The organism is Marisediminicola sp. LYQ85, from assembly GCF_046600695.1.
GTDB lineage: Bacteria > Actinomycetota > Actinomycetes > Actinomycetales > Microbacteriaceae > Marisediminicola.
On the sequence record NZ_JBKIWO010000001.1, the window covers coordinates 1 to 115,343 of the forward strand.

Sequence of the window (115,343 nt, forward strand, 5' to 3'; positions counted from 1 at the left end):
GTGGTCGTGCTGTCGCCTGCAGGGTCGTCTGCTCCGGTCGATTTCACGTATTTCGCGGTGACGACGGTCGATGAGGTGGAGCCGGGTTCGGGTCCGGAGGCTGGGGGCGTCGAGGTCACCATTGTCGGGTCGTGTTTCACGGGTGCGACGGATGTTCTGTTCGGTGGGGTGTCGGCGACGAGTTTCGAGGTCCTGTCTGACACGGAGATCACGGCGATCGTTCCGGCGGGCACGGGTGTCGTCGATGTCACGGTCGTGGGTCTCGGTGAGTGTGGTGAGGGGACGATCGAGGACGGGTTCGAGTTCGAGCCTGCGGCGTCGGCTGTGTCGTTGGATCCGGAGAGTGGTCCCGAGGCTGGGGGCACGATCGTGACGATCACGGGCACCGATTTCACGGGTGCGACGGGGGTGACGTTCGACGGTGTTGCGGGCACGGAGTTCGAGGTCGTGTCTGACACGGAGATCGTCGTGACGAGCCCCGCAGGCACGGCGGGCACCGTTGATGTGGTGGTGGTGAGTCCGAATGGGGATTCGGATCCCCTCGACTTCACCTACATCGTGGTTCCCGCGGTCGCCGAGATCGATCCCGACCGCGGTCCCGAGGTCGGGGGCACCGAGGTGACGATCACGGGCACCGACTTCACGGGTGCAACCGGGGTGACGTTCGACGGTGTCGAGGGAACGGACTTCGAGGTCGTCTCCGACACCGAGATCACCGTCACGACTCCCGCGAACCCGGCGGGCACGGTCGACGTCGTGGTGCTGCACCCCGACGGAAACTCTGCTCCGGTCGACTTCACCTACTTCGCGATCCCGGTCGCCGTCGAGATCGATCCCGACCGCGGACCGGAGGTCGGTGGCACCGAGGTGACGATCGTCGGCACCGGGTTCACGGGGGCGACCGGTGTGACCTTCGACGGTGTCGAGGGCACGGACTTCGAGGTCGTGTCTGACACGGAGATCACCGTGACGAGCCCCGCAGGCACGGCCGGCACCGCGGATGTCGTCGTCCTCTCTCCCGACGTCGACTCGGCTCCGGTGGACTTCACCTACTTCGCCGTGCCCGTGATCGCCGACCTCGATCCCGATCGTGGACCCGAGGCCGGAGGCACCGGGGTGACCATCACGGGCACGGGCTTCACCGATGCCACGGGTGTGACCTTCGACGGTGTCGAGGGCACGGACTTCGAGGTCGTCTCCGACACGGAGATCACCGTGACGAGCCCCGCCGGCACGGCGGGAACCGTGGATGTCGTCGTCCTCTCTCCCGATGTCGATTCGGCTCCGGTCGACTTCACCTACTTCGCGCTCCCGGTGATCGTGCTCATCGACCCGGACACCGGCCCCGAGGCGGGTGGCACTGAGGTCACGATCATCGGAACGAACTTCACCGGCGCGACCGGTGTGACGTTCGACGGTGTCGAGGGAACGGACTTCGAGGTCGTCTCCGACACCGAGATCACCGTGACGTCGCCGGCGGGCACGGGTGTCGTGGAAGTCGTCGTCGTCACACCCGACGTGTCGTCCGAACCTGTCGACTTCACCTACTTCGCCGTGCCGGTCATCTCCGAACTCGACCCCGATCGTGGCCCGGAAGCCGGTGACACGATCGTCACCATCACGGGCACGGGCTTGAGCGCCGCGACCGGCGTGACCTTCGGCGGTGTCGAGGGCACGGACTTCGAGGTCGTCTCCGACACCGAGATCACCGTGACGTCGCCGCCCGGCACGGGTGTCGCGGAGGTCGTCGTCATCACTCCCGACGTCGACTCGGCGCCTCTCGACTTCACCTATTTCGCGGTTCCCGTGATCGCGGAGCTCGACCCGGATCGTGGCCCGGAAGCCGGTGACACGGTCGTGACGATCACGGGCACGGGGTTCACCGATGCGACGAGTGTCACCTTCGACGGTGTCGAGGGAACGGACTTCGAGGTCGTCTCCGACACCGAGATCACCGTGACGTCGCCGGCGGGCACGGGTGTCGCGGAGGTCGTCGTGATCACTCCGGACGTCGATTCGGCGCCTCTCGACTTCACCTACTTCGCGGTCCCGGTTGCCGTCGAGATCGATCCTGACAGTGGCCCGGAGGCGGGCGGCACCGAGGTGACGATCACCGGCACTGGATTCACGGGTGCTACGGGTGTGACGTTCGACGGTGTCGAGGGCACGGACTTCGAGGTCGTCTCCGACACCGAGATCACGGTCACGAGCCCCGCCGGCACTGCCGGAATCGCGGATGTCGTCGTCAGCACTCCGGATGCCGACTCGGCGCCGATCGACTTCACCTACGTCGTGGTCCCGGCCGTCGCGGACATCGATCCCGATCGGGGCCCTGAGGTCGGCGGCACCGAGGTGACGATCACGGGCACCGACTTCACGGGTGCGACGGGTGTCACGTTCGATGGTGTCGAGGGCACGGACTTCGAGGTCGTCTCCGACACCGAGATCCTCGTTACCACTCCCGCGAACCCCGTCGGACCGGTCGATGTCGTGGTGTTGCACCCCGATGGCGATTCTGTTCCGGTCGACTTCACCTACTTCGCGGTTCCGGTGATCGTCGAGATCGATCCTGACAGTGGCCCGGAGGCGGGTGGCACCGGGGTGACGATCGTCGGCACTGGATTCACGGGTGCGACGGGTGTGACGTTCGATGGTGTCGAGGGCACGGACTTCGAGGTCGTCTCCGACACGGAGATCGTCGTGACGAGCCCCGCGGGCACGGCGGGAACCGTCGACGTGGTCGTGGTCACGCCGGATGCCGACTCGGCGCCGATCGACTTCACCTACGTCGTGGTCCCGGCCGTCGCGGACATCGATCCCGATCGGGGCCCTGAGGTCGGCGGCACCGAGGTGACGATCACCGGCACCGATTTCACGGGTGCGACCGGTGTCACCTTCGACGGTGTCGAGGGCACGGAGTTCGAGGTCGTGTCTGACACGGAGATCGTCGTGACGTCGCCGGCGAATCCGGTGGGTGTCGTGGATGTGGTCGTGCTGTCGCCTGCAGGGTCGTCTGCTCCGGTCGATTTCACGTATTTCGCGGTGACGACGGTCGATGAGGTGGAGCCGGGTTCGGGTCCGGAGGCTGGGGGCGTCGAGGTCACCATTGTCGGGTCGTGTTTCACGGGTGCGACGGATGTTCTGTTCGGTGGGGTGTCGGCGACGAGTTTCGAGGTCCTGTCTGACACGGAGATCACGGCGATCGTTCCGGCGGGCACGGGTGTCGTCGATGTCACGGTCGTGGGTCTCGGTGAGTGTGGTGAGGGGACGATCGAGGACGGGTTCGAGTTCGAGCCTGCGGCGTCGGCTGTGTCGTTGGATCCGGAGAGTGGTCCCGAGGCTGGGGGCACGATCGTGACGATCACGGGCACCGATTTCACGGGTGCGACGGGGGTGACGTTCGACGGTGTTGCGGGCACGGAGTTCGAGGTCGTGTCTGACACGGAGATCGTCGTGACGAGCCCCGCAGGCACGGCGGGCACCGTTGATGTGGTGGTGGTGAGTCCGAATGGGGATTCGGATCCCCTCGACTTCACCTACATCGAAACGCCCGCGCCACTCGCCCTCTCCCTCACTCCTGACCGCGGTCCCGCATCAGGTGGCACGACCGTGACCATCACGGGAAGCGGCTTCACGGGCACGACCGACGTGACCATCGGTGGCGTGCCGGTGCTCCGGTTCACCGTGCTCTCCGACACCGTCATCACGGCGGTGACCGCACCGAACGATCCCGACCTCCACGACGTCGTCGTCGAGACGGCCGTCGGACCGTCGAACCCGCTCGACTTCGAGCATTTCGACGACGGCACGGTCGACGACGTTCCGTCGGTGACGCCCGACGCCGGTCCGGAGACCGGAGGGACCACGGTCATCATCACGGGAACGTGTTTCACGGGTGCGACGGACGTGCTCTTCGGTGACACGTCGGCTGCATCGTTCACGGTGCTCTCCGACACCCGGATCGAAGCGGTGACGCCCGCCGGGTCGGGAACGGTCGACGTGAGTGTGATCGGGGCCCCCGGATGCGACACGGTCGTGGTCGCCGACGGCTTCACGTTCGGAGCCGCGCCGACCCCGGATGGCCCGACCCCAGGCGGGCAGACGCCCGGTGATTCGGCACCGGCGGGCGGCTCGGGATCCACGCCGCCGGTCCTCGCGACAACAGGGTCGGATGGCGGGGCACTCGGAACCCTCGCCCTCGCGTTGCTCCTGCTCGGGTTCGCGCTCGCGACGGTTCGCCGCAGAGGCCTCCGGGAGGCCGCCCGCGGCTGATCGCGCCCCATCCCCACGCCGCATCGTCGGCACAGACCGGAAGCCCGTGCGAACCCCACTCGCACGGGCTTCCCCTGTGTGCGCTCGCCCTGTCGTGTCGCACGCCGCGAGTACGCTGTAGACCGTGGTCACAGCTCTCTATCGCCGGTATCGGCCCGAAACCTTCGCCGAGTTGATCGGGCAATCTCAAGTGACCGACCCGCTGCGCACCGCGCTGCGTTCGGATCGCGTCAACCACGCCTACCTCTTCAGCGGGCCTCGAGGGTGCGGCAAGACCACATCCGCCCGAATCCTCGCGCGCTGCCTCAATTGCGTCGAGGGCCCCACCGACACCCCGTGCGGCGTGTGCCCCAGTTGCGTCGAGTTGAGCCGCGACGGTGCGGGCTCCCTCGACGTCGTCGAGATCGACGCCGCGAGCCACAACGGCGTCGACGACGCACGTGATCTGCGAGAGCGCGCCGTCTTCGCGCCCGCGCGGGACCGCTACAAGATCTTCATCCTCGACGAAGCGCACATGGTCACCCCCCAGGGCTTCAACGCCCTGCTCAAGATCGTCGAAGAACCACCGGAGCACATCAAGTTCATCTTCGCGACGACCGAGCCAGACAAGGTCATCGGCACCATCCGTTCGCGCACCCACCACTACCCCTTCCGGCTCGTGCCACCGGCGCAGATGCTCGAGTACCTCCAGCAGCTGTGCGAGAGCGAGAAGGTCGAGGTCGAGGCGGGCGTGCTCCCCCTCGTCGTGCGTGCGGGTGGCGGAAGCGTGCGAGACACACTCTCGCTGCTCGATCAGCTCATCGCGGGATCCGACACCACGACCGTGCAATACGAGCGAGCGGTCGCCCTTCTCGGCTACACGCACGGAGCCCTCTTGAGCGAGGTCGTCGACGCTCTCGGGGCCCGGGACGCCGCCGCGGCGTTCGCCGCCGTCGACCGCGTGATCCAGACCGGCCAAGACCCCCGCCGCTTCGTCGAGGACCTCCTCGAACGACTGCGCGACCTCGTGATCGTCGGCGCCGTGTCGTTCGGCGGGTCACTCGACGCGGCCGCCTCCGTGCTGCGGGGCGTCGAACCCGAAGAACTCGATCGGATGTCGCAGCAGGCCGCCATGTTCGGCACCGCTGGGCTGAGTCGGGCGGCCGACGTCGTCAACGCGGCCCTCACCGAGATGACGGGCGCGACGTCGCCGCGACTGCATCTCGAACTGATGATCGCGCGGGTTCTCGTGCCCGCGAGCGACGAGACCGAGCGCGGCGCCCTCGCGAGAGTGGAGCGCCTCGAGCGCCGCATCGGGATCGAGAGCCCCGAAGGTGCAGCGCCGCCCGCATCCGTTCGGGCAGCCGTGCCGGCCCCTGCCAGCGAACAGCGGGCCAGCGAACAGCTCGCCAGCCAACAGCCCGCCCCGCAACAGCCTCCCGCCGAGCCTCCCGTCGAGGTCGAGGTCGAGGCCGCCGCCGCACCCGCTGTCCCGCCCGCCGGGGAGCCTGACCGGCCCGTCGAGCCCGTGCAACCGACATCCGTCGCCGACGTTCACGAGGATGCCCCCGACGCGCCGGCCCCCGTGGCCCCCGCAGCCCCCGTGACCCTGCAGCACGTCAAAGACGCGTGGCCCGAGATCCTCGAGGCCGTGCAGAAGGCCAAGCGGGCCGCGTGGATGGTCGTCTACACGGCACACGTGCTCGATCTGCGCGACGACGTGCTCTACCTCTCGTTCGTGAGCGAGAACGACGTCACGAGCTTCAAGCAGCAGACCGCGGGTCACGGCGTGAGCGAATACCTCCGCAACGCGATCGTCGAGGTGCTCGGCCTCAGGGTCAAGTTCGTCGCGAGAGTGGATGCCTCGGCCAAGCGGGATTCTGCCCCCGCGCTCTCGCAGCCCGACGTCGCGCCGGTGAACGACGATGCGGCGGGCGTGGCGTCTGCGCCGCCAGTGCAGACGCCGGCGGCCCAGACACCGGCGGCCCAGACGCCTGCAGCCCCGACACGGCGAGCCCAGACGCCGCCATTGCACACCGCGACGGCGGCGCCGGCCACGACGTGGGCGACCGTCGCCGTGCCCGGTTCCGACCCCGGTTCCGCTTCCGACTCCGACACGAGGGAGGCAGCACCCGCGGCCAACCGGGCGCCGGAGCCGTTGCGCTCGGCCGGGGCAGCCTCCGCAGCGACTCGCGAGCCGATCGTCGTTCCGGAGCCCGTCGACGAGGCCGACCGTGAGCCCGAGCCGGAGTTCGAGCCCGACGATTCCCCCATCGTCGGTGCCACTCCTCCCGCGGGAGCGGGAGCAGGAGCAGCCGCACCTGCCGCCCCGCCCGCCCGAGAGGAACCCGCCCCTCGAGCTGCCCCGCGTGCGCCCGCGCGCCCCGAGCTCGACAAGCGACGCTACGGAGAGTCCGTCGTGCGCGAGATCCTGGGCGCGAGCTTCATCGAAGAGCTCAGCGTCGCCCCGCGCGTCACACCGAGGGGTGACTGACCGTGTACGAGGGAATCGTCCAAGAGCTCATCGACGAACTGGGCCGCCTCCCGGGTGTCGGTCCGAAGTCGGCTCAGCGCATCGCGTTCCACATCCTGCAGACCGAGACCTTCGACGTGACGCGGCTCGCGCAAGTGCTCATGGACGTCAAAGAGAAGGTGCGGTTCTGCGCCGTGTGCGGCAACGTCTCCGAGCAGGAGACGTGCGGAATCTGTCGTGACCCTCGCCGCTCGCTCGCGACCATCTGCGTCGTCGAAGAGGCGAAAGACGTCGTGGCGATCGAGCGCACGCGAGAGTTCCGCGGGCTGTACCACGTGCTCGGGGGCGCCATCTCGCCCATCGACGGCATCGGACCCGACGACTTGCGCATCCGTCAGCTCATGCAGCGTCTCGCCGACGGCACCGTGACCGAGGTCATCATCGCGACCGACCCCAACCTCGAGGGCGAAGCGACCGCGACCTACCTCTCGCGGCTTCTCATGCACATGGAGCTCACCGTCTCGCGACTGGCCTCCGGTCTGCCCGTGGGCGGCGACCTCGAATACGCCGACGAGGTCACCCTCGGTCGGGCTTTCGAGGGTCGACGCACAGTCGAACACTGACGACCGAACACTAGAATCGGTTGTCGGCCGCGAAGGCCCCACCCACCCACGAGGAGTCCGCGTGAGTTTGATCGTGCAGAAGTACGGCGGTTCGTCCGTCGCCGACGCCGAGGGCGTCAAGCGAGTGGCGAAGCGGATCGTCGAGACGCGCAAAGCCGGGCACGACGTCGTCGTCGTGGTCTCGGCGATGGGCGACACGACCGACGAGCTCGTCGACCTCGCCGAGAGCGTGACCCCGATGCCGTCCGGCCGAGAACTCGACATGCTCCTCACCGCGGGGGAGCGCATCTCGATGGCGCTCCTCGCCATGGCGATCAAGGGCCTCGGCCTCGAGGCTCGGAGCTACACGGGCAGTCAGGCCGGAATGATCACGGATGCCCGCCACGGTCGCGCGCGCATCGTCGACGTGAGCCCGGGGCGCGTTCGCGAAGCACTCGACGTCGGCGCGGTCGCGATCGTCGCCGGCTTCCAGGGGTTCAATCGGGGCACGGGAGACATCACGACGCTCGGCCGCGGCGGGTCCGACACGACGGCCGTCGCCCTCGCCGCCGCGCTCGACGCCGACGTGTGCGAGATCTACACGGACGTCGACGGAATCTTCACGGCAGACCCGCGCGTCGTGCCGACAGCCCGCAAGATCGATCGCATCACGAGCGAGGAAATGCTCGAGCTCGCCGCAGCGGGAGCCAAGGTGCTCTATATCCGCGCCGTGGAATATGCGCGCCGGCACGGAGTCACGCTGCACGTACGGTCGTCGTTCAACAACACCGAAGGCACTCTCGTGCTGAACCCCGAGGATGGAGCACCGATGGAAGAGCCGATCATCGCCGGCATCGCCGCCGACCTGAGCGAGGCCAAGATCACGGTCGTCGGGGTTCCCGACATCCCGGGGAAGGCCGCGCAGATCTTCACGATCGTCGCGTCGACCGACTCCAACATCGACATGATCGTGCAGAACGTCTCGGTCGCGGCGACCGGCAAAACCGACATCTCGTTCACGCTCCCGAAATCCGAGGGTGGTGCGGTCATCCGCGCTCTCGAGGCAGCGCACGACGCCGTGGGCTTCGACTCGCTCCAATACGACGACCAGATCGGCAAGCTCGCGCTCGTAGGGGCCGGGATGCGCACGAACGCGGGTGTCTCCGCCAAGCTCTTCACGGCGCTGTTCGACGCGGGAATCAACATCGAGATGATCTCGACGAGCGAGATCCGCATCTCCGTCGTCACGCGCGCCGACACGATCAACGAGGCCGTGCGCGTCGTGCACCGCGCGTTCGACCTCGACGGCGACGTCGAAGCGGTCGTCTACGCCGGGACCGGCCGATGACCGCCCTCGGGTCGACCACGGGCATCCGTCTCGGTGTCGTGGGCGCGACCGGACAGGTCGGTGCGGTCGTGCGCACGCTCGTTCTCGAGCGCGGTCTCGACATCGCCGAGATCCGGTTCTTCGCCTCGGCCAGGTCGGCCGGCACATCGCTCGATTTCGGCGGGGTCGACGTCATCGTCGAAGACGCCGCGACGGCGGACCCCGCGGGGCTCGACATCGCGATCTTCTCTGCGGGGGCGACGACCTCGAAGGCCCAGGCGCCGCGCTTCGCTGCCGCGGGGGTGACCGTCATCGACAACTCGTCGGGGTTCCGCATGGACCCCGAGGTTCCCCTCGTCGTGAGCGAGGTCAACCCCGAGGCCGTCGACGACGCCGTCAAGGGCATCATCGCGAACCCCAATTGCACGACCATGGCGGCGATGCCCGTGCTCAAGGTGCTTCACGAGGAGGCGGGGCTCGAGCGTCTCATCGTGAGCACCTACCAGGCGGTCTCCGGCGCAGGGCTCAAGGGGGGCGAAGAACTCCTCGAGCAGTCGCGAGCCGCGCTCGCGGGCGACACCATCGGGCTCGTGCACGACGGGCGCGCCGTCGAGTTCCCGGAGCCGGTGACCTTCCCTCGCACGATCGCGTTCGACGTCGTCCCGCTCGCGGGGTCGATCGTCGACGACGGACTCTTCGAGACCGACGAGGAGAAGAAGCTCCGCAACGAGAGCCGCAAGATCCTGGGTCTGCCCGCCCTGCTCGTGAGCGGCACGTGCGTGCGCGTGCCCGTCTTCACGGGCCACTCGCTCTCGATCAACGCCGAATTCGCGGCGCCGATCTCGGTCGAGCGAGCGCACGAGCTGCTCGAGGGTGCGCCCGGGGTGACCCTCGCCGACGTGCCGACGCCGCTCGACGCGGCCGGTCGCGACGACAGCTACGTCGGTCGCATCCGCTCCGACGAGGGGGTTCCCGACGGTCGCGGGCTCGCGCTCTTCATCAGCAACGACAACCTGCGCAAGGGTGCTGCGCTCAACGCCGTGCAGATCGCCGAACTCATCGCCGACAAACGGAACTGACGGCCGCGCCGAACCACCACCATGCCCTCTCGCCGCACGCTTCTCGCCCTCGGGGTGACGCTCGGTCTCGTCGCACTCATCGGAGCCGTCGTGGTCCCTCTCCTGCTGCCCGGTGACGACTCGGGAGACGCGGATGCCGTCGTCGACCCGAACGCGCCCGTCGTCGCGTTCTACGGCGACTCCTACACTCTCGGCACGGGGGCGAGCGATCCCGCGGAGCGGTGGTCGACCCGCATTGCCGAGGACCGCGGGTGGACCGAGTTCAATCCGAGCGTCAACGGGCTCGGCTTCGTCAACAATCGGCAGTCATTCGACGGCGACGACCTCCCCGCGCTCATCATCGCGGAGGATCCCGACATCGTGTTCGTCACGATGGGGCTCAACGACAACTTCTCGTACGACCGCGCCGCAGCCGACATCGAGACGCAGATCACGCGCGACTTCGATCGCCTGACCGAGGGTCTGCCCGACGCGCGCTTCATCGTCGTGGAGCCGTTCTGGTACACCGAGGAGCGCCCCGACTCTGTCGAGACGATCATCGGGTGGGTGCGCGACGCCGCAGCGGCGATCGATGCCGACTACATCCCCGGGGCATCGACGTGGATCCGGGGTCAAGACGAGTTCATGGCGCCCGACGGTCTGCACCCGAACGACGCGGGGTACGGCCACATGGCCGAGCTCATGGATGCGGCGCTCGTCGATCTCGGACTGTGATGCGCGAGACCGCGACGACGGGGCGGGGGAGCCGTGCGAGAGACGATGCGGAGGCCTTTCACGGCCGACGGACACAGTCTCGGAACGTAAACTGGGGTCATGAACACAGCTGAGCCGGTCGACGTCGCCCTGATCGGCGGAGGAGTCATGAGCGCCACTCTCGGCGCCCTCATCACGAAGCTTCAACCGGACTGGTCGATCGCGGTCTACGAGCGATTGAGCGACGTGGCCCTCGAATCGTCGAACCCGTGGAACAACGCGGGCACGGGGCACTCGGCGCTGTGCGAGCTCAACTACACGCCCCAGCGCCCGGACGGGTCGATCGACATCTCGAGCGCCGTGAAGGTCAACGAGCAGTTCCAGATCTCACGACAGTTCTGGTCGAGCCTCGTCAACGACGGCGTGCTGCCCGACCCCACGGCGTTCATCAACCCCGTTCCGCACATGAGCTTCGTCTGGGGCGAATCGAATGTCGCCTACTTGCGCGCGAGGTTCGACGCTCTTGCGGACCACCCCCTCTTCTCCGGCATGGAGTACAGCGAAGACGCCGAGGTCATCCGATCCTGGGTCCCGTCGATGATCCCCGGCCGGGCGAAGAACCAACCGATCGCGGCGACGCGCATCGACGTGGGCACGGACGTCGACTTCGGAGCCCTCACCCGGGGACTGTTCTCCTACGTGACGGGCAACGGCGGGTCGCTCAAGACGGAGACCTCGGTCACGTCGCTCAAGCAGGAGCGCAGCGGTCTGTGGCGGCTCGGGCTCCGCGACGAGGTCGGCACCACGAGGTCGACCGTGCACGCGCGCTTCGTCTTCGTCGGCGCGGGCGGTGGGGCGCTCTCACTTCTGCAGAAGTCCGGCATACCGGAGATCCGCGGGTTCGGCGGTTTCCCGGTCAGTGGGCAGTTCCTCCGCACCGACAAGCCCGAGGTGGTCGCGCAGCACAGTGCGAAGGTCTATGGCAAAGCGGCCGTCGGTTCCCCGCCCATGTCGGTTCCCCACCTCGACACGCGCGTCGTCGATGGCGAGGCGAGCCTCATGTTCGGGCCGTACGCGGGGTTCAGCCCCAAGTTCCTCAAAACCGGGTCGCTCCTCGACCTCTTCCTGTCGATCCGGCCCCACAACATCATCCCGATGCTCACTGTCGCGAAAGACAACCTCGACCTCACCTGGTATCTCGTGAAGCAGGTCGCGGCGTCGAAGAAAGCCAAGTTCGACGCCCTCCGCGAGTTCGTTCCCAGGGCGGACCCGGCCGACTGGTACCAGATCACGGCGGGCCAGCGGGTGCAGGTCATCAAGAAGGACGCCGAGAAGGGTGCGGTGCTCCAGTTCGGCACCGAGGTCGTCGCCGCGTCTGACGGAACCATCGCGGGACTGCTCGGGGCCTCGCCCGGTGCCTCGACGGCCGTGCCGATCATGCTCACCGTGCTCGAGCGGTGTTTTCCCGACCACATCGCCGAGTGGACTCCCGCCATCACGGCGATGATCCCGAGCTACGGCACCCTCCTGTCCGACGACGCCACGCGCGCGAAGACGACCCTGCGATCGACGGAGTCGGCGCTCTCCATCGCCTGACGCACCTGTAGGAGGTCCGACGTGTGACGTCGGGCGGCCAAATGGGGGACGTGCCGAGGCTTCTCGTTCGGCCCCATCGCCCGCCCGACGTGCGATCTCGCCGTGAGCATGCCCAGAACGGGGTACATCGTTCGTCGGCTGAGTGGGTTAGCGTGGGGCGACCGGGTCGTCAGCGCCCGAATCGTCGACGAGTCGGACAGGAGCGCACGTGAGCGACGAAGTGCGCACCATCGACGGGCCGCTCCTCGGTCGGGCATTCGCCGCCGGATCTCGAGCGACAGCGTCGATGGCCCTCGTCGCGTCTCTCGTCGTCGCCCTCGTGTTCGCCGCCTCCGACAGCGGCCTCCCGATCCTGCTCAAGTCGAGTCTTCTCGTCGCGACGCTCGCGTGTCTCGGTCTTCTCGTGTGGACGCGGTCCTGGATGTCGGGGGTCGCCTACCTCGTCGTGGGATCGTTCGCCGTCTGGGCCTACGTCGGCACCTTCGCCCCGTATGTCAGCGAGAACGAGTTCTTCGACGTCATCGCGGTGACGCTGCCCCACGTCGCCCTCGTTCTCGTCGGATCACCCCGACGACGGCTCGGCGACGCGGCGATCTGGAACACCGCGGGCTATCTCGCGGGAACGGCCGCGGGGGTCATCGCCCTCCTCGGCACCGGCGAGGTGTACCCGTTCTGGTCGCTCGTCACCTACGCCTACGCCCTGTCGCTCGTGCTCCTCACGCTCGCGTGGATCGGCAACCGGCGCGACGCGTTCTCGATCGCCCCCATTCGTCAGGCCGCCCACGACGAGGTCGCCGCGACCGCGCGGGCGCGCGTCGAGGCGAAAGCCGCGGCCCTCCTGCACGACACCGTCCTGAGCCACCTCGCGGCGATCGCGCACGCGCCCGACGGACCCCTCGACCCCGATCTCGCGCGGCAGATCGAGTACGACCGCGCGACCATCCTCGGAGAAGGGTGGCTCTCGGAGTCATCGACCAGCTCCACTCTCGTCGCGGAATGGGAAGACAGCGTCCTCTACCGCGCCGTCACCGAGGTCGAGAGATCGGGGCTCACGGTCGAGCTCAGCGGAGATCCCCTCGCGGCTCTGCGGTTGCCTTCGGGCCGGCTCGCCGAACTCTCGCTCGCCGTCAAGCAGTGCCTCGTGAACGTGCGTGTGCACTCGGGTCAGGATCGCGCCGAGGTCGCGGTGCACGCCGCCGACGACAGCGTCATCGTCATGGTCATCGACACCGGTCGCGGGTTCGACGAGGCCGCGGTCGGATCGGACCGCTTCGGCATCAGCGGATCTGTTCGCGGCCGCATCGACCGTCTCGGAGGGTCGACGCAGATCTGGAGCACACCGGGGGAGGGGACATCCATCATCCTCGACGTGCCCCTCGAGGCGACTGCGCCCCTCGAGGCGACCCGGCCGATGAGCGCGACGCCGAGCTTCGAGGAGAGGTCGTGACGGCGGGGCACGGCGCGCGATTCGAGCGAACCCGCCAGCAGGTCGACCCCGCCGTGACGACGGGTTCCCACATTCCGAGTGTCATCCTCGCGATCGGATCCGTCGTGTGGGCCGGAGGCGTCACGATCGTGAGCCGCACTCGCGACGACGGCGTCGGGGTGGCCGGCCTCGAATACGAATTGCTCGCCCTCAGCGTGCTCGCTCTCGCAGCGCTCGTGGTCGCCGTCGGGTCGAACCCCCTCCGGGCACCCTTCACGCGGCTCTCGCACGTGACCGTGCACGCGCTCGTGATCGCGGCGGCGGTCATCCTCGCGTGGGGCCTCCGCGGTGTCGACCCGTGGGTTCGCGACGATTGGCCCGCGCTGAGCCTCGCGCTCCTCATCGTCGCGATCGGCGCGTACCGCCCCGTGGGCGAGATCCTCGTCTTCTCGTTGACCTCGGCGACCGCGATCGGTGCCATCACGTGGATCAAGAGCGACGCCGCCGCAACGGATGCCCCGGCCGTCGCCTTCGTCGTCATCGTCGTGGCACCGCTCGTGTGCGTCGCCCTCGGTGTCGCGGCCTCGACGGCGATCATCATCGCGTCGCTCGAGCGACAGAACCTCGAGGAGAAGACGGTCGCGGCGGCGGAACTCGGCGACGTCACCGCGGCGGTCATCAAATCGGTGCAGCGTGATCGCGTGAGCGTGCTCGGTCGAGACGTCTCCCCCTTCTTCGACGAGGTGATCAAGCGCGGTCAGATCACGGCCTCGGATCGTGAGCGCGCGCGAGCGATATCCGACGACATCCGCGGCATCATGGTTTCGGAGGCCGGACGCAGCTGGCTCGACCTCGCGCTCGGCAGCGTCGTGCGATCGGGGGAGTGGCCCCACGTCGTCGACGACCGGCACGGGCTCGCCGACTCGTTCAGTGAAACCCAGCGCCGCGCCATCCGGGCACTCTTCATCGAGCTCGACGGCGACCAGAGCCTCGATCGGATCGCCGTGCGGCTCACCAAGAGACTCGATCGCCCGTTCTGCGTGATCTCCGTCGCCCTCGGGGCGACGGCCCACGACATCCACTCCCGTTACGACGCCGTCTTCGCCGTTCTCCGAATCGCCTTTCCGGCGTTGAACGTCGACGTCACGCCAGGCACGATCATTGCGAGGTTCCGAATTGACCAAGGCTGATCCTTCCGCGGAGGCGAGACGCACGCGCCTCGCGATCCTCGACGACCACGAGATGCTGCTCGACAGTATGAGCTCGTGGATCCGCAGCAACGCCCCCGACTTCGACCTCGTGCTGAGCGCGCACACGTGGCTCGAGCTCGTGCACAGCAACAACTTTCCGACCGACCTCGTGTTCATCGACTTCCAGCTCAAAGAGAAGGTCTCGATCGAGGCGCGCGTGCGCACGTGCCGTGCTGCGGGCGCCAAGGTCATCGTCATCACGAGCCTCGACACGACCGAGGCGCGTGACCGGGCGCTCGCAGCGGGCGCATCGGCCTTCCTGCTTAAATCGGCTCCCATGCGTGAGGTCATGGACGGCGCCCGCGCGGTCATGGGGCTCGAGCGCGGCCCCCACCAGGCGACCGACTGGCGGCCTCTCCCGAGCGGTGCGGTCGGACCGGTGCGCCCGCGGTTGAGTGCGGGGGAGGCCGAAGCCCTTAGGCTCTACGTGTCGGGCTCGAGCACGGTCGAAGTCGCTCGCGCGATGAACGTCCAGTACGAGACCGCGAAGACATACATTCGGCGCGTCCGCGAGAAATACGCGAAGGCCGACAGACCGGCGAGCAAGAAGGCGGACCTCACCCGCAGAGCCGCCGAGGACGGATATCTCACCTAGTGGCCAAGCTCTACTTCCGGTACGGCGCGATGAACAGCGGCAAGAGCACGGCGATGCTGCAGGCGGCGTACAACTACGAGGAGCGCGGCCAGCACGTGCTGCTCGCCAAGCCCCGCATCGACACCAAGGGCGACACCGCCATCATCTCGAGGCTCGGTGTCGGGCGCCCCGTGGACTTCGTCATCGCTCCCGACGACAGCGTCGCCGATCTCGTCGCGGCGCAGACGGCGAGGGTGCGCGCCGAGACCGGCGACCGGGTCAGCTGCCTCCTCGTGGACGAGGCGCAGTTCTTGACCGAGTCGCAGGTCGACGACCTCCTACGCATCGCTATCCTCGACGACGTTCCGGTGCTCGCCTACGGCATCCGCACCGATTTTCAGACTGCGGCCTTTCCGGGGAGCAGGCGCCTGCTCGAGGTCGCGCACTCGCTCGAAGAGCTCAAGACCATCTGCCGGTGCGGCCGCAAGGCCGTGTTCAACGCGCGACGCGTCGGTGACCGGTTCGTCTTCGACGGCGATCAGGTGGCGATCGACGGCGTCGATGTGGCCTACGAGTCGCTCTGCGGCGCGTGCTACCTCGACGAGAGCGGCGGCACGTTGACGAGTGGTCGCCGCGGCGTGGCCGAGTTCAGCTATCGCGCCGCACCCGATCCCGACTTCGCGTGACCGAGGCAGCGCTGCCCCAGGGTCATGGGGGAGTCGTCGCCGGTTCGGCGGGGCGCCAGCCGTGGCGGCGCCGCGCACTCCTCGCGGCGATCATCGTCGTCGTCGTTCTCGCGGTGGCCGTCGCGTGGGTCGCATTCCGCTCCCTCGCGGCTCGAGGCGAGCTCGAGGGCGCCCTCCCGGCGGCCGAGGTCGCGCGCTCCGCGATCCTCGCGGGCGACGTCGACGGGGCGGCCGCAGCCGTGCGCGACGTCGAGACGCGCGTCGTGTCCGCGGAGCGGTTGACCTCGGATCCCGTCTTCGCGCTCGCGACGGCGCTGCCGTTCGTCGGGCCCAACCTCGAGGCGTTCCGCACGGTCATCACGAGCCTCGACGAGGTGACCCGCAACGCTCTCGTGCCCCTCGTGGGCGATCCCGAGGCGATGTCCGTGGAGGCGTTGCTGCCCGTCGACGGTCGGATCGACATCGAGGCACTCGAGCGCATCGCGCCCGTGCTCACCGCGGCCGACCGCTCGTTCGAGCGCGCCGTGGGCGCTGTGCGGTCGGTCGACACCTCGCGTGTGGTCTCGCCGGTCGGTGACGCCGTCGACGAACTCGAGTCGGTGCTCGCCGAGGCCTCGACCCTCGTCTCCTCGGCGTCGCGGGCAGCCGATCTCCTCCCGGCCGCGCTCGGGGCGGACGGCGACCGCAACTACGTGCTCGTGTTCCAGAACAACGCCGAGGTGCGGGCGACCGGGGGGCTACCGGGTTCGCTCGCGCTCGTCTCGACGTCGGACGGCCGCTTCGAGCTCACGGGGCAAGCATCCGCCGAGTCCTTTCCGACCTACCCCGATCCCGTGATCGACGTCGATGCGGCGACACAGAGTCTCTACGGCGGTCTCACCGCGCGCCTCATGCAGAACACCAACTCCACGCCCGACTTCGCGACGGCGGCCGAGGCGATCGCCGCGATGTGGGAGCGCCAGTACGGCGTCGACGTCGACGGGGTCATCGCCGTCGACCCTGTGCTCCTGAGCTACCTCCTCGAGGCATCCGGCCCCGTGGAGCTCTCGACCGGCGACGTCATCGACTCCGACAACGCCGTGCCGTTCCTGCTCTCGGACGTCTACGCGCGATACCCCGATCCCGACACGCAGGATCTCGTGTTCGCGGATGCCGCGCGCGCCGTCTTCGACACGCTCTCGACCGACTCGCTCGACCCTGCCGCCCTCGCCGATGCGCTCGCGCGCGGGGGTGCGGAACACCGCATCCTGCTCTGGAACGCTCGCGACGACGAGCAGGCACGCCTCGCCGGAACGACTCTCGCGGGGGGCCTGCCGGCGACGAACGACGGCGCGACGGCGATCGGGGTGTACTTCAACGACGCGACGGGGGCGAAGCTCGGCATCTACCTCGACGCCGACGTGAGCCTCGACGTCGACGCGTGCAACGCGGAGAGCCTCGCGACCTACGCGACGACTGTCGATCTCGCGTCGAGCGTGCCGCTCGACGGGGGCACGAGCCTACCGGAGCGCGTCACGGCCGGGGGAGTCTTCGGTGTGGAGCGCGGCACCGTGCGCACGCGCGCGATCGTCTACGGACCGGTCGGCTCGCGCGTGACGACGGTGGAGGTCGACGGGGCGCCGACCGACGCGCAGACCGTCGAGCACCTCGGCCGACCCGCGGTGCAAGTGATCGTCGATCTCCCCCCGACCACGTCGGCCTCGGTGAGCGTAGAGTTCGCACTAGAGCTCTCTCGACAGACTCCTCCCGAGGTGGCCGATGCGGCGACCGACGGCGCAACAGACCCCGTCATCACGGTGACTCCCCTCATTCGCGAGGTGCCGACGAGAATTTCCTCACGCGATTGCGGAACTTCGGGGTAGTATGGCGAATCTCGGGCCCGAGTGTCACCCAACACTCGCGCACACCCAACCGAGAACCCGAACGCGTCCCTAGCGCGCATAACCAAACACGAGGATCACCCGAAGATGCTTCGACCCACTATTGCCGCGCTCAGCGTGGCCTTCATCGCCGCGCTCGCGGCGCCCACAGCAGCCATGGCCGCCCCCGCCACACAGCCCGAGAGCCACTGCGGCGTCGGCGTCGGCGGAGTCGTCGTCGAGCAGCCGATCGACGAGGAGTACGCCAACGGGCGCCTCGTGGCGGCAGACTCCTACTCGGTCGCCCCCGGCGAGACCTTCGCGGTCACGTGGAGCGACGGATACTTCACTCCTGACGCCGACGTGACCGTCGCCGTCGCGGGGGTGTCGGCCGAATCGGCTGACATCGTTGCGGCAACCGGTTCCGCCGCGGGAACCCTCTCGACGGCGGCAGCCGCCAACGGTTCGATGACCGTCGAGGTCACCGCCCCGCTCACGTCGTCGGGATCCCTCTCGGTCGACGGCATGTCCGACGGATCGTGCGGTGGCGTGACCGTCGCCGTGACCGACTCGAGCCCCGTCGCCGTCGCCGCCGACTCTCAGACCGACGAGCTCGCCTTCACGGGCTCGAGCGTCGCGACGATCCTCGGTGTGACCGGTGGCGCGGCTCTCGCGTTCGGTCTCATCCTGCTCGCCGTGCGTTCGCTCTCGCGTCGTCACCAGACCGAGTAGCACGCTGAACCCCGAAGGGCCGCACACGAATCGTGTGCGGCCCTTCGCCGTTTCCACCGCCCGTGCACTGGGCGGGATCTGCCGGTCGTCGGCCGTGCGCCGACCTCGGTCGCGTAGCCGTTAACGAGCGAATCGCCCTCCCGGAGGAGGGCGATTCGTGTCGTGCTGATGTCGGGGTAGCGGGATTTGAACCCACGACCTCTTCGTCCCGAACGAAGCGCGCTACCAAGCTGCGCCACACCCCGATCAACACCGTCGATCGCGACCGACCGTGCTTCTACCCAGAATAGCCCACATCGTCACCCGTGAGGGTCACGACGACGGCTTCGGGACGACACGCGAAACGCACGGGGGCGTAGATCGACGTGCCGAGTCCCGCGGAGACGTTGAGGTAGGCCGCACGCAACGCGTGATGCCACAGGCTCAGGCCCTTGACCTGGTCGCGCGGGATGTCGCAATTGGTCACGAGGGCGCCATACCCCGGCACGCACACCTGCCCACCGTGGGTGTGTCCCGCGAAGATCAGCTCGGCGCCGTTGGTGACGAGCGAATTGAGAACGCGGCGATAGGGGGCGTGTGTCACGCCGATGGTCACGACATCGGAGCCCGTGAGATCGGACTGCCAGCCGACGTTCTCCCGCAACTCGTCGAGCGCGCCGGGGATCTTGTCGAGGCGGTCGAGCCCGATGTGCGGGTCGTCGACTCCGACGAACTCGAACTTCGAGCCCTTCATCGAGATCGCTCGAGCGGTGTTGTCGAGGGAGAGCCAGCCGAACTCGTCGAACACCGCGTCGAGGCTCGCCGTATCGAGGCGCGACGGGGCTCGGTCGGGCACGCTCGACGGGCCCGCGAAGTATCGCAGCGGGTTCTTGGCCGAGGGTCCGTGATAGTCGTTCGACCCGTGCACGAAGACCCCGGGAACACCCGAGAACGGCTCCAGGGCTTCGCGCACCCCGGCGATGCCGTCTGCATGACCGAGGTTGTCACCGGTGTTGACGATGAGGTCGGGTTCGAAGACCGCGAGCCCGCGCAACCACTCCTGCTTGGAGCGTTGCCACGGGGCCATGTGGATGTCGGAGAGGTGCAGCACCGTGATGGGCCGCGCTCCCGGCGCGAGCACGGGGACGGTCTCGTGACGAACCGTGAAGGCGTTCCTCTCGACGAGAGCCCCCCACGCGAGTGCCCCCGCGCCGGCCGCGGCGACCGAGGCCGCCGCGACGACCGCGGATCGCGACCGCGAGGTCACGAGCAGTCGGGCCGCTCGTCCGAGTCTCCCCGACCGACCGTGATCGTCACGCCGTCTTCGGTCGAGACCGTTTCGCCCGCGGCGGGCGAGCTGCTGCTGATCTCGCACTCGGTGCCGCCCGCGGCGAACTCGACGGTGATGTTGCCGCGATCGAATCCGGCCCGGCGCAACAGCGACACGGCTTCACTCGGCGAACGACCATTGAGGCTCGGCATTTCGACCGACTGGGACCCGTCACTCGGATTGACCTCGACGACGGAGCCCCGCGAGACCTGAGCTCCCGCTCCGGGACTCGACGACGCGATCTGGCCCTCGGGGAGGTCGGAGGCGACGGGCTGTCCGAGCGCGAACTCGAGGCCCACACCCTCGAGGAGCGCTTGTGCGGCCTGAGGGCTCTGGCCCGCGACATCCGGCACAGCCTGCGTGAGGCCGCGCTGGAGGTTCGTCGGGGGCTCGGGGAAGCCGGTCTGAGTCGCATACGACGGGTTCGTGTGCAGCGACTGCAGGATGCTGTTCATGATCGGCCAGCGCGCGCTCGCAGCAGTCTGGCCCGCGACGGTGATCGCACGGAGCGACTGCTGACCCTGGATGTTGCCGACCCAGACCGCGGTCGCGAGGTTGACGCTCGACGAGATCATCCAGGTGTGGAAGGCGTCGGCCGTTCCGGTCTTTCCGATGAGCGGCGTTCCGTCGTAGGGGTTGGCGGCCGAACCGGTCCCGCCGTTCATGACGGCCTGGAGCGCGGTGGCGGCCGCTGCCGCGACCTCCGGCGAGATGGCCCGCGCGCAGTCCTGCTCCTGACCGACGAGCTCGTTGCCGTCGGGGTCGACGACGCGGTCGACGGCGATCGGCTGGCACAGGATGCCGCCGCTCGCAACGGTCGCGTAGGCGTTCGCCATCGTGAGGGGCGCGACCTCGTCGGTTCCGAGAACCATGGGGGCGAACGTCTGCAGCTCGCCGCCGTCGGCCCGGTGGACGCCCATCGATACGGCGGTGTCGCGGATCTCGCACAGGTCGAGTTCTGACGCCATGTCGTAGAAGGCCGCGTTGACCGAGCCCGCCGTCGCTTGCGTCACCGACATCCGACCGGCGTTGCCACCGCCGTCGTTGCGCACGGTGTAGGTCGCGTTGCCCGGCGAGCACGCGGCGGGAAGTTGCGCCGCGGTGTACTCCCGCTGGGTTCCGTCGACGAATTCGTTGAGCCCGCGGCCGTTCTTGAGCCAGTCGACGAGAGTGAAGAGCTTGTACGACGAACCGGACTGGAAGCCCGACGATCCGCCGTAGTCACGGTCGGTGTTGAAGTTGACGGCCGTCGATGTGGGGTCTTCCGGCACCTCGGAGTTGTCGAACGGCTTGTTCTGCGCCATGACGACGATGCGGCCTGTGCCGACCTGGATGGTCGATGCGGCCGCGCCGAGAGCGAATCGGGTCTCGTTCGCGGGAGCGTTCGCGGCGAGGACACCTTCGGCGTGCGCGTTCTGGTCGAGGTCGATCGTCGTGTAGATGTCGTAGCCGCCCTTGGTCCACGCGGCCTGGCGGTCTTCGGGGGTGGCTCCCAGGGCCTCGAGGTTGGGGACGTTGCGCACGACGTAGTCGCAGAACTGCTTGGCTCCGGTGGCGTAGTTGCACCCGCTCGCCGGGGCCGACAGCTTGATGGAGTTCTCGTTGACGGTCGAACTCGTCGCGCGCTCGTACTCGTCTTGAGTGATCATCCCCTCGTCACGCATCGTGCCGATGATGACGTCGCGCCGCGTCTGGTTGCGCTCCCAGTTGTCGGGGTCGTTGGGGCTGCGCAGGTTGGGCTGCTGGACGATAGCGATGAGGCTCGCGGCCTGCGCGATGTTCAGGTCTGCAGCCGACGTGGAGTAGTAACGCTGAGCGGCGGCCTCGATGCCGTAGGTGTTGCCGCCGAACCCGGCGATGTTGAGGTAGCCGAGCAGGATCTCCTGCTTCGTGTAGCGCTTCTCGAGACCGATGGCGAGCTTCGCTTCGCGCAGCTTGCGGTCGATCGAGTTGTCTTGCGCCTCGAGAACGAGCGCGTCGCGCTCTTCGGGCGTCGGCGCGTTCTGGGCGTCCTGGATGGCGGCGTTCTTGACGTACTGCTGCGAGATGGTCGATGCGCCCTGGAGGTCACCGCCCGTGACGTTGTTGAGCGCCGCACGCGTGATCCCCGCGAGGTCGACGCCGCCGTGCTCGTAGAAGCGCACGTCTTCCGCGGCGACCGCGGCATCCTTGACGTTCTGCGAGACGTCGTCCCACGCGACCTCTTCGCGGTCCTGATTGAAGACCTCGGCGAACGGGACCTGCTTGCCGCCCGAGAGCGCCCACAGTGTGTTGCGCTGAGACTGCTGGTTGATCTCCACGTAGTCGGGGAGGTCGTCGAAGATGCCGACGGTGCTTTGCGCCGTCATGCTCGTCACGGCGAGAGCGGGGGTGACCATCGCGGTCACGAGGACGCCTGCGAGAGCGCTCAACCCGACCAGACCGGCGAGGGCCCCGAGCACGCCGACAGGCTTGGTGTTTTGGGCAGACATATCATCAAGAGTAAGCGACGCCCGCCAAATCTGACTGAATGGATGCCGAGATGACCACGTGGGAGTACCTGACCACCCCCCTGATGATCCACAACACCGCAGCGATTCTGAACAACTGGGGCGACCAGGGCTGGGAGCTCGTGCAGGTCGTGACGGGCCCCGAAGGCGGCCTCGTCGCCTACCTCAAGCGCGAGAAGACCGGCGGCGAGTGATGGCGTCGATCGAGTCGCGGCTCTCCGAACTCGGGCTCGAGATCCCCGCGGTCGTCGCCCCCGTCGCCGCCTACGTGCCCGCCGTCGTGAGCGGAAACCTCGTTTTCACCGCGGGACAACTGCCCATGGTCGACGGGGCGCTCGCCGCGACGGGCAAGGTCGGGTCGACGGTCGATCCCGACCACGCGAAGTCGCTCGCCGCGACCTGCGCGCTCAACGCCCTCGCGGCCGTCGAATCCGTCATCGGATCGCTCGACCGTGTGACGCGCGTCGTCAAAGTGGTGGGGTTCGTGGCATCCGCCCCCGACTTCACCGGGCAGCCCGGGGTCATCAACGGTGCGTCCGAGCTGCTCGGCGAGATCTTCGGCGACGTCGGCGCACACGCCCGCAGCGCCGTCGGTGTCACCGTGCTTCCGCTCGACTCGCCCGTCGAGGTCGAACTCGTCGTCGAGTTCGCCTAGAGACCGCCCCCGGCGGGCTCGCGTGGGCCCGTTTACTTCATCGTGTCGCTGATGATCTGCATCACCGAGGTGTCGGCGAGGGTCGTCGTGTCACCGATCTCGCGGCCCTCCGCGACATCCTGCAACAACCGCCGCATGATCTTGCCCGAGCGGGTCTTGGGCAGCTCATTGACGATGAAGATCTGCCGCGGTCGGGCGATCGCCCCGATCTGCTCGGCCACGTGCCCGCGCAAGAGAGTCGACGCTTCATCCGCGGTCTGCTTCGCCGCCTGCTTCGACCTCAGGATCACGAACGCCACGACGGCCTGACCCGTCGTCTCATCGGCGGCACCGACGACGGCGGCCTCCGCGACGATCGGGTGAGACACGAGGGCCGATTCAATCTCCGCCGTCGACAAGCGGTGGCCCGAGATGTTCATGACGTCGTCGACGCGGCCGAGAAGCCAGATGTCGCCGTCGGGATCGACGTGCGCCCCGTCGCCCGCGAAATACTTCGCGTCGCCGAGAGCCTCGAAGCGCGACCAGTAGGTCTCGCGGAAGCGCTCGGGGTCACCCCAGATGCCGCGCAGCATCGACGGCCAGGGCTCGGAGACCACGAGCAGCCCGCCGTTGGGCGGGTCGACGCGCGAGCCGTCCTCGCCGAGGACGTCGATCGTGATCCCGGGGATCGGCACCTGGGCGGAGCCGGGCTTGAGCGTCGTGAGCCCGGGGAGGGCGGAGATCATGATCGCCCCCGTCTCCGTCTGCCACCACGTGTCGACGATCGGCGTGACGCCGGCCCCGATCACCTCGCGGTACCAGATCCATGCCTCGGGGTTGATCGGCTCACCGACCGAGCCGAGCAGACGCAGACTGCTGAGATCCGACGCCTGGGGGATCTCCCGCCCGAGCTTCATGAACGTGCGGATCGCCGTCGGCGCCGCGTAGAGGATGCTCACGCGGTACTTCTCGATGAGCTTCCACCAGCGACCGGGCTCCGGGGCATCGGGCACCCCCTCGTACATGACCTGGGTCGCGCCGTTGGCGAGCGGCCCGTAGACCACGTAGCTGTGGCCCGTGACCCACCCGACGTCGGCGGTGCACCAGTAGACATCCGACTCGGGGTGCAGATCGAAGACGTTCCTGTGCGTGAACGCGACCTGCGTGAGGTATCCGCCACTCGTGTGCAGAATGCCCTTCGGTTTCCCGGTCGTGCCCGAGGTGTAGAGGATGAAGAGCGGATGCTCGGCCTCGAAGCCGAGCGCCTCGTGCTCGTCGGCGGCGTCGGCCATCGCATCGTGCCACCAGATGTCGCGGTCATCCGTCCACTCCACCTCGTTCTCGCCGCGGCGCACGACGAGCACGTGCTCGACGCTGTGCTCGCCCGGCTTGGCGAGGGCGGCATCGACGGCGGGTTTGAGCGGAAGCACGGCGTTCTTGCGCCACCCGCCGTCGGCGGTGATGACGAGGCGCGCGTCGGCGTCGTCGATCCTCGCGCGCAAGCTGTCGGCGCTGAACCCGCCGAAGATCACGGAGTGCACGGCGCCGATGCGCGCGACGGCGAGCATCGCGACGACCGCCTCGGGGATCATCGGGAGGTAGACGGCGACGCGGTCGCCCGCGACGATGCCGAGGTCGAGGAGGGCGTTCGCCGCCCGTTTGACCTCGGCCGTGAGCTCGGCGTAGGTGACGGTGCGGGAGTCGCCGGGCTCGCCCTCCCAGTGGATCGCGACGCGGTCGCCGTTGCCCGCGATCACGTGTCGGTCGAGGCAGTTGTATGCGACGTTGAGCTCGCCGTCGGCGAACCACTTCGCGAACGGGGGGTTCGACCAGTCGAGAGTCTCGGTGAAGTCCTTGTGCCAGTGCACGAGAGAGCGGGCCTGTTTCGCCCAGAACGCGAGCCTGTCGTCGGCGGCCTCGGAGTAGAGCGACGGAGTCGCGATCGACCCCTCCGCGAAACTCTCGCTCGGCGGGAACCGCCGGGTTTCGAGCTGCAAACTGTCGATCGAGTTGCTGGCCATGGGGATCCTCTTCGATCTCGAGAAGCCCGGGCGGGCTCCATCTGGGGCGTGGACCGAGTCTAGGGAGAGACCGAGGGTCTGTCAGGACGAATCGGGGGGCGGCGCGGTCGACCCGACGCGGAAAAATGGTGCGCCGGCACTCTCCTTTTTTGCAGGGTCGAGAGCTACACTGGCGAAGTCGATTTGATTCGATGAGCGATGCCGACGATTCCCCCCAATCAGGCGTCGCTGTGGCGGCACCAGTTTCCCCCAACCGGTGCCGCCCCTCTTCTTTAACGAGCGCGTCTGCGGGTTCACGGGCGCTCCTGCGGGTTCACGCTCCTCTCCTCTCCTCTCCTCCCGTTCCGGCGGTCGACGCGAGAGCGCACACCGACGCGAGCTCCGCGCTGAAGTGCCTCGCGAGGGTCGACCATCGGGGGATGCGGCTCGATTGCGACACCGACGGCGTCACCCCGGGGGCGGGAGCGCGTGCATTTGCCACCCCCGTTCCTTTCGTCGCTGCGCGACCCGAGCACACCGACGTCGAGGGTGGCCCGGGCGGTTCGGGTGATCCGGGGGTGGTGGGCGGCGGCGGCCAGGCCCCCGGTCGTGCTGCTCGTGGTGGTGGCGTTCGCTCGGCCCCCGACCGCGCTGGAGCCGCGGAGTTCGGTCACCTCGCCGACGTCATCTCCGACGGCACCGTGACGGATGTCTTCGTCAACGGGGTCGGGCCCTACTGGGTCGATCGTGGTGCGGGGCTCGAGCGGGAACCCGACCCCGGCGTGAGCGAGATCGAATTGCGTGCCCTCGCCACGAGACTCGTGAGCGCGGGAGGACGACACATCGACGAGGCCGCGCCGTGCGTCGACGTGCGGCTGCACGACGGCATCCGCGTGCACGCCGTGCTTCCACCCGTGTCGCCGGCCGGAACCCTCCTCTCGGTGCGACTCCCCCGGGCCGTGCGCCTCACGATCGACGACCTCGAACGCGGCGGCTTCTTCGCCGTCGTGGCGCGGTCCGTGGTGCTCGAGCTCGTGCGAGAGCGCCGCAACATCCTCCTGACCGGAGCGGGAGGCAGCGGCAAGACGACGGCGCTCGCCGCACTCCTCGCGGGGGCGCGTGCCGCGGACCGCATCGTCGCGATCGAAGACGTCGCCGAACTGCGCGTCGACCACCCCCACTTCGTCGGACTCGAGGCACGCCAGGCGAATATCGAGGGCGCCGGTGAGGTGACGCTCACGCGACTCGTGCGCGAAGCACTGCGGATGCGGCCCGACCGACTCGTGCTCGGCGAGTGCCGCGGCGCGGAGATCCGCGAGCTGTTCTCCGCCCTCAACACAGGCCACGACGGGGGAGCGGGCACGCTGCACGCCAACTCCCTCGCCGATGTTCCCGCTCGACTCGAAGCGCTCGGCGCTCTCGCCGGACTCGACGCGACCGCGACCGCGCGCCAAGCCGTGAGCGCGATCGACGCCATCCTGCATCTCGAGAGAACGGATCGCGGCAGGCGCATCGTGGCGATCGGTCGGTTCGCGCTCGACGCTCGCGACCGGCTCGCGGTCGTGCCGATGGGTGGCGGTGACGGTGGCAGCGGTGGTGGCGGCGGGGACACCGGCGGCGGGGCGGGTGGGCAATCCGATGGCCACGCGTGAGCCCGGACTCGAGGCGGTCTCGTCGAGCGTGCACCGGCTCGGCGTGCTGCTCGGCGCCGGAGTCTCGCCCGTCTCGAGCTGGGCGCACGTCGCGGCGCTCGGAACCGCTCACACGACACCGCTCCTGACCGCCGTCGCGCGGGCGACCTCGCGGGGTGCGCCGGCCGACCGAGCCATTCTCGAGGGGCTCGAGCTCGCCCACCCGAGCCATCGCGGGGCGTGGCGCGCGGTCGCCGCGGCGTGGCGCGTCGCCACGGTGTCCGGCGCCCCGCTCGCCCCGACTCTCGGCGAGGTCGCCGCGTCGCTGCGGTCGGTCGCCGCAGTGCAGCGCGACCTCGGTGTCGCGCTCGCCGGCCCCGTGGCGACGGCTCGACTCGTCATGGTGCTCCCCGCCGTCGGGCTTCTCTTCGGGGTCGCGCTCGGGTTCGACACGATCGGCACACTCTTCACGACTCTCCCCGGCGGTGTGTGCCTCACCGCGGGTGCCATGCTCATGGGCGTCTCGGCGCTGTGGAACTCGCGCTTGCTCGCACGAGCGCGGCTCGACGACGCGACCCCCGGCATCGAGCTCGACCTCACGGCGATCGCGGTCTCCGGGGGTGCGGCGCTCCCTCGAGCGCGGACGACCGTGCGCGAGGCGATCGCCGCGTGCGGGCTCGCCGATTCCGGCGGCGTGCGGCGGGACGCGGGCGCACCCGCAGCCGGGTCTGCTGCCGAGTCTGCGCGCGAGCCCGCCCGTGAGCCCGACGCCGTCGATGCGGTGCTCGGGCTTTCCGAGCGCGCGGGGGTTCCCGCGGCCGTGCTCTTGCGGAGCACGGCCGACGAAGTGCGCCGCGACGCGCGCAGCGAGGGAGAGCGTCGGGCCGCGTCGCTCGCGGTGACGCTCATGCTCCCCCTCGGCATCTGCGTGCTCCCCGCCTTCATGCTCCTCGGTGTCGCGCCGCTCCTGCTCTCGGTCATCTCGTCCACAGTCGACGGATTCTGACCTCCTCCGACCGTGTCGGTCTCGACGTCCCACGACGGGAGCACGGATGGCAGCCTCGATGCGAGCCTCTCCCTTATGTAAGGAACGTCATGACTCTCCACGCCGCAGTCCCTCCCGTCCCTCCCGCCGCGGCCCGCCGCGCCGTCGCCGACCGCGCTCCGTCGGCCCGCGACCACGCGTCCGACCCGATCGACCCGGCGCTCGCCTCGGGCCCCGGCCCCGCATTCCTCGACGATCGGGGTGCGGCCACTGCCGAATACGCGATCGCGACGATGGCCGCCGTCGGATTCGCGGGGCTCCTCGTCGTCATCATGCGCAGCGACCAGGTGCGGGGAATCCTCACCGACCTCGTCGAGCGTGCGCTGACCTTCGCCGGGTGACGCCGTGAAGCGGGTGTCAGCCGCCGGCGAGCGTGGCAGCGTCACCGCCGAGTTCGTCGTCGTGGTGCCGGCGATCGTCATGGTCCTCGTGCTGTGTCTGCTCGCGATGCAGGCGACCACGCGCCAGGTGCGGTTGCAGGATGCCGCGGCCGATGCGGCTCGCTCCCTCGCCCGCGGCGACGACGCCTCGGCGGCATCGGCGCTCGCGAACTCCCGCGTCGCGGGGGCCGTGCTCGCGTCGGAGACGCGCGGTGACCTCGAGTGCGTGACCCTCACGGCTCCCGGGGGAGCGGCGGGCGGGGTTCTCCAGCTCGTCTCGCTCACGGCCGGGTCGTGCGCTCTCGGCGGCGGGCGGTGACGTGGTCGAGCCCGACGCTGCCGCATCCGCTCACGATTCGGGTGCCGCCGCCGTGCTCGCCATCGCGATCGCCGCTGCGACGGTCGTGTTCGCGGTGGCCGTCGCGTCGCTCGCAGGCGCGCTCACGACTCGACAGGGAGTGGTCGGTGCGGCGGATGCGGCGGCGCTCGCGGCAGCCGACGCCGCGAGCGGCGCCGTCGCGGGAGCGCCGTGTGCGCTCGCCGAACACATCGCGAGCGTCAACGGTTCGGAGCTCACGGCATGCGTCGTCGACGGGCTCATCGCGACTGTCGAGGCGAGTGCCGTCGTCGCCGGACTGCCCGTGCGCGCTCGCGCCACCGCGGGCCCGCCCGAGTCGGGATGAATTAGGAGGCCTACGCAGTTGGGTGTGTATGGTGTGCGTTGTCGGTCGCTCTCAGGGCGGATCGGCCCGGCCGGGGCGCAGAACCCGCCCGGTGGCGCGGTTCGCGCAGCGATTCGCACCGTGGAGCATCGGCGCAGCGCACGACACTCGACGCGGCAGAAGACGCCGTCGTCGTCGATCAATGCAGCACCCCAGTGAACGCAATACCCATCAGCGCAACAACGGCAGTATGAGCAAGGAGTCCCGTGGCAGTCACGAAGCGACTGGTGATCGTGGAGTCACCCGCGAAAGCGAAGACGATCGCCCAGTACCTCGGCGAAGGGTATGAGGTGCAGGCCTCGGTCGGCCACATCCGCGACCTCATCGAGCCGAAGAACCTTCCCGCTGCACTCAAGAAGGGGTCGCTCGGCAAGTTCTCCGTCGACGTCGACAACGGCTTCGAGCCCTACTACGTCGTGTCGGACCAGAAGAAGAAGACCGTCGCCGATCTCAAGCGCGCGCTCAAGAACGCCGACGAGCTCTATCTCGCCACTGATGAGGACCGCGAGGGCGAGGCCATCGCGTGGCACCTCCTGCAGGAGCTCAAGCCGACGGTGCCCGTCAAGCGCATGGTGTTCCACGAGATCACGAAAGAGGCCATCGAACGCGCTCGCGACAGCACCCGCGACATCGACACCGCCCTCGTCGACGCTCAAGAGACCCGTCGCATCCTCGACCGCCTCTACGGCTACGAGATCTCGCCCGTGCTGTGGCGCAAGGTCGGCCCGGGCCTCTCCGCGGGCCGCGTGCAGTCTGCGGCGACGCGTCTCGTCGTCGAGCGTGAGCGCGAGCGCCTCGCCTTCACCGCGGCGACCTACTGGGACCTCTCAGCCAAGCTCGCTCCGAGTGCCGACGCGACCGCGTTCGACGCTCGGCTCGCTCGTGTCGACGGCGCCAGAATCGCCCAGGGCAAAGATTTCGACGACCGCGGGCAGCTCAAGAACGATGCTCGCGTGCTCGTCGAGGAGTCGGCCGAAGCGCTCGCGCTCGCGCTGCGCACCGACGCCACCGTCGCCGTCTCGAGTGTCGAGTCCAAGCCGTACACGCGCCGACCCGCCGCACCGTTTACGACGTCGACGCTGCAGCAGGAGGCCGCGCGCAAGCTGCGCTTCACCGCGCGCCAGACCATGAGCGTGGCCCAGGGTCTCTACGAGAACGGCTACATCACCTACATGCGAACGGATTCGCCGAACCTGTCACAACAGGCCGTCGACGCCGCTCGCAAGCAGGCCGCTCAGCTCTACGGCTCGGAGACCGTGCCCGAGAAGGCGCGGATGTACAGCGGCAAGAGCAAGAGCGCACAAGAGGCGCACGAGGCCATCCGTCCCGCGGGTGACACCTTCCGCACCCCGTCGCAGCTCGAAGGAACGCTGCGCGGCAACGACTGGAAGCTCTACGACCTCATCTGGAAGCGCACCGTGGCGTCGCAGATGGCCGATGCCAAGGGTGCGACCGCATCCGTCGTGCTCACGGCGACCGTCGCCGAGCGCCTTGCGGCCTTCCCCGGCACCGGACCGACCGTCGCCGAGTTCACCTCGAGCGGCACCGTCATCACCTTCCGCGGGTTCATGCTCGCCTACGAGGAGGGCAAAGACGAGGAGCGCAACCAGTCCGCCGAGCCCGCCGAAGCGAAGCTCCCCCCGCTCGAGGTCGGCCAGAGCCTCACCGTGTCGAGCGTCGACGCCAAAGGGCACGAGACGAGCGCCCCGCCGCGCTACACCGAGGCGAGCCTCGTGAAGACCCTCGAAGAGCTCGGTATCGGGCGCCCCTCGACCTACGCGTCGATCATCTCCACGATCATCGACCGCGGCTACGTCACGCCGCGCGGCCAGTCGCTCGTGCCCAACTGGATCGCCTTCTCGGTCGTGCGACTGCTCGAAGAATTCTTCACCGAGCTCGTGCAGTACGACTTCACCGCCGGCATGGAGAGCGACCTCGACCTCATCGCCGGAGGCTCGCAAGACCGGGTCGACTGGCTCACGAGCTTCTACTTCGGCGGAGACAAGCACCGCGGACTCCGCAACGTCATCGACAACCTCGGCGACATCGATGCGAAGACCATCAACTCGATGCCGCTGACCGACGACATCACCCTGCGCATCGGAAAGTACGGGCCCTACCTCGAGGTCGCGCCCGACGAGCCCGTCGCCGAGGGCGCGGAGGCACCGACGCCTCGCCGAGTCAACCTGCCCCTCGACCTCGCTCCGGATGAACTCACCGCACAGAAGGCGCAAGAGCTCGTCGACGCGCCCGTCGTCGTCGATCGCGTCATCGGAATCAACCCCGACAACGGCAAGCAGATCGTCGCGAAAGACGGCCGCTTCGGCCCATACGTGACCGAGCTCGAGGTCGAACCCGAGCCCGACGCGGCACCCGTCGACCAGGCGACGGGGGAGATCCTCGGCGCGGCGGCCAAGGCTCCCGCGAAGAAGCCCGCGAAGAAAGCGGCCGCCGTCAAACCGCGCACCGCCTCGATCTTCAAATCCATGGACCTCGCGACCGTCGACCTCGCCACGGCCCTCAAGCTGCTCTCGCTTCCTCGAACGGTCGGCCAAGACCCCGAGACCGGTGAAGACATCACCGCGCAGAACGGCAAGTTCGGGCCCTACCTCAAAAAGGGAACGGACTCCCGGTCGCTCACCGAAGAGGATCAGATCTTCGAGATCGACCTTCCCGGCGCGCTCGAGGTGTTCGCGCAGCCGAAGTACGGCGCTCGTCGAGCGTCCAGCGCCCTCAAGGAGTTCGAGGCCGACCCGGAGAGCGGCAAGCCGATTCGCATCAAGGACGGTCGCTTCGGTGCCTACGTGACCGACGGCGTGACGAACGTCACGATCCCGCGCGGCGAGACGATCGAGGAGATCGACTTCGACCGCGCCGTGCAGATGCTCGCCGACAAGCGTGCGAAGGGCCCGGCTCCGAAGAAGCCGGCAGCCAAGAAGCCGGCGGCCAAGAAGCCGGCAGCGAAGAAGCCGGCAGTCAAGAAGCCGGCAGTCAAGAAGCCGGCAGCGAAGAAGCCGGCAGCCAAGCCCGCTGCCTCAAGTACGGCCAAGACGCCCACGACCACGAAGGTGGCAGCAGCCAAGCCTGCCGCGCGGGCGGGCGCGGCGACCGCCGCGAGCGTGACGGTCGAGGACACCCGGGCCGACGCGACGTGACCGGTCTCTTCATCACCCTCGAGGGCGGTGACGGGTCGGGCAAGTCGACCCAGTCGGCCCTTCTGACGCGGTGGCTGGAGTCGACCGGCGCGACCGTCGTGCACTCCCGCGAGCCGGGCGGCACCGAGCTGGGTATCGAGCTCCGCGAGATCATCCTTCACCGCCGCGGCTACATCGCGCCGCGCGCAGAAGCGCTGCTCTACGCCGCTGACCGCGCGCACAACATCGCCACACGAGTGCGACCGGCGGTCGAGCGCGGCGACATCGTGATCCAGGATCGCTACCTCGACTCCTCGGTGGCCTATCAGGGCGCCGGGCGCGTGCTCGATCCCACGGAGGTGCGCGACCTCTCGGTGTGGGCGACCGAGGGGCTCCTTCCCGACCTCACGGTCCTGCTCGACCTCGACGTCGCGACGGGTCGCGCGCGACTCGACGCCGACGCGAAGGTGTTCGACAGGCTCGAAGCCGAAGCGGCCGAATTCCACACGCGCGTGCGCGACGGGTACCTCGCCCTCGCCGCCGCCGAGCCCGACCGGTTTCTCGTCGTCGACGCGACCCTCCCCGTCGACGAGATCCACGCGCTCATCGTCGCCCGCGTCACGACCCTGCGCTGAGCCCGTCGTGCCCGCGCGCAGACCGGCGGTGCTCACACCGGCAGTGCTCACGGTGCCAGCGCTCACGACGCCAGTCCCCATACCGCCGGCGCTCGCACAACCGCGTCGTCGGTGCCGATTAGGCTGATCGCATGTCTGTGTGGGACGACCTGACCGGCCAGCCGGACGCGATCGCGGCGTTCCGGGCTGCCGCACAGCAGACCGCCGACGGCGATGCGAGTCGGGCGATGACGCACTCCTGGCTCGTGACGGGGCCCCCCGGTTCCGGGCGCTCGAACCTCGCGTTCGCGTTCGCCGCCGCACTCCTCAGTGGCACCCCCGACGGTGACGATGTGACGTCGAAGCAAGTCGCGGCACGCACGCATCCCGACCTCGCGGTGCTGAGCACGGAGCGCGTGATCATCACGATCGACGAGGTGCGCGCTCTCGTCAAGAGCTCGAACTACTCACCGTCGGTCGCGCGCTACCGCGTCATGATCATCGAAGACGCCGACAGGATGCGCGAGAGCGCCTCGAACGTGCTCCTCAAAGCCCTCGAAGAACCACCACCGCGCACCGTCTGGATTCTGTGCGCGCCGAGCGAAGCAGACCTCATCCCCACGATCCGCTCGCGAGTGCGCAGTGTGAGGTTGCGGGTGCCGAGCGTCGACGACGTCGCGTCGCTCATCGCGCGCCGCGATCACGTCGACGCCGATGTGGCCCAGCGCGCCGCGCGCGAGGCGCAGAGCCACATCGGAATGGCGCACCGTCTCGCAACCAACGCCGAAGCACGGGACCGCCGCGATCGCACGCTCTCGACGGCCCTCGGCATCCGCTCGGTCTCCGACGCGGTCGTCGCGGCCGCGACCCTGCTGGCGCTCGCGGGCGACGACGCGAAGGCGATCACGACCGAACGCGACGCGGAGGAGCGCGAGAGTGCCCTGCGATCGCTCGGCGTCGCCCCGGGCGGCACGGTGCCCCCGGCGTTGCGAGCCCAACTGCGCACGCTCGAAGAAGACCAGAAGCGCCGCGCGACGCGCAGCCTGCGCGACGGTATCGACCGCATCATGGTCGACCTGCTCTCGCTCTATCGCGACATCCTCATGCTGCAGCTCGGAGTGGGCAGCTCCCTCGTCAACGCGCACATCGAGCGCGAGGTGCGCGCGGCGAGTGCCGAGTCGACAGCGGAGCAGACCCTCGCAACGATCGACGCCATCACGCTCACGCGCAAGCGCATCGAGGGCAACGTCGCCCCCGCGCTCGCCCTCGAGGCGATGCTCGTCACCGCGGCGCGCGGGACCCGCGGATGACGCGGGCGCACCGGCCCGTGGTGGAACGGCGAAGCGGGGCCCGCCGCGGTCGCGCTGTCGCCGTGCTCGCGACGGTCCTCGCCGCGGCGGTCGCGCTCACGGGGTGTGTGTCGGCCTTCATCCCCGAGCGGTCCGCGACATCCACCCCCACGGGCGAGACCGTCTCCGCTCAACTCGAACCGTTCTACGGCCAGGTGCTCGAATGGAGCGCGTGCGAGGGCGGCTTCCAGTGTGCGACCGCGATCGCGCCCCTCGACTGGTCGGAGCCGTCGCTCGGCGAGATCGACCTCGCGCTCATCCGCTCGACGGCACCGAGCGACCCGATCGGTTCGCTGCTCATCAACCCGGGCGGGCCGGGAGGTTCCGGCTTCGATTTCGTGCGCGACAGTGTCGACTTCGCCGCGTCACCGCGACTGCAGGAGCGATACGACATCGTCGGCTTCGACCCCCGCGGGGTCAACAGGTCGTCGGCGGTGTCGTGCTACGACGACCCCGCCGAACTCGACGCCTACCTCTTCGATCTCCCGTCGGCCGAGCCCGGCACGCCCGAGTTCATCGCCGAGTCCGAGCGCGTGACGGCCGCGTTCGGTGCGGCGTGCCTCGAGCACACCGGTGATCTGCTCGGTCATGTCGACACGGTGAGTGCGGCGAAAGACCTCGACATGCTCCGGGCCGCTCTCGGAGACGCGCGGCTCAACTACCTGGGCTACTCCTACGGCACCCTCCTCGGGGCGACGTTCGCCGACCTCTTCCCCGGCAAGACCGGTCGACTGGTGTTCGACGGCGCCATCGATCCGGCGACCACCGACTTCGACGTCACCCGCACGCAAGCGGAGGGGTTCGAGAGTGCGCTCGAGGCCTACCTCGAGGACTGCCTCACGACGTCGGCGTGCCCGTTCCGCGGGTCGGTCGACGATGCGGCGGGGGATATCGCGGCTCTCCTCGACAGTCTCGACGCGAGTCCCCTCCGGGCGACAGACGGCCGTCAACTCGGCAGCCGGACGATGTTCTACGCGATCATCCTCCCCCTCTACAGCGCGGAGAGCTGGCCCGTGCTCACCGAGATGTTCGCGTCGGTGCTGCAGGGCGAGGCCGACTACGCGTTCCAACTCGCCGACAGTTACTACGCCCGCGACGCCGACGGGGTCTACGCCGACAACTCGACGGAGGCGTTCATCGCCATCAACTGCCTCGACTACACGTCGTCGGGCACGCCGGAATCCCGCGAGGAGGAAGCCGAGCAACTCGCCGAGGTCGCCCCCGTCTTCGGTCCGACGATGTCGGGCGGCGGAACGTCGTGCGCCGAGTGGCCGTTCGAGTCGACCCGCGAGCGCACCGAGATCGCCGCGGAGGGCTCGGCTCCCATTCTCGTCGTGGGCACGACCAACGACCCCGCGACTCCCTATATCTGGGCGCAGAGTCTGAGCGAGCAGCTCGAGAACGGCCACCTCGTGACCTACGACGGTGAGGGTCACACGGCCTACAACAAGTCGAATGCGTGTGTGGATGACGCGGTCGACGACTTCTTCCTCGAGGGCACGGTGCCGCGAACCGATCCGCTCTGCTGACAGCCCCTTGCTGCAAGTTTGCAGTAACTGCAAGAATAGATCCGTGATCACTCCCGCGCCCGGCCTTCGCGAGCGCAAGCGCGCCGCAACCAAGTTCTCGATCGAGTCTGCGGCCCTCACCCTCATCGACGAACGCGGGTTCGAGAACGTGACGGTCGAAGAGATCAGTGCCCACGCGGATGTCTCCCCCCGCACCTTCTTCAACTATTTCGTGTCGAAGGAGGCCGCCGTCGTCGGTGAGGGCCCGCAGTTTCCGGAGGGCGACGACATCGAGCTCTTCGTGGTCGCCGCGAGCGAACGAGCCCTGCTCCCCGACCTCGCCCACCTGCTCACCCTCGCCGCCGACGCGACCCCGGGAGACAAGGCGCTCTCGGCGATGCGTCGCCGCATTCTCAAGGGCAACCCGCAGCTCTTCGCGATGCGCATCGCGACGATGCGCTCGTTCGAGGATGAGCTCGCCCTCGTGGTGGCGCGCCGGCTCGCCCACGACGATCCCGCGCTCGCCTCTGACGACGCCGTGCTCGCCGACCGCGCGAGGCTCGTGACCCTCGTGGCCTTCGGTGCGCTGCGTCACGCGTGGGCGAGTTGGGCGGATTCCGACGGCAGCGTGTCGCTCGCCGACCGCGTTCTCGACTCGTTCGCGATCCTGCAGCAGGTGGCCGGGCGAACCGCACCGGTTTGATCGGCTAAGCTTTCATGCTGTGCCGCCGGGAGACCGGATCGTCACGCCGCCTTAGCTCAGTCGGTAGAGCATCTCACTCGTAATGAGAAGGTCGTCAGTTCGATTCTGACAGGCGGCTCCGTCACTCGATCAGGCGTCCGCGTCGTGTTGCTCGCCGTGCGTACCGCCCGGAGCCGGGCACCGCGGCGAACCGCGGCACCCGACCAGCGCTAGCGGATGATGCCGTGCGAGAGCGCCTGTGCGTGCACGCGCTCGTCGTCCATCGCGGCTCGAGCCTCGAGAACCGAGGCGGTCACCGGTGGCCGCGAGCCCCACACGATCATCGCCACGCCGACGCGCGCAACGAGCGACCCGAGCGGGGTCGGCCGAGACACGTGCCGCGTCTCGCCCTCGAGCGACGAGTCGATCGTGACCACCACGCGCCTCGTCACCGTGATGGCGGCGGTCGCCGTGACCTCCGTCGTATCGACGACAGTCTGACGCGCGGGCCGGTCGAGAACAGTGTTCATGATGGTTCTCCTTTCTGCCGACCTCGGGAACCGGTCGGCGGGGCGACGCGCCCCGGCCGCTGCAACAGCACGTTCGCATCCTGGGGGTCGGGCACGGACCGGGCAGACGGATGCCTGCGCGGCGGAGAGGGGCGACCGACGCACGACCGTGCGCTGCGACGGATGTCGCGGGGTCGGCCGCTGATCAGACAGCGGCGGGGAGCGTCGGCGAGACCGGAATGGTCAGGTGCCGAGACTGCTCGAGAGCGGGACTACGCGGGGAGCGTGCTGCTCAGGCGGCAGAGAACGGAGCGACGCAGGGGGCGATAGACGGCGTGAATGCGAACGTCATGGCGTGCTCCTTTCGGTGAATCGATGCGGTGCGAGCGGGTGCCCTGCGAACCGGGTCTGACAGTAGCAGCCGCGTGACGGCGAAGGGAAGAGGCAATCGAGACGGGCTCAAATGAGCACGATGCTCAAGCCGGCCCACAGCACGACGGAGAGCGAACCACCGATCAGGCGGTTGCGGCGGCTTGCGCCGGGGGCGGTGAGGGGAAGCGTCGGCCATCGCAGCACGGCACCGGCCGCGCCGATCGCGATGGCGACGACCGCGATCATCCACAGCCACCAGGGGAGAGGCGCATTGGCGGTGATCACCGCTTTCACCGCCACCGCGATGAACACGACCTCGACGAACGAGGTCACGAGCTGCACGCGGTCGCGCGGCGGTTTCTTGCCCGGGCGCCAGGACCGCACCGCGTAGGCGGCGGGAAGACCGACGAGCGCGGCGATGCCCGCGACGAGCAGAACGGTGACGATCATGATGCCGCCTCCCCGACGAGCTCGGCGTCGAGCAGATCGACGCCTGCGGCGTCGACGTTCGTCGCGCTGTCGACGACGACGAACGCCGCGCGCCCGGCCTCGCGGTCGAGGGCGAGCATGCTCGCGAACCCTCCCGTGCGGCCGTTGTGCCAGGTGACGACAAGGTCGGGCTCGGCCGCGGCCCCGGGCTCGGTCGAGACATGCCAGGCGTAGCCGACCTCGAGGGCGTCGTCCACGGTCGACGACGGGTCGAGAGCCGCCGAGCCGGGTGCTGAGCCGTCGAGCAGCGCAGACGCCCAGATCGCCATGTCGCGCGGGGTCGAGCGGATGCTCCCCGACGGCGCATACGACCCGAGAGTCCACGCGTCGGAGTGGCGTCCGCCGGCGGTGAGCCCGGTGGGGGCGTCGGCGGGCAGATCGTCGGCCCGCTGCGGAACCGTCGTCTGCGTCATCCCGAGCGGACCGAGGATGCGGGCCTGCAGCAGCATCGCGTAGGCATCGGGATAGTCCGTCGTCGCCAATCCCGGGGTGCTTGCGACAGCGACAGCGTGCCCCAGAAGCGATATTCCCATGTTGGAATACGAGTAGTCGCCGCGCCCGCCCAGGGACTCGCTCCGCGCGTGGTCGAGAAGCTCGTCGAAGTCGTAGCCATACGGATCCGTTCCGAACGCGACCGAACGGTAGTTGGCGAGGATGGCCCCGAACCCGCCGGGCACACTCGGGAGGCCGGAGGTGTGCTGCGCGAGTTCCGCGAGGCTGACCTCGGCGATCGGGGCTCCCTCCAGGTCGAGGTACTCGCCGACCTCGTCGTCTGCAGAGACGTCGCCGCGCTCGATGGCGTCGGCGAAGAGTGCCGCGGTGAACGTCTTCGACACGCTGCCGATCTCGTACACGGTGTCGTCGGCGGCGCCGAAATGAGCGGTCGAGACCGAATCGCCGTCGACCACGACGACACTCGCCGTGCGGAGCGCCCCGGCGCTTTCGAGCATCGGACGACTCGCCTGAACGAGGTCGGGGTCGCCCGCGACGTCGGTCGACAGAGCGGGCCCGCGGGGAACCACGGCGACACCGAGAGCGACCACGGCGACGGCGACGGCGATCGCGAGGGCGCGGAGACGAAAGGAGGTCTGAGGCATGGCGGATGTTCCTGGTCGGGGTCAGTACAGACCGGCGGCGGTGAGGATGACGAGCAGCGGCACGAGCTTCGCCGCGGGGATCGAATAGCGTCCGCGACCGGGTGACTCGAGCCACCCCGCCGAGACGAGCTGGTTGACGTGATGGTAGATCTGGCCGGTGGTGCCGAACCCCTCGAGGGCGGCGAGCTCGGCGACCGTCGACGCCCCGTTCGCGACGACGTGCAGGATGCTCAAGCGCGTCGGGTGGGCGAGCGCGGAGATCGCGGGCGCGACGGTGTCCCAGTCGCGGCCGAGAAGTGTGTCGGTGGCGGCGCCGATCTGCCACTCCGCGTGCATCCCGGTCGGCAGGTCGACGGCCCCCGTGAAGACGACACCGCCCGGCGGCGGCAGTTCGGTCTTGAGCCGCGTGAGTGCCCAGAAGATCTCGGGGTCGAGTGCCGGCGCCGCGACGGGAGCCGCCGCAGCCCCCTGATCCGCCGCCGACAGGATGCCGGCGCCGTCGTCGAGGCGCTGCTCGAGCAACTCGATGCGGCGTTCCATCGCCGCGAGGCGGTCGACGAACGGATCGCTCTCGGTCCTGACCATGCTCAAATTCTACGGAATTACGTAATAAGCGCAAGAGGAGTGACGCCAGGTCGCGCTGGTAGGTTTCTGGAGGCGCTGCACCGCGCGGTCCGCACTGAGGAGGAACCCATGCCCGGAACACTTCGATGGGGAATTCTCGGCCCCGGCGGAATCGCCCGCCAGCAGACATCCGACCTGATCGGATCGGGGTTCTCGGTCGTCGCCGTCGGTTCCCGGTCGCTCGAGTCGGCGCAGTCGTTCGCCGACGAGTTCGGCATCGCGCGAGTTCACGAGGGCTACGAGGCTCTCGTCGCCGACCCCGAGGTCGACATCATCTACGTCGCGACGCCGCACTCGCACCACTACGAGCACACCAAGCTCGCGCTCGAGGCGGGCAAGCACGTGCTCGTCGAGAAGGCCTTCACCGTCACGGGTGATCAGGCGCAGATTCTCGCCGAACTCGCCGAGCAGCGCGGTCTCGTCGTGCTCGAGGCGATGTGGGCTCGCTTTCTGCCGCACATGGCGCGCATCCGCGAGATCATCGCGGCGGGCACCCTCGGCGAGGTGCGCACCCTCCTCGCCGATCACAATCAGAAACTGCCGACCGACCCCGAGCACCGCCTCAACAACCCGGCCCTGGCCGGGGGCGCTCTGCTCGACCTCGGAATCTACCCCGTGTCGTTCGCGTGGGACGTCTTCGGAGCGCCGGACACGACTCTCGCCCACGCGGCGCTGAGCGAGACGGGCGTCGACCGCCAGACCGCGATCATCTACGGGTACTCCGGCGGCCGTCAGGCCGTGCTGCACACGGCGCTCGACGCCCTCGGCTCGAACCGGGCGACCGTGATCGGCACGGAGGGCCGCATCGAACTGGACTCCGTCTGGTACAACGCGACGTCGTTCACCGTCTTCGACCGGGCGGGTACCGTGCTCGAGCGGTACGAGTCCGACATCACCGGTCGCGGCATGCAGTTCCAGGCGGCCGAGATGGAGCGCCTCGTCGAGAACGGTCTGCTCGCGGGTGACCTCCTCCCGCCGTCGCAGAGCGTCGCCATCATGCGCTCGCTCGACCACATCCGTCGTCAGATCGGCCTCGACTACCCGGCCGATATCATGGCGGTCTGACCCGCACGGCAGCGGAAACCACCTCGAGAGAACGGATTCTCGTGAGCAGAGCGCTCTTCATCATCGACGTGCAGAACGACTTCACCGAGGGGGGCGCGCTCGGTGTCGAGGGCGGCACTGCGGTCGCGGCGGGCATCACCGACCTCCTCGAGCGGGCCGCGAGCGACTACGACCACGTGTTCGCCTCCCGCGACTGGCACGACGCCGTCGGTGACAACGGGGGTCACTTCGCTCTCGACGGCGCGACACCCGACTACGTCGTCACGTGGCCCGTGCACTGCGTCGCCGAGACCGACGGCGCCGCCTACCACCCGTCTCTCGACACGTCGCCGGTCACCGTGCACGTGACCAAGGGGCAGGGCGTGCCCGCGTATTCGATCTTCGAGGGCACGACGGATGCCGGCGAGACCGTCTCCGCCGCCCTCGAGTCGCTCGGCGTGACCGACATCGACGTCGTCGGTATCGCGACCGACTACTGCGTTCTCGCGTCGGCTCGCGACGCCCTCGACGCCGGTCGCCGCGTGCGCGTGTTCCGCGACCTCGTCGCGGGCGTCGCGCCCGAGTCGAGCGCGAAAGCGCTCGCCGACCTCGCGGACGCCGGGGCCGTCATCACCGAGTCGCGCTGATGCTCGGGCGGGGGCTCCGCGCTGTCATCCCGATCGTGCTGATTCTGGCCTGGCTCGCCGGCGCCGCGATCGGCGGGCCATACTTCGGCCGCATCGACGAGGTGTCGACGAACGACCAGACGAGCTTTCTGCCCGCGACATCCGAGTCGACGGTGGTGCAGGAGAGCCTCGGGGACTTCACCGACGCCTCGGCGATCCCCGCCGTCGTGGTGTTCGACCGCGACGGGGGGCTCACCGACGACGATCGGGCCTTCGCGGCCGACATCGCCGAGAGCCTCGGTGATTTCGAGGGGGTCGTCGACGGGGCATCCCCCGCCATCGAGTCCGACGACGGTGAGGCGTTCCAGGTGTTCGTGCCGATCTCCTCCGAGGGGTCGGCCGACATCATCGACGCCATCCGGGTCTACCTCGAGACGCAGACTCCCGACGGGCTGACCCACTTCGTCACGGGCCCCGCGGGGTTCACCGCCGACATCGGGGCGGCGTTCAGCGGCATCGACGGAATCCTGCTCCTTGTGGCGCTCGGTGCCGTGCTGCTCATCCTCCTCGTGGTCTACCGATCACCCCTCCTGCCCTTCCTCGTGCTCGGCACGTCGCTCTTCGCTCTCTCGGTGAGCATCCTCCTGGTCTGGCAGCTCGCTCGCGCCGAAGTCGTGACCCTCAACGGCCAAGTGCAGGGCATCCTCTTCATCCTCGTGATCGGGGCGGCGACCGACTACTCGCTGCTCTACGTCTCCCGCTATCGCGAAGCCCTCGAGACCGTCGAGTCGAGGTGGGATGCCACCGTGCTCGCGTTCAAGGGCAGCCTCGAGCCGGTGCTCGCGTCGGGAGGCACCGTGATCGCGGGTCTCCTGTGCCTGCTGCTCTCCGACCTCAACTCGAACAAGGCACTCGGGCCCGTCGCGGCGATCGGTGTGGCCCTCTCGATGCTCGCGTCACTCACCCTCCTTCCCGCGCTGCTTCTCGTCGCCGGACGGGCGTCGTTCTGGCCCTTCCGACCGCGGTTCGACGCGACGCTCGCGCTGTCGTCGATCTCTCCGACGACCCGCCCTCGTCGAGCGCGCGGAGTCTGGGGTGCCATCAGCAGGCTCATCGCCGCCCGCGCGCGGGCGGTGTGGGTCGTCGCGACCCTGCTGTTGCTTGTGGCGTCGATCGGCGTGCTGCAGTTGCGCGCCGACGGTGTGGCGCAGAGCGACCTCGTGCTCGGGCAATCCGAGGCCCGCGACGGTCAGGAGGTGCTCGGCGAGCACTTTCCCGGCGGATCGGGGAGCCCCGCATTCATCCTCGGATCGGCCGACAGCATCGACGACCTCGCCGACGCCGCTCTCGACGTGTCGGGTGTCGACTCCGTGGTCGCCGTGTCGGACGACAGCCCGAGCGGCACCGTGCCCGCCGGATCGGATGCGGCGGTGGGACCCCCGGGAGGCCCGCCCGGCGAGCCGACCGTCGTCGACGGCGCCGTGCTGCTGCAAGCGACCCTCGCGGTCGCGCCGGACTCCACGGAGGCCGACCGGGCGATCCTCGACCTTCGGGACGCCGTGCGGTCGGTCGACGACGGAGCTCTCGTCGGCGGAGTGACGGCGACCGCCGTCGACACCGATCGCACCGCCATCCACGATCGCACCCTCCTCATCCCGATCGTTCTCGTCGTGATCCTGCTCATCCTCATGCTCCTGCTGAGATCGATCCTCGCCCCCGTGCTGCTCATCGCGAGCGTCGTGCTGTCGTTCGGCGCGGCCCTCGGAGTCTCCGCGCTCGTCTTCAACGGGGTGCTCGGGCTCCCCGGTGCCGACCCGTCTGTTCCGCTGTTCGCGTTCGTGTTCCTCGTGGCACTGGGGATCGACTACAACATCTTCCTCATGACGAGGGTGCGCGAAGAGAGCCTGCGTCTCGGCACGCGCGAAGGGGTTCTGCGGGGGCTCTCCGTGACGGGCGGCGTCATCACGTCCGCGGGCATCGTGCTCGCGGCGACGTTCGCGGCGCTCAGTGTCATCCCCATCCTGTTCCTCCTGCAGATCGCGTTCATCGTGGCGTTCGGCGTGCTGCTCGACACCCTCCTCGTGCGCTCGCTGCTCGTGCCCGCGCTCGCCTACGACATCGGGCCGCGCATCTGGTGGCCCTCCGCGCTCTCGCGAGCGAACGACCGCGCCCGATCTCCCGAGGAGACCCGACCATGACTGTGACCGAAACCGCACTGCTCGAGGGTGTTCCCGACAGGCTCTTCATCGGCGGCGAGTGGGTCGAGTCGACCTCGGGCCGGGCCATCGAGGTCCGTGACCCCGCGACAGGGCTCGTGCTGAAGACCGTGGCGGATGCCTCCGTGGCCGACGGTGCTCGTGCGCTCGACGCCGCGGTCGCCGCCGCGCCGTCGTGGGCCGCGACACCGGCGCGCGAGCGCGGCGAGATCCTCCGCCGGGCCTTCGACCTCCTGCAGGAGCGCCGGGAGGAGTTCGCTCTGCTCATGACGCTCGAGATGGGCAAACCCCTCGCCGAGTCGCGCGGGGAGGTGACCTACGGCGGCGAGTTCCTCCGCTGGTTCGGCGAGGAGGCGGTGCGCATCGCGGGCCACTACGGCCCCAACCCCGAGGGCACCGGAACCATGGTCGTGAGTCACCGTCCTGTGGGTCCGTGCTACCTCATCACCCCGTGGAACTTCCCGCTCGCGATGGCGACCCGCAAGATCGCGCCCGCGATCGCCGCCGGGTGCACGTCTGTCGTGAAGCCCGCCGAGCTCACCCCGCTCACGACGCTCCTCTTCGTGCAGCTGCTCGCCGACGCGGGGCTGCCCCCGGGGGTCGTCAACGTCATCACGACGTCGACCGCGGGAGACGTGAGCGAGCCGATCATTGCCGACCCGCGCCTCCGCAAACTGAGCTTCACGGGATCGACCCCCGTGGGTGTCTCACTCCTGCGGCAGGCCGCGGGGGGAGTGCTGCGCACATCCATGGAGCTCGGCGGCAACGCACCGTTCGTGGTCTTCGACGACGCCGACCTCGACAAGGCTGTCGAGGGGGCGCTGCTCGCGAAGTTCCGCAACGTGGGTGAGGCGTGCACCGCAGCCAACCGGTTCATCGTGCACGAGTCGGTGGCGGAGGAGTTCGCCGAGAGGGTCACCGCGGCCGTGAGCGAATTCGTCGTCGGTCGCGGCACCGACGACGGCGTGCGCATCGGCCCGCTCATCAACGACGAGGCGGTCGCCAAAGCGGGAGCGCTCGTCGACGACGCCGTCGCGCGCGGGGCGACGGTGCGCACCGGGGGAGCAGCGCTCGAGGGCGACGGAACGTTCTTCGCTCCGACGGTGCTCACGGGTGTGGCGCGCGGGAGCGACATCCTGCGCGAGGAGATCTTCGGTCCCGTTCTCGCCATCTCGACCTTCGCCGATGAAGCCGAGGCCGTCGCGATGGCGAACGACACGCAGTACGGCCTCGTGAGCTATGTCTTCACTCGCGATCTCGCACGCGGACAGCGGATGATCGACGCCCTCGACACGGGGATGATGGGGCTGGGCGTCGGGGTGATCTCGAACGCGGCCGCCCCCTTCGGTGGCGTCAAGCAGTCCGGGATCGGGCGCGAGGGCGGGGCGCTCGGCATCCACGAGTACCTCGAGACCAAGTACACGCTCATCGCGCCGGCGTCGTGAGGGTCGCGCCGTGAGGGTCGTCGTCGAACAGGTCGACTCGCTCGACGACCCCCGGCTCGCCGACTACGCGCACCAGACGGATGTCGCGCTCAAGAAGTCCCGCGGAAGCGAGCACGGCCTCTACCTCGCCGAATCCCTCCTCGTGATGCAGCGCGCGCTCGCCGCGGGGCACCGGCCGCGGTCGGTTCTCGCGCTCGGCGGGTCGGTCGACGACGCGGTCGCGGCGCTCGAGGCGAAACCGGGCGGTGCGGATGTCGACGGTCCCGGCGACGTCGTCGTGCCCGTGTTCTCGGGGCCCGGTGACCTCCTCGAACAACTCACCGGCTATGTGCTGCATCGCGGTCTCATCGCCTCGATGCATCGCCCAGCGCTCCCAACGGTCGAGGCCCTCCTCGCTGATGCGCGTCGCGTCGTGATCATCGAGAACGTCGCCGACCCGACCAACGTGGGGGCGATCTTCCGCTCGGTAGCCGCGATCGGGGCAGACGCGGTGCTCGTGACCGACCGGTGCTCCGACCCCTTCTACCGCCGCGCCATCCGCGTGAGCATGGGCACCGTGCTGCAGGTGCCGTGGGGGAGGGTCGGCGCGTGGCCGGCGACGAAGGAGCTGCTCGCGGCATCCGGATTCCATGTCGCGGCCCTCGCGCTCCGCGACGACTCGGTGACGCTGCGCGCCTTCGCGGCACGAGCCCCCGAGCGAGTGGCGCTCGTGCTCGGCGCGGAAGGCGACGGTCTCACTCTCGAGGCGCTCGGGGCCGCGGACACGATCGTTCGCATCCCCATGGCGCACGGCATCGACTCGCTCAACGTCGCCGCGACCGCCGCCGTCGCGATGTACGCCCTCGCCGACTGAGGCTCCGCCCGCCCCGCCCCGCGACGGTTCGGGGCGAGTCGGGGCGGGCTAGATCTCGAAGCGCGTCTCGACCCGGTCGTCGACGGCTGCCGAGAGCCGGCCGAGCATGTCGTCGGACATCGGCGGCAGGTCGTCGAGGGTGAACCAGCGCGCCTCGAGGTTCTCACCGTCGGCCGGGGCGGGGGTGCCGGACACCCAGCGCAGGCGGAACGTGAGATCTAGGTACTGGCTCTCGTCGCCGTTCGGGTAGACGATCGGCTCGGTCACGCCGATGCGCGCGAGCCGCTCGGGCACGGCGACGACGTCGGCCTCCTCGAGGGTTTCGCGCGCGGCGGCGACGGCCGGTTGCTCGCCGGGGTCGATGATGCCGGTGACCGGGGTCCAGGCTCCCGTGTCGGAGCGACGCACGAGCAGCACCTCGTCGCCGCGGATCACGACGGCCGTGACACCGCTGAGCCACAGTGGCGCGGTCCCGATCTTCTCGCGGAGTGCCAGGACGAAGTCGGGGGTGGCCATGAGAAAAACTGTAGCGCCGCGCGAACGCAGGGCGCGTCGAAGAGTGGTCTCGGAGCCTGTCGGAGGGCTACACGAGCAACTGGTGCTTCGCGAGATCCTTGTAGAGCGGTGTTGAGACGACGAGCTCCGAGTGCGTGCCCACCCCCACGACACGACCGTGGTCGAGCACGACGATCTGGTCGGAGTCGACGACCGTCGAGAGTCGATGGGCGATCACGATGAGCGTGCGGTTCTCGGCGACCGCGTCGATCGCCTCGCGCAGCATCTGCTCGTTGAGTCCGTCGAGTGACGACGTCGACTCGTCGAGGAGCAGGATGGGCGGGGCCGCGAGAAGCGTGCGGGCGATCGCGAGACGCTGGCGCTCGCCACCCGAGAGCATCACGCCGTCTTCGCCGACGGGTGCGTCGAGTCCGAGCTCGTTGCGGTCGAGCACCTCGGTGAGGTTGACGTCGCGCAGCACGCGCACGCAGTCGTCGTCCGACGCGTCGGGTGCGCCGAGCTTGAGGTTCTCACGGATGGTGCCCGCGAGCACGGGGGCGTCTTGCTCCACGTAGCCGATCTGGGCGCGCAGCTCGGAGCGGTCGAGTGCACGGAGATCGGTGCCCCCGAGCCTGATGACGCCGGAACTCGGGTCGTAGAACCTCTCGATGAGCGCGAGGATCGTGCTCTTGCCCGCGCCGGAGGGGCCGACGAGCGCCGTGCGCTTGCCTCGGGGTGCGGTGAACGAGACGCCGTGCAGCACGGTGCGGTCGCGGGTCGGGGGAAGATCCGCGGCCGGTGCGGTGGGTGTGGTCGGGGCCGGGGGTGCGGCGGAGGTCGCATCCGCGGTGCGGGGGGACGAGACATCCGTTCCCTGCGGGGCACCGGCCGCCGAGTCGGTCGGGGCGGCGCTCGCCGCATCGGTTTCGGGTGCGAGCTCGGTGTAGGTGAACTCGACGTTCTCGAACGCGAGCGCGTCGTCGGAGTCGACCGCGGGGGAGGCGCTGCGGGCGATCGCGGCGTCGCCCTCCGTCTCGCTTGGCAGGGCGATGATCTCCTGGATGCGGCCCAGGGCGCCGAGGGCCGAGTTGACCGATGTGATGGCGCCGAACGCCTGACCGAGCGGGCCGATCATGAGGAAGAGGAACAGGATGAATGCGACCAGGTCGGCGACCGTGATGTCGCCGTTCGCGACGCGGAACCCGCCGACCCCGAGCACGACGAGGAACGACACCTGCAGGGCGATGCCGGCGATCGGCACGACGAGAGCGGAGATTCTCGCGACACTGATTCCCATGCGCCACGCGCCCTCGGCGTGCTTCTCCACTTCGGCGATCTCGCGGGCGGCGGCGTTCGACGCGCGGATGGTGCGCACCGCGCTGATCGACCGCTCGACGGCTGCCGCGAGGTCGCCGACCTTCTCTTGAGCTTTGCGGCTCGCGACACGGATGCGGGCACTCAGCGTCACGACCGTGATGACCGACGCGGCGATCACGAGCACGGTGAGGCCGAGGAGGATCGGGTCGAGGATCGCCATGGCGATGAGAGCCCCGACGAACGTGAGCGACCCACCGATGGCCTCGACGAGGCCCTGGGTGAGAACGGCGCGCAAGAGCGTCGTGTCGGAGCCGACCCTCGACACAAGGTCGCCGGTGCGGCGCACGTCGAACTCGCTGATGGGCAGGTTGAGCATGCGAGACACGAGCCGGCGACGGCTCGACAGCACCACGCCCTCGCCCGTGCGCTGCAACAGGTAGTGCTGGAAACCGCTGATGAGACCGGATGCGACGACGAGCGCCACGAGCAACCACACGATGAGCTGCAGGGAGTCACCAGCCTCCACGATCGTGATCACCTGGCTCACGAGGAGCGGTTGCGCGAGCGACGCCGCGGCGCCCAGCACGCTCAGGATGATCACGAAGGCGAGCACGCGGCGATGCTCGAAGAGGTAGGGCAGCAGTTGCGAGAACGTCGCGCGCGGGCCCGAATCGGCCTGGGGGCGACCGAAGAGGGAGCGACGCGGGCGAGGCGGGTTCTGCTGGGAAGTCATCGAAGCTCTCTGGGGATCGTGCCCGGTGCGCGGCGGTGGGTGCGTGGTGTCGGCTGCGTGGTGGTGGACTGGGCGATGCAGTGGCAGGCAGGGCTGGACGGCTCGGAGGCGACCGGCTCCGGGCTGGCCGGCTCGGGCCGGGTCGGCATCACCCAGGCGCGCCGGTGCCAGCGTATCGGCGCGGGGTGCGCCCTCGTGGTGAGTTCGCTGAGGGCGAGAGGCGGGTCGAGTACTCGTCCTCGCGAAAGACTCCTCCTCCCCGCCCCCTGTGGAGAACCCACTCTCCGCAGACGGTTCGTTCTTCTTTCGAACACCCGTTCGATTCGGGAGAATTGATGCATGCCCACCCTCTCCGCCGCTCTCCTCGATCGGGCCGCTGTGGTCGCCGATCTCGGCGGCACGGCGGAGTCGATCGCAGCCCTCGACCACGCTGATCTGACGGCGGCCGTCGAGTCCGTCGCGGCGCTGCAGCACAACGTCGACCAGTTCGCCGCTCTGATCGCGGGGGAGGTCGCGCACCGGTCGCGCCCTGAACTCGGTCACCAGGGACTCGCCCAAAAGGCGGGTTTCGTGAGCCCGGTCGCGATGATCCAGCGTGTGGCGCACGTGAGCCGCGCCGAAGCCACCCGCCTGGTCGAGACCGGATCTTTGCTCGCCGAAGCCGCGTCCGCGGGCGCGCAGCCAGTGGGGGGCCACGACGGTTCCGCCCCACCGTCGTGGCGCGACGCTCTCGCCGCGGCCGTGACGTCAGGTGCCCTCTCGCTCGATGCGATGGATGCGATCCGGCGGGTGTTCTCCGAGATCACCGGCGTCGACGAGATCGTGCTCGAGGACGCTGCAGACGACCTCATCGCCGCGGGACCGGGTCTGACCCCGGAACAGCTCTGGCGCCGTGCGAGGCAGGTGCGTGATCTCCTCGATGCTGACGGGATCGAGCGTCGGGAGAAACAGCACCGCGACCTGAGGACGGTGCGCACCTGGTGGGACGCCACGACCGGAATGCACTGCGGGTCGTGGCGGCTCGCCCCCGAAGACGGGGCTCTGGTTGCGGACGCGTTCGCTCAGATCCTGTCACCGCGGCGGGGTGGTCCCCGCTTCGTCGACCCGGCCGCGCGTGCGACCGCGGAGGAGCTGCTGAACGATGGCCGCACCGACGAGCAGGTCAGTGCCGACGCGTTCGTCGACCTGGTGCGCCTCGCGGTCGATGCGGATCCGGGAACCCTGTTCGGCGGGCGCCGCCCGGCCGTGCGGATCGTGGTGACCGCGGACCGGCTCGAGGGCAGGACAGGTCCAGGGTTCCTCGAGGGCCGCACCGACACCGTGTCGGCTCCGACGATCGAACGGGCGATCTGCAACACCGGAGTCATCAGTGTCGGCTTCGACCGCGACGGCCAGTGCGTGAACGTCGGACGGGACCGGCGCCTGTTCACCGAACGGCAACGCATCGGGTTGACCGTCAGAGACGGCGGATGCCGGTTCCCCGGGTGCGAGAGACCTCCGTCGTATTGCGAGGCCCACCACATCAACCCGTGGGCTGGTGCCGAGGGCCGCACCGACATCGCCGACGGCATCCTGCTGTGTCGGAGGCATCATCTGCTGATCCATGACAACCGGTGGCAGGTGCACCGAGACCGAGCCGACTACTTCCTACGACCACCACCGGACGTCGATCCGGGGCGGGTGTTCATTCCGATGCCGTCCCGGAGCCCGGTCGCCCATGAGATCGCGATGTAGCGATGTGACGACGCAACCCGGCCCGAACCGACCCGGACCCTCAGCTCACGTTCGAGGTGTACTCGAGGTCCCGCGTCTCCTTGCTCAGGATGAGCGCGACGAGCGTGATGGCCCCCATGACGCTCAGGTACACACCGACGAGCACCGGGCTCCCGTCGGCGAGACCCCAGAGCCACACCGCGATGAACGGCGCCACAGCAGCACCGAGGATGCTCGCGACGTTGTAGCTGATCGCCGACCCCGTGTACCGCACGTTCGTCGGGAACAACTCGGGCAACAACGCCCCCATCGGACCGAACGTCAACCCCATGAGAGTGAACCCGATCACGAGCAACGCGTTGACACCCACATCTCCACCCCCGAGGAGTGGCACGAACAGAAAACCGAAGACGATGATCGCGAGAGTCGTCACGATGAGGTGCGCACGACGGCCGAACCTCTCCGCGAGCGGACCAGACACGAGCGTGAAGATTCCGAAGAACACGACACCGACGATGAGCATGATGAGGAAGTCGTTGCGCGTGTAGCCGAGGCCCGCGACATCCGCATCGACCGGCGTCGTGCCATACGTGAGCGTGTACGTCGTCATGAGATAGAAGAGCGTGTACGTCGCGAGCATGATGAACGTTCCGAGGATGAGCTGACGCCAACTCGACTTGAAGACTCGCGCGAGAGGCAGTTTCTCGACCTCACCCGACTCGATGACCTTCGTGAACGCGGGAGTCTCGATGAGCTTGAACCGCACGTAGAGACCGATGATCACGAGAACGGCGCTCGCGAGGAACGGCACACGCCACCCCCACGACAGGAAGTCGTCTTCGGGCAGCGTGAGGTTGAGGATGAGGAACACGCCGTTGGCCACGATGAAACCGATCGGCGCACCGAGCTGCGGGAACGTGCCGTAGATGGCGCGCTTGCCTTCGGGAGCATTCTCCGTCGCGAGCAACGCTGCGCCACTCCACTCGCCACCGAGACCGAGACCCTGGGCGAAACGCATGATCACCAGAAGGGTGGGGGCGAGAACCTCCCAGCCGGGCGTGAGCGCCGTCGGGATGCACCCGATGAGCACCGTCGCGACACCCATCGTGAGCAGCGACGCCACGAGGGTGCCCTTGCGACCGATCCGGTCACCGAAGTGCCCGAACAGGATCGACCCGATCGGCCGCGCGACGAACGCCGCGCCGAATGCCGCAAACGACTTGAGGAGCGACATGGTCGGGTCGTCCCCGGGGAAGAACAGGATCGGGAACACGAGCACGGCCGCCGTCGCGTAGACGTAGAAGTCGTAGAACTCGATCGACGTGCCGATGAGGCTCGCGAAGATGACACGAGAACGAGGATTGGTCTTGGCAGACGCGGTGGGGGCGGTGACGGACGACATGCAGAAACTCCGGACAGGCTGACGGGGCTGGACCGCCGGGCACGGGACCACCTGATGCGGGGTCGACGAGTGCGAGGCGAAAGAAGAGAGGCGGCCGTTCGTGACGGCCGCCAATCACCTTACGCTCATCTTCGAGGGCTCACAGCGCACTGATGCGCCACGACACCTCGTGCGTCGCCCCGGGCTCGAGCTCGACGACATCCGTCTTCGAGTTGAACGCGTCGGGCGGACACGTCATCGGCTCGACCGCGAGCCCGATGCGGCTGGGCTCGGGCGCCGGACGATCCGCGGTGTGGATCTGCACCCAGGGGCAGGCCTCGTCGAACTCGATCGCGACCCCGCTCCCCGCCGCGGTCGTGACGCGCACGGTCGCGCGAGGGGAGAATTCGAGCGACGTGTAGGCGTGATCGACGAAAGTGTCACCGATCACCCGCCCCCCGCGGAAGTCGAGGGTGCCGTCGAGAACCGAATCGACGGAGGCGACGCGGTCGGGGAGCAAACGGTCGCCCTCGGTGAGGAACACGTCTGAGGCCGACAGCTCGAGAGTCCAGTCGTCGACGATGCCCTCGCCCGCCACGAGGTACGGGTGCGCACTGCACCCGTAGGGCGCCGTCGTGTCGCCGACATTGGTCGCACCGATCGACTGCGTGAGACCGTCGCTCGACACCGTGAACGTGACCGAGACACGCACCCGGTGCGGATAGCCGACCTGCGGCGGGATGATCGCCGCGAGCGTCACCGCATCGCCGACGTGCTCCACGACCGAGAAGTCCACCCAGCTCACGAGCCCGTGGAGGGCGTGACCCCGCTCGGGTTCGGTGAGGGCGAGCTGCCGATCCTCGCCCGCGAACGTGTAGGTGCCGTCGATGATGCGATTGGGCCACGGGGCGAGCGTCGCACCGCGGAAATTGCGTCGGACCTCGTCTGCCGCGAACGGAACCGTGAGGTCGCGCCCGTCGAACGTGAGCTCCCGCAGCGTCGCACCGGTGCTCGCGACCGTCACCCGGTAGCCGTGCGCCTCGATCACGTACTGCGTGCCCGAGAGGGGCGTGTCGCCGGTGGCGGTGGCGGTGGGAGCGGCGGCGGTGTCCTCGGTCATGGTGAGCCTTTCGTCGTGTTCCCCCACTGTGTCACGCGGAGGGAGCGACCGGGGTCAGGCCGAGAGCTCCGGGAAGAACACGCGCTGCACCCAGAAACCCGCGAGCACGATCGACCCGAGGATGACGACGATCTTGATGTAGACGATCGGATTCTTCATCAGAGGGCCGCCTCGAGCTTCGCGAACTCGAGCTTCGCGAGCGAGCGGATCACGAGGGCCGTCGAGACCGCTGCTTCGGCCGCCTCGGCACCCTTGTCTTCGCTCGACTCGGGGAGTCCCGCGCGGTCGAGTCCCTGCTGCTCCGTGTCGACCGTGAGCACACCGAAACCGATCGGTTTGCCGCAGTGCACGCTCACTTGCGTGAGACCGGAGGTCGTCGCATCCGCGACGTACTCGAAGTGGGGCGTCCCGCCGCGGATGATGACGCCGAGCGCGACGACAGCGTCGGCTCCCGCGTTGAACGCCGCCTTGCTCACGACGGGGAGCTCGAAGCTCCCGGAGACCCGCACGACGTTGACGTCGGCATTCGCGTGCTCGAGATACCGTTTCGCCCCCGCGAGGAGGCCCTCCGCGATGGTCTCGTGCCATGACCCGGCGACGATCGTCACCGAGAGTCCCGTCGCGTCGAGGGGGGTGGTGTCGGGGGCGCCGGCTCCGGTCACAGTTCTTGCTCCTTCAGAGTCTGGATCGCCGCGGCAGCGACGAACCTGTCGAGTGCAGCATCGTCGGGCAACATGTGCCCCATCCGATCGCGCTTGGTGCTGAGGTAGGCCTCGTTGACCCCGCCCACCCCGACCACGAGAGGCACCTGGTCGATCACGGTGATGCCGCGGTCGACGAGCTGCTTGACCTTGTCGGGGTTGTTGGTGATCACTCGCACCGAGGATAGTCGGAGGTCCTCGAGGATCGCGACCGCAGCACCGTAGTCCCGGCCGTCGGCGGGGAAACCGAGCGCGAGGTTGGCGTCGAGAGTGTCGAGCCCGTCTTCCTGCAGGCGGTAGGCCTTGAGCTTGTTGACGAGACCGATCCCGCGACCCTCGTGCCCGCGCATGTAGATCACGACGCCCCCGTGTTCCTGGATGGTGTCGAGCGCCGCATCGAGCTGCGGTCCGCACTCGCACTTGAGCGAACCGAACACCTCGCCCGTGAGGCACTCGGAGTGCACCCGGATGAGAGCACCGTCGGTCGGCTCACCCGCGATGACGGCCACGTGGTCGGCCCCCGACATCCGGTCGCGGTAGGCGCGGAAACGGAACGGTCCGCGGCTCGTCGGGATGGTCGTCTCGACCTCGAAGATCACGCGCGAGCTCTCGGGCAGCGGGGTGACCGTGGGAACCTCCACGTCGGCGTGCACCTCGTGGAGGTAGGCGATGAGGCTCTCGATGGTGATGACGGTGAGCCCCTCGCGCTCACCGAGCGCGAGCAGACCGGGGAGGCGCATCATCTCGCCGTCGTCGGCGACGATCTCGGAGATCGCCCCGACGGGGGTCAGGCCCGCCAGTTTCATGAGATCGACGGCCGCTTCGGTGTGACCGTCGCGCTCACGCACCCCACCCTCGGCCGCACGCAGCGGCAGGATGTGGCCTGGCCGGTTGAGGCTCGACGGCGTCGACTCGAGGTCGGCGAGCACGCGCAGCGTGTGGGCGCGATCGGCGGCACTGATGCCTGTGCTGAGCCGGTCGGCCGCGTCGACCGTGACCGTGTAGTTGGTGCCTCGGGGGTCTTCGTTGTGGGCGACCATCACGGGCAGCTCGAGACGGTCGGCGATCTCGTTCGTCATGGGTGCGCAGATGAACCCCGACGAGTTGCGCACGAGCCACGCGATCCACTCCTGGCTCGCGAGCTCGGCCGAGATCACGACGTCGCCCTCGTTCTCGCGACCCTCGTCGTCGACGACGATCACGGGTCGGCCAGCACGCAGCTCGTCGAGGGCGGTGGGGATGTCGGCGAGGCTCACGATGCGCTCCCGTTCCGGAACGCGAGCATCCGCTCCACGTGTCGGGCGAGGATGTCGGTCTCGATGTTGACCGTGTCGCCGACGGTCTTGCGGCCGAGCGTCGTGACCGAGAGTGTCTCGGGGATGAGTGACACCTCGAACCAGTCGGTGCCCACGTCGCTCACGGTGAGCGAGATGCCGTCGATCGCGATCGAGCCTTTGCTCGCCACGAGGGGTGCGAGGTCTGCCGAGAGACTGAACCGCACGATCCGCCACGCGCTGCCCTCGGTGATGGAGAGCAACTCGCTCGTGCCGTCGATGTGACCCTGCACGATGTGTCCACCGAGACGGTCGCCCACCTGGGCTGCACGCTCGAGGTTGACCGGCTCACCCGGTGTCGGAGACGTGAAGGTGCTCATGGCGATCGTCTGCGCCATGACGTCGGCGGTGAACCAGTCCGGCCCCTGGTCGACGACCGTGAGGCACACGCCGTTGACCGAGATGGAGTCGCCGTGGGAGGCGTCGCCGACAACGAGGGGGCCGCGCACGGTGAGCCTCGCGGCATCCGTTCCCGGCGACCACTCGACCACTTCGCCGAGCTCTTCGATGATTCCGGTGAACATTAGAGGGTCCTTCCGTCGGTGCCTGAGGGTGCTGAGAGTGCGGGCGCGGCCGCTGCTGGTGGGGCTGGCGCGGGGCGCGCGACCAGCAGGATGTCGTCGCCGAGGATCTCGAGACGCTCGACCGCGAGCCTGCGGGCGTCGGCGATTCCCGGCACGCCCACGTCGCCGAGCGCGAGCCGGTCGCCGCCGAGCAGAACGGGGGCGAGGTAGACGAGAAACTCGTCGACGAGCCCCGCGCGCACGAACGCGCTCGCGAGGGTCGGCCCACCCTCGACGAACACCGAGCGGATGCCCCTTTTGAACAGGTCGGCGAGCACGGCGTCGAGATCGTGGCTGCGCGCCTCGATGAGCGCGTGCGGATGCTCGCGCACGCGCGCCGTGGCCGCGACCGCGCGCTCGCCGACCACGACGGGCACGGGCTGGTGGGGGAGGAGTTCGCCCGCATCCCCGCGCGCCGTGAGCGTGGGGTCGTCCGCGATCACGGTGCCCGTGCCGACGACGATCGCGTCGGCATCCGCCCGCCTCTCGTGCACGTGCTGCCGCGCGGCCGTTCCCGTGATCCACTGGCTCGACCCGTCGGCGGCCGCGGCCCGACCGTCGAGGCTCGAAGCCCACTTGAGGGTCACGACGGGGCGCCGGAGGGTCATGGCCGTGAGCCACCCGTGCAGAAAGGCGGTGGCCTCGTCGGCGAGCACTCCCTCGACGACGTCGATTGCCGCGTCACGCAGTCGCGCGGCGCCGCCACCCGAGGCGTGACCGGGGTCGGCGACCGCGTAGACGACTCGCGCCACGCCCGCGGCGATGAGTGCCTCGGTGCACGGTCCGGTGCGGCCGTGGTGGTTGCACGGTTCGAGGGTCACGACCGCTGTCGCCCCGCGGGCGGCATCGTCGACGAGGTGGCTGAGGGCATCGACTTCGGCGTGAGCGGTGCCGGCACCGCGGTGCCAGCCCTCGGCGATCACCGTGCCGTCGGGGGAGAGGATGACGCACCCGACGCGCGGGTTGGGTCCGGTCTTCACGCCGCGCGACGCGAGGGCGAGCGCCGCGCGCATGGCTTCCTCGATCGTGGTGCTCATCATCCGGTGTCCTGAATCTCGAGTGTCGAGACGGTCTCCGGGATTCCGCGCGGTGCACGCGGGATGGTGCGCAGGGTCGACCGATCCTGCTCGTGCTGCCTCTCATCCAGACTGAGAGATCTCGCGATCTCATTACTGTCGGTCCCGGAATTCCACCGGCTCAACCGAACGGGATGTCGCCATCTCGTGCGGGTCGCGGACTGTCACCGCCGGTTCGGATTCTCACCGACCCCGGAGCACGTACTGCTGTCGAGTGTAGTCAACGCGTTTCGGGGCGCGGTATTCCCCGTCACCCGCCCTCGCCCTCGCCCTCAGAGCTCGGAGCTCAGAGCGGCCAGCCGCCCGCGCGCGACCGGGGGTCGCTGCGCAGGAGGCTCGCTTGCCACGCATCGACGCGTTCGTCGCGGTGCACCATCGATTTGCGCGCCGTCCCCTCGAATCGGAAGCCCGCGCGCCGCGCGATCATCGCCGACGGCACGTTGCCGGCAACCGCTTGCCAGTGGATGCGCTGGAGGTCGAGCGCGGTCGGATCGAACCCGAGGTCGATCACCGCGGCGAGGGCCTCGTCCATGAGGCGAGCCCGTCGCCTCGACCGTGCGAGCCAGAACCCGACGGTCGCCGAACGGACCGGTTCGAGTCGCAGCTCGATCACGCCGGCGAGTTCGCCCTCGAGTCGGATCGCCCAGAGCACGACCCCGTCGCTCGCCGGGTGTCTGCCCGACCGGCTCGAGGAGGCGTAGTCGGTGGCGAAGGAGGTGGCGTGATCGAGGGTGTACGGCTGCGGAACGGGAACCCAGCGCTGCAGTTCGGGGTCTTGGCAGAACTCGGCGATCCGGGGGGCGTCGGAGGGCACGACGGCATCGAGCACGAGCCGCTCGGTCTCGAGGCGCACGACGGGGTCGGGTGCGTCCGTCTCGCGTGCGCCGGTCTCCCCTGCGCCGGTGTCACCCGCACTCCCGTCGGTCATCGGCGTACTTTCGGCAGCAGGCCGATCCTGTCGTAGACGGTCGCGAGGGTCTGCTCCGCGATCTCGTTGGCCCGGTCGGCGCTCACGGCGAGGATGCGATCGAGCTCGGCCGGGTCATCCATCAGTTCGAGCGCGCGAGTGCGGATCGGATCGAACACGGCCACGACCGCGTCGGCGACGTCGCCCTTGAGGTCTCCGTATCCCCGCCCCGCGTACTGCGCCTCGAGGTCGGCGATGGGTGAACCTCCGAACGCCGAGAGGATCGTGAGGAGGTTGGACACACCGGGTTTGGCGCCGCGGTCGAAGCGGATCTCGCGGTCGTCGTCGGTCACCGCCGACTTGAACTTCTTCGCCGTCGTCTTCGCCTCGTCGAGCAGGAAGACGACTCCCGAGGTCGACGCCGCCGATTTGCTCATCTTCGACACCGGGTTCTGCAGGTCGTAGAGCCGTGCGCCCTGGGCGAGGATCGTCGGTTCGGGCACGACGAAGGTCGAGCCGAATCGGCTGTTGAACCGCGTCGCGAGATCCCGCGTGAGCTCCACGTGCTGTTTCTGATCGTCGCCGACCGGCACCTGGTGGGTCTGGTAGAGCAGGATGTCCGCCGCCATGAGGGTCGGGTAGGCGAAGAGCCCGAGCGACGCGGCATCCGTTCCGTTCTTGGCCGCCTTGTCTTTGAACTGCGTCATGCGGCTGGCCTCGCCGAAGCCCGTGATGGTGTTGAGCACCCACGCGAGCTGGGCGTGCGCGGGAACGTGGGACTGCACGAAGAGGGTCGACTTCTCGGGGTCGATCCCCGCCGCGATGTACTGCGCGGCGGTGCGGCGGATCTGCGCGCGCAGCACGGCCGGCTCCTGCGGCACGGTGATCGCGTGGAGGTCGACGACGCAGAAGATCGCGTCGTGCGACTCCTGCATGTCGCGCCACTGCCGCAGCGCCCCCACGTAGTTGCCGATGTGGAGGGAGTCGGCCGAGGGCTGCATCCCGGAGAAGAGACGGGGTTTGGAGGTCATGGTGTGCTTTCTTGGCGGGAAGGGGGGTCAGATCACGTAGTCGACGACGACGGGAGCGTGGTCGGACCATCGGGTGTCCCACGCGTCGGCTTTGTCGACGGCATACGACGTCACGCTCGCCGCGAGGGCGGGCGTGGCCACGTGGTAGTCGAGTCGCCACCCGGTGTCGGTGTCGAAGGCTTTGCCGCGCTGCGACCACCACGTGTATGGCCCTTCGACCTCGCCCGCCCACGCGCGGCCGACGTCGACCCAGCCGAGGCCGGGCCCCGTCGAGCCGTCGACGCCCGTCACGGTCTCGCCGAGGGGGCCGAAGAAGCGATCGAAGTAGGCGCGTTCGTCGGGCAGGAACCCCGCGTTCTTGCGGTTGCCCTTCCAGTTGCGGATGTCGATCTCGCGGTGTCCGACGTTGAGGTCGCCGACGACGAGCGCGTGGTCGGAGTGGCTCGCGAGCTCGGGGAGGCGCGCCTCCATCGCGTCGAGGAAGGTGTACTTCTCGACCTGCTTGGGGGTGCCGACCTCGCCCGAGTGCACGTAGGTGCTCACGACCGTGATGCTCGCGTCTCCGACGGTGAAGTCGGCTTCGAGCCAGCGCCCGGCGCTGTCGAACTCGTCGGCGCCGAGGCTCACGCGGTGAACGGTCGCGACGTTCCGGCTCGCGATCGCGACCCCCGCACGGCCTTTCACCGTGGCCGCGTCGTGCAGGATGCTCCACCCGTCGCCGAGGAGCCCCGCGAGGTCGTCGGTCGACGCGCGCACCTCCTGGAGGGCGAGGATGTCGACACCGCGACCGTCGAGCCAGTCGCCCATGCCCTTGCGATACGCGGCGCGCACTCCGTTGACGTTGACGGTCGCGATGCGGAGGGGCTGAGTCATGAGGTCAGTCTATTTTGAGCCGCGCCGCGAGATTCGCGCCCAGACCCGCGCGAGCCCTTTCGGCCGCTGCGCCTCGGCGGCGATCCGCTCGAGCTCGGCGATGCGTTCCTGCTCCCGCCGTTCCTCTTCGGCGGCCACGGGGTCGGCGGCGATCCCGCTGTCGTTCATGCCCACGGCGACCCACGCCGCCGAGATGAGGATGGCCTGGCACACGAGGTTGAAGAAGATGAGCAGACCGATGATGATCGCGAACGTCTCGAGCAGCGGGTTGGTGCCCGCGCCCCCGAGCAGAGTGTTGCCGAGCAGTTTGAGCGCGCCGACGAGCACCCCTCCGAGCAACGCGCCGCCGAAGAGTCTGCGGCGCGGGATCGGAATGCCCGCGAGCACCCGGTAGAGCGCTGCGAGCACCACGGTGTCGAGCGTGAGCACGATGATGAGCCCGACGACCGTTCCGAGGGTCGCCGAGAACCAGGAGTCCTCGCCGATGCCCACGAGGGAGAGGAAGAAGTCCATGAGCACGGTGCTGAGCGACGAGAGCACGGTCGAGAGCAGGAGGGCCGCACCGAAGGCGAGCGCGAGACCGAAGTCCTTCGCCTTGAGGATCAGGATGTTCGCCTGCACCTGCTGGAGGCCGAACATCCGTCGCACGGCGTCGCGCGCCGACGCAAGGAAGTTGAGCGCGATGAAGAGCAGGATGACGAGGGCGGCGAGGCCCGTCCAGTTGAGTCCGCCGGTCTCGAGCAGATCCTCGGGGTCGATGGCGCCGTCGGGCTGCTCCGGCGACTCGATGAGCCCGGGCACCGCGGCGGAGATGGTGTCGACTAGCTCGTTGCGCAATCCGATGTCGTTCTGGATCACGATTCCGGCGATCGAGAAGCCGACCCACAGGGCGGCGAAGGTCGCGAAGAGTGCTTGGTAGGCGAGACCGGTCGCCATGAGGGGGCCGATGCGCGAAAGGTAGTGGAAGAGCACGCGCACCGGTTTGAGCTCGAACACGGTCGTCACGATTCGGGAGACGGCACCGCCGATGCCGCCGGGGGTGGCCGTGCCCTCGCCGGCGTCGCGCGAGTCGTTCGCGGGCGAGACGACGGTCGTGCCGGTGCCGGTGCCGGTGCCGGTGCCAGTGCCGCCCCCCGAGCGCGTGTCATCCGCCCTCTCGTCGACGTCGGCGGTGACGCGATCGTGTGCGCCGTCGCCTCGGCGCCCGACGGTGCTCTCGTCGTGCGCGCGCGGCTTCGCCATTCCGTCAGCGTAACAAGGCCGGGATAGGCTGACTCGAGCCCCCGAGACACGGGGCGACGAGCATCACGGGGGCCACGGCGGCCCCAGAGCGGAAGTTGTGACAATGGACCTGAGCGGCGTCGGAGTCGGCAGCACAGTCGCGGTGGGGCGCATCCTCAGGATGCCCGAGCCTCTCGCCAAACCGGAGCAGGCGCAGCATTCCGGAGACGCCGAAGCGGAGTTGCGCTCGACGATCGACGCACTCGATGCCGTCGCAGCCGAACTGCTCGAACGCGGTGCGACGGCGGGCGGTGCGGCTCAGGAGGTTCTCGAGGCCGCCTCGATGATGGCGAAGGATCCGACCCTCGCCGACGACGTGAAGGCGCGCATCGACGCCGGGTCGACCGGCGAGAGGGCCGTCTTCGACGCGTTCGCGGCGTTCCAAGACATCCTCATCGGCATGGGCGGCTACATGGCCGAGCGCGCGACCGACCTCGGGGATGTCTCGCAGCGCGTCATCGCGCGCCTCCGCGGCGTGCCGGCACCGGGCGTTCCCGAGAGCGACGAGCCGTTCATCCTCGTCGCTCCCGACCTCGCCCCCGCAGACACCGCTCTCCTCGACCTCGACAAGGTGCTCGCCCTCATCACGCGCGACGGCGGTCCCACGAGCCACACGGCGATCCTCGCGCGATCGAAGTCGATTCCCGCGATCGTCGGCGTCACCGGTGCCCTCGACCTCGCCGACGGAACGCTCATCATCGCGGATGCCGCGAGCGGGGCGATCACGGTCGACCCGAGTGACGACGCCGTCGAGTCCGCTCGCGCTCGCATCGCCGAGCGAGCGGCCGCCCTCGCGGCCCCCATCACGGCAGGCGCGCTCTCCGACGGCACCGCGGTGCCCCTGCTCGCGAACCTCGGCTCCCCCGCCGATGCGGAGGCCGCCGTCGAGCTCGGGGCCGAGGGTGTCGGTCTCTTCCGCACCGAGTTCCTCTTCCTCGACGCGAAGACCGCGCCGACGGTCGAAGACCAGCAGGCCCAGTACCGCGATCTCCTCGGCCACTTCTCGGGCAAGAAGGTCGTCGTGCGCGCTCTCGACGCGGGGGCGGACAAGCCCCTGAGCTTCCTCAACGACGCCGAAGAGGAGAACCCCGCGCTCGGCCTGCGCGGCTTGCGTGCCCTGCGCGCGAGCGAGCAGATCCTGCGCGATCAGCTCACGGCGCTCGCGGGCGCCGAAGCGGAGTCCGACGCCGACCTCTGGGTCATGGCCCCCATGGTGGCCGACGCCGCCGAGACCGACTACTTCGTCGAGCTCGGCCGCGAGCTCGGTCTCACGACCGTCGGTGTCATGGCCGAGATCCCCTCGCTCGCTCTCGTCGCCGACCAGGTGCTCGAGTCGGCGGACTTCGTGAGCGTCGGCACGAACGACCTCACCCAGTACACCCTCGCGGCAGACCGCATGCTCGGGAGCGTCGCGTCGTATCAGGACCCGTGGCACCCCGCCGTGTTGCGTCTCGTGAAGCAGCTCGGTGACGCCGGTGCGGCCGCGGGCAAGCCCGTCGGTATCTGCGGTGAGGCGGCAGCCGACCCGCAGCTCGCGATCGTGCTCGTCGGGCTCGGTGCGACGACTCTCAGCATGACGCCCGCGGCTCTCGCCGACGTGCGCGCGGCACTCCTGACGGTCACCCTCGACGAGGCCAGGGCGCGTGCCGCTCGCGCGCTCGGCGCTCGCACGGCCGCCGACGCGCGCGCCGCGGCATCCGCGAGCTGATCCGCACCGCGGACGGACCCTGACCGTCCCGCACCGCTGACGACGAAGCGCCCGGCACCCTCACGGGGCCGGGCGCTTCGTCGTGTCCCGGTTGGGGAACGACGATCGTTACGGGGTGCCGCGCATGATCGCCTGCTTGACCTCGGCGATCGCTTGCGTCACCTGGATGCCGCGGGGGCACGCCTCGGTGCAGTTGAAGGTCGTGCGACAGCGCCACACACCCTCCTTGTCGTTGAGGATGTCGAGGCGCACCTGCGAGCCCTCGTCACGCGAGTCGAAGATGAACCGGTGGGCGTTGACGATCGCTGCCGGTCCGAAGTACTGTCCGTCGGTCCAGAAGACGGGGCAGCTCGACGTGCACGCGGCGCACAGGATGCACTTCGTGGTGTCGTCGAACCGCGCACGCTCGGCGGGGCTCTGCAGGCGCTCCTTCTCGGGCTTGCTCGAGGCGATGAGGAACGGCTGCACCTCCGCGAAGCTCTCGAAGAAGGGGTCCATGTTGACGATGAGGTCCTTCTCGAGGGGGAGCCCCTTGATGGCCTCGACGTAGATCGGCTTCGAGATGTCGAGGTCCTTGATGAGGGCCTTGCACGCGAGACGGTTGCGGCCGTTGATGCGCATCGCGTCCGACCCGCAGACCCCGTGGGCGCACGAGCGGCGGAAGGTCAGCGTCTGGTCCTGCTCCCACTTGATCTTGTGCAGAGCGTCGAGCACCCGATCGGTAGCGAGAACCTCGACGTCGAAGTCCTCCCAGCGCGGCTCGGCATCCACCTCGGGGTCGAAGCGCCGGATGATGAGCGTCGCCGTGAACATCTCGACCTCGTCGGATGCCGCGTTGTCTCGTTCGAGTACGGGAGTGCTCATCAGTACTTTCTTTCCATCGGCTGGTAGTTGGTGATCACGACGGGCTTCGTCTCGAGTCGGATGTGCTCGCCCGCATCCGCGGACTCGGGGTCACCCGTGAGGTAGGCCATCGTGTGCACGAGGTAGTCGTCGTCGTTGCGGGTCGGGAAGTCCTCGCGGAAGTGACCTCCGCGGCTCTCCTTGCGCGAGCGCGCCGAATACACGAGCACTTCGGCGAGGTCGAGCAGGAACCCGAGCTCCACGGCCTCGAGCAGGTCGGTGTTGAACCTCTTGCCCTTGTCCTGAACCTTGATGTTCTTGTAGCGCGCTCGGAGGTTCTCGATGAGCTCGGTGACCTCGGCGAGGGTCTCCTCGGTGCGGTAGACCTGCGCGTTGCGGTCCATCGAGTCCTGGAGTTCTTTGCGGATGACCGCGATCCGCTCGGTGCCGTCGCCCTGACGTACCCCGTCGAGGAGCGCGAGCACTCCCGCGGCGGGATTCTCGGGCAGGGGCACGAAGTCGGCGGACTTCGCGTAGATCACGGCGTTCTTGCCCGCGCGCTTGCCGAACACGTTGATGTCGAGGAGCGAGTTGGTTCCGAGGCGGTTGGAGCCGTGCACGCTCACGCACGCGCACTCTCCGGCGGCGTAGAGACCGGGAACGACGGTCGTGTTGTCGCTCAGCACCTCGGCGTCGACGTTGGTCGGGATTCCGCCCATCGCGTAGTGCGCCGTCGGGAGCACGGGCACGGGCTCGTAGTAGGGCTCGACGCCGAGGTAGGTGCGCGCGAACTCGGTGATGTCGGGGAGCTTCGCGTCGATGACGGCGGGCTCGAGGTGGGTGATGTCGAGGTAGACATAGTCCTTGTTCGGGCCGGCGCCGCGACCCTCGCGGATCTCGGTCGCCATGCACCTCGCGACGATGTCTCGGGGGGCGAGGTCCTTGATGGTGGGCGCGTAGCGCTCCATGAACCTCTCGCCCTCGCTGTTGCGCAGGATCGCGCCTTCGCCTCGGGCGGCCTCGGAGAGCAGGATGCCGAGCCCCGCGAGTCCGGTCGGGTGGAACTGGAAGAACTCCATGTCTTCGAGGGGGAGTCCCTTGCGCCAGATGATGCCGACGCCGTCACCCGTGAGGGTGTGCGCGTTCGAGGTCGTCTTGAAGATCTTGCCGTAGCCACCCGTCGCGAAGACGATCGACTTCGCCTGGAAGACATGGATCTCGCCCGTCGACAGCTCGTACGCGACGACACCCGAGGGGCGCTTGACCGTTGCGCCGTCTTCGACGACCTCGGTCATGAGCAGGTCGAGCACGTAGAACTCGTTGAAGAAGTTGATGCCGTGCTTGACGCAGTTCTGGTAGAGCGTCTGCAGGATCATGTGACCCGTGCGGTCGGCCGCGTAGCACGCGCGACGCACGGGCGACTTGCCGTGCTCGGCCGTGTGACCGCCGAAGCGACGCTGGTCGATCTTGCCGTCGGGCGTGCGGTTGAAGGGCAGCCCCATGTTCTCGAGGTCGATGATCGCGTCGATGGCCTCTTTCGCGAGGATCTCCGCGGCGTCCTGGTCGACGAGGTAGTCGCCACCCTTGACGGTGTCGAAGGTGTGCCACTCCCAGTTGTCTTCCTCGACGTTGGCGAGGGCCGCGGCCATGCCGCCTTGCGCGGCACCCGTGTGCGACCGGGTCGGATAGAGCTTGGAGATGACCGCCGTGTTGGCGTGGGGACCGGCCTCGATGGCCGCGCGCATGCCGGCACCACCGGCTCCCACGATGACGACGTCGAACTGGTGGTAGTGGATTCCGTCGACGATGGTGCTCGGCGAGGTGCCCTCGCGGCTCAAGAAGCCACTCCACAGAAGGAGGGCAGAAGGTCGGCGGGAGCGCCGACGGGGCAGGGCTCGAAGGTGTAGATCACAAGGGTTCCCAAAACGAGGAGGACGACGGTGGACGCCGCGAGGGCGCCCTTGAGGATGGTGCGCACGAGCCTGTTGCTCGCGTAGTCGTTGACGATCGTGCGCATGCCGTTGGAGCCGTGGATGAGCGCGAGCCAGAGGAGGAGGGTGTCCCAGACGATCCAGAACGGGTCGGCCCATTTGCCGGCGACGAAGGCGAAGTCGATCGCGTTGACGCCTTCGCCGACCATGAGGTTGACGAACAGGTGGCCGAAGATCAGCACGACGAGAACGACACCGCTCGCGCGCATGTAGATCCAGCCCCACTTCTCCCAGTTGACGCCGCGGTTCGCGACCGCGGTCGACGCCGACCGGGGTGCCTGAATGTTCTCGGTAGTCATCGTCAGCCTCCGAAGACGTGCATGAGGTGGCGGGGGGCGAAACCGATCATGAGCACGGCCCACATCACGAGGACCACGACGAACATGAGGCGGTGGTACTTCGGGCCGACCGACCAGAAGTCGATGAGGATGATGCGCAGACCGTTGAGGGCGTGGAACCCGATCGCGGCGACGAGTCCGAGCTCACCGAGCCCCATGATCGGGGTCTTGTAGCTCTCGATCACGACGTTGTAGGCCTCGGGGCTCACCCGCACGAGCGCGGTGTCGAGCACGTGCACGAGGAGGAAGAAGTAGATCGCCACACCCGTGATGCGGTGCAGCACCCACGACCACATTCCCGTGTTGCCCCGGTAGAGGGTTCCTCGAGGGATCTTCGGTGCGGTGATCTTGGGCAGCGGATACTTTTTCTCAGGACCGCGTTCGGCCAGAGTTCCCGCGGATTTCTCAGACACGAGTAACCCTCCCTGCGGATGATTGTGGCCCCGACGCCGGGGCGAGCATTCGTTCGTCGACTGAACGACTTTCAGTCTATTCGGCACCCGCTGACCCCGCTTCTCAGGGCAGCCTAAATCGCTCGACGTCGAGACACTTCCCAGCAAGGTCGCCGGGTCAGATCGCGCGCGCGAGAACCTTCCTGTCGCGTGCTGTCCGCGCGGTGCGGTAGTGCCCGAGGAGCTCGTCGCACACGGCGTCCCACGATCGGGAGAGCACGCGGCGGCGACCCGCCTCGCCCAGTCGCGCGCGCAGCGCGGGGTCCAGACTCAGCCTCTCCACGGCGGCGCGCAGAGTGCGATCGTCTGCGGGGTCGAAGAGGTAGCCGTCGAGGCCGGGCGTCACGAGGTCGACCGGGCCACCGGCTCGCGGAGCCACGACGGGCAACCCCGTCGCGTGGGCCTCCTGGAGCGTCTGACCGAAGGTCTCCTCGGTGCCCGTGTGCACGAAGAGGTCGAACGACGCGTAGGCCGACGCGAGCTGTTCACCCGCGAGAGCACCGAGGTAGGTCACCGGCATCCCGTGAAGTGCGCGCTTCACCGAGGGCATCCCGGGGCCGTCTCCGACGATCACGATGCGGATGTTCGCGACACCGCGCAGCGCGCGCAACCGCTCGATCTGCTTCTCGGGTGCGACCCTGCCCACGTATCCGACGATCGTCTCGCCGTGGGGCGCGACCTCGCGTCGGAGCGCGGTGACCGCGTCGGATGAACGGTTGCGCGGGTGGTAGCGCTGCAGGTCGACTCCGCGCGCCCAGCGTTCGACTCGGGACACCCCCGCGCGAGTGAGGTCGGCTATCGACGCGGTCGACGGGGCGAGGGTGACGTCGGCGCCGTCGTGGATCCACTTGATGAGGCGCCAGGCGAACCCGGTCGCGGCGGCGAGGTTGTTGCGCCTGGCGTATCCGGCGACGTCGGTCTGGAAGATCGCGACGCTCGGGATGTGCAGGCGCTTCGCGGCGGTGAGGGCCGTGGCGCCGAGCATGAAGGGGGAGGCGACGTGCACGACGTCGGGCGCGAAGTCGGCGATGATGCGCTGCACGAGCGGGCTCGGGAGTCCGACCGGAAACTGGCGGTAGGCGAACGCGGGCACCTGGCGCACGGTGAATCCGGCGTAGCTGCTCGGCGACCCCGCCGAGGGGGTGATGACGATGGCCTCGTGGCCGCGAGCCCGAAGGTGGTCGAGCACCTTCATCACGCTCGTGGTCACTCCGTTGACGGTGGGGAGGAAACTCTCGCTGACGACTGCGACACGCATGGCGACTCCGATCGAGTGGACGAGTGTCACGCTACGGAGGCGGATCGGCGGGCCGGAGATATCCGCGTGTCTCCCGAGTGAATGGCGGATGACGGCTTGGGGTGCGCGGTGTCCGCCCGGTGTCGTCCGCCCGGTGCTGTCCGGGCGGTTCTGTCTGCGGTGTTCTGTCCGCTCAGTAGGGTGGCGACATGAATCGACAGCGCGACGGGCTCGAGAAGTTCTACAGCATCATCCCCGCGGGGGGCATCGGTTCACGCCTGTGGCCGCTCTCGCGCGCCGACGCGCCCAAGTTCCTGCACGACCTCACGGGATCCGGCAGCACTCTCCTGCGCGCGACGTGGGATCGTCTCGCTCCCATCTCGGGGCCCGACCGCATCATGGTCGTCACGGGGCGCGCGCACCGCGCGGCCGTCGAAGCGCAACTGCCCGCACTCGCCGACGCGAACGTCGTGCTCGAGAGCGAGCCTAAGGACTCCTCCGCGGCGATCGGCCTCGCCGCCGCCATCCTCGAGCACCGTGAGCCCGGAGTCATCGTCGGGTCGTTCGCGGCCGACCACGTCATCGGCGACCGCCGCGGTTTCCGTCGCGCCGTTCTCGAGGCCGTCGCCGCCGCGGAAGACGGTTTCATCGCGACCATCGGGATCACCCCGACCGAGCCGGCCATCGGGTTCGGCTACGTGCACTGCGCGGAGCCGCTCGCGATCGACCGCGCCCCGTCGGCGGTGCGCGCGGACCGGTTCGTCGAGAAGCCCGACGCCGAGACGGCGGCGGCCTACCTCGCCGACGGCAGATACCTCTGGAACGGCGGGATGTTCATCGCGAAAGCCTCGATGCTCCTCGAGCAGCTCGGCGAATCCCGCCCCGAGCTCCTCGCGGGCATCCTCGAGCTCGCGCGCGTGTGGGACACCCCCGAGCGCGGCGCGGTCGTCGATCGCGTGTGGCCGACCCTCGAGAAGATCGCGATCGACTACACCGTCGCCGAACCCGCCGCGGCCGCGGGACGCCTCGCCGTCATCCCGGGAGACTTCGACTGGGACGACGTCGGTGACTTCGCCGCGATCGCGAAGCTGCACGCGCGCGGCCGTAAGTCGGATCTCGCTATCCTCGGCGAGAACGCGCGCGTGCTCGCGGACTCCTCGAGCGGGGTCGTCGTGAGCCAGACCGGGAGGCTCATCTCCCTCATCGGAGTCACGGACATCGTCGTCGTCGACACGGAGGACGCCCTGCTCGTGACGACGAGTGCCAACGCGCAACGTGTCAAGGCCGTCGTCGACGCGCTCAAGCTCTCGGGGCGCGACGACGTTCTCTGAGGCGCCCGGCCAACACCCGGAGCGGGACCGGTAACGAAGGGGTAACGAAGGCTCCGGGCTGCCCGTCTGGCCCGGCGGGCGAGACGGGCTCCTGGCTACCGTTCGAGACATGTCCCGATTCCGCACCGCCCGCACCACGACCACCCTCGGCGCCATCCTGTTCGCGACCCTCGTCGTCTCCGGGTGCGCGACCCCGCCGGACAGCGAGGAGAGCGAGGGCTCGTTCTGCGCCGTCATGGTCACCAACTCGGGCGGACTCGAAGACCGCTCGTTCAACCAGTCGAGCTGGGAGGGGCTCCAGCAGGCCGAGGGCGACCTCGACATCGCCGCCCAGGTGCTCGTCTCCGAGACCGAGACCGACCTCGCGCCGAACGTCGAGCAAGCGGTCGCGACGGGGTGCGACTTCGTCTTGACGGTCGGCTACGAACTCGCCCCCGCAACAGCGGAGCAGGGCGAGCTCAACCCCGACGTGGACTTCGCGATCGTCGACGAGCTCGTCGACGGCGCCAACATCAAGCCGATCGTCTACGACACGGCTCAGGCGGCCTTCCTCGCCGGATACCTCGCCGCGGGGGTCTCCGAGACCGGGGTCGTCGCGACCTTCGGCGGCGGCAACCAGCCGCCCGTGACCCTCTTCATGGACGGGTTCGTCGACGGAGTCGCGCGGTACAACGCCGACACCGACTCGAGCGTCGAGGTGCTCGGTTGGGACAAGGTCGATCAGGATGGCGTCTTCACGGGGGACTTCGAAGACATCAACAAGGGGCGTCAGACCGCTCAAGCCTTCATCGACCAGGGAGCCGACGTCATCCTGCCCGTCGCCGGTCAAGTGGGCCAGGGGGCCGCCGCCGCCGCGGTCGAGGCCGACGACGTGTCGATCATCTGGGTCGACAACGACGGATACGAGACCCTCCCGGAGGAGTACCGGGGCATCGTGCTCACCTCGGTCCTCAAGAACACCGGTGACGCGGTCGTCGAGATCGTGGGGCAGAGCATCGACGGCACCTTCGACAACGACGCCTTCGTGGGCACCCTCGAGAACGGCGGCGTCGCACTCGCGCCGTTCCACGAGCTCGAGTCCCTCGTCTCCGCCGAGCTCGCCGAGCAGCTCGACGCTCTCGAGGCCGAGATCGTCGAGGGCTCCCTCGAGGTCACGTCGCCCAGCACGCCCTGACCTCGCCGCGGGGCGTCGCGGTTCCGCTTCATTGCGCGCTCGTTTCGGGGCGGTCGCGGATTTGTAACCATTCGGCGTCAGGCCCGCCAACTGGTGCTCGGCCGTCGTCGCACTGAGTAACGTGGTCGCAATAATCGGCCCGACGACCGAGTTCGGGCGGCATCTTGGAGGACACCTTGAGAAACACCACACGGAGGACCGTCTACAGCGGTCTTGCTCTCGTCGGAATCGGCGCGCTCCTCGCAGGATGTGCGGCTCCGCCCGAGGACGAGGGCGGCAGCGGCGAGTCGATCGACTACACCCCGTGCATCGTCTCCGACTTCGGTGGATTCGACGACCAGTCGTTCAACGAGAGCAGCTACGCCGGCATCGAAGCCGCAGCTGACGACCTCGGTGTCGAGTTCAACGAGGCGGAGTCGACGGCGGAGGACCAGTACGCCGGCAACGTCTCCGGAATGGTCGACCAGGGTTGCGACTTCATCCTCACGGTCGGATTCGCTCTCGCGAACGCCACGCGCGACGCCGCCGAGGCCAACGAAGACGTGAACTTCGCCCTCATCGACTCCGGTCTCTCGACCGACGACGGCGAGCCGCTCGAACTCGACAACGTCAAGCCGATCCTCTACAACACGGCCGAGGCCGCCTTCCTCGCGGGGTACCTCGCGGCCGGCACCTCCGAGACCGGAACCGTCGGAACCTTCGGCGGACTCCAGTTCCCGTCGGTCACGATCTTCATGGACGGCTTCGTCGACGGCGTCGCGTACTACAACGAAGAGAAGTCGGCCGACGTCACCGTGCTCGGCTGGGACAAAGAGGCGCAGGACGGCCTCTTCACCGGTGGGTTCGAGGCGAACCAGACCGCGAAGACCACTGCCGAGGGACTCCTCGACCAGGGTGCCGACGTTCTGCTCCCCGTCGGTGGCCCCATCTTCATCTCCGCCGGTGAGGCCATCCGCGACCGCGACGACAGTGCTGCGCTCATCGGAGTCGACAGCGACCTGTTCCTTACCGCTCCCGATTTCTCCGACCTCTACCTCACGTCGATCCTCAAGCAGATGACCGACGCCGTCGAAGAGGTCGCCGTCGGCGCAGCCGAGGGTGACTTCGACGCCGCCCCGTATGTCGGAACGCTCGAGAACGGAGGGGTCGACATCGCTCCCCTCCACGACTTCGAGTCGACCGTCGACGAGGAGCTCCTCACCGAGATCGACGAGATCCGCGAGCAGATCATCAGCGGAGACATCGTCGTCGAGTCGGTTTCGACTCCGTAACACCACGCAGTGCCCACACGGGGAGGCCGGCGGTTGCCGGCCTCCCCGCCGTGCGTATCGGGCCTCTCGCCGAGAGGCGGGACCCAGACCTTATAGATTGGTTCGCATGAAGCTCGAGCTGCGCGGCATCACGAAGAGATTCGGTGCCCTGGTCGCGAACGACCACATCGACCTCACCGTCGAGGCGGGGGAGATCCACTGCCTCCTCGGCGAGAACGGGGCGGGCAAGTCCACCCTCATGAACGTGCTCTACGGCCTCTATCAGGCCGACGAGGGCGAGATCCTCCTCGACGGCACCGTTCAGGCCTTCTCGGGCCCCGGTGACGCGATGGCCGCGGGCATCGGCATGGTCCACCAGCACTTCATGCTCATCCCGGTCTTCACCGTGGCGGAGAACGTCATGCTCGGCCACGAGGAGACCGGTTTCGGCGGGCGCCTCGACATCGGCGCCGCTCGGGCGAAGGTGCGCGAGATCTCCGCGAGATTCGGCTTCGACCTCGACCCCGACGCCCTCGTCGGCGACCTGCCGGTGGGAGTGCAACAGCGGGTCGAGATCATCAAGGCGCTCTCGCGGGATGCCCGCGTGCTCGTGTTCGACGAGCCGACAGCCGTGCTCACCCCGCAGGAGACCGACGAGCTCATGGCGATCATGCGCCAGCTCAAGGAGTCGGGAACCTCGATCGTCTTCATCACGCACAAGCTGCGCGAGGTGCGCGAAGTCGCGGACCGCATCACCGTCATCCGCCTCGGGAGCGTCGTGGGCGAAGCGCAGCCGTCGGCGTCGAACGTCGAACTCGCGTCGCTCATGGTCGGTCGCGCCGTCGAGCTCACCGTGAGCAAGCACGAGGCGAAGCTCGGCGCCGAAGCCCTCATCGTCGAGAATCTGAGCGTCGTCGACGCGCGCGATCAGGTCGTCGTCGACGACGTGAGCTTCACCGTCCGTGCGGGCGAAGTGCTCGCGATCGCGGGAGTGCAGGGCAACGGGCAGACCGAGCTGACCGAAGCGCTTCTCGGGCTCCAGGATCGCGTGACCGGGACGATCACGCTCGACGGCTCCTCGATCAGCGGCCTCTCGGTGCGCAAGGTCCTCGGCGCTGGCGTCGGATTCGTTCCCGAAGACCGCAAAGAAGACGGCCTCGTCGGCGAGTTCACGATCGCCGAGAACCTCATGCTCAACCGCTCCGACTCCGAGCCCTTCGTCAAGGCGGGGAGCCTGCGACTCGGTTACCTCTCCGAGTTCGCCAACCAGAAGGTCACCGAGTTCGACATCCGCACGCAGAGCGTCGACACCCACGTCGGTCGACTCTCGGGCGGAAACCAGCAGAAGGTCGTGCTCGCGCGCGAGCTGAGCCGCACGCTGCGCCTCTTCGTGGCGGCGCAGCCCACCCGCGGACTCGACGTCGGGTCGATCGAGTTCGTGCACGAGCAGATCATCGCGACGCGCGACTCGGGCGTTCCCGTGATCGTCGTGTCGACCGAGCTCGACGAAGTCGTCGCGCTCGCCGACCGGATCGCCGTGATGTACCGCGGTCGCATCGTCGGAATCGTGCCGGGCACCACCTCTCGCGACATCCTCGGACTCATGATGGCCGGGGAGACCCCGGGAAAGGACGCCGCCGCGTGAGCGACAACCAACTTCCGCGAGTGACCCCCACCCCACCGGGTGACGGAGCGGCCCACGGCCCCGAGGCCACCGCTCCGACGGCGGCGGAGGTCGCCCCCGAGCAGCGTGCCCCCTCCGGAGACGACGGCGATCGCTGGTCGAGAGCACTGCGCGAGATCGCGTCGGGCAACGTGCTCATGTCGATCCTGAGCATCATCCTCGCCCTCGTCGTGGGAGCCGTGCTCATCGCGTCGACGAACGACGAGGTGCAGGAGGCCGCGGGGTACTTCTTCTCGCGGCCGTCCGACATGCTGCGCGCGATCGGCGAGGCCGTCGGCGGGGCGTACTCGGCCCTCTTCCAAGGGTCGGTCTACAACTTCCGTCGCGAGGGTTTCGCGGCGGGCATCCGACCCCTCACCGACACGCTCACCTACGCGACCCCCCTCATCGCGGGAGGTCTCGGAGTCGCCCTCGCGTTCCGCGTCGGTCTCTTCAACATCGGTGGTCGCGGGCAGATGCTCGTCGCCGCGGGTGCCGGCGGATGGGTCGCGTTCAGTTGGGAACTGCCCGCGGGAATCCACCTCGTCGTGGCGCTCGTGTTCGGTATCGCCGCCGGAGCCGCGTGGGGAGGAATCGTCGGTGTGCTCAAGGCGCGCACGGGAGCCCACGAGGTCATCGTGACGATCATGCTCAATTACGTGGCGTTCTACCTCATCAGCTACCTGCTGCGCACGCCCGTGCTCGGCACCCCCGGGTCGAACAACCCGCAGAGTCCCGCGAGCCTCCCGACGGCCGTCTTCCCCGACCTCCTCGGGCCCGGATACAACCTCCACTTCGGGTTCCTCATCGTCATCGCCGCCACGGTGTTCGCGTGGTGGCTCATCGACAGGTCGAGTCTCGGGTTCCGCTTCCGCGCGGTCGGTGAGAATCCCGCGGCCGCTCGGGTCGCGGGCATCGACGTCAAGAGGGTCTACATCGTCGCGATGCTCATCTCCGGCGGACTCCTCGGTCTCGCGGGCGTGAACCAGGTGCTCGGCACGACGACGAGCGGCTTCGGCGCCGGGATCGACGCGGGCATCGGCTTCGACGCCATCACGGTCGCCCTGCTCGGCCGATCCCGCCCGTTCGGAGTGTTCCTCGCCGGAGTGCTCTTCGGGGCGTTCAAGGCGGGAGGCTTCTCGATGCAGGCTGCCGAGGGTGTCCCCATCGACATCGTCGTCGTCGTGCAATCGCTCATCGTCCTCTTCATCGCGGCGCCGCCGCTCGTGCGGGCGATCTTCCGCCTGCCGGCCCCCGGCGCCCGCCCCGCCCGCTCGCGCAAGGAAGGGGTCACCTCGTGACCGACACGAAGCTCAGCACGGGGTCGGCTCCCTCCCCCGCGGGCGCGCACGCGAAGCCCGGTGCCGTCCGACGCAGCTACCGCACGCCCATCGTGCTCGCGGCGTTCGCGGTCGCCGGCATCCTGCTGTTCGGGCCGTTCGGCCGCGAGGGGGTGTCGACCCTCGCGCTCTCGACGCGATCAGACGCCATCCAGCTCACGCCGCTCGGCCTTCCGACGCTCGCGACCGGGTACGTCATCGCCGTGCTCCTCGTGGTCATCGCCGTCGTCGCCTTCCTGCGGGCGCGCTCCGGCACGAGGGTGCCGCTGTGGCTCAGCGCCCTCTTCGCGTTCCTGCTCCTGCTCGGGTTTCTCGTGTGGGCCTCGGCCGACGCCAACCTCCCCGTGCCCGGTCTGCTCGCGGGTGCGCTCGCGCTCTCCGTTCCGCTCATCTTCGGAGCGCTCGGGGGAGTCATCTCCGAGCGCGTCGGCGTCGTCAACGTCGCGATCGAGGGCCAATTGCTCGCGGGGGCGTTCTGCTCGGCACTCGTCGCGTCGATCACGGGCAACCCCTTCGTCGGCCTCATCGCCGCGATGGTCGCGGGAGTGCTCGTCTCGTTCGTGCTCGCGGCGTTCTCGATCAAGTACCTCGTCGACCAGGTGATCGTCGGCGTCGTGCTCAACGTTCTCGTCTCGGGCCTCACGGGCTTCCTCTTCAGCGTGCTCTTGAGCCCCAACTCGGCGGCGCTCAACTCGCCCCCGCGCTTCGCGAACATCACGATCCCGGTGTTGAGCGACATCCCGATCATCGGCTACGTGCTCTTCAGGCAGACCTTCATCGTCTACCTCATGTACATCGCCGTCATCGCCGTCTACATCGCGCTCTTCCACACCCGATGGGGGTTGCGCTTGCGCGCCGTCGGCGAGCACCCGCAAGCGGCCGACACCGTGGGTATCAAGGTCGCCGCGACGCGATTCTGGAACGTGTCGATCGCGGGAGCGATCGCGGGGCTCGGCGGAGCGTTCTTCACGCTCGGCTCGGTCGGGGCCTTCGGCAAGGAGATGACGGCGGGAGCGGGCTTCATCGCCCTCGCGGCCGTGATCTTCGGGCGGTGGGACCCCATCAGGGCGACCCTCGCCGCCCTGCTCTTCGGGTTCGCGAGCAGCCTTCAGGGCGTGCTCAACATCATCGGCTCCCCGGTGCCGAGCGAGTTCCTGCTCATGCTCCCGTACCTCGTGACAATCCTCGCCGTGGCCGGGTTCGCCGGCAAGGTGCGCGGCCCTGCGGCAGCGGGCAAGCCGTACATAAAATCGTGAGCGACACCATCGACTGGAACGCTCTGCGGTCGACCGCACTCGAGGCGATGACCCACGCGTACGTTCCGTATTCGAAGTTCCCCGTGGGCGTCGCCGCGCTCGTCGACGACGGTCGCGTCATCGCGGGGTGCAACGTCGAGAACGCGTCGTACGGACTCACCCTGTGCGCCGAGTGCGCTCTCGTCTCGACCCTCCACATGACCGGGGGCGGGCGTCTCGTGGCCTTCACGTGTGTCGACGGCAACGGCGCGACGCTCATGCCGTGCGGGCGCTGTCGCCAATTGCTCTTCGAGCACTCGGCTCCCGGCATGCTCCTCGAGACGGTGTCGGGCGTCAAGACGATCGACGAGGTCATCCCCGACGCCTTCGGTCCACGCACTCTCGAGGAGTACCGATCATGACCGCACCGACCACGACCGCACCCGAGGCATTCGACGTCGTCGACCTCATCCGCTCCAAGCGCGATGGACGCACGCTCTCGACCCTCCAGATCGACTGGCTCATCGACGCCTACACGCGCGGCTTCGTCGGCGACGAGCAGATGGCCGCGATGGCCATGGCGATCTTCCTCAACGGCATGGAACGCCCCGAGATCCGCGACCTCACTCTCGCGATGATCGCGAGCGGGGAGCGCATGAGCTTCGACGGTCTCACGAAGCGCACCGTCGACAAGCACTCGACCGGGGGAGTCGGAGACAAGATCACCCTCCCGCTCGCGCCGCTCGTGGCCGCGTTCGGCGTCGCCGTGCCGCAGCTCTCGGGGCGCGGCCTCGGCCACACCGGAGGAACCCTCGACAAGCTCGAGAGCATCCCCGGGTGGCAGGCGAGCGTGAGCACCGAGCGCATGACCGAGATCCTCGACGAGGTCGGGGCCGTCGTGTGCGCCGCGGGGTCGGGGCTCGCTCCCGCCGACGGCAAGCTCTACGCCCTCCGCGACATCACGGGAACGGTCGAATCGATCCCGCTCATCGCGTCGTCGATCATGAGCAAGAAGATCGCCGAGGGCACATCGGCCCTCGTGCTCGACGTCAAGTTCGGCTCGGGAGCGTTCCTGACCGACATCGAGCAGTCGCGGGAACTCGCGCGCACGATGGTCGCTCTCGGCGAAGACGCGGGAGTCGCGACATCCGCTCTGCTCACTGACATGAACGTTCCCCTCGGCCTCGCGATCGGCAATGCCAACGAGGTGCGCGAGTCGGTCGAGGTCCTCGCGGGCGGTGGCCCCGCGGATGTCGTCGAACTCACGGTGGGCCTCGCGCGCGAGATGCTCAGGCTCGCGGGCCAACCTGATGCCGACGTCGAGGCCGCCCTCGCCGACGGCCGCGCGATGGATGTCTGGCGCTCGATGATCCGCGCGCAGGGTGGCGACCCCGTGGCGGCCCTCCCGGTCGCGCGCGAGACCCACGTCGTGCGCGCCGAGCGCGCGGGAGTGCTCGTGGAGCAGCAGGCGCTGCCCTTCGGCATCGCCGCGTGGAGGCTCGGGGCGGGCCGCGCGCGCAAACAGGATCCCGTGCAGCACGCTGCGGGCATCGACCTGCACGCGAAGCCCGGAGACACCGTGATCGAGGGGCAACCGCTTTTCACCCTCAGCGCCGATGAGCCGGCGCGGTTCGCGCGGGCGCTCGAGGCGCTCGACGGGGCGTGGCGCATCGGCGACGCGTCGGAGAGTGTGGCGCGCGGCCCCCTCATCGTCGAGAGGATCGGGCAGTGACCTCGCGACTCCCGCCGCACGCGCGAGGTGGCACCGGGTAGATTTGACCCATGAACACTCCCGCCGAGGATTACCGCCTCCGGGGCGGCGCCAACATCAGCGCTCTGCCCAAGATCTCGCTCCACGATCACCTCGACGGGGGCCTGCGGCCTCAGACGATCATCGAACTCGCCGACGCCACCGACATCGCGCTCCCCGAGACGGATGCCGCGAAACTCGGCGCCTGGTTCGCCGACAACGCCGACTCGGGGTCGCTCGTCGACTATCTCAAGACCTTCGACGTCACGACCGCGGTCATGCAGACCCGCGAGGGACTCGTCAGGGTCGCGAGCGAGTTCGTGCAGGACCTCGCGGCAGACGGTGTGATCTACGGCGAGGTGCGCTGGGCGCCCGAGCAGCACCTCACGCGCGGGCTGAGCCTCGACGAGGCCGTCGAGGCCGTGCAGGAGGGCATCACCCACGGGATCGACGCCGCGCTCCACACCGGCCACCGCATCCGTATCGGCCAGCTCGTCTCCGCGATGCGGCATGCCGACCGGGGACTCGAGATCGCGCAGCTCGCCGTGCGCCACCGCGACGCCGGAGTCGTGGGCTTCGACATCGCCGGAGCCGAGGCCGGGTTCCCCGCGAGCAACATGCGCGACGCGTTCGACTACCTCGCCCTCCACCTCTTTCCGACGACCGTGCACGCGGGCGAAGCCGACGGGGTCGACAGCATCCGCAGCGCCCTCTTCGACGGTCGCGCGCTGCGACTCGGCCACGGTGTGCGCATCGCCGAAGACATCGAGGTCGATCGCGAAGACGCCGAGAACGCCTACGTCACGCTCGGTGCCGTGGCGCAGTGGGTCAAAGACCGCCAGATCCCCCTCGAGCTCAGCCCGCAGTCGAACCTGCAGACGGGCGCGATCGCGGCGTTCGGCGACGACCTCATCGACCACCCGTTCGACCTGCTCTACCAGCTCGGGTTCCACGTGACGGTCAACACCGACAACCGCCTCATGAGTAACACGAGCCTGAGCAAGGAGCTCGCCCTCCTGAGCGAGACCTTCGACTACGACCTCGACGACCTCGAGGTCTTCCAGCTCAACGCCGCCGCGGCCGCCTTCCTGCCGCACGAGGAACGCGAAGAGCTCGCCGACCTCATCGACGCGGGATTCGAGCAGGCCTAGATGGCGCTACCGACCCTCACCGAGCCCGCTGTCGTCGTCGGAGCTCACGCAGACGACTGGCGTGCCGCCGTGCGCCTCGCCGGCGCCGCCCTCGTCGACATCGGGGCGGCGAAGCCCGGGTACTCCGACGAGATGATCCGGATGATCGAGGAGCACGGCCCCTACGTCGTCATCGCCCCGGGGCTCGCTCTCGCCCACGCCCGGCCCGGACCCGAGGTGCTCGCCGACGGGCTCTCGGTCGTGACCCTCGCGACCCCGGTTCCGTTCGGCCACCCGCACAACGACCCCGTGAGCGTCGTGCTCGCCCTCGCGATCACCTCGATCGAGGGGCACCTCGAGTCGATCGCCGAACTCGCGAACGTGTTCAACGATGCGAGCGCCATCCCGGCGATCGCCGCGGCACCCGATGCGGACGCCGTGATCGCCATCATGGAGAAGGACTCGTGAAGATCGTCGCCATCTGCGGTGCGGGCATCGGAAGCTCCGGAATCCTCAAGATCAACGCCGAGAGGGTCTTGCAGAGGCTCGGAATCGAGGCGGATGTCACGGCCGCCGACATCGCCTCGGTCAAGGTCGTCGCGGCCGACGCGCAAGTGATCCTCACGTCGATCGAGTTCGTCGAGGCGATCGGCAAGACCTTCGCCGACGTCGTCGTCATCGACAACTACTTCGACCAACAGGAGCTCGCCGAGAAGCTCGAGAAGTCACTCGGCTGACACAGCAGCCCGACGGTTCAGGCGAGAATCTCGCGCACGCCCGCATCCAACTGGTCGACCGTGACCTGGGCTGCCTGCAGGCGCTCGGCCCCCGAGCCGGCCGTGCTCGCGGCGTCGATGTAGACCTTGACCTTGGGCTCCGTGCCGCTCGGACGCACGATGACCCGCGACCCGTCGACGAGCCAGAAGCGCAGGATGTCGCTCGGCGGGTACGCCTCGAAACCGTCGGCGAAATCATCCACTCGGTCGACGAGGTGGCCCGCGATCTCGCGCGGCGGCACCGTGCGCACGCGCGTCATGATGCGGGAGATGTCGGCGAGATCGGTGACGCGCACCGAGATCTGCGACGACGCGTAGCCTCCGAAACGCTCGGCGAGTTCGACGATTCTGTCGGCGATCGTGCGGCCGTCGGCGGCGAGCTCGTTCGCGAGGGCGAGCAGGTCGACCGCGGCGGAGATGCCGTCCTTGTCGCGGACCTTGCCGGGGTCGACGAGATAGCCGAGTGCCTCCTCGTAGCCGAAGACGAGGTCGGGGGTGCGGGAGATCCATTTGAACCCGGTGAGGGTCTCGACGGAGTCCAGGCCGTGAGCGCGCGCGATCGCTCCGAGCGCGGGAGAGCTCACGAGAGAGCACGCGAGCGCACCGGACACCCCCGAGGCGGCGGCGCGCTCTGCGGCTCGCCAGCCGAGCAGCGAGCCGACCTCGTTGCCCGAGAGCCTGCGCCAGCCGCCATCCTCGGCGGGAATCGCGACCGCGAGCCTGTCGGCGTCGGGGTCGTGCGCGACGACGAGCTGGACTCGCGCCCGGGTCGCCTCGGCGAAGGCGAGATCGAGCGCGCCGGGCTCCTCGGGGTTGGGGAACGCGACCGTGGGGAACGCGGCGTCGGGCTCCTGCTGGGCGAGAACCGATCGCGGCTCACCGAGACCGGCCTCGGCGAACACGCGCCTCGACGTCTCCCATCCGACCCCGTGCATCGCGGTGTAGGCGAAGGAGACCGGGGCGGGGGAATCGGAGGTTCGTGCCGCGAGCTCTGCCGTGCGCCCGACGTATTCGTCGACGACGGCGTCGTCGACGGTCTCGAAGTCCGATGACCTCGCGAGCGAGGCGATGTCGACGCTCGAGGCGACGCTCAGGATGTGCTCGGCGATCGCGGCATCGACGGGCGCGACGATCTGCGACCCCGCGTCGTCGCCGCCCAGATAGACCTTGTAACCGTTGTCGGCGGCGGGATTGTGGCTCGCGGTGACCATGACCCCGGCGCTCACGCCGAAGTGGCGCACGGCGAAGGCGAGCACCGGGGTCGGGAGCATGCGGGGGAGGAGGAGTGCGCGCACGCCCGCTCCCGCCATGATCTCGACCGTGTCGATCGCGAACTGGCGCGAATTGATGCGCCCGTCATAGCCGACCACGATGCTCGGAGCCGTCGAGCGTTCGAGCAGGAACGCCGCGAACCCCGCTGCAGCCTGGGAGACGAGCACCCGATTCATCCGGTTCGGTCCTGCCCCGAGGGCGCCCCGCAACCCCGCGGTGCCGAAAGCGAGACGCGAGGAGAAGCGGTCCTGGAGTGCGCCGAGGGCGTCGTCGGGAGTGGGGGTGTGGCCAGCCGCGTGCACCGACTCGGTCGCGGTCGCGCGACCCGACTCGACTCCCCGCCCGGACTCCACCGCCCCGATGAGCGACTCGAGCTCGGCCCGCGTGACCTCGTCGGGGTCTTGCGCGAGCCACGCGCGCGCGGCGTCGAGCAGACCGTCGACGGTGTCGACGCTCACAGCGCACCCACGATGTTCGCGAGCAGGGCGCTGATGCGCGGTTCCGCTTCGCGGCCGGCCTCGAGAACCTCGGCGTGACTCAGCGGCGACTGCTGGATCCCCGCCGCGAGGTTCGTGATGAGCGACATCCCGAGGATCTCCATGCCGGCCTGGCGGGCCGCAATCGCCTCGAGAGCCGTCGACATGCCGACGATGTGGCCGCCGATGGTCTTCGCCATCTGCACCTCGGCGGGCGTCTCGTAGTGCGGACCGCGGAACTGCGTGTAGACGCCCTCGTCGAGGGTGGCGTCGACGGTCTTCGCGATCGCGCGCAGCCTCGCCGAATAGAGGTCGGTGAGGTCGACGAAAGTCGCGCCCTCGAGAGGCGAATCGGCCGTGAGGTTGAGGTGGTCGCTGATGAGCACGGGGGTTCCGGGGGTCCACGTGGGCTTGATGCCCCCCGCGCCGTTCGTGAGGATCATGATGCTCGCGCCCGTCGCGGCGGCCGTGCGCACGCTGTGCACGACGCGCCGCACGCCGTGACCCTCGTAGTAGTGGGTGCGGGCACCGATGACGAGGGCGTGCTTGCCGCTCGGGAGTGCGACGGACCTCAGGGAACCCACGTGCCCCTCGAGGGCCGGCTTACTGAAGCCCGTGACATCCGTCGCCGGAATGGTCGCGACGGTCTCGCCGATGAGGTCGGCGGCCTTCGCCCAGCCCGACCCGAGAGTGAGAGCGATGTCGTGACGCTCGACCCCCGTGAGCCTCGCGATGTCGGATGCGGCGGCGGCGGCGACCTCGAACGGGTCGGCTGCGGGGTCGTCGAGGGGGTGTGCTGAGGTCGGAGACATGCCCTCCACCCTATTGTTCGGGCGGCGACTCGGGCCGCTCATCGCGCTGCTCATCGCGCTGCGCATCCCGTCGCGGCCCGCCGCGCGGCCGGCCGCGCGGCATCCGCCCATTTGGGTCGCACGCGACCGAGGGGAGACAATGGAGTAATGGCCTATGAGTTCGAGCGCAAGCAACGCATCGCGATCCTCGGGGGAGGGCCAGGCGGATACGAGGCGGCCCTCGCGGGCGCCCAACTCGGGGCCGACGTGACCCTCGTCGAGCGGGTCGGCGTCGGAGGCTCGGCGGTGCTCACCGACGTCGTGCCGTCGAAGACCCTCATCGCGACGGCCGAGGCCTCCAAGTCGATCGGCAACGCGACCGACCTCGGCGTGCAGTTCTACTCTCGCGGCGACACCGGTCGCCCCGTGCGGCCCGACATCGCCGTCAACCTCTCGGCCGTCAACGCCCGGCTCCTTCGACTCGCGCGGCAGCAGTCGGAAGACATGAAGTCGCAGCTCATCAAGGCGGGAGTGCGCATCGTGCAGGGCGCCGGTCGCCTCGACGGCCCACAGCGACTCATCGTGTCGACCGGGCGGGGCAAAGGCGCGACCGACTTCGACGAGATCGACGCCGACACCCTCATCGTCTCGGTCGGGGCGAGCCCCCGCATCCTGCCCTCGGCGAAGCCCGACGGCGAACGCATCTTCACGTGGACCCAGCTCTACTCGCTCGAGAGCGTGCCCGAGCACCTCATCGTCGTCGGCTCGGGAGTCACGGGAGCCGAATTCGCCTCGGCCTACACGGCGCTCGGCTCGAAAGTGACCCTCATCTCGAGTCGCGACCAGGTGCTTCCGGGAGAAGACGCCGACGCGGCGCGCGTGATCGAAGACGTCTTCACCCGCAACGGCATGACCGTGCTCTCGAAGTCCCGGGCCGAATCGATCGAGCGCGTGGGCGACGGGGTCGTGGCGACCCTCTCCGACGGGCGCATCATCGAGGGGAGCCACGCGCTCCTCGCCGTCGGATCCATCCCCAACACCGCGGGCATCGGACTCGAAGACGCGGGGATCCAGCTCACCGAGAGCGGCCACATCCGCGTCAACAGGGTCGCGCGCACATCCGTGCCCTCGGTCTACGCGGCCGGCGACTGCTCGGACTTCCTCCCCCTCGCCTCCGTCGCGGCGATGCAGGGTCGCACGGCCGTGTTCCACGCGCTCGGTGACGCCGTGAACCCGACCGAACTGCGCAACGTGACCTCCAACATCTTCACGCAGCCCGAGATCGCGACCGTCGGATGGACCCAGAAGCAGATCGAGGAGGGCGTCGCCCAGGGCGACATCTACAAACTCCCGCTCGCCTCCAACCCCCGAGCCAAGATGCAGGGCATCAAGGAGGGTTTCGTCAAGCTCTTCGCGCGCACCGGATCGGGCACCGTCATCGGGGGTGTCATCGTCGCCCCCAACGCGTCGGAGCTCATCCTCCCCATCGCCCTGGCCATCGAGCACCGCCTCACGGTCGACCAGGTCGGTCGCGCGTTCGCGGTGTACCCGTCGCTCTCGGGCAGCATCACGGATGCCGCGCGCGCGATGCACATCGTCGCGTAGCGGGGTCGCGTAGCGGGGTCGAGTAGCGGGGTCGCACGGCGGGGTCGCGTAGCGGGGTCGCGCGGCGGGGTCGCGCGGTCCGGGTGCTCGGCCGGGCGTGCTCGGCCGGGGCGCGTGGCGGGGGTGCGCGGCGCGCAGGATCATTCCGCAGCATCCGCCGCCGCTTTCGGCATCCGCGCCGCAGATTTGCACGGCGGATGCCGATTCCGGTGGCGGGTAGCTGGTGTGCGCATGCGCCCAGCTCCGCGCCCACACCTGCGCCCAGGACGCCCGTGATCGGCCGAGACTGCACAGCCCGGTCCGGCGCGGAGCGCGGCCCGGCGCGGCGCAGAGCACGGCGCGGAGCACGGCGCGGAGCGCGGCCCGGCGTGCGGCCCGAGTGGGCGCGGTGGGTCCGTCCTCCCCAGGGCCGCGGGATCGAGCGTGCCGACGGACATCGCGCGTCCGCCGCCGTCGACCGCGGCCGTGTGGCCGACTGGACCGGTGCCGACCGGTGAGCAGACTCCCGCCTCCGTCGACGACCTCGTCCTCGCCTCCCACCTCGCGCAGACCGGTGGCCTCGACGGGCTGTACCGGGCGGTTCGAGCGGGCCGTTTCCTCAGGCTCGCGCGCGGGGTGTTCGTCGCCGAGACGATCTGGCGGGGGATGTCTGCCGACGAGCGCTATCTCGCGACCGTCCGGGCCTGCGCGCGATCGGTTCCCCATCGCGAACTCCTGTTCTCGCACCACTCCGCCGCGGCGCTGTGGCGACTCCCCGTGCTCGGTGCGTGGCCCCGGTTGCCCGAGGTCGTGCGAGAGCCCGCCCCCGGCGGCCGGTCCCGGCGCGCGCTCACCGTGCATCCCGACGGTGTGCCCGACGACACCGTCGTGATCGACGGGCTGTGCGCGACGACACTCGCCCGCACCACCGTCGACATCGCACGGACCGCCCCGTTCGCGAGGGCCGTGGCGATGACCGATCGCGCCCTCGCCATCGGCACCGTCGAGTCGAGCGATTTCTCCGCAACCCTGCGCGCCGAGGCGGAGGCCCACCCGTCGCCGAAGGGGTCGGCCCGCGCCCGTCGCGTTCTCGCGTTCGCTGATCCGCGCTCGGACTCGGCGGGCGAGTCGCTCAGTCGGGTGACCATGAGCCTCCTCGGCTTCGCGCCACCCGAACTGCAGCGCGAGTTCCGCGATCGTGCCGGGTCGATGTTCGCCGACTTCTGGTGGCCGAGCGCCCACGGCGGCGAGGCCGGCATCGTCGGCGAGTTCGACGGTGTCGGCAAATATCTGCGATCCGACATGCTCGGGGCGCACTCGACAGCCGACGCCCTCGTGGCTGAGAAACGGCGGGAGGACCGCATCCGCGCCCTCGGTCCGCGCGTGGTGCGGTGGGGTTGGGACACCGCGCGGTCGCTCAGCGAGCTCGAGCGGGTGCTCGCCGCCGCGGGTGTGCCGCGGGCTCCCCACGCTCGCGGGGTGCGGTAGGGCGCGTGCGCTGCGGCATCCGCGCACCGTTTCGGCACTCGCTGCGCGAATATGCGCGGCGGCTGCCGGTTCGGGCGGCGGGCGGGCGGCGGGCGGGCGGCGGAGGCGCCCTGGCGGGCCGGGACGCGGCGTTGGGCGGGATGCGCCGGGCGGGATGCGCCGGGGGCCGGGATGCGGCGGGGGCCGGGATGCGGCGCGGCGACGGCCCTGCGGCGGACTTGCGCCGCAGCAACCGCACACCGTTTCGGCACTCGCCGCGCGAATGTGCGCGGCGGATGCGAATCCGGGCGGCGGGTGGCGGCGGGGGCACCGGGGCACGGCACGGCACGGTGGCGAGGCACGCACGGCACGGCGCGGCGACGGCCCCGCGGCACGGCACGGCGACGGCGCCGCGGCGCGGCCGCACACTTGCGCCGCGGCATCCGCGCACCGTTTCGGCATCTGCGCGCGGATTATGGGTGGCGGATGCCAATGAGGACGGCGGATGTCGCGGAGCCCGGCGCAGCGCCCGCCGCCACGCGCGCCGCGAGCCTCAGTCGGTGATCGCGAGGAGCACGTGCCCGGAGGGCACCGTCGCGCCGACCGCGGCGTCGATCGGCCCGACGACACCGTCTTTGTGGGCTGTGATGGGTTGCTCCATCTTCATGGCCTCGAGCACGAGAACGAGGTCGCCCTTGACGACACGATCGCCTTCGGAGACCGCGATCTTGACGATCGTCGCTTGCATGGGAGACGTGACCGCATCACCGGATGCGCTCGCCGACACCCCTGCGGCGCTGTGCCGCCTCGGAGCAGGCAGGAGCGCGGCGGGGCTCGACGATGCCGACCCGAGCCGACGGGGGATCCCCACCTCGATGCGCTTCCCATCGACCTCGACGACGACGGTCGTGCGCTCCGCCGCGGGAGTCTGGTCGGCGAGGGAGCCGCTCCACGGTTCGATCTCCCCCGCGAACTCGGTCTCGATCCAGCGCGTGTAGACGCTGAACGGGGCACTGGTGAACGCGGGGTCGCGCACGATCGCGCGATGGAAGGGCAGAACCGTGGGGAGTCCGGCGACCTCGAACTCGTCGAGGGCGCGTCTCGACCGCTCGATGGCGTCGGCGCGCGACGACCCCGTGACGATGAGCTTCGCGAGGAGGGAGTCGAACGCTCCCGTGATGACGTCTCCCGTCGTCACTCCGCTGTCGACGCGCACGCCGGGGCCCCCGGGGAATCGCAAGACGTTCACGGGGCCGGGGGAGGGCATGAAGTTGAGGCCGGGGTCTTCGCCGTTGATACGGAACTCGATCGAGTGCCCCTGCGCGACGGGATCGCCGTAGCCGATCGGTTCGCCCTCGGCGAGACGGAACTGCTCGCGCACGAGGTCGATGCCCGTGACCTCCTCGGAGACGGGGTGCTCGACCTGCAGCCTCGTGTTGACCTCGAGGAACGAGATCGTGCCGTCTTTCGCGACGAGGAACTCGCACGTTCCCGCGCCGAGGTATCCGACCTCTTTGAGAATCGCTTTCGACGCCGTGTAGAGCAGCGCGTTCTGCTCGTCGGTGAGGAACGGCGCGGGCGCCTCCTCGACGAGCTTCTGGTGGCGCCGCTGCAGCGAGCAGTCGCGCGTGGAGACGACGACGACGTCTCCGTGGGCGTCGGCGAGACACTGGGTCTCGACGTGGCGCGGCTCGTCGAGGTACTTTTCGACGAAACACTCCCCGCGCCCGAACGCCGCGACGGCCTCGCGGGTGGCCGAGTCGAAGAGTTCGGGCACCTCCTCGCGCGTGCGGGCGACTTTGAGGCCGCGACCGCCACCGCCGAACGCCGCCTTGATGGCTACGGGGAGACCGTGCAGATCGACGAAGTCGAGCACTTCCTCCGCACCGGAGACGGGGTTGAGCGTGCCGGGCGCGAGCGGTGCGCCGACCTTCTCGGCGATGTGCCGTGCGGAGACCTTGTCTCCGAGCTTCTCGATGGCGTCGGGCGACGGCCCGATCCAGATGAGGCCCGCGTCGATGACGGCGCGAGCGAAGTCGGCGTTCTCGGCGAGGAACCCGTATCCGGGGTGCACGGCGTCGGCTCCCGAGCGACGTGCGATCGACAGGATCTTGTCGATCACGAGGTAGGTCTCGGCCGAGGTGGAGCCGTCGAGGGCGTAAGCCTCGTCGGCGAGCTTGACGTGCCGCGCATCCCGATCCTGGTCGGCGTAGACGGCGACCGATGCGATCTTGCTGTCTCGAGCGGCCCTCACCACGCGAACGGCGATCTCTCCACGATTGGCGATCAAGACCTTCGTTATGCGGGGCATAGTCCTCTACCCTATTGCCGCCCGGCGCCGCCGTTTTGGCGGACACAGACAAAGATGCGGGATGCGCCCCTGCCGCGACCTACAACACTGCGGCGACACCCGCGGCACCGGGGGCAGTCACGATGCGGCGCCGCCGCGGTTCCACAGTGTCGGCCAGGCGACGTCGAACTCGAGAAGGAGCCCGCGGACGGCCGCGAGTGACAGCCCGACGACCGCGTGGGGATCGCCGTCGATGCGCGTGATGAAGGGCGCGCCGAGGCTGTCGATCGTGAATGCCCCCGCGACGAAGAGGGGTTCGCCCGTCGCGATGTAGGCGTCGATGTCGGCGTCGGAGATGTCGTCGGCGAAGGTCACCTCGGTCGTCGTCACGATCCCGCTGCCGCGGCCGACCCGCCCGCCGCGGTGGTCGATGAGCCAGTGGCCGGAGTGCAGATGCCCGGTGCGACCGCGCTGCAGATGCCAGCGTTCGCGCGCGACCTCGGGGCGGTGCGGTTTGCCGTAGGTCACGCCGTCGAGTTCGAACGCGGAGTCGCCTCCGAGCACGAACCCGTCGATGGGCTCTCCGAGCACGCTCGTGCCCGCGACGGCCTCGGCTTTCGCGCGAGCGAGCAGCGCGACCATGTCGTGGGCTGTCGGCGCGCCGTTCGCGGCCGTGTGGGCGTCGACGGCGGCATCCTCGTCCACCTCCGAGGGCACGACGACGGGTTCGATGCCCGCCGCTCGGAGTGTCGCGAGTCGGGCGGGCGAGGTCGATGCGAGGTACAGGCGCAACGCGGCTCCTATGCTCGGGGGATGGGTGAAATGCAGGGTACGCGGGTCGAGGTCGAGATTACCGGCGTCGCCCACGGCGGTGTCATGGTCGCGCGACACGAGGGGCGAGTCGTCTTCGTGAGCGACGCGATCCCCGGCGAGCGTGTCGTCGTGGAGATCACCGACGATTCGAAGAAGTCGTTCTGGCGCGCCGATGTCGTGGAGGTCGTCGAGGCCTCGGAGCACCGCCGACCGCACGTCTGGGCCGAGGCGGCCGTCGATCGGCCCCCGGCCGACCGCGCGGGCGGTGCCGAGTTCGGTCACATCGACCTCGCCTTCCAGCGCGAGCTCAAGAGGCGCGTGCTCACCGAGTCGCTCGAGCGCATGGCGGGAGTCGTGTCGGATGTCGTCGTCGAGGCGTTGCCCGCCGGGTCCGTGCCCGCAGACGCCTCGCCCGCTTCTGCGCCGGCTCCCGATGTCGACGGCACCGGGTGGCGCACGCGCGTGCGGCTGCACGTCGGGGACGACGGTCGTGCCGGGCCCTACGCCGCGCGTTCCCACCGCGTCATCCCCGTCGAGTCTCTTCCGCTCGCCGTCGACGAGGTGCGATCGATCGCTCCGCTCGACGAGAGCTTCTCGGGCGCCGACTTCGTCGACATCGTCGTGCCCTCGACCGGTAATCCGTTCGTGATCGCCGGTCAGTCCGCACCGGCAGGGGGGCGCGGTGCCGCGGGCGCGAAGCGTCAGAAGAAACCGCGAGCCAATCGCATCGTCGAGCGCGTGGGCGACCGCGAGTTCCGGCTCGACGCCGACGGCTTCTGGCAGGTGCACCGCCACGCGGCGGCGACCCTCACGAGCGCCGTCCAGTCCTCCGTCGACGAGGCCGACTTCGACCCGACGGCGTCGAACCTCGATCTCTACGGGGGAGTCGGTCTGCTCGCGGCCGCTCTCGGTGACCGTTTCGGCCGCTCTGTGCGGGTGACGTCGGTCGAGAGCGACGAGCGGGCGACCGATCACGCCGCGCACAACCTCTCCGACTGGGTCGGCGCGGCGGCGGTCACCGCGAGGGTCGACGCCTATCTCCGATCCCTCACCGCGACGGCGGGTGCGGCCGAGCGCGCGCGACTGACCCGCGCGACCGTCGTGCTCGACCCTCCGCGATCGGGTGCGGGTAAGGGCGTCGTCTCCGATCTCGCGGCTCTGGGGCCGCAGAACATCGTCTATGTCGCGTGCGACCCTGTCGCGCTCGCTCGCGATGTCGCGCTCTTCGCGGAGCGCGGATACAGCCTCACGGCCCTTCGAGCCTTCGACCTGTTCCCGTCCACCCACCACGTCGAGGCCGTCGCGACCCTCCGCCGCGAGTGACATGACGCTCTGCGCGGGATGAGTCGCGCTCGCCGTCTCGCGCGGCCTTAAGATGGGGCTGCGCTCGCGAGTTCAGCGACCGGCTCGAGACGGGATTCCCATGGTGACGACAACGACAGACTCGGACCCCCGTTCGGCCACCCCCGCGGGTGTTCGCGTGTCGGTCGTCGACGACCACGAATCGGTGCGGCTCGGCGTCAAAGCGGCGTGCATCGATGCCGGGTTCACGTTCGTCGTCGCGGCGGCCTCCGTCGACGAGTTCGTCGCCGAGCTCGGTGACAAGGAGTGCGACGTCGTCGTGCTCGACCTGTCGCTCGGCGACGGGTCGACGGTGACCGACAACGTCAAGCGCGTGCAGGCCGTGGGAGCCGCGGTTCTCGTGCACAGCATCGCCGATCGCGTCGCCTCGGTGCGCGAGGCCCTCGCGGCCGGCGCCGCGGGAGTCATCCCCAAGTCGTCGGCGACGAGCACGGTCATCTCGGCCGTCGCGACGGTCGCCCGTGGCGAGGTGCTCAACAACCTCGAGTGGGCGACGGCGATCGACGCCGACAGTGATTTCGCGAAGGCGCAGCTCGGTCGCCGCGAGCGCGAGATCCTGCACCTCTACGCCTCGGGCTTCCCCCTCAAGCTCGCCGCGCAGCAACTCGGCATCGGCTACTCGACGGCTCGCGAGTATCTCGACCGCATCAGGGTCAAGTACGTCGAGGTGGGTCGTCCCGCCCCGACGAAGGTCGACCTTCTGCGTCGCGCCGTCGAAGACGGCATCCTGCCCGGCATGGACGCGGATAACGGTGATGGCCGGTAGGCAGTCCGCTCGCGTGGCATCCACCCCGTCGCGGGTAGCGCGCAATCCCATCAGCCGCCGGCAGATCGAGACGGTCATCGCGCGGTCGTCCGGTGTCTTCGGGCTCGCCTTTGGGGCGCAGACTCTCCCGACGGTGTTCGAGCAGGCCGGTCAGACGGTCGTCGGGTGGAGTGCTCCGATGACGACGCTCGTCTTCGGGTCTCTCGTGTTCGCGGGGGTCGCCTCCGCGCTCAAGCGCTGGATCGTGCCCGCCAACGTCATCGTCGTCGTGGCGTGGTTCGCCGCGATGATCTCGTGGCCGCTGAGTCTCGCCGACCCCTCTGCGCCGGTCGACGGCCGACCGTGGCCGTGGTTCCTCTGCACCGTCGCGACGGCGGCCGCGGCCGTCGCGTGGCCCGTGTGGGCGTCGACCGCGACGCTCTTCATCGCCCCCCTCACCTACGGTGTCGTGAGGCTGTCGCCCGCGGGAGGTGAAACCGATGTCGACCTCGTCGCCCTCGACATCGTCTACGCCGTGCTCCTCGGCGGCGCCGTGCTCATCATCATCACGCTCTTGCGCCAGGCCGCCGCGGCGGTCGACCTCGCGCAATCGCTCGCTCTCGAGCGGTATTCCACCGCGATCGGCCAGCACGCGACCGAGGTCGAGCGCGTGCGCGTCGACGCGATCGTGCATGACAGCGTGCTCACGACCCTGCTCGCCTCGGCGAGGGCGGTGACGGCGGATTCGCAACGCCTCTCCGCGCGCATGGCTCTCAACGCCATGGGGTACGTGCGCGAGGCGGCGACGTCGTCGCCCAGTACGACCGAGACCGTGAGCCTCGCCGAGCTCGCGAGGCGCATCTCCGACGAGGTCGTCGCGCTCGGGGCGGAGTTCGAGGTGCGTTCTCCTGCCGGGGCGGGTGAGTCGGATGGCGGCATCCCCGGCGATGTCGCCGAAGCCGTCTATTCGGCCGCCGTGCAGTCGATGGTCAACAGTGTGCAGCACGCGGGCACGCGCCCGGACGTCGCCCGGTGGGTGTCCGTCGGCAGGTCGCTCTCGTGCCCGCTCGTCATCGAGGTCGGCGACACGGGCGACGGGTTCGTGTTCGACGAGGTTCCGACCGCGCGCATCGGTCTGCGCGTCTCGATCATCGAGAGGGTCGCGAACGCGGGAGGCAAGGTCGACGTCGATTCGGCACCCGGCGAGGGCACGGTCGTGACCATCCGCTGGCCCGACCCCTCCGACGACGGGCCGCCGGCGTGGGAGCGGGAGGCGGGGACCGGGGTGACGACCGCGTGATCATCTCCATTCCCCGATCTCTCATCATCACCCTCGCCGCGATATTCTCGGCCTACCATCTGGTTCTCGCCGCGGTGTCGTTCGACGTCGCCGAGTCCCGCGGGCCCGTGATCGCCGCCATGGTCATCTACGCTGCCGCGACCACGGCGAGCCTGCTTCCCTACCGGTCTCCGCGCATGCCGATCTGGCTCGCGGCGTTCAACGTCATCGCGACCATCGCGATCTCCCTCCTCGTCACGAGCCAACTGCCCGACGGCCCGGGAGAGAGCTACGCGGCCTGGCACACCGCCGCGATCGGAACGCTCATGGTCATCACGTCGACCCGGATGCGGCAGTCGTTCGCGTGGGTCGGCGTCGGCGTTCTCGTCGCCCAGAGCATCGCCTGGCAGGGTGTCGGCGAGCTCGCCGACCTCGGGATCGTCGGAAGCGTGGTCTGGGTGGGCATCTCGCACGCCCTCGCCTACTCTCTCGCCGCGGCGGCCCGGGACGCTCGGCAATACGCTCTCGCCGAGCGTGAGGCCGCCGAGTGGCGCGCGGCCCAGGAGGCCCACGTGTTCGAGCGACAGTTCCGGCTCGGCCAGACCGCGCGCATGGCGACACCGATGCTGCGCCAGATCGTGGCGAGCGGCGGCAACCTCACCGAGGAGGAGCGCCAGGAGTGCCTCTACCTCGAGGGGGCCATCCGTGACGAGATCCGCGGGCGCACGCTGCTCAACGACCGCGTGCGTGCCGCAGTCATGGCCTCGAGGCGCCGGGGGACGACCGTGACTCTCCTCGACGAGGGGGGAATCGACGACCTGCCCGACGACGAACGCGATCGTGTCCTCGATCGGCTCGCTGTGGCCGTCGAGGAGACGAGGACCGACCGCATCGTCGTGCGCACCGTGCCCGTGGGTTCGGACATCGCCGTGACGGTCGTGGGCCTCAGTTCGGGTAACGACGGCATCCACTCGCTTCTCGGGCACGAGCCCGACGACGACGATGACGGCGACGAGATCGACCTGTGGCTCGAGATCCCCCGCGTCGGCGCGGCGGCGACGGCCGTCTGAGCTCGACAACGTGAGGCCGCGTCTCCTGGATGATCGGCGAGACATTCCGCACCACGAGAAAGCGGGACCGGCCCCGTGGACCGGTCCCGCATCAAACTGTGAGTCAGGACGACAACCCGAATGTCGCCCTGACTCGCCCCCGAATCACTGGCCCGCTTACCCTAGTCGGCCAGTGATTGGTGGTGCACTCGTGAAGAGACACCTAGCACGATCAAGTCTGCACGCTCGTCGGGTGTCCCGAAGTCGGCATTTCTGAGGACTTCTGGGGGACAATTCCGCACCCGGTCCAGATATTGACCGGCATCAGCATACGACACCTCGCGCTCGAACGCACGGGGTGCCGGGGTACATTCTCGCGGACGACACCCGATCACGCACCGATCATCCTCGGGTCAGCCGGAGAACGACCGCCACGCGCCGATCGTGTGGAGAGGCACGCGGCCGGCCCGCTGGGTCCGCTGCCACGCGCTCGTCGTAACGGGCGGAGCCATTTCGTCGTCGGGTTCGGCGGCCATTGCGTCGATCACGGCGAGTGCCGCGGCGAGCTCGACATCGGTCGGGGAGCCGCGGAGCACCTCGATGCCCGCGCAGGATTCCGTGGCCCGTGTCACAGCGGGATGTTTCCGTGCTTCTTTGCGGGGAGGCTCGCGCGCTTCGTCCGCAGGGCGCGGAGAGCCTTGACGATCGCGACCCTCGTCGCCGCCGGTTCGATGACCCCGTCGAGTTCGCCGCGCTCGGCCGCGAGGAAGGGCGACGCCACGTTGTAGGTGTATTCGCTCGCGAGTTTCGCGCGCACCGCCGCGACATCTTCGCCCGCCGCTTCGGCCGCGCGGATCTCGGGGCGGTAGAGGATGTTGACGGCGCCCTGCCCGCCCATGACGGCGATCTCCGCGGTCGGCCACGCGTAGTTGATGTCGGCACCGAGTTGCTTCGAACCCATGACGATGTAGGCGCCGCCGTAGGCCTTGCGTGTGATGACGGTCACGAGGGGAACGGTCGCCTCGGCGTAGGCGTAGAGGAGCTTGGCCCCGCGCCGGATGACGCCCGTCCACTCCTGGTCGGTTCCGGGCAGATACCCGGGAACATCCACGAGCGTGATGATGGGGATCGAGAAGGCGTCGCAGAAGCGCACGAACCTCGACGCCTTCTCGCCCGCCTCGATGTTGAGGGTTCCGGCCATCGCGTTCGGCTGGTTGGCGATGACACCGACAGCGCGCCCCTCGATGCGACCGAAGCCGACGACGATGTTGGGGGCGAAGAGGGGCTGGGTCTCGAGGAACTCGCCGCCGTCGACGATGTGCTCGATGACCGTCTTGACGTCGTACGGCTGGTTCGGGCTGTCGGGGATGATCGTGTTGAGTTTGCGGTCGGCGTCGGTGATCTCGAGCTCGACGTCGCTCGCATACACGGGGTGCTCGGCGAGGTTGTTGTCGGGGAGGTAGCTCAGGAGTGTCCGCGCGTAGTCGAGGGCGTCGTCCTCGTCGCTCGCGAGGTAGTGGGCGACTCCCGACTTCTGGTTGTGCGTGAGGGCTCCACCGAGCTCCTCCATGCCGACATCCTCGCCCGTCACGGTCTTGATGACGTCGGGGCCGGTCACGAACATCTGGCTCGACTTGTCGACCATGATCACGAAGTCGGTGAGCGCGGGGGAATACACCGCGCCGCCCGCCGCGGGGCCCATGATGATCGAGATCTGGGGGATGACGCCCGAGGCGTGCGTGTTGCGACGGAAGATCTCGCCGTATTTGCCGAGTGCGACGACACCCTCCTGGATGCGAGCGCCCCCCGAGTCGAGCATGCCGATGATCGGCACGCCCGTCTTGAGCGCGAGGTCCATGACCTTGAGGATCTTCTCACCCGCGACCTCGCCGAGGGACCCGCCGAAGATCGTGAAGTCCTGGGCGTAGACGGCGACCTGCCTGCCGTGGATCGTGCCCGTTCCCGTGACGACGGCGTCGCCGTACGGCCGGGACTTGTCCATGTTGAAGGCGGTCGTGCGGTGTCGCACGAACTCGTCGAGTTCGACGAACGAGCCGTGGTCGAGAAGAGTCTCGATGCGCTCGCGCGCGGTCTTCTTGCCCTTGGCGTGCTGCTTCTGGATGGCGGCTTCGCCGCTCGCCGTCACGGCCTCGTGGTAGCGGAGCTTGAGGTCGGCGAGCTTGCCCGCGGTCGTCGAGAGGTCGGGGGAAGCGTTGTCGTCGATCACGCGTTCACTTTACCCACCGCCCTCCGTCCCCGAGTGGTCGCCTCCCGTCCCCCTCCCGTTCACTGCCGAGACAGCGCCCGGACCGACAGCGTTCCTACCGTCGGGGTGTGAGTACCAGAGGGGGCGCAGGAGTGACGTATACGCCATCGCCGCGCGCTTCCGTCGTGGCCGTCATCCCCGCGAGGGGCGGCTCGAAGGGGGTGCCGGGAAAGAACCTGCGCCGCGTCGGGGGCGTTCCGCTCGTGGCGCGGGCCGCGGCATCCGCTCGCTCCGCGAAGCGCATCGACCGCGTGATCGTGAGCACCGACGACCAGGCGATCGCCGCGGCGGCCAAGTCGGAGGGCGCCGACATCATGGCGCGCCCCGCCAAGCTCTCGGGCGACACGGCGAGCTCGGAGTCCGCTCTGCTCAACGTGCTCGAGCGACTCGATCACACCCCCGACATCATCGTCTTCCTGCAGGCGACCTCACCGTTCATCGACCCCGCCGACCTCGACCGCGCCATCCACCGCGTGCAGTCGGGGGAGTGTGACGTCGTGTTCTCGGCGATCGAGACCCACGCTTTCCTCTGGCGGCTCACCGACACGGGGGCGGAGGGGGTCAACCACGACCACACCTTCCGCGCTCGCCGTCAGGATCGCGAGGCCCACTACCAGGAGACGGGCGCGTTCTACGTCATGCGCGCCGCCGGGTTCCGCGACGAGAAGTACCGCTTCTTCGGCACCGTGGGCGTGGCCCTCACCGACGAGCGCCGCTCGATCGAGATCGACACGGCGCCGCAACTGGAGCTCGCGAGCGCGATCGCCCCCATCGTCGACCCCTCCCACGACATCGATGTGGATGCGGTCGTCACCGACTTCGACGGAGTCCACACCGACGACACCGTCGTGATCGGCGCCGACGGCAGCGAGTTCGTGACGACGAACCGGTCGGACGGCCTCGGTGTCGCACGCTTGCGGGATGCCGGGATTCCCGTGCTCATCCTCTCGAGGGAGAGGCACCCTGTCGTCGCCGCGCGCGGACGCAAGCTCGGCGTCGAGGTGCTCCAGGGCGTCGACGACAAAGCCACGGCGCTCACCGACTGGGCGGAGCGCAACGGCATCGACCTCGCGCGACTCGCCTACCTCGGCAACGACGTCAACGACCTTCCCGCGCTCGAGATCGCGGGGTGGCCCGTCGCGGTCGCCGACGCGAATCCCGCGGTGATGACCGCAGCGCGAGTCGTGCTCGCCCACGCCGGCGGACACGGCGCGGTGCGCGAGCTCGCCGACCGCGTCTTGCGCTCACGGTCGCCCCGGAGGGCGAGCCCCGGAACCGGCCCCGTCGACACGGGCATCCCCATCAGCACCGATCCCCGCAGCACCGATCCCCGCACCACAGACCCCATCACCACACGCACGACCACATCAGAGGAGCAGTCATGGCCGTTGTCATTGGCGGAAAAGCCGTAGGCGAATCGCACCCCGTCTACGTGATCGCCGAAATCGGCCTCAACCACAACGGTGACGTCGAGCTCGCGAAGAGACTCATCGACGTCGCCGCCGAGGCGGGTGCCGACGCGGTCAAATTCCAGAAGCGCACCCCCGAGATCTCGACCCCCGAGCACATGCGCGACGTGCCGCGGGAGACCCCGTGGGGCACGATGACCTACCTCGACTACCGCTACCGCGTGGAGTTCGATCGCGACCAGTACATCGAGATCGGCGACTACGCGGCACTCAAGGGGCTCGCGTGGTTCGCGTCGCCGTGGGACGAACCCTCCGTCGACTTCCTCGAAGGCCTCGGTGCCGTCGCCTACAAGGTCGCGTCGGCCTCCGTCACCGACATCGGGCTCCTCACGGCGATCGCGGAGACGGGCAAGCCCGTCATCCTGTCGACGGGGATGTCGACGCTCGACCAGATCGACGCCGCCGTCGCGGTGCTCGGCACCGAGCGCCTCGTCATGCTGCACGCGACCTCGACGTACCCCCTGCCTCCCGAGGAGGCGAACCTGCGCACGATCGGCACGCTCCAGCGCCGATACGCGGGTGTGCCCGTCGGCTACTCGGGTCACGAGCGCGGACTGCAGATCTCGATCGCGGCCGTCGCCCTCGGTGCCGTCGCCGTCGAACGGCACATCACCCTCGACCGCACGATGTGGGGCAGCGACCACGCGGCCTCGCTCGAGCCCCACGGGCTCACACAGCTCGTGCGCGACATCCGCATCATCGAGGAGGCGCTCGGCGACGGCGAGAAGCGCGTGTTCCCCGGGGAGCTCGCACCCCTCGCGAAGCTCCGACGCGTGACGGTGTGACGGAGAGACCTCTCGCCGTTCTCGCGGTCGCCGACTCGGACTCCTACCTCAAGTGGGGTGCCGCGACGCTCGGTCGCATGCCGCAGTCGTGGACGACCGACCTCGTCGTCGTGGAGACACCCGCGGTGCCGAGCGCGCGCCAAGTCGCCGCGGCCCTCGCGGGCACGGTGTTCGAGACCCGCGGAGTCGACATCCGCGGTGCCGACGAGATCGCGCGCCGCGTCGCCGCCGAACGTCCCGACATCGTTCTGCTCTCGGTGCGAGGCCCCGTCGTGAGGGTGCTCGTGCGGGCGATCCTCGGTGACCGCGAGGCGCGGCGGGCGACCGACGCGAGTGGCGCGCGGGCGGGTCGTCCGGGCGGGCGAGGCGCGACGACGCCGTGGCGTCCCGTGCTCGTGAGCGGACTCCCGGGGATCTCGATCCCCGCGACCCGCAAGGCGCTCTACTACCGCGCTCAAGTCGACGCGCTCATCCTGCACAGCGCGCGGGAGATCGACGAGTTCCGCGCGCTCGCCGCGACGATGGGGGTCGGGCAGCGCTTCGCGCTCTCGACCCTCCCGTTCCTCGCCGACACTCCGCGGCCGACCGGAACCGCTCGCGGGCGGGGATCCCGTGACCGCGCCGCGACCGACATCGTCTTCGCCGCCCAAGCGAAGGTGCCGAGAGAGAAGTCCGACCGCGAGCACGTGCTCCGTGAGCTCGCGACGCTCGCCGACGCCGACCCCTCCCGCCGCGTCGTGCTCAAGTTGCGCGGTCTCGCGGGGGAGCCGCAGACCCACGCCGAGCGGTATCCCTACGACACCCTCCTCGCCGAGATACCGGAGGCCCGCGGCAAACTCGTGATCGACACCGGACCGATGTCGGCGTCGCTCGACACGGCGGCGGCCCTCGTGACGGTGAGCTCGACGGCGGCGATCGAAGCCGTGCATCGGGACATCCCGGTGCTCGTCCTCGACGACTTCGGGGTCTCCAATGGCCTCATCAACACCGTCTTCGAGGGCAGCGGCCTGCTCGGGCCGCTCTCGTCGCTCGCGACGACGGGGGCCAGGCTCGCCGACGCCCGCTGGCTCGACGACAACTATTTCCACGCGCCGGACACGGTGGACTGCATCGCCGTGCTCGAGACTCTCGTCGTCGAGCGCGAGGCCGGAACACTCGCCGTGCGCCCGCAGTTCCGCGGAACCCTCGGCGGCACACTCCGGCGCGTGTGGGATCGCAAGCGTGCGCTCGGGCGATACGACCGCTCGGCGGCGGGGTTCCTCGCGCTCGCCGTCGGTATGCCCGCGCGATACGTCGTGCTCGCCGTGCGAGCGGCGCGCCGGTCGATGCGTTCGACGTCGGAGGATCGCCGGATGACGCGCCCCTAGGCTCGGGGAATGCTTTTTCCCCGCGCCTCGGCTCTCGCTCCCGTGATCGACCTCGAGTCGACGGTGAGCACGAACGACGAGGTGCTCGCCCGTGCCCCGGGCGCCGACGAGTTTCTCATCGTCGCGACGACGACGCAGACGGGAGGCCGAGGGCGGCTCGGTCGGGAGTGGGTAGCCCCGCCTCGACAGACCCTTGCGGCGTCGGTGCTCCTGAGACCTCGGGACTCCGCGGGCGTCGCCGTACCTCTCGACCGCTGGGGATGGGTGCCGCTGATGGCGGGGCTCGCGATGAGTCGCGCGGTCGACGGCGTGCTCCCCTCGCCTCGCGCGGCCCTCAAGTGGCCGAACGACGTGCTCATCGCCGAGCGGAAGGTCTGCGGCATCCTCGCCGAGATGCTCCCCACCGGTGACGGCGTCGTCGTGGGTGCGGGTGTCAATCTCACGCTCGCTCCCGATGCTCTCCCCACCCCCACGTCGACGTCTCTCGCCATCGAGGGCGCCGTCGGCGATGTCGATGCTCTCGCGGACGCCGTGCTTGCGACGTGGATCATCGAGTTCTCGCGGCTCTACCTCCCGTTCGCCGCGGCCGGAGGTGAAGCTCGGGCGAGCGGAGTGCGCTCGAGGATCGTCGCGTCGTGCGATTCGATCGGGAGGCCCGTGCGCGTCGTGCTTCCCGACGGGTCGGAGCTCCGCGCGGACGCCGTCGACATCGACGACACCGGCCGGCTCGTGGTCGAGCTGTCGAATGGCAGCAGGCAGTCTGTCGCCGCCGGGGATGTGACTCATCTGAGGTATGAATGACGCATGGCTGATGAGCGCGGAACCGGGGAGGTCGAGCGCATCGTCGCGAGTCTGCGACCGCACGGACGAGCACTCTTCTGGCCGTCGCTCGTGCTCATCGCCACGTGCGGGGCGAGCGCCTACTTCGTCGGTCGCTTCGACGAGGAGTGGCAGAACCTCGCGGTGGCGGGTGGCGCTGCAGCGCTCGTTCTGCTCGTGTGGGTCCTCCCGCTGCTCTCCTGGCTCTCGAAGCGCTACATCATCACGACGCGGCGCATCGTGTTGCGCCGCGGACTCTTCGTCCGCTCGAGGCAAGAGCTCCTGCACAGTCGGGGCTACGACATCACGGTGCGCAAGAACGCGGTGCAGAGCTCGCTGCGGTGCGGCGACGTTCTCATCAACACGGGCCTCGATTCGCCCGTCGTTCTGAAGGACATCCCCGCGGCGGACCTCGTGCAGCGCACTCTCCACGACCTCATGGAGAGCAGCGTCAATCCGATCGCCGCACGACGCCAGGCCGCTCAAGCCGAGGTGCGCGGCGAGACGACCGCCTGGGGTGGCCGCTGAGAGACGTCGAGCGGCGTTAGTGTGTCGGACGTGACTTCTCTCTCCACTCCCCTCACCATCTCTGTCATCGGCTGCGGATACCTCGGAGCCGTGCACGCCGCCGCGATGGCCGAACTCGGCCACCGGGTGATCGGCATCGACGTCGACAAGGCCAAGATCGACCTCCTCGCGGCAGGACGCCCCCCGTTCTACGAGCCCGGCCTCCCAGAGCTGCTCACCTCGGCGACCGCATCGGGCCGACTGACCTTCAGCACGGACATCGCCGCCGCCGCCGAAGCGACGGTGCACTTCGTCGCCGTCGGAACCCCGCAGCGCGCGGGAAGCAACGCCGCCGACCTCACCTACGTCGACGCGGCCGTCGAGTCGCTCCTCCCGCACCTCTCCGAGGGTGATCTCGTCGTCGGCAAGTCGACCGTGCCCGTCGGCACCGCCGAGCGCCTCGCGGCCGTCGTGTCGGGCGCGGGGGTCGGCGCGACCCTCGCGTGGAACCCCGAGTTCCTCCGCGAGGGCTTCGCGGTCAAGGACACCATCTCGCCCGATCGCCTCGTCTACGGAGTCGGGGAGGGTGACGAGCACGCCGAGTCGGTGCTCGACGCCGTGTACGCCGCGGCGCTCGCCGCCGGAACCCCCAAGGTCGTCACGGGCTACGCGACAGCCGAGCTCGTGAAGGTCAGTGCGAACGCGTTCCTCGCCACGAAGATCTCGTTCATCAACGCCATGGCCGAGGTCGCCGAGGCGACGGGAGCGGATGTGACCCAGCTCGCCGACGCCATCGGCTTCGACGCGCGCATCGGCCGCCGGTTCCTCAACGCGGGCCTCGGGTTCGGCGGTGGCTGCCTTCCGAAAGACATCCGCGGGTTCATGGCCCGGGCCGAGGAGCTCGGTGTCGAGCAGGCGCTGAGCTTCCTGAGCGAGGTCGACAGCATCAACCTCCGTCGCCGCGGCCGCATGGTCGACCTCGCGACCGAGGTGCTCGACGGTGATGTGAGCGGCAAGCGCATCGCCGTGCTCGGTCTCGCGTTCAAACCCGACTCCGACGATGTGCGCGACTCGCCCGCGCTCGACGTCGCCGTGCGCCTCGCCGAACTCGGCGCGATCGTCGTCGCGACCGATCCCGAAGCCGTCGAGACCTCGCGCGCTCGCCACCCCGAGCTCACCTACGTGTCGACCGCCGTCGAGGCGGCACAGGACGCCGACGTCGTTCTGCTCCTCACCGAGTGGAAGCAGTATCGCGACCTCGACCCCGCCGAGCTCACGTCAGTGGTGTCGGGCCGAGCTCTGCTCGACGGCCGCAACTGCGTCAACCCCGTGGTCTGGCGTGAGGCCGGGTGGACGTACCGCGCTCTCGGGCGTCCCTGACGACATCGCCGGAGCCTCCCGGAACACCCACGCTCGATACAGCGCGAAGCGGAAGGCCGACCCGAGCACGAGTCCGACGACGTTCGCCGAGACATTGTCGGCGAACGCGCTCGTGAATCCGAGCACGTAGTGGCTGACCCACAGGCACACGAGGGCGATGAGCATCCCGCCGACGCTCACGATCGCGAACTTCACGCCCTCGACGACCGTCTCGCGGTGCGTCGTCGCCGCGGATGACTCGGGTGACCTGAACGTCCAGTGGCGATTGCCGAGCCAGTTGACGGCGATCGCGACGGCCGTCGAGACGACCTTCGCGACGAGGGGGCCCTCCGCGACATCCGCGGGAGACAGGACGGTCGCCCGCAAGAGGTTGAAGAGCCCGACATCGACCGCGAGACCCACGAGTCCGACGAGACCGAACTTGGTGAGCTGGGAAGCCAGGCGGTGCATGCGGGCTCCCTGATGCTGGACGGCGGCGGTGATGCGCCAAGATGGTTCGAGGCGGTTCGAAATACTAACCGTCGCGTCGTCTCGGTAACTGGAAGGTCGGCATGACTCTCACGATCGGTGTCATCGGCGGTGGGCAACTGGCCCGCATGATGATCCCCGCGGCGATAGCCCTCGGGATCGAGATCCGCGTGCTCGCCGAGGCGGAGGGCGCGCCGGCATCCCTCGCCGCGACCGCGGTCGGCGACTACCGCGACGCCGAGACGGTCGTGCGCTTCGCCCGCGACGTCGACGTCGTGACCTTCGACCACGAGCACGTGCCGCAATCCGTGCTCGCGGCGCTCGAGGATGCCGGGGCGATCGTGCGACCGGGCCCGGCCGCCCTCCTCTTCGCGCAAGACAAGCTCAGCATGCGCGAGCGTCTCGACGCCGCGGGTATCCCCGTTCCCGAATGGGCGAGGGTGTCGACCCCCGCCGACCTCGACGACTTCGTGAGCGCCCACGGCGGTCGCGCCGTCGTCAAGACCGCGACGGGCGGATACGACGGCAAAGGCGTGAGGGTCGTGGCGTCGAGCGCCGACGTCGCCGACTGGTTCGGAGACGAACCCCTCCTCGTCGAGGAGCTCGTCGTGTTCCGCCGTGAACTCGCGCAGCTCGTCGCGAGACGGCCGTCGGGGCAGATCGTCGCGTGGCCGCTCGTCGAGAGTGTGCAGCGCGACGGAGTGTGCGCCGAGGTCATCGCGCCCGCGCCCCGGTCGAGCGGACGGCTCGCCGAGGCGACCGAATCGGTCGCCCGCCGCATCGCCGAGCTCCTCGACGTCACGGGAGTGCTCGCGGTCGAACTCTTCGAGACCGACGACGACCGCATCCTCGTGAACGAACTCGCGATGCGACCGCACAACACGGGGCACTGGACGATCGACGGCTCGACGACGAGCCAGTTCGAGCAGCACGTGCGAGCGACCCTCGACCTCCCGCTCGGAGCGACGGACGCTCACGCGGGCTGGGCCGTCATGGTCAACGTGCTCGGCGGTCACCCCGACGGCGCCCTCGTCGACAGCTACCCCGTGACCTTCGCCGACCAGCCCTCGGTCAAGGTGCACAACTACGGTAAAGACCCGAGACCGGGCCGCAAGGTCGGGCACGTGACCGCGACGGGTGACGACCTCGACGACGTCGTCTGGAGGGCCCGCGCGGCGGCTTTCCTGCTGGGATCGGAAGCCGTCGATCGCCCGACGTCGTAACCGTGCACACCACCGCAGAGCGAGCGAACACGCTCCCTCGCTTGCCGAGGCGAGAGCGCGCCACGAAGTACGATGGCCGTTATGCCTGAGCCCCTCGTCGCTGTCGTCATGGGCTCGGACTCCGACTGGGCCGTCATGAAGGCCGCATCCGTCGTTCTCACCGAGTTCGGTGTCGCGCACGAGGTCGAGGTGCTCTCGGCGCATCGCACGCCCGAGCGGATGCTCGAGTTCGGCGCTCGTGCGAGCGAGCGGGGACTCCGCTCGATCATCGCGGGTGCCGGCGGCGCCGCGCACCTCCCCGGCATGCTCGCGTCGGTCACGACACTCCCCGTCATCGGCGTTCCCGTCGCGCTCGCGACCCTCGACGGCCTCGACTCCCTCCTCTCGATCGTGCAGATGCCCGCGGGTGTTCCCGTCGCGACGGTGTCGATCGGCGGTGCTCGTAACGCGGGACTCCTCGCCATCCGGATGCTCGCGGCCACCGACCCCGCCCTCGCGACGGCTCTCGCGCAGCACGCGTCCGATCTGAAGGATCTCGTCGCGACGAAGAACGAGAACCTCAAAGCGAGCCTGTGAGCACTATCAGCCCCGTCAGGCACCCCGACCTGAAGTCACCCTCGACCATGACCCGTCGGGCGTGGTGGCTCGTGGGACTCAACATCCTCATCCCCGGTTCCGCCCAGCTCATCGCCGGCAATCGCCGGCTCGGGCGCTTCGGCGTCTCGATGACGTTCCTGCTGTGGACGCTCGTCGTCGTGGCCGCCGTGCTCTTCTTCGTGCTCCCGCGCGTCATCTACGGTGTCGCGTCGAATCCGATCGCGCTCACCGTCGTGCAGATCGCTCTCGTCGCCTACCTCGTTCTCTGGGTCGTCCTCACACTCGACACCCTCAGGCTCGTCAAGATCGTGCGGGCATACCCGAGGGCGAGGCCCGCGATCGCCGCGCTCGCCGTCGTCGCGCTCGTCGCGACGACGGGTGTCGTCGGCTACGGCGCCATGGTCGCGGGCGTGACCCGCAGCACGATCGAGGCCATCTTCGCGAACGGGCAATACAAGGAGCCCGTCGACGGGCAGTACAACATCCTCCTCCTCGGTGCGGATGCCGGCCCCGACCGGGAGGGGCTGCGGCCCGACAGTCTCTCGGTCGCGAGCGTCAACGCCGAGACCGGTGCGACGACGATGATCGGCGTTCCGCGCAACTTCGAACGCGCGCAGTTCGCTCCCGAATCACCCCTGTGGGGAGCGTTCCCGACCGGGTACGACTGCGGCGACGAGTGCCTCATCAACTACCTCTACACCTACGGCGACGAGCACCCCGAGCTGTATCCCGAGGCCGAGGCCGAGGGCAGTTCCTCGGGTATCGAGGCGACGCGCGACGCCGTGTCGGGGGTCACGGGCCTCGAGATCCAGTACTACGTGCTCATCGACATGCAGGGTTTCGCGAATCTCATCGACTCGCTCGGGGGTGTCGACATCGAGGTGCCGTCCCGCACGGCGATCGGCCCGATCACGGCGCCCGATCCTCTCTATTACGTCGAGCAAGGGGAGCAGCACTTCAACGGTGGCGAAGCCCTCTGGTACGCGAGGTCGCGCTTCGACTCCAACGACTACGACCGCATGGCGCGCCAGCGTCAAGTGCAGGAGGCCGTGCTCACCCAGTTCGACCCCTCCAATGTGCTCACCAAGTTCCAGGACATCGCGGCGGCCGGCGTTCAGGTGGTCGACACGGACATCCCCGCGGTCATGCTGCCGGGGTTCGTCGATCTCGCCGACAACGGGAGGAGCATCCCGATCACGACCCTCGAGCTCGTGCCCGGGGTCGTCGACACGCTCTACCCCGACTACGACCAGATCCACGCGCTCGTGAGGTCGACGATCGCGACGGCCGCGACGGCCGACGGCGGCTGACTCGGCACCTGACTCGGCCTGACGAGCGACGAGCGACGAGCGACGAGCGACGAGCGACGAGCTCGGGCGCGCTTAGAGGTCGGCGTGCAACTGCCAGACCCGCTGCGCGGAGTCCCGCCACGCGAATGCGCCCGCGCGGTCCGATCCCGAGACGGCGAGGCGACCGGCGAGGTCGGTGTCCCTCACGATGTCCGCGATCCGGGCCGCGAGTCGCTCGGGGTAGGTCTGCATGTCGACGGTCGAGACGGTGACGCCGGCACCCGCCGCGACCTCGACGACGGCGGGCGAGTCGGAGTGCACGACGGGGGTGCCGAAACTGAACGCCTCGATCACCGGGAGGCCGAAGCCCTCGGCGAGGCTCGGGAAGACGAAGACCGTGGCGCGGTCGTAGACGACCGAGAGCTCGGCGTCGGTGAGGACGCCCAGGATGATCACGCGGTCCGCATCGAGACCGAGCTCGGCGGCGACGCTGCGGATGTCCTCGTGGCCCGACTCGGGGGTGCCCGCGACCACGAGCGGCAGTCCGGAGTCGTCACCCGTCGCGAGCGAGGTGAGGAGCTCGCGCAGGCCCTTGCGGGGGTGCAGGGAGCTCAGGGTGAAGAGGTAGCGCTCGGGGAGGCCGAGAGCCGCGGCGCGCTCGGTGGCGTCGACGGGCACGACGAGCTTGCTGCTCACGGCCCCGCCGATGACTCTGACGCGCTCACCGAAGTCGAAGACGTCACCGATCTGCTCGGCGACGCTGTAGCTCGGCACGACGATCGCGTCGGCGTAGCGGTGCGCTCGCTTGAGCATCGACCGGTGCCACGAGACCTGCCGGTTCTTGAGCAGGTGCGGATGAGTCCACGGCACCGCGTCGTGCACCGTGACGACGGTCTGCGTTCCGACGTCGTTGACGGGATCGTGCTTCGAGAGCGGGGCGAGGAGGCTCGGAGCGTGCACCATGCCGCTTCCGGGGAGTCTCGTGATGCCGTGCTGCCAGGCGAGCTGCAATTCGCGGCGCGCGAGGGCGCTCTTGAACAGGTCGACCATGCCGGGGAGGAGCGTGGCGAGCCGGTCGTATTCGGTCGACGCCGACGACGACACGACACCGCTCACCTCGCAGCCGAAGGGAGCCGTCGCGATGAGTTCTCTCGTGAGCTCCTCGGCATAGCGCCCGACCCCCGTGGGCCCGGGCGCGATGATGTCGTCGACGACGACGCGGAGCGTCGTCGTCACGAGGGGTCCATGATTCCCCTGCTCATCGCGTCGGCGAGGGCGTCTGTCCAGTCGCGCATCGGCGCGAGGCCGGCATAGGTCCACGCGTCGTGCCCGAGAACGGAGTACGCGGGGCGAGGGGCGGGGCGCACGAAGCTCCCGCTGTCGGTCGGAGTCACGCGCTCGGGGTCGAGACCCGCGTTCGCGAAGACGACCCGCGCGTAGTCGAACCAGCTCGTCTGACCCGAGTTGGTCGCGTGATACGCGCCGAACGGTGCGGCCGAGTCGACGAGCGTCACGATCTGCTTCGCGAGATCGAGGGTCCAGGTCGGTTGACCGACCTGATCGCTCACGACCGTGAGGGTGTCGCGGTCGGCGGCGAGACGCAGCATCGTCTTGGCGAAGTTCGGCCCGTGCTCGCCGTAGAGCCACGCGGTGCGCACGATGTAGCTCCGCGCTCCGTTCGCCTCGACGACGAGCCTCTCGCCCTCGGCTTTGCTCGCGCCGTAGACCGAGACGGGCGCGTGCGGGGCGTCTTCGGGGTAGGGCGAGGTCGCGACGCCGTCGAAGACGTAGTCGGTCGACACCTGCACGAGCACTGCCCCGACCTCGGCCGCGGCGGTCGCGAGATGGCCGGCACCGGTCGCGTTGACGGCGAACGCCGCATCCCGCTCGGTCTCGGCATCGTCGACCCTCGTGTGCGCGGCGGCGTTGATCACGACGTCGTGGCCGGCGACGGCCGACCGCACGGCGTCGAGGTCGGTCACGTCGAGGTCCGACCTCGAGAGCGCGGTGACGTCGCGCCCGTCGAGCACGGACTGGAGATCGCGGCCGAGCATTCCGCTCGCGCCGGTGAGGAGGAACCGGGTCATGATCAGCTCAGGGCCGCGCGCTCGCGCAACGGCTCCCACCACGAGCGGTTGTCGCGGTACCACTGCACGACCTCGGCGAGACCCTGGTCGAACGGCACGCGCGGCTCGTAGCCGAGCTCGGATCGGATCTTGGAGATGTCGACGGAGTATCGGAGGTCGTGACCGAGGCGATCCTGCACGCGGTCGACGTAGGACCAGTCCTTGCCCGTCGAGTCGAGGAGGAGCTGCGTGAGCTCCTTGTTGGTGAGTTCGGTGCCGCCGCCGATGTTGTAGATCTCGCCGGCGCGACCGCCGACGAGAACCATGGCGATTCCGCGGCAGTGGTCGTCGACGTGCAGCCAGTCGCGGATGTTGTTGCCCTCGCCGTAGAGGGGAACGTGCTTGTCGTCGATGAGGTTCGTGATGAAGAGGGGGATGACCTTCTCGGGAAAGTGGAAGGGGCCGTAGTTGTTCGAGCAGCGAGTGATCGAGATGTTGAGGCCGTGCGTGCGGAAGTAGCTGCGCGCGAGGAGGTCGCTCCCCGCTTTGGATGCCGAGTACGGCGAGTTGGGTTCGAGCGGGCGCTCTTCGTCCCACGAGCCCTCGGCGATCGAGCCGTACACCTCGTCGGTCGAGACGTGCACGAAGCGCTCGAGCCCGGCACGGAGCGACGCGTCGAGGAGTTTCTGCGTTCCGAGCACGTTCGACTCGACGAAGATCGAGGCGTCGCGCACCGAGCGGTCGACGTGCGATTCGGCGGCGAAGTGCACGACGGCGTCGACGTCGGGAAGCAGCGAGTCGAGGAGGTCGGAGTCGCGGATGTCTCCGTGCACGAAGCTGAAGCGCGGGGAGTCGGAGACCGAGGCGAGGTTCTCGAGGTTGCCCGAGTAGGTGAGGGCGTCGAGCACGACGATCTCGGCTCCCTCGAGCCCCTCGTAGGCGTCGCCGAGGGCACGCCTCACGAAGTTCGAACCGATGAATCCGGCGCCGCCGGTGACGAGAATCTTCATGCCCACTCCTTCTGATACTGCGTTCTGTGCCCCCGACAGTCTAGTTAGTGGTGCGGTTCGCCGAAGGTGCGCCGCCCGACGACGGCCGCGCGCACGCGCAGACCGACCGTGAGGGCGGCTCGCACGGGCCACAGGAGCGCCCCCGGGTACTTCTTGTGCATGAACTGCCGCGCGCTCTCGTGGTGGGCGTCGATCATCCGCTGGGAATCGGTCGTCGTCGAGTGCGCGCCCGTGTGCACCGCGGTGGCGGAGGGCTCGTAGACGTTGCGGTACCCCGCCTTCCCGATGCGGTAGCCGAGGTCGACGTCTTCGAAGTACATGAAGAACGAGGGGTCGAAGCCCCCGAGGTCGTCGAAGACGCGCCGTCTGACGAGGAGGCACGCGCCCGAGAGCCATCCGGCGTCGCGGCGGAGCGGGGTGTCGTCGGAGTCCCGGCGGTACGCGCGGCTCCACGGGTTGCTCGGCCAGAGGTTGGCGAAGAGCGCGTGACCGATCCCCGTGCGCAGTGAGGGCACCGATCTCGCCGAGGGGTAGACCGCGCCCTCGACGCCGGTCAGCACGGCCGGTCCGATCGCCCCGACCGTCTCGTCGGCGTCGCCCTCGCGCACGAGGATGTCGATCGCGCCCTCGCCGAGCACGACGTCGGGGTTGCTCACGAGGATCCAGTCGACGGAGGAGGGGAGCTCCCGTGTCGCCGCGTTGACGGCTCCGCCGTAGCCGAGGTTCGAGGCGAGAGGGAGGTAGCGTGCGCCCGCACGCGAGACGAGTGAGTCGAGGTGCTCGGATTCATCCACCCTGTTGTCGGCGACGACCACGAGAGGCGACTCGGTGACCGCGGCGGAGGGGATGGAGGAGAGGAAGGGCCCGAGCACGGACGACGACCCGAAACTGACCGTCACGACGGCGACACGAGGGTGACCGATCGGATCGGGAGGTGAGAGGGCCATGGAAATCCGATCCTACCCGCCAGTCCCCGGACCGACGGGCGACAACACGGACAGTACGGGGTGTACGGATGTTTGATACGGTCAACCCATCGGGGGACATTAGTCGGGGGACAGATGATTGCACGAATGAAATTCCGCGCGCTTCTCACAGTCGTGATCGCGGCGGCGCTCGCCGTCGGGGGAGTCACAACCGCCGCGGTCGCCGCACCACAGGACGAGGTGCTCGCGTCGGTCAACAGTGAGCGGGCGAAAGCGTCGCTCGCCCCGTTGCGCGCCGACGCGAAGATGGATGCGATCGCTCAGGAGTGGGCCAACCAGATGAGTCGCACGGGCAACTTCGCCCACAGCACCAACGAGTGGCGGGCGGCCCGCCTCGCCTCGGGCTGGCGGCTCAACGGCGAGAACATCGCCTACGGTTACCGCACCTCGGCCCAGGTGATGAGCGGGTGGATGAATTCGCCCGGCCACCGCGAGAACATCCTGCGCTCGGGCTACACCCGCATGGGCGTCGGCTACTCCTCCACCGGGCACTACTGGGTGCAGATCTTCGCGGGCTACCCCGCGGACTCGACGCCTCCGACCCCGTCGCTCTCGGCCACGCCGACACCCAAGATCACAGGGAGCCCACTCGTGGGCAAGACCCTCACGGCCGCCCCGGGAACGTGGGGGCCGGCGCCCGTGACGCTCAAGTACCAGTGGTATGCGGGAGGCAAGGCGATCGCGGGGGCGACGAAGAAGACGCACCTCGTCACCTCCTACGACGTCGGAACCCGCGTGACCGTGAAGGTCACGGGGTCGAAGAGCGGATATCGTTCGGTCGCCAAGACGAGCGCCGCGACGGCGGCCGTCACGACGGACATCGACGCGACGCGGGTCGCGGGAGCGAGTCGCTACGCCTCCGCCATCGCGCTATCGAAGAGCATCCCCGTGCGCTCGGGTGGGGTTGTCTACGTCGCGAGCGGCGTCAACTACCCCGACGCGCTGAGCGCGGGCCCCGCGGCAGCGCACGACGGCGCTCCGCTGCTCCTCACGAAACCCGGCGCCCTTCCGGCCGGTGTCGCGACCGAGATCGCGCGTCGCGCCCCGAGCTCGATCGTCGTCGTCGGCGGCGAGAGCGCGGTGTCGGGGGCTGTCGTCTCGAGCCTCGAGCGCATCGCGCCCGTGACGCGCGTGTCGGGATCGAACCGCTTCGAGACCTCGCGGCTCATCGCCGAGCACGCGTTCGGTGACGGTCGCGTGTCGGCTGCCTACCTCGCCACGGGCAACGGGTTTCCGGATGCCCTCTCCGCGGGGTCCGCCGCGGGAGCCCAATCGGCTCCCATCGTGCTCGTGAAGGGGTCGGCGTCGAGCGTCGATTCCGCGACGCTCGGTCTGCTCCGCCAGCTTGACGTCGACAGCGCGGTGCTCGTCGGCGGCACGAGCGTCGTCTCGGCGGGGATCCAGCGATCCCTCGCGAGCGCGGGCATCCCCGCGACCCGGCAGGCGGGAAGCAACCGGTTCACGACGTCTGCGGCGATCAACGAGGCGGCATTCGCGTCGAGCGCGACGGCGTTCATCGCCACCGGCTACGACTTCCCCGACGCGCTCGCGGGGTCGGTGCTCGCCGCCACGAGAAACAGCCCCCTCTTCATCAGCCAGGCGGCGTGCATCCCGCGGGCGATCGTCGATCGCATCTCGGAGTCGGATGTCACGGACGTCGTGCTGCTCGGTGGCGAGAGCGTGCTCTCCGATGCCGTGTTCGACCTGCGCGCGTGCAGCAAGTGATGCGCCGTCGCTAGAGTTGCGGGCGTGCCATCGCCCGACGGATCCCCCGGCGACAGTGTGCCCGTAGCCGTCTCGGTGGCGCTGTGCACGCGCAACGGCGCCGAGTTCGTCGGGGCGCAGGTCGAGAGCATCCTCGGGCAGTCCCTCCGACCCGCCGAGATCGTGCTCTCGGACGACGGGTCGACCGACGACACCGTCGAGATCGTGCGCCGCATCGTCGAGGCGCATGCCGAGGCCCACGGTAACGCGGTCGCTCTGACGGTCGTCGTCAACCCCGAGCCGCTCGGGGTCACCGGCAATTTCGAGAGCGCCATGCGCGTGTGCGCGAACGACCTCATCGCGCTGTGCGACCAAGACGACGTGTGGCGCGAAGACCGGCTCGAGCGTGCGGCCGGCGAGTTCGCCCGACGACCCGAGCTGCTGCTCCTGCACTCCGATGCGCGCATCGTCGACCGCGGCGGCGTGCCGAGCGGGATCGGACTCTTCGTGACCCTCGGCGTCTCGGAGGAGGAACGGCGAGCGATACACGACGGCGACGGGTTCGCGGTCTACATCCGCCGCAACCTCGCGACCGGGGCGACGACGATGGTGCGGAGGCGACTGCTCGACCTCGCCCTCGACTTTCCCCGCGAGTGGGTGCACGACGAGTGGCTCGCGATCGTCGCGGCGGCGCTCGGCGGCGCGGATCTCGTCGACGACACCCTCATCGACTACCGGCAGCACGGCGCGAACGCGATCGGTGCGACCGCGTTGACGGTGCGGCGCCGGTTCGCGAAGCTCGCGGAGCCGCGGACCGCGCGCAACGCGCGACTGCTCGAGAACTCGCGCATCCTCGTCGACCGACTCGGGGCCCTCGCCGTGCCCGTTCCGGCATCCGTTCTCGCGCTCGCCGCGGGCAAGGTGGTCCACGAGACGTTCCGCTCGTCGCTCGCTCGCTCCCGCCCGCTCCGGGTGGTTCCGATCGCGCGCGCACTGCGGCGCGGCGACTATGCGAGGTTCGGCGGCGGGGCGCAGGATGCCGTGCGCGACCTCGTGCAACCGGCCTCGTGAGGGTCCGGATAGGATTCTGCACGTGCTAATCCGTGAGCTGTCGATCCCTGATTCCTTCGAGATCACCCCGATCCAACGAGAAGACGACCGAGGTGTGTTCCTCGAGTGGTACCGCTTCGACCGGCTGGAAGAGGCTGTGGGCCACCCGCTGTCGCTCCGGCAGGCCAACACGTCGGTCTCGAAGCGCGGCGTCGTGCGCGGCATCCACTTCGCGTCCATCCCGCGCGGTCAGGCCAAGTACGTCACGGTGACCCACGGAGCCGTTCTCGACTACATCGTCGACATCCGGGTCGGTTCGCCGACGTTCGGACAGTGGGACGCCGTGCGCCTCGACACCGTCGACCGCAAGGCCGTCTACATCCCCGAGGGCCTCGGGCACGCCTTCGTCGCCCTCACCGACGACGCGACGGTGAGCTACCTCGTGTCGGACGTCTACAACGCGGCAGCCGAGCACGGCATCAACCCCCTCGATGCGCAGATCGGCCTCGAGTTCCCCGATGAAGCGGGTGAAGCGCTCCTGTCGCCGAAAGACACGTCGGCCCCGTCGCTCGCCGAGGCGGCCGAGACCGGGCTGCTGCCGACCTGGGAAGCCACGCGCTCGTTCTACCAGCAGCTCGACAACGGGGAGGTCTGACCCATGCGCGGAATCATCTTGGCCGGAGGCAGCGGAACGCGCCTGTGGCCCATCACGCGGGGCATCTCGAAGCAGCTCATGCCCATCTACGACAAGCCGATGATCTACTACCCCCTGTCGACGCTCATGCGCGCCGGCATCCGCGAGATCCTCATCATCACGACACCCGATGACCAGGCGCAGTTCCAGAGACTGCTCGGCGACGGCAGCGAGCTCGGTGTGAGCTTGAGCTACGCCGTCCAGCCGTCTCCCGACGGCCTCGCCCAAGCGTTCATCATCGGCGAGGAGTTCATCGGTGACGAGAAGGTCGCCCTCGTGCTCGGCGACAACATCTTCCACGGTGTCGGACTCGGGTCCAACCTCCGCAGCCACAACGACGTCGACGGCGCGCTCATCTTCGCGTACCACGTGTCGAATCCCCGCGCCTACGGTGTCGTCGAGTTCGATGACGACTTCCGCGCGCTCTCCATCGAGGAGAAGCCCGTCGAGCCGCGGAGCAACTTCGCGGTGCCCGGGTTGTACTTCTACGACAACTCGGTCGTCGAGGTCGCCAAGACCATCACGCCGAGCGCGCGCGGGGAGCTCGAGATCTCGACGATCAACGAGATGTACCTCGACGACGGAAAGCTGCAGGTGCAGGTGCTCGACCGCGGAACGGCGTGGCTCGACACCGGGACGTTCGAGTCGATGGTGCAGGCGACCGAGTTCGTGCGCGTCGTCGAGGATCGCCAGGGCTACAAGATCGGCTGCATCGAGGAGATCGCGTGGCGTGCCGGGTGGATCAGCGACGAGGAACTCGCCGCGATCGCCGCCCCCCTCGTGAAGAGTGGATACGGAACCTACTTGAGCCGCTTGCTCGGGGGCTGAGTGAGATAGCAGCACAACCGCTGCGGCAGAACGCTGCAGCAGAAACGGGGCGGGGGAGTCGAATGACTCCCTCGCCCCGTTTCGTTCGGCCGCGGCACTCGGCCTAGCGGCAGTTGGTGTACTTCGCGACCTCGCCCGTCACGACCGACGTGCCCCCGAGGATGACCATGCTCGTGGTCCTCGCCGCGATCATCTTCTGCGCGAGGGGGATGCGCATGCAGTTCTTCGGCACGAGATAGAGCGGATTGTTGTTCTTGCCGGCGAGCGCCGCGCCGGCGAGGGCGTCGGAGTACGCCGTGCCCGACGCCGCGTAGATCGTTCCCATGCGAGCGTTCGCGAAGGCTGCGGCGTTGAGCTTCTCGCCCGTCTCGAACCTGTTGACGCCCGCGATGCGCGTCACGGCCGTGCCGCCGTTGATCCCCTTGGTGTTGCGCAGGATGTCGGTGCTCACGACCGCGACCCCGCCCGCGATCCTGACCTCGTCGACCCCGAGGTCGCCGAGGAGGGCGATCGCCTCGTCGGTGAGGGTGCTCGCGCTACCGTCGACGAGGATCACGGGGGCGTCGACCGATCCCGCTGCCGCACCGGCGGAGAGGGCGTCGGCGTAGCCGCGCCCCGTCGCGAGGTAGGCGACCGTCGCACCCTTCGCCGCGAATGCGCCGCGAGCGACCTCGAGCGACGTCGAGTAGCGGTTGCCCCCGCTGTCTCGACGCACGGGCGAGATCGTTGCGAGATCGGCTGCGACAGCCTCGGAGACGGCGTCGACACCCCCCGAGATGACGATGAGCGACGGTCGCAGTCGCTGGATCTCGGCGCGCGTCGCCGGGTCGATGCCGTCGCGCCTCGTGAGCAGGAGCGGGGAGTTGTTCGTCGCGGCTGCCGGGGCGGCGCTCAGGGCGTCGGGGAAGTTCAATCCGTTGGCCACGTAGACCGTGCTCGTCCGCGGGGCGTAGTTGGCGCGCGAGATCTGCACGGCCGTGTCGAAGCGGTTGACACCCGCGGTGCGCGTCGCCGTTGCGGCGGGAGTGATGTTGGGCGGCAGCGGGGCGGGGGTGTCGACGATGGGCGAGCCGAACCAGTCGTTGTAGAACACCCAGAAGTTGCGGTTGCCGTACGACGAGCACGCGTCACCGGTTCCGCGGAGGTTGTTGAGCGCCGCCTGGTTGGGGCGGTACGGCGTGTAGTTGTAGAGCGCGGCGGTCGCGTAGTTGGTGATGTTGACCGTGCGGCTGCCGCACGCGGCGTTGGGGTGCCACTGAATCGCGCGCGATCCCGGCTGGATGCCGAAGCGGCTCGCCTTGTAGGTCTTGAGCTGCAGCGTCCCCTGGTAGATCTGGTTGCCGAAGCCGAGCGAGTTGACGGCGCACGGGGCCGTGTCGGGGCACGCGTATCCCATGGCCCGGTCGAGAGCGGCCTTCGACGGGTTGTTCTTCGTCACGAGGGCCTGCTCCTTCTGCAGGGTCACGAGGATGACCTTGGCGCTGATGCCGCACGCGCGCTGCACTCGGAAGATGACGGTCGCCGCGCTCAGCGCCGTCCCGCCCTGGAAGGCCTCGCACCGCACGTTGCCCGTGCTGTCGGAGACGATCCTGGCTCGAGACGCGACCCTGTCGGTGCGCACGTTGAGACACTGATCGGTCAGACAGTTTCCGATGCGCGCGTTGAGGAAGTCCCGGATCTGCTTCTCGGTCATCGCGGAGCTGTCGTAGAACTCGCTGTCGCTGATGATCGTGCCGGCCTTGAAGTCGCTCGCGGTGAGGGCCTCGGCGCGGTCGGTGCCCTGCACGAGGCCTGTCGCCGCGAGCGTGAGGGTGAGCGCGATCGTCACGAGCCATCGCACCGGTCGTCGTCGTCGCGGAGCATTCGAGACACGTGTATCCATGAAAAAGTCATTCCCCCGTTGTTACGCACCCCCGCGAACTCCGGTGGCCGGTCGTCGACCCCGACGCCGCAGACCTGGCCATGCTGTCATCATTCGCGGCGGGTGTCCACGACCCGGCCGGGGCGTGGCGCGCTCTAGGCTCGACGCGTGACACCGCGCCGCATCAAGTCCCTCGTCAAGAATGCCATCCGTCGACGGCTCCTCGCCGGCCGGTTCCGCTTCGATCGCCACGACTTCTCCGCGGTCAGCGGTCGAGAGGCGATCGTCGTCATGTGCCTGTGGAATCGACCGAGCCGTCTCGAGCACATCCTCCGGATGCTCGACGGTCAGGAGCATCCCGAGGGCGTCGTGCTCCTCCTGTGGAACAACACGCGCGCCGACAGGGAGACCTACGACGCGGCGATCGCTGCGCACGATTCCCGGGGATCGCTCCGCCGCGTCGACATCGTGCACTCGCCCTTCAACCTCGGGGCGATCGCGCGGTTCTACTGGGCTCGTCGGCTCGCGGTGGCGGGCTACGAGGGCCCGATCATCGTTCTCGACGACGACGAGGATGTCGACTCGCGCTTCGTCTCGTCTGCCCTCGAGCAGTACGACCCTCTCGCCCTCACCTCGTGGTGGGCGTTCACGGTGCACTCGGTCTACTTCGACCGCACCGCCGCGCGCGTCGGCGACCGCGTCGATTACGCGGGGACGGGCGGGATGGTGTGCCCCGCGACGCTCTTCCGCGACCCTCGGTTCTTCACCGACATCCCCGCGCCGTTCTGGTTGCTCGACGACATGTGGCTCAACCACTTCGCGCTCGCGCGAGGACTCAGGCTCGCCAAACTCGACGTCGAGATCGCGTTCGTCATGGACGAGACCAATCAGGCGCACGGTCAGGCCGAGCTCAAGCAGGACTTCTGGGAGTACCTCGGAGGTCAGAAGCGCGCGACGACGTGAGTCAGCGTTCTCCGAGGTCGCGGAACTGGGGAACGGCGTGCACGATGCCGACGGCGAGGTCGTAGTCGGGAACGTCGAAGGCGCAGGACTGCGGTCGATCGTGGATGTGTCGCCCGATGCTGTCCATGAGCGACACGTTGACGAAGTACTTGCCGGTTCCGAACTGCACGTCTTTGAGGATGAACTCGACGCGGCGATCGCCCGAGAGCGGCGTGAGCTCGGCGCCCAGGCGCTTCGACGTCGTTCCGTAGGTCGCGTGCCCGAGCGCCGTGTCGATCTGGATCGCGCAGACCCAGTCGGTCATGACGGCCTGGTGGGTCAGATCGACGGTGATGCGCAAGTCGCTTCCCGGCGCCACGGGGTCGCCGGGCTTGCCGTCGACCGGCCCCGCGGTCGCTGCGCGCACGCGACCGAGTGTCTCGGGCGCGGGGGGAGCGACGGAGGCGTCTTCGAGGCGCTGGTCCTCGAGGAGGTCGCGGAAGCGCGCGACGGCTTCGACGGGGTCACCCTCGAACTCGACGTTGCCCTTGTTGAGCAGCACGACGTGGTCGCACATCTCCGACACCTGGCCGAGCGAGTGCGACACGAGGATGATCGTGCGCCCCTCGGCCTGGAACGACCGGATCTTGTCGAGGCACTTGCGCTGGAACGCCTCGTCTCCGACGGAGAGAACCTCGTCGACGAGGAGCAGGTCGGGGTCGGTGTGCACCGCGACCGCGAAGGCGAGCCGCACGTACATTCCCGAGGAGTAGAACTTGACCTGGGTGTCGATGAAGTCGCCGATGCCGGCGAAGGCGAGGATGTCGTCGAACCTCTCGTC

General features: G+C 69.1%; 100 protein-coding genes and 2 tRNA genes (1 of these 102 running past the window's edge). 64 read left to right on the top strand and 38 right to left on the bottom strand.

Annotated elements, in window-relative coordinates; translation table 11 throughout:
* The 13 genes from ACLHG5_RS00005 to ACLHG5_RS00065 form a co-directional block, all read left to right on the top strand.
* A partial coding sequence (locus ACLHG5_RS00005) for an IPT/TIG domain-containing protein (protein WP_411317490.1) occupies positions 1-4,272 on the top strand: 4,272 nt, incomplete at its 5' end.
* A gap of 124 nt (positions 4,273-4,396) precedes the next feature.
* Positions 4,397-6,745: a DNA polymerase III subunit gamma and tau gene (locus ACLHG5_RS00010; RefSeq protein WP_411317491.1), complete on the top strand. Its 2,349-nt coding sequence runs from the start codon at positions 4,397-4,399 to the stop codon at positions 6,743-6,745.
* 2 nt (positions 6,746-6,747) lie between these two features.
* Entirely contained in the window at positions 6,748-7,347 is a 600-nt protein-coding gene (gene recR, locus ACLHG5_RS00015; RefSeq protein WP_411316264.1) for a recombination mediator RecR, read from the top strand.
* Positions 7,348-7,408: 61 nt separating this feature from the next.
* Positions 7,409-8,674, top strand: a complete 1,266-nt coding sequence (locus ACLHG5_RS00020; protein ID WP_411316263.1) for an aspartate kinase — start codon at positions 7,409-7,411, stop codon at positions 8,672-8,674.
* Complete coding sequence (locus ACLHG5_RS00025; protein WP_411317492.1) at positions 8,671-9,732, top strand: aspartate-semialdehyde dehydrogenase; 1,062 nt, start codon at positions 8,671-8,673, stop codon at positions 9,730-9,732. Before ACLHG5_RS00020 ends, ACLHG5_RS00025 begins: the two co-directional genes overlap by 4 nt.
* Before the next feature lie 21 nt (positions 9,733-9,753).
* A complete protein-coding gene (locus ACLHG5_RS00030) occupies positions 9,754-10,446 on the top strand; it encodes an SGNH/GDSL hydrolase family protein (RefSeq protein WP_411317493.1) in 693 nt (230 codons plus the stop codon).
* A gap of 99 nt (positions 10,447-10,545) precedes the next feature.
* The gene (locus ACLHG5_RS00035; protein ID WP_411317494.1) at positions 10,546-12,021 is read left to right on the top strand and encodes a malate:quinone oxidoreductase; all 1,476 of its coding nucleotides are present in this window, start codon (positions 10,546-10,548) and stop codon (positions 12,019-12,021) included.
* Positions 12,022-12,229: 208 nt separating this feature from the next.
* The gene (locus tag ACLHG5_RS00040; protein ID WP_411316258.1) at positions 12,230-13,468 is read left to right on the top strand and encodes a sensor histidine kinase; all 1,239 of its coding nucleotides are present in this window, start codon (positions 12,230-12,232) and stop codon (positions 13,466-13,468) included.
* Positions 13,465-14,637 carry a hypothetical protein gene (locus ACLHG5_RS00045; RefSeq protein ID WP_411316257.1) on the top strand — a complete coding sequence of 391 codons (1,173 nt, stop codon included), beginning with the start codon at positions 13,465-13,467 and terminating at the stop codon, positions 14,635-14,637. The genes ACLHG5_RS00040 and ACLHG5_RS00045 overlap by 4 nt, the downstream gene beginning before the upstream one ends.
* Positions 14,624-15,292, top strand: a complete 669-nt coding sequence (locus ACLHG5_RS00050; protein ID WP_411316256.1) for a response regulator — start codon at positions 14,624-14,626, stop codon at positions 15,290-15,292. Before ACLHG5_RS00045 ends, ACLHG5_RS00050 begins: the two co-directional genes overlap by 14 nt.
* On the top strand, positions 15,292-15,957 hold the full coding sequence (locus ACLHG5_RS00055; RefSeq protein WP_411316254.1) for a thymidine kinase: 666 nt from the start codon (positions 15,292-15,294) through the stop codon (positions 15,955-15,957). The genes ACLHG5_RS00050 and ACLHG5_RS00055 overlap by 1 nt, the downstream gene beginning before the upstream one ends.
* Positions 15,954-17,819 carry a DUF4012 domain-containing protein gene (locus ACLHG5_RS00060; protein WP_411317495.1) on the top strand — a complete coding sequence of 622 codons (1,866 nt, stop codon included), beginning with the start codon at positions 15,954-15,956 and terminating at the stop codon, positions 17,817-17,819. The genes ACLHG5_RS00055 and ACLHG5_RS00060 overlap by 4 nt, the downstream gene beginning before the upstream one ends.
* Positions 17,820-17,924: 105 nt before the next feature.
* A complete protein-coding gene (locus ACLHG5_RS00065; RefSeq protein ID WP_411316252.1) occupies positions 17,925-18,548 on the top strand; it encodes a hypothetical protein in 624 nt (207 codons plus the stop codon).
* Between the two features lie 171 nt (positions 18,549-18,719).
* On the opposite strand, the gene ACLHG5_RS00070 is transcribed toward ACLHG5_RS00065, so the two are convergent.
* The 3 genes from ACLHG5_RS00070 to ACLHG5_RS00080 all read right to left on the bottom strand — a co-directional run bounded on the left by ACLHG5_RS00070 (position 18,720) and on the right by ACLHG5_RS00080 (position 22,328).
* Positions 18,720-18,793, bottom strand: a tRNA-Pro gene (locus tag ACLHG5_RS00070).
* Between the two features lie 32 nt (positions 18,794-18,825).
* Positions 18,826-19,794 (bottom strand): metallophosphoesterase, encoded by a 969-nt coding sequence (locus ACLHG5_RS00075; protein WP_411317496.1) that lies wholly within the window; start codon positions 19,792-19,794, stop codon positions 18,826-18,828.
* Positions 19,791-22,328, bottom strand: a complete 2,538-nt coding sequence (locus tag ACLHG5_RS00080) for a transglycosylase domain-containing protein (RefSeq protein WP_411316251.1) — start codon at positions 22,326-22,328, stop codon at positions 19,791-19,793. Before ACLHG5_RS00080 ends, ACLHG5_RS00075 begins: the two co-directional genes overlap by 4 nt.
* A gap of 38 nt (positions 22,329-22,366) precedes the next feature.
* Between ACLHG5_RS00080 and ACLHG5_RS00085 the strand changes: the two genes are divergently transcribed.
* Both ACLHG5_RS00085 and ACLHG5_RS00090 read left to right on the top strand, forming a co-directional pair.
* Complete coding sequence (locus tag ACLHG5_RS00085; RefSeq protein ID WP_411316343.1) at positions 22,367-22,540, top strand: hypothetical protein; 174 nt, start codon at positions 22,367-22,369, stop codon at positions 22,538-22,540.
* Complete coding sequence (locus ACLHG5_RS00090; RefSeq protein ID WP_411318392.1) at positions 22,540-23,001, top strand: RidA family protein; 462 nt, start codon at positions 22,540-22,542, stop codon at positions 22,999-23,001. The genes ACLHG5_RS00085 and ACLHG5_RS00090 overlap by 1 nt, the downstream gene beginning before the upstream one ends.
* 32 nt (positions 23,002-23,033) lie before the next feature.
* Here ACLHG5_RS00090 and acs read toward each other — a convergent pair whose 3' ends face one another.
* Positions 23,034-25,001, bottom strand: a complete 1,968-nt coding sequence (acs, locus tag ACLHG5_RS00095) for an acetate--CoA ligase (RefSeq protein ID WP_411317497.1) — start codon at positions 24,999-25,001, stop codon at positions 23,034-23,036.
* Between the two features lie 419 nt (positions 25,002-25,420).
* On the opposite strand from acs, the gene ACLHG5_RS00100 reads away from it, so the two are divergent.
* The 11 genes from ACLHG5_RS00100 to ACLHG5_RS00150 all read left to right on the top strand — a co-directional run bounded on the left by ACLHG5_RS00100 (position 25,421) and on the right by ACLHG5_RS00150 (position 36,184).
* Positions 25,421-26,632 (top strand): TadA family conjugal transfer-associated ATPase, encoded by a 1,212-nt coding sequence (locus ACLHG5_RS00100; protein ID WP_411316248.1) that lies wholly within the window; start codon positions 25,421-25,423, stop codon positions 26,630-26,632.
* A complete protein-coding gene (locus tag ACLHG5_RS00105; RefSeq protein WP_411317498.1) occupies positions 26,619-27,617 on the top strand; it encodes a type II secretion system F family protein in 999 nt (332 codons plus the stop codon). The genes ACLHG5_RS00100 and ACLHG5_RS00105 overlap by 14 nt, the downstream gene beginning before the upstream one ends.
* A gap of 188 nt (positions 27,618-27,805) precedes the next feature.
* The gene (locus ACLHG5_RS00110; RefSeq protein ID WP_411318393.1) at positions 27,806-27,997 is read left to right on the top strand and encodes a DUF4244 domain-containing protein; all 192 of its coding nucleotides are present in this window, start codon (positions 27,806-27,808) and stop codon (positions 27,995-27,997) included.
* A 4-nt stretch (positions 27,998-28,001) separates the two neighbouring features.
* Positions 28,002-28,355: a TadE family type IV pilus minor pilin gene (locus ACLHG5_RS00115; protein WP_411317499.1), complete on the top strand. Its 354-nt coding sequence runs from the start codon at positions 28,002-28,004 to the stop codon at positions 28,353-28,355.
* A gap of 1 nt (position 28,356) precedes the next feature.
* The gene (locus ACLHG5_RS00120; RefSeq protein ID WP_411317500.1) at positions 28,357-28,719 is read left to right on the top strand and encodes an Rv3654c family TadE-like protein; all 363 of its coding nucleotides are present in this window, start codon (positions 28,357-28,359) and stop codon (positions 28,717-28,719) included.
* Positions 28,720-28,964: 245 nt separating this feature from the next.
* Positions 28,965-31,913 carry a type I DNA topoisomerase gene (topA, locus tag ACLHG5_RS00125; protein WP_411317501.1) on the top strand — a complete coding sequence of 983 codons (2,949 nt, stop codon included), beginning with the start codon at positions 28,965-28,967 and terminating at the stop codon, positions 31,911-31,913.
* Positions 31,910-32,527 (top strand): dTMP kinase, encoded by a 618-nt coding sequence (tmk, locus tag ACLHG5_RS00130; protein ID WP_411316243.1) that lies wholly within the window; start codon positions 31,910-31,912, stop codon positions 32,525-32,527. The genes topA and tmk overlap by 4 nt, the downstream gene beginning before the upstream one ends.
* 131 nt (positions 32,528-32,658) lie before the next feature.
* Positions 32,659-33,816 (top strand): DNA polymerase III subunit delta', encoded by a 1,158-nt coding sequence (locus ACLHG5_RS00135; protein WP_411317502.1) that lies wholly within the window; start codon positions 32,659-32,661, stop codon positions 33,814-33,816.
* 20 nt (positions 33,817-33,836) lie between these two features.
* Positions 33,837-35,384, top strand: coding sequence for an alpha/beta hydrolase (locus ACLHG5_RS00140; protein WP_411317503.1), 1,548 nt, complete (start codon positions 33,837-33,839; stop codon positions 35,382-35,384).
* A gap of 43 nt (positions 35,385-35,427) precedes the next feature.
* The gene (locus tag ACLHG5_RS00145) at positions 35,428-36,066 is read left to right on the top strand and encodes a TetR family transcriptional regulator (RefSeq protein ID WP_411316240.1); all 639 of its coding nucleotides are present in this window, start codon (positions 35,428-35,430) and stop codon (positions 36,064-36,066) included.
* A gap of 45 nt (positions 36,067-36,111) precedes the next feature.
* Positions 36,112-36,184: transfer RNA gene (locus ACLHG5_RS00150), tRNA-Thr, on the top strand.
* Between the two features lie 91 nt (positions 36,185-36,275).
* Here the strand turns inward: ACLHG5_RS00150 and ACLHG5_RS00155 are convergent.
* The 4 genes from ACLHG5_RS00155 to ACLHG5_RS00170 form a co-directional block, all read right to left on the bottom strand.
* Positions 36,276-36,575, bottom strand: a complete 300-nt coding sequence (locus ACLHG5_RS00155; RefSeq protein ID WP_411316239.1) for a hypothetical protein — start codon at positions 36,573-36,575, stop codon at positions 36,276-36,278.
* A gap of 438 nt (positions 36,576-37,013) precedes the next feature.
* Positions 37,014-37,376 carry a hypothetical protein gene (locus tag ACLHG5_RS00160; protein ID WP_411316238.1) on the bottom strand — a complete coding sequence of 121 codons (363 nt, stop codon included), beginning with the start codon at positions 37,374-37,376 and terminating at the stop codon, positions 37,014-37,016.
* Entirely contained in the window at positions 37,373-38,512 is a 1,140-nt protein-coding gene (locus ACLHG5_RS00165) for a serine hydrolase domain-containing protein (protein WP_411317504.1), read from the bottom strand. Before ACLHG5_RS00165 ends, ACLHG5_RS00160 begins: the two co-directional genes overlap by 4 nt.
* Positions 38,513-38,533: 21 nt before the next feature.
* Positions 38,534-39,097, bottom strand: coding sequence for an ArsR/SmtB family transcription factor (locus ACLHG5_RS00170; protein WP_411317505.1), 564 nt, complete (start codon positions 39,095-39,097; stop codon positions 38,534-38,536).
* A 108-nt stretch (positions 39,098-39,205) separates the two neighbouring features.
* Between ACLHG5_RS00170 and ACLHG5_RS00175 the strand changes: the two genes are divergently transcribed.
* The 5 genes from ACLHG5_RS00175 to ACLHG5_RS00195 are packed head-to-tail and all read left to right on the top strand — an operon-like array spanning position 39,206 to position 45,320.
* Positions 39,206-40,201, top strand: coding sequence for a Gfo/Idh/MocA family protein (locus ACLHG5_RS00175; RefSeq protein WP_411317506.1), 996 nt, complete (start codon positions 39,206-39,208; stop codon positions 40,199-40,201).
* 41 nt (positions 40,202-40,242) lie between these two features.
* Positions 40,243-40,827, top strand: coding sequence for an isochorismatase family protein (locus ACLHG5_RS00180; protein WP_411317507.1), 585 nt, complete (start codon positions 40,243-40,245; stop codon positions 40,825-40,827).
* Entirely contained in the window at positions 40,827-43,004 is a 2,178-nt protein-coding gene (locus ACLHG5_RS00185) for an MMPL family transporter (protein WP_411317508.1), read from the top strand. Before ACLHG5_RS00180 ends, ACLHG5_RS00185 begins: the two co-directional genes overlap by 1 nt.
* Positions 43,001-44,467 (top strand): NAD-dependent succinate-semialdehyde dehydrogenase, encoded by a 1,467-nt coding sequence (locus ACLHG5_RS00190; protein WP_411317509.1) that lies wholly within the window; start codon positions 43,001-43,003, stop codon positions 44,465-44,467. The genes ACLHG5_RS00185 and ACLHG5_RS00190 overlap by 4 nt, the downstream gene beginning before the upstream one ends.
* A gap of 10 nt (positions 44,468-44,477) precedes the next feature.
* Positions 44,478-45,320 (top strand): TrmH family RNA methyltransferase, encoded by an 843-nt coding sequence (locus ACLHG5_RS00195; protein ID WP_411317510.1) that lies wholly within the window; start codon positions 44,478-44,480, stop codon positions 45,318-45,320.
* A gap of 48 nt (positions 45,321-45,368) precedes the next feature.
* On the opposite strand, the gene ACLHG5_RS00200 is transcribed toward ACLHG5_RS00195, so the two are convergent.
* Positions 45,369-45,836 carry an NUDIX hydrolase gene (locus ACLHG5_RS00200; protein WP_411317511.1) on the bottom strand — a complete coding sequence of 156 codons (468 nt, stop codon included), beginning with the start codon at positions 45,834-45,836 and terminating at the stop codon, positions 45,369-45,371.
* 67 nt (positions 45,837-45,903) lie between these two features.
* Positions 45,904-47,865, bottom strand: coding sequence for an ABC transporter ATP-binding protein (locus ACLHG5_RS00205; RefSeq protein ID WP_411317512.1), 1,962 nt, complete (start codon positions 47,863-47,865; stop codon positions 45,904-45,906).
* Between the two features lie 339 nt (positions 47,866-48,204).
* On the opposite strand from ACLHG5_RS00205, the gene ACLHG5_RS00210 reads away from it, so the two are divergent.
* The gene (locus ACLHG5_RS00210) at positions 48,205-49,599 is read left to right on the top strand and encodes a DUF222 domain-containing protein (RefSeq protein ID WP_411317513.1); all 1,395 of its coding nucleotides are present in this window, start codon (positions 48,205-48,207) and stop codon (positions 49,597-49,599) included.
* Positions 49,600-49,639: 40 nt separating this feature from the next.
* Here ACLHG5_RS00210 and ACLHG5_RS00215 read toward each other — a convergent pair whose 3' ends face one another.
* The 10 genes from ACLHG5_RS00215 to ACLHG5_RS00260 form a co-directional block, all read right to left on the bottom strand.
* On the bottom strand, positions 49,640-50,980 hold the full coding sequence (locus ACLHG5_RS00215) for an MFS transporter (RefSeq protein ID WP_411316227.1): 1,341 nt from the start codon (positions 50,978-50,980) through the stop codon (positions 49,640-49,642).
* 139 nt (positions 50,981-51,119) lie between these two features.
* Positions 51,120-52,079 (bottom strand): aldose 1-epimerase family protein, encoded by a 960-nt coding sequence (locus ACLHG5_RS00220; protein WP_411317514.1) that lies wholly within the window; start codon positions 52,077-52,079, stop codon positions 51,120-51,122.
* Positions 52,080-52,237: 158 nt separating this feature from the next.
* Complete coding sequence (gene ribH, locus ACLHG5_RS00225; RefSeq protein WP_411316225.1) at positions 52,238-52,741, bottom strand: 6,7-dimethyl-8-ribityllumazine synthase; 504 nt, start codon at positions 52,739-52,741, stop codon at positions 52,238-52,240.
* Positions 52,738-54,036, bottom strand: a complete 1,299-nt coding sequence (ribB, locus tag ACLHG5_RS00230; protein WP_411317515.1) for a 3,4-dihydroxy-2-butanone-4-phosphate synthase — start codon at positions 54,034-54,036, stop codon at positions 52,738-52,740. The genes ribH and ribB overlap by 4 nt, the downstream gene beginning before the upstream one ends.
* Positions 54,033-54,638, bottom strand: coding sequence for a riboflavin synthase (locus ACLHG5_RS00235; protein ID WP_411317516.1), 606 nt, complete (start codon positions 54,636-54,638; stop codon positions 54,033-54,035). The genes ribB and ACLHG5_RS00235 overlap by 4 nt, the downstream gene beginning before the upstream one ends.
* Entirely contained in the window at positions 54,638-55,717 is a 1,080-nt protein-coding gene (ribD, locus tag ACLHG5_RS00240) for a bifunctional diaminohydroxyphosphoribosylaminopyrimidine deaminase/5-amino-6-(5-phosphoribosylamino)uracil reductase RibD (RefSeq protein ID WP_411317517.1), read from the bottom strand. The genes ACLHG5_RS00235 and ribD overlap by 1 nt, the downstream gene beginning before the upstream one ends.
* Positions 55,718-56,039: 322 nt before the next feature.
* Positions 56,040-56,681 (bottom strand): GNAT family N-acetyltransferase, encoded by a 642-nt coding sequence (locus ACLHG5_RS00245; RefSeq protein ID WP_411316221.1) that lies wholly within the window; start codon positions 56,679-56,681, stop codon positions 56,040-56,042.
* Positions 56,678-57,691, bottom strand: a complete 1,014-nt coding sequence (gene trpS / locus ACLHG5_RS00250) for a tryptophan--tRNA ligase (protein WP_411316220.1) — start codon at positions 57,689-57,691, stop codon at positions 56,678-56,680. Before trpS ends, ACLHG5_RS00245 begins: the two co-directional genes overlap by 4 nt.
* Positions 57,692-57,718: 27 nt before the next feature.
* On the bottom strand, positions 57,719-58,564 hold the full coding sequence (locus tag ACLHG5_RS00255; protein WP_411317518.1) for an exodeoxyribonuclease III: 846 nt from the start codon (positions 58,562-58,564) through the stop codon (positions 57,719-57,721).
* A 9-nt stretch (positions 58,565-58,573) separates the two neighbouring features.
* A complete protein-coding gene (locus ACLHG5_RS00260) occupies positions 58,574-59,806 on the bottom strand; it encodes a YihY/virulence factor BrkB family protein (RefSeq protein WP_411317519.1) in 1,233 nt (410 codons plus the stop codon).
* 103 nt (positions 59,807-59,909) lie between these two features.
* Between ACLHG5_RS00260 and ptsP the strand changes: the two genes are divergently transcribed.
* Positions 59,910-61,553: a phosphoenolpyruvate--protein phosphotransferase gene (gene ptsP, locus ACLHG5_RS00265; RefSeq protein ID WP_411316217.1), complete on the top strand. Its 1,644-nt coding sequence runs from the start codon at positions 59,910-59,912 to the stop codon at positions 61,551-61,553.
* A 108-nt stretch (positions 61,554-61,661) separates the two neighbouring features.
* Here ptsP and ACLHG5_RS00270 read toward each other — a convergent pair whose 3' ends face one another.
* The 5 genes from ACLHG5_RS00270 to ACLHG5_RS00290 all read right to left on the bottom strand — a co-directional run bounded on the left by ACLHG5_RS00270 (position 61,662) and on the right by ACLHG5_RS00290 (position 66,435).
* A complete protein-coding gene (locus tag ACLHG5_RS00270; RefSeq protein WP_411316216.1) occupies positions 61,662-62,417 on the bottom strand; it encodes a succinate dehydrogenase iron-sulfur subunit in 756 nt (251 codons plus the stop codon).
* A complete protein-coding gene (gene sdhA / locus ACLHG5_RS00275) occupies positions 62,417-64,234 on the bottom strand; it encodes a succinate dehydrogenase flavoprotein subunit (RefSeq protein ID WP_411316215.1) in 1,818 nt (605 codons plus the stop codon). The genes ACLHG5_RS00270 and sdhA overlap by 1 nt, the downstream gene beginning before the upstream one ends.
* Complete coding sequence (locus ACLHG5_RS00280) at positions 64,231-64,686, bottom strand: succinate dehydrogenase hydrophobic membrane anchor subunit (RefSeq protein ID WP_411316214.1); 456 nt, start codon at positions 64,684-64,686, stop codon at positions 64,231-64,233. Before ACLHG5_RS00280 ends, sdhA begins: the two co-directional genes overlap by 4 nt.
* A gap of 2 nt (positions 64,687-64,688) precedes the next feature.
* The gene (sdhC, locus tag ACLHG5_RS00285) at positions 64,689-65,081 is read right to left on the bottom strand and encodes a succinate dehydrogenase, cytochrome b556 subunit (RefSeq protein WP_411316339.1); all 393 of its coding nucleotides are present in this window, start codon (positions 65,079-65,081) and stop codon (positions 64,689-64,691) included.
* Between the two features lie 214 nt (positions 65,082-65,295).
* The gene (locus tag ACLHG5_RS00290; RefSeq protein WP_411317520.1) at positions 65,296-66,435 is read right to left on the bottom strand and encodes a glycosyltransferase family 4 protein; all 1,140 of its coding nucleotides are present in this window, start codon (positions 66,433-66,435) and stop codon (positions 65,296-65,298) included.
* A gap of 188 nt (positions 66,436-66,623) precedes the next feature.
* On the opposite strand from ACLHG5_RS00290, the gene ACLHG5_RS00295 reads away from it, so the two are divergent.
* The 11 genes from ACLHG5_RS00295 (at position 66,624) to ACLHG5_RS00345 (ending at position 78,024) form a co-directional block, all read left to right on the top strand.
* The gene (locus ACLHG5_RS00295; RefSeq protein ID WP_411317521.1) at positions 66,624-67,745 is read left to right on the top strand and encodes a mannose-1-phosphate guanylyltransferase; all 1,122 of its coding nucleotides are present in this window, start codon (positions 66,624-66,626) and stop codon (positions 67,743-67,745) included.
* 109 nt (positions 67,746-67,854) lie between these two features.
* Positions 67,855-68,919, top strand: coding sequence for a BMP family lipoprotein (locus ACLHG5_RS00300; RefSeq protein ID WP_411317522.1), 1,065 nt, complete (start codon positions 67,855-67,857; stop codon positions 68,917-68,919).
* A 176-nt stretch (positions 68,920-69,095) separates the two neighbouring features.
* Positions 69,096-70,190, top strand: coding sequence for a BMP family lipoprotein (locus ACLHG5_RS00305; protein ID WP_411317523.1), 1,095 nt, complete (start codon positions 69,096-69,098; stop codon positions 70,188-70,190).
* 106 nt (positions 70,191-70,296) lie between these two features.
* Positions 70,297-71,814, top strand: a complete 1,518-nt coding sequence (locus ACLHG5_RS00310; RefSeq protein ID WP_411316209.1) for an ABC transporter ATP-binding protein — start codon at positions 70,297-70,299, stop codon at positions 71,812-71,814.
* Positions 71,811-73,133, top strand: coding sequence for an ABC transporter permease (locus ACLHG5_RS00315; RefSeq protein ID WP_411316208.1), 1,323 nt, complete (start codon positions 71,811-71,813; stop codon positions 73,131-73,133). Before ACLHG5_RS00310 ends, ACLHG5_RS00315 begins: the two co-directional genes overlap by 4 nt.
* Positions 73,130-74,428 carry an ABC transporter permease gene (locus ACLHG5_RS00320; protein WP_411317524.1) on the top strand — a complete coding sequence of 433 codons (1,299 nt, stop codon included), beginning with the start codon at positions 73,130-73,132 and terminating at the stop codon, positions 74,426-74,428. Before ACLHG5_RS00315 ends, ACLHG5_RS00320 begins: the two co-directional genes overlap by 4 nt.
* Positions 74,425-74,829 carry a cytidine deaminase gene (locus ACLHG5_RS00325; RefSeq protein ID WP_411316206.1) on the top strand — a complete coding sequence of 135 codons (405 nt, stop codon included), beginning with the start codon at positions 74,425-74,427 and terminating at the stop codon, positions 74,827-74,829. The genes ACLHG5_RS00320 and ACLHG5_RS00325 overlap by 4 nt, the downstream gene beginning before the upstream one ends.
* Positions 74,826-76,139: a thymidine phosphorylase gene (locus ACLHG5_RS00330; protein WP_411316205.1), complete on the top strand. Its 1,314-nt coding sequence runs from the start codon at positions 74,826-74,828 to the stop codon at positions 76,137-76,139. Before ACLHG5_RS00325 ends, ACLHG5_RS00330 begins: the two co-directional genes overlap by 4 nt.
* 50 nt (positions 76,140-76,189) lie before the next feature.
* The gene (locus ACLHG5_RS00335) at positions 76,190-77,308 is read left to right on the top strand and encodes an adenosine deaminase (protein WP_411317525.1); all 1,119 of its coding nucleotides are present in this window, start codon (positions 76,190-76,192) and stop codon (positions 77,306-77,308) included.
* Entirely contained in the window at positions 77,309-77,755 is a 447-nt protein-coding gene (locus tag ACLHG5_RS00340) for a PTS sugar transporter subunit IIA (RefSeq protein ID WP_411317526.1), read from the top strand. It abuts the gene before it with no gap.
* Positions 77,752-78,024: a PTS sugar transporter subunit IIB gene (locus tag ACLHG5_RS00345; protein WP_411316202.1), complete on the top strand. Its 273-nt coding sequence runs from the start codon at positions 77,752-77,754 to the stop codon at positions 78,022-78,024. The genes ACLHG5_RS00340 and ACLHG5_RS00345 overlap by 4 nt, the downstream gene beginning before the upstream one ends.
* A gap of 17 nt (positions 78,025-78,041) precedes the next feature.
* Here ACLHG5_RS00345 and ACLHG5_RS00350 read toward each other — a convergent pair whose 3' ends face one another.
* Together ACLHG5_RS00350 and ACLHG5_RS00355 are read right to left on the bottom strand one after the other, a co-directional pair.
* Positions 78,042-79,793, bottom strand: a complete 1,752-nt coding sequence (locus ACLHG5_RS00350; RefSeq protein ID WP_411317527.1) for a phospho-sugar mutase — start codon at positions 79,791-79,793, stop codon at positions 78,042-78,044.
* Positions 79,790-80,623, bottom strand: coding sequence for a purine-nucleoside phosphorylase (locus ACLHG5_RS00355; protein WP_411316200.1), 834 nt, complete (start codon positions 80,621-80,623; stop codon positions 79,790-79,792). The genes ACLHG5_RS00350 and ACLHG5_RS00355 overlap by 4 nt, the downstream gene beginning before the upstream one ends.
* Before the next feature lie 147 nt (positions 80,624-80,770).
* Between ACLHG5_RS00355 and ACLHG5_RS00360 the strand changes: the two genes are divergently transcribed.
* Together ACLHG5_RS00360 and ACLHG5_RS00365 are read left to right on the top strand one after the other, a co-directional pair.
* Positions 80,771-82,207: an NAD(P)H-quinone dehydrogenase gene (locus ACLHG5_RS00360; RefSeq protein WP_411316199.1), complete on the top strand. Its 1,437-nt coding sequence runs from the start codon at positions 80,771-80,773 to the stop codon at positions 82,205-82,207.
* Positions 82,208-82,630: 423 nt separating this feature from the next.
* Complete coding sequence (locus ACLHG5_RS00365; protein ID WP_411317528.1) at positions 82,631-83,674, top strand: hypothetical protein; 1,044 nt, start codon at positions 82,631-82,633, stop codon at positions 83,672-83,674.
* Between the two features lie 532 nt (positions 83,675-84,206).
* Here the strand turns inward: ACLHG5_RS00365 and ACLHG5_RS00370 are convergent.
* Together ACLHG5_RS00370 and ACLHG5_RS00375 are read right to left on the bottom strand one after the other, a co-directional pair.
* Positions 84,207-85,964: an acetyl/propionyl/methylcrotonyl-CoA carboxylase subunit alpha gene (locus ACLHG5_RS00370; RefSeq protein WP_411316197.1), complete on the bottom strand. Its 1,758-nt coding sequence runs from the start codon at positions 85,962-85,964 to the stop codon at positions 84,207-84,209.
* 117 nt (positions 85,965-86,081) lie between these two features.
* Positions 86,082-86,735, bottom strand: a complete 654-nt coding sequence (locus ACLHG5_RS00375) for a Maf family protein (protein ID WP_411316196.1) — start codon at positions 86,733-86,735, stop codon at positions 86,082-86,084.
* A 21-nt stretch (positions 86,736-86,756) separates the two neighbouring features.
* Here ACLHG5_RS00375 and ACLHG5_RS00380 point away from each other — a divergent pair, with 21 nt between their 5' ends.
* The 4 genes from ACLHG5_RS00380 (at position 86,757) to ACLHG5_RS00395 (ending at position 91,212) form a co-directional block, all read left to right on the top strand.
* A complete protein-coding gene (locus ACLHG5_RS00380) occupies positions 86,757-88,079 on the top strand; it encodes a class I SAM-dependent RNA methyltransferase (protein WP_411317529.1) in 1,323 nt (440 codons plus the stop codon).
* A gap of 100 nt (positions 88,080-88,179) precedes the next feature.
* Complete coding sequence (locus ACLHG5_RS00385) at positions 88,180-88,884, top strand: response regulator (protein ID WP_411316194.1); 705 nt, start codon at positions 88,180-88,182, stop codon at positions 88,882-88,884.
* Positions 88,874-90,163 (top strand): sensor histidine kinase, encoded by a 1,290-nt coding sequence (locus ACLHG5_RS00390; RefSeq protein ID WP_411317530.1) that lies wholly within the window; start codon positions 88,874-88,876, stop codon positions 90,161-90,163. The genes ACLHG5_RS00385 and ACLHG5_RS00390 overlap by 11 nt, the downstream gene beginning before the upstream one ends.
* On the top strand, positions 90,160-91,212 hold the full coding sequence (locus tag ACLHG5_RS00395) for a hypothetical protein (RefSeq protein WP_411317531.1): 1,053 nt from the start codon (positions 90,160-90,162) through the stop codon (positions 91,210-91,212). Before ACLHG5_RS00390 ends, ACLHG5_RS00395 begins: the two co-directional genes overlap by 4 nt.
* A 392-nt stretch (positions 91,213-91,604) precedes the next feature.
* On the opposite strand, the gene ACLHG5_RS00400 is transcribed toward ACLHG5_RS00395, so the two are convergent.
* Both ACLHG5_RS00400 and ACLHG5_RS00405 read right to left on the bottom strand, forming a co-directional pair.
* Positions 91,605-91,823: an acyl-CoA carboxylase subunit epsilon gene (locus tag ACLHG5_RS00400; RefSeq protein ID WP_411316191.1), complete on the bottom strand. Its 219-nt coding sequence runs from the start codon at positions 91,821-91,823 to the stop codon at positions 91,605-91,607.
* Complete coding sequence (locus tag ACLHG5_RS00405; protein WP_411316190.1) at positions 91,820-93,418, bottom strand: acyl-CoA carboxylase subunit beta; 1,599 nt, start codon at positions 93,416-93,418, stop codon at positions 91,820-91,822. The genes ACLHG5_RS00400 and ACLHG5_RS00405 overlap by 4 nt, the downstream gene beginning before the upstream one ends.
* A gap of 131 nt (positions 93,419-93,549) precedes the next feature.
* Here ACLHG5_RS00405 and ACLHG5_RS00410 point away from each other — a divergent pair, with 131 nt between their 5' ends.
* The 6 genes from ACLHG5_RS00410 to ACLHG5_RS00435 are packed head-to-tail and all read left to right on the top strand — an operon-like array spanning position 93,550 to position 99,784.
* The gene (locus ACLHG5_RS00410) at positions 93,550-94,869 is read left to right on the top strand and encodes a cytidylyltransferase domain-containing protein (RefSeq protein ID WP_411317532.1); all 1,320 of its coding nucleotides are present in this window, start codon (positions 93,550-93,552) and stop codon (positions 94,867-94,869) included.
* A complete protein-coding gene (locus tag ACLHG5_RS00415; protein WP_411316188.1) occupies positions 94,839-95,711 on the top strand; it encodes an N-acetylneuraminate synthase family protein in 873 nt (290 codons plus the stop codon). The genes ACLHG5_RS00410 and ACLHG5_RS00415 overlap by 31 nt, the downstream gene beginning before the upstream one ends.
* Positions 95,708-97,078: a DUF6716 putative glycosyltransferase gene (locus ACLHG5_RS00420; RefSeq protein ID WP_411317533.1), complete on the top strand. Its 1,371-nt coding sequence runs from the start codon at positions 95,708-95,710 to the stop codon at positions 97,076-97,078. Before ACLHG5_RS00415 ends, ACLHG5_RS00420 begins: the two co-directional genes overlap by 4 nt.
* Positions 97,079-97,087: 9 nt before the next feature.
* Positions 97,088-97,879 (top strand): biotin--[acetyl-CoA-carboxylase] ligase, encoded by a 792-nt coding sequence (locus ACLHG5_RS00425; RefSeq protein ID WP_411317534.1) that lies wholly within the window; start codon positions 97,088-97,090, stop codon positions 97,877-97,879.
* Between the two features lie 3 nt (positions 97,880-97,882).
* Positions 97,883-98,425 (top strand): PH domain-containing protein, encoded by a 543-nt coding sequence (locus tag ACLHG5_RS00430; RefSeq protein WP_411316185.1) that lies wholly within the window; start codon positions 97,883-97,885, stop codon positions 98,423-98,425.
* Between the two features lie 30 nt (positions 98,426-98,455).
* Positions 98,456-99,784 carry a UDP-glucose dehydrogenase family protein gene (locus tag ACLHG5_RS00435; protein ID WP_411317535.1) on the top strand — a complete coding sequence of 443 codons (1,329 nt, stop codon included), beginning with the start codon at positions 98,456-98,458 and terminating at the stop codon, positions 99,782-99,784.
* On the opposite strand, the gene ACLHG5_RS00440 is transcribed toward ACLHG5_RS00435, so the two are convergent.
* Positions 99,683-100,234, bottom strand: coding sequence for a GtrA family protein (locus tag ACLHG5_RS00440; RefSeq protein ID WP_411316183.1), 552 nt, complete (start codon positions 100,232-100,234; stop codon positions 99,683-99,685). The genes ACLHG5_RS00435 and ACLHG5_RS00440 overlap by 102 nt on opposite strands.
* A 101-nt stretch (positions 100,235-100,335) precedes the next feature.
* On the opposite strand from ACLHG5_RS00440, the gene ACLHG5_RS00445 reads away from it, so the two are divergent.
* From ACLHG5_RS00445 to ACLHG5_RS00455, 3 genes are all read left to right on the top strand, one after another.
* Positions 100,336-101,475 (top strand): 5-(carboxyamino)imidazole ribonucleotide synthase, encoded by a 1,140-nt coding sequence (locus ACLHG5_RS00445; protein WP_411317536.1) that lies wholly within the window; start codon positions 100,336-100,338, stop codon positions 101,473-101,475.
* 72 nt (positions 101,476-101,547) lie between these two features.
* A complete protein-coding gene (gene purE / locus ACLHG5_RS00450; protein WP_411316181.1) occupies positions 101,548-102,051 on the top strand; it encodes a 5-(carboxyamino)imidazole ribonucleotide mutase in 504 nt (167 codons plus the stop codon).
* Between the two features lie 47 nt (positions 102,052-102,098).
* Positions 102,099-103,382, top strand: coding sequence for an LCP family protein (locus ACLHG5_RS00455; protein WP_411317537.1), 1,284 nt, complete (start codon positions 102,099-102,101; stop codon positions 103,380-103,382).
* A 72-nt stretch (positions 103,383-103,454) separates the two neighbouring features.
* On the opposite strand, the gene ACLHG5_RS00460 is transcribed toward ACLHG5_RS00455, so the two are convergent.
* Genes ACLHG5_RS00460 through ACLHG5_RS00475 form a run of 4 tightly spaced genes read right to left on the bottom strand, consistent with a single transcriptional unit; the run spans position 103,455 to position 107,384 of the window.
* Complete coding sequence (locus tag ACLHG5_RS00460) at positions 103,455-104,597, bottom strand: glycosyltransferase family 4 protein (RefSeq protein ID WP_411316179.1); 1,143 nt, start codon at positions 104,595-104,597, stop codon at positions 103,455-103,457.
* Positions 104,594-105,448: a dTDP-4-dehydrorhamnose reductase gene (gene rfbD, locus ACLHG5_RS00465; protein ID WP_411316178.1), complete on the bottom strand. Its 855-nt coding sequence runs from the start codon at positions 105,446-105,448 to the stop codon at positions 104,594-104,596. The genes ACLHG5_RS00460 and rfbD overlap by 4 nt, the downstream gene beginning before the upstream one ends.
* Before the next feature lie 2 nt (positions 105,449-105,450).
* Positions 105,451-106,437: a dTDP-glucose 4,6-dehydratase gene (gene rfbB, locus ACLHG5_RS00470; RefSeq protein WP_411317538.1), complete on the bottom strand. Its 987-nt coding sequence runs from the start codon at positions 106,435-106,437 to the stop codon at positions 105,451-105,453.
* A 44-nt stretch (positions 106,438-106,481) separates the two neighbouring features.
* Positions 106,482-107,384 carry a glycosyltransferase gene (locus tag ACLHG5_RS00475; RefSeq protein ID WP_411316176.1) on the bottom strand — a complete coding sequence of 301 codons (903 nt, stop codon included), beginning with the start codon at positions 107,382-107,384 and terminating at the stop codon, positions 106,482-106,484.
* A gap of 126 nt (positions 107,385-107,510) precedes the next feature.
* Between ACLHG5_RS00475 and ACLHG5_RS00480 the strand changes: the two genes are divergently transcribed.
* From ACLHG5_RS00480 to rfbA, 4 genes are read left to right on the top strand one after another with little or no spacing between them, the layout of a single operon-like run.
* Complete coding sequence (locus ACLHG5_RS00480; RefSeq protein ID WP_411317539.1) at positions 107,511-109,148, top strand: cell wall-binding repeat-containing protein; 1,638 nt, start codon at positions 107,511-107,513, stop codon at positions 109,146-109,148.
* A gap of 24 nt (positions 109,149-109,172) precedes the next feature.
* Positions 109,173-110,198: a glycosyltransferase family 2 protein gene (locus ACLHG5_RS00485; RefSeq protein ID WP_411317540.1), complete on the top strand. Its 1,026-nt coding sequence runs from the start codon at positions 109,173-109,175 to the stop codon at positions 110,196-110,198.
* Positions 110,199-110,220: 22 nt separating this feature from the next.
* A complete protein-coding gene (locus tag ACLHG5_RS00490) occupies positions 110,221-110,832 on the top strand; it encodes a dTDP-4-dehydrorhamnose 3,5-epimerase family protein (protein WP_411316173.1) in 612 nt (203 codons plus the stop codon).
* 3 nt (positions 110,833-110,835) lie between these two features.
* On the top strand, positions 110,836-111,699 hold the full coding sequence (rfbA, locus tag ACLHG5_RS00495; protein ID WP_411317541.1) for a glucose-1-phosphate thymidylyltransferase RfbA: 864 nt from the start codon (positions 110,836-110,838) through the stop codon (positions 111,697-111,699).
* Positions 111,700-111,802: 103 nt separating this feature from the next.
* Here rfbA and ACLHG5_RS00500 read toward each other — a convergent pair whose 3' ends face one another.
* Positions 111,803-113,581 (bottom strand): cell wall-binding repeat-containing protein, encoded by a 1,779-nt coding sequence (locus ACLHG5_RS00500; RefSeq protein WP_411317542.1) that lies wholly within the window; start codon positions 113,579-113,581, stop codon positions 111,803-111,805.
* A 147-nt stretch (positions 113,582-113,728) separates the two neighbouring features.
* Between ACLHG5_RS00500 and ACLHG5_RS00505 the strand changes: the two genes are divergently transcribed.
* Positions 113,729-114,523, top strand: a complete 795-nt coding sequence (locus tag ACLHG5_RS00505) for a hypothetical protein (RefSeq protein ID WP_411317543.1) — start codon at positions 113,729-113,731, stop codon at positions 114,521-114,523.
* Position 114,524: 1 nt separating this feature from the next.
* Here ACLHG5_RS00505 and ACLHG5_RS00510 read toward each other — a convergent pair whose 3' ends face one another.
* Positions 114,525-115,343 carry the 3' portion of an ABC transporter ATP-binding protein gene (locus ACLHG5_RS00510; RefSeq protein ID WP_411317544.1) on the bottom strand. Its footprint extends 381 nt past the window's final position, so only the last 819 of its 1,200 coding nucleotides appear in the window; its start codon lies beyond the right edge, outside the window — the gene reads right to left on this strand; it ends in the stop codon at positions 114,525-114,527.

Excerpts from the sequence above, each read along its gene's own strand:
- ACLHG5_RS00025 (WP_411317492.1), top strand. The coding sequence starts at position 8,671 with ATGACCGCCCTCGGGTCGACCACGGGCATCCGTCTCGGTGTCGTGGGC.
- ACLHG5_RS00030 (WP_411317493.1), top strand. The coding sequence starts at position 9,754 with ATGCCCTCTCGCCGCACGCTTCTCGCCCTCGGGGTGACGCTCGGTCTC.
- ACLHG5_RS00035 (WP_411317494.1), top strand. The coding sequence starts at position 10,546 with ATGAACACAGCTGAGCCGGTCGACGTCGCCCTGATCGGCGGAGGAGTC.
- ACLHG5_RS00065 (WP_411316252.1), top strand. The coding sequence starts at position 17,925 with ATGCTTCGACCCACTATTGCCGCGCTCAGCGTGGCCTTCATCGCCGCG.
- ACLHG5_RS00080 (WP_411316251.1), bottom strand. The coding sequence starts at position 22,328 with ATGTCTGCCCAAAACACCAAGCCTGTCGGCGTGCTCGGGGCCCTCGCC.
- ACLHG5_RS00085 (WP_411316343.1), top strand. The coding sequence starts at position 22,367 with ATGGATGCCGAGATGACCACGTGGGAGTACCTGACCACCCCCCTGATG.
- ACLHG5_RS00090 (WP_411318392.1), top strand. The coding sequence starts at position 22,540 with ATGGCGTCGATCGAGTCGCGGCTCTCCGAACTCGGGCTCGAGATCCCC.
- acs (WP_411317497.1), bottom strand. The coding sequence starts at position 25,001 with ATGGCCAGCAACTCGATCGACAGTTTGCAGCTCGAAACCCGGCGGTTC.
- ACLHG5_RS00100 (WP_411316248.1), top strand. The coding sequence starts at position 25,421 with ATGCGGCTCGATTGCGACACCGACGGCGTCACCCCGGGGGCGGGAGCG.
- ACLHG5_RS00105 (WP_411317498.1), top strand. The coding sequence starts at position 26,619 with ATGGCCACGCGTGAGCCCGGACTCGAGGCGGTCTCGTCGAGCGTGCAC.
- ACLHG5_RS00135 (WP_411317502.1), top strand. The coding sequence starts at position 32,659 with ATGTCTGTGTGGGACGACCTGACCGGCCAGCCGGACGCGATCGCGGCG.
- ACLHG5_RS00155 (WP_411316239.1), bottom strand. The coding sequence starts at position 36,575 with ATGAACACTGTTCTCGACCGGCCCGCGCGTCAGACTGTCGTCGATACG.
- ACLHG5_RS00160 (WP_411316238.1), bottom strand. The coding sequence starts at position 37,376 with ATGATCGTCACCGTTCTGCTCGTCGCGGGCATCGCCGCGCTCGTCGGT.
- ACLHG5_RS00165 (WP_411317504.1), bottom strand. The coding sequence starts at position 38,512 with ATGCCTCAGACCTCCTTTCGTCTCCGCGCCCTCGCGATCGCCGTCGCC.
- ACLHG5_RS00170 (WP_411317505.1), bottom strand. The coding sequence starts at position 39,097 with ATGGTCAGGACCGAGAGCGATCCGTTCGTCGACCGCCTCGCGGCGATG.
- ACLHG5_RS00175 (WP_411317506.1), top strand. The coding sequence starts at position 39,206 with ATGCCCGGAACACTTCGATGGGGAATTCTCGGCCCCGGCGGAATCGCC.
- ACLHG5_RS00185 (WP_411317508.1), top strand. The coding sequence starts at position 40,827 with ATGCTCGGGCGGGGGCTCCGCGCTGTCATCCCGATCGTGCTGATTCTG.
- ACLHG5_RS00190 (WP_411317509.1), top strand. The coding sequence starts at position 43,001 with ATGACTGTGACCGAAACCGCACTGCTCGAGGGTGTTCCCGACAGGCTC.
- ACLHG5_RS00200 (WP_411317511.1), bottom strand. The coding sequence starts at position 45,836 with ATGGCCACCCCCGACTTCGTCCTGGCACTCCGCGAGAAGATCGGGACC.
- ACLHG5_RS00205 (WP_411317512.1), bottom strand. The coding sequence starts at position 47,865 with ATGACTTCCCAGCAGAACCCGCCTCGCCCGCGTCGCTCCCTCTTCGGT.
- ACLHG5_RS00210 (WP_411317513.1), top strand. The coding sequence starts at position 48,205 with ATGCCCACCCTCTCCGCCGCTCTCCTCGATCGGGCCGCTGTGGTCGCC.
- ACLHG5_RS00215 (WP_411316227.1), bottom strand. The coding sequence starts at position 50,980 with ATGTCGTCCGTCACCGCCCCCACCGCGTCTGCCAAGACCAATCCTCGT.
- ACLHG5_RS00220 (WP_411317514.1), bottom strand. The coding sequence starts at position 52,079 with ATGACCGAGGACACCGCCGCCGCTCCCACCGCCACCGCCACCGGCGAC.
- ACLHG5_RS00235 (WP_411317516.1), bottom strand. The coding sequence starts at position 54,638 with ATGTTCACCGGAATCATCGAAGAGCTCGGCGAAGTGGTCGAGTGGTCG.
- ribD (WP_411317517.1), bottom strand. The coding sequence starts at position 55,717 with ATGATGAGCACCACGATCGAGGAAGCCATGCGCGCGGCGCTCGCCCTC.
- ACLHG5_RS00245 (WP_411316221.1), bottom strand. The coding sequence starts at position 56,681 with ATGACCGACGGGAGTGCGGGTGACACCGGCGCAGGGGAGACCGGCGCA.
- trpS (WP_411316220.1), bottom strand. The coding sequence starts at position 57,691 with ATGACCTCCAAACCCCGTCTCTTCTCCGGGATGCAGCCCTCGGCCGAC.
- ACLHG5_RS00255 (WP_411317518.1), bottom strand. The coding sequence starts at position 58,564 with ATGACTCAGCCCCTCCGCATCGCGACCGTCAACGTCAACGGAGTGCGC.
- ACLHG5_RS00260 (WP_411317519.1), bottom strand. The coding sequence starts at position 59,806 with ATGGCGAAGCCGCGCGCGCACGACGAGAGCACCGTCGGGCGCCGAGGC.
- ptsP (WP_411316217.1), top strand. The coding sequence starts at position 59,910 with ATGGACCTGAGCGGCGTCGGAGTCGGCAGCACAGTCGCGGTGGGGCGC.
- ACLHG5_RS00270 (WP_411316216.1), bottom strand. The coding sequence starts at position 62,417 with ATGAGCACTCCCGTACTCGAACGAGACAACGCGGCATCCGACGAGGTC.
- ACLHG5_RS00280 (WP_411316214.1), bottom strand. The coding sequence starts at position 64,686 with ATGACTACCGAGAACATTCAGGCACCCCGGTCGGCGTCGACCGCGGTC.
- ACLHG5_RS00290 (WP_411317520.1), bottom strand. The coding sequence starts at position 66,435 with ATGCGTGTCGCAGTCGTCAGCGAGAGTTTCCTCCCCACCGTCAACGGA.
- ACLHG5_RS00295 (WP_411317521.1), top strand. The coding sequence starts at position 66,624 with ATGAATCGACAGCGCGACGGGCTCGAGAAGTTCTACAGCATCATCCCC.
- ACLHG5_RS00300 (WP_411317522.1), top strand. The coding sequence starts at position 67,855 with ATGTCCCGATTCCGCACCGCCCGCACCACGACCACCCTCGGCGCCATC.
- ACLHG5_RS00310 (WP_411316209.1), top strand. The coding sequence starts at position 70,297 with ATGAAGCTCGAGCTGCGCGGCATCACGAAGAGATTCGGTGCCCTGGTC.
- ACLHG5_RS00330 (WP_411316205.1), top strand. The coding sequence starts at position 74,826 with ATGACCGCACCGACCACGACCGCACCCGAGGCATTCGACGTCGTCGAC.
- ACLHG5_RS00335 (WP_411317525.1), top strand. The coding sequence starts at position 76,190 with ATGAACACTCCCGCCGAGGATTACCGCCTCCGGGGCGGCGCCAACATC.
- ACLHG5_RS00340 (WP_411317526.1), top strand. The coding sequence starts at position 77,309 with ATGGCGCTACCGACCCTCACCGAGCCCGCTGTCGTCGTCGGAGCTCAC.
- ACLHG5_RS00355 (WP_411316200.1), bottom strand. The coding sequence starts at position 80,623 with ATGTCTCCGACCTCAGCACACCCCCTCGACGACCCCGCAGCCGACCCG.
- ACLHG5_RS00360 (WP_411316199.1), top strand. The coding sequence starts at position 80,771 with ATGGCCTATGAGTTCGAGCGCAAGCAACGCATCGCGATCCTCGGGGGA.
- ACLHG5_RS00370 (WP_411316197.1), bottom strand. The coding sequence starts at position 85,964 with ATGCCCCGCATAACGAAGGTCTTGATCGCCAATCGTGGAGAGATCGCC.
- ACLHG5_RS00380 (WP_411317529.1), top strand. The coding sequence starts at position 86,757 with ATGGGTGAAATGCAGGGTACGCGGGTCGAGGTCGAGATTACCGGCGTC.
- ACLHG5_RS00385 (WP_411316194.1), top strand. The coding sequence starts at position 88,180 with ATGGTGACGACAACGACAGACTCGGACCCCCGTTCGGCCACCCCCGCG.
- ACLHG5_RS00390 (WP_411317530.1), top strand. The coding sequence starts at position 88,874 with ATGGCCGGTAGGCAGTCCGCTCGCGTGGCATCCACCCCGTCGCGGGTA.
- ACLHG5_RS00415 (WP_411316188.1), top strand. The coding sequence starts at position 94,839 with ATGGCCGTTGTCATTGGCGGAAAAGCCGTAGGCGAATCGCACCCCGTC.
- ACLHG5_RS00425 (WP_411317534.1), top strand. The coding sequence starts at position 97,088 with ATGCTTTTTCCCCGCGCCTCGGCTCTCGCTCCCGTGATCGACCTCGAG.
- ACLHG5_RS00430 (WP_411316185.1), top strand. The coding sequence starts at position 97,883 with ATGGCTGATGAGCGCGGAACCGGGGAGGTCGAGCGCATCGTCGCGAGT.
- ACLHG5_RS00440 (WP_411316183.1), bottom strand. The coding sequence starts at position 100,234 with ATGCACCGCCTGGCTTCCCAGCTCACCAAGTTCGGTCTCGTCGGACTC.
- ACLHG5_RS00445 (WP_411317536.1), top strand. The coding sequence starts at position 100,336 with ATGACTCTCACGATCGGTGTCATCGGCGGTGGGCAACTGGCCCGCATG.
- purE (WP_411316181.1), top strand. The coding sequence starts at position 101,548 with ATGGCCGTTATGCCTGAGCCCCTCGTCGCTGTCGTCATGGGCTCGGAC.
- ACLHG5_RS00455 (WP_411317537.1), top strand. The coding sequence starts at position 102,099 with ATGACCCGTCGGGCGTGGTGGCTCGTGGGACTCAACATCCTCATCCCC.
- rfbD (WP_411316178.1), bottom strand. The coding sequence starts at position 105,448 with ATGACCCGGTTCCTCCTCACCGGCGCGAGCGGAATGCTCGGCCGCGAT.
- rfbB (WP_411317538.1), bottom strand. The coding sequence starts at position 106,437 with ATGAAGATTCTCGTCACCGGCGGCGCCGGATTCATCGGTTCGAACTTC.
- ACLHG5_RS00475 (WP_411316176.1), bottom strand. The coding sequence starts at position 107,384 with ATGGCCCTCTCACCTCCCGATCCGATCGGTCACCCTCGTGTCGCCGTC.
- ACLHG5_RS00480 (WP_411317539.1), top strand. The coding sequence starts at position 107,511 with ATGAAATTCCGCGCGCTTCTCACAGTCGTGATCGCGGCGGCGCTCGCC.
- rfbA (WP_411317541.1), top strand. The coding sequence starts at position 110,836 with ATGCGCGGAATCATCTTGGCCGGAGGCAGCGGAACGCGCCTGTGGCCC.
- ACLHG5_RS00500 (WP_411317542.1), bottom strand. The coding sequence starts at position 113,581 with ATGGATACACGTGTCTCGAATGCTCCGCGACGACGACGACCGGTGCGA.